The sequence below is a fragment of the Tepidiphilus sp. J10 genome (genome assembly GCF_006980785.1).
GTDB classification, from domain to species: Bacteria; Pseudomonadota; Gammaproteobacteria; order Burkholderiales; family Rhodocyclaceae; genus Tepidiphilus; species Tepidiphilus olei.
Window position 1 is genome coordinate 1 of sequence record NZ_SBHP01000002.1, and the last position, 112,214, is coordinate 112,214.

102 protein-coding genes, 6 tRNA genes and 1 pseudogene (1 of these 109 running past the window's edge) are annotated in these 112,214 nt (G+C 65.3%); 57 read left to right on the top strand and 52 right to left on the bottom strand.

What is annotated here, in order from left to right:
• Positions 1-119: 119 nt before the first annotated feature.
• The 6 genes and pseudogenes from EPD81_RS04620 to motD form a co-directional block, all read left to right on the top strand.
• A pseudogene (locus EPD81_RS04620) lies at positions 120-1,877 on the top strand (flagellar biosynthesis protein FlhA); the annotation flags it as partial.
• A gap of 128 nt (positions 1,878-2,005) precedes the next feature.
• Entirely contained in the window at positions 2,006-3,460 is a 1,455-nt protein-coding gene (gene flhF / locus EPD81_RS04625) for a flagellar biosynthesis protein FlhF (protein ID WP_142804289.1), read from the top strand.
• Positions 3,461-3,474: 14 nt separating this feature from the next.
• Positions 3,475-4,257, top strand: coding sequence for a hypothetical protein (locus tag EPD81_RS04630; protein ID WP_142804290.1), 783 nt, complete (start codon positions 3,475-3,477; stop codon positions 4,255-4,257).
• Positions 4,258-4,373: 116 nt separating this feature from the next.
• Positions 4,374-5,177: an RNA polymerase sigma factor FliA gene (locus tag EPD81_RS04635; protein WP_142804291.1), complete on the top strand. Its 804-nt coding sequence runs from the start codon at positions 4,374-4,376 to the stop codon at positions 5,175-5,177.
• Positions 5,178-5,182: 5 nt separating this feature from the next.
• A complete protein-coding gene (locus EPD81_RS04640; protein WP_142804292.1) occupies positions 5,183-5,947 on the top strand; it encodes a flagellar motor protein in 765 nt (254 codons plus the stop codon).
• A 12-nt stretch (positions 5,948-5,959) separates the two neighbouring features.
• Positions 5,960-6,808 carry a flagellar motor protein MotD gene (gene motD / locus EPD81_RS04645; RefSeq protein WP_142804293.1) on the top strand — a complete coding sequence of 283 codons (849 nt, stop codon included), beginning with the start codon at positions 5,960-5,962 and terminating at the stop codon, positions 6,806-6,808.
• Here the strand turns inward: motD and EPD81_RS04650 are convergent.
• From EPD81_RS04650 to aat, 3 genes are read right to left on the bottom strand one after another with little or no spacing between them, the layout of a single operon-like run.
• A complete protein-coding gene (locus tag EPD81_RS04650; protein WP_142804502.1) occupies positions 6,777-7,796 on the bottom strand; it encodes a quinone-dependent dihydroorotate dehydrogenase in 1,020 nt (339 codons plus the stop codon). The two genes, motD and EPD81_RS04650, sit on opposite strands and share 32 nt — an antisense overlap.
• Positions 7,796-8,545 carry an arginyltransferase gene (locus tag EPD81_RS04655; RefSeq protein ID WP_142804294.1) on the bottom strand — a complete coding sequence of 250 codons (750 nt, stop codon included), beginning with the start codon at positions 8,543-8,545 and terminating at the stop codon, positions 7,796-7,798. Before EPD81_RS04655 ends, EPD81_RS04650 begins: the two co-directional genes overlap by 1 nt.
• Positions 8,542-9,276: a leucyl/phenylalanyl-tRNA--protein transferase gene (aat, locus tag EPD81_RS04660; protein ID WP_142804295.1), complete on the bottom strand. Its 735-nt coding sequence runs from the start codon at positions 9,274-9,276 to the stop codon at positions 8,542-8,544. The genes EPD81_RS04655 and aat overlap by 4 nt, the downstream gene beginning before the upstream one ends.
• 77 nt (positions 9,277-9,353) lie before the next feature.
• On the opposite strand from aat, the gene EPD81_RS04665 reads away from it, so the two are divergent.
• From EPD81_RS04665 to EPD81_RS04685, 5 genes are all read left to right on the top strand, one after another.
• Positions 9,354-10,388 (top strand): NAD-dependent epimerase, encoded by a 1,035-nt coding sequence (locus EPD81_RS04665; protein ID WP_142804296.1) that lies wholly within the window; start codon positions 9,354-9,356, stop codon positions 10,386-10,388.
• A gap of 131 nt (positions 10,389-10,519) precedes the next feature.
• Positions 10,520-11,602 carry a TRAP transporter substrate-binding protein gene (locus EPD81_RS04670; RefSeq protein ID WP_142804297.1) on the top strand — a complete coding sequence of 361 codons (1,083 nt, stop codon included), beginning with the start codon at positions 10,520-10,522 and terminating at the stop codon, positions 11,600-11,602.
• 13 nt (positions 11,603-11,615) lie between these two features.
• Positions 11,616-13,013 (top strand): FAD-binding oxidoreductase, encoded by a 1,398-nt coding sequence (locus EPD81_RS04675; RefSeq protein ID WP_142804298.1) that lies wholly within the window; start codon positions 11,616-11,618, stop codon positions 13,011-13,013.
• Positions 13,014-13,084: 71 nt separating this feature from the next.
• Complete coding sequence (locus EPD81_RS04680; protein WP_142804299.1) at positions 13,085-13,654, top strand: TRAP transporter small permease subunit; 570 nt, start codon at positions 13,085-13,087, stop codon at positions 13,652-13,654.
• Positions 13,654-15,354: a TRAP transporter large permease subunit gene (locus EPD81_RS04685; RefSeq protein ID WP_142804503.1), complete on the top strand. Its 1,701-nt coding sequence runs from the start codon at positions 13,654-13,656 to the stop codon at positions 15,352-15,354. Before EPD81_RS04680 ends, EPD81_RS04685 begins: the two co-directional genes overlap by 1 nt.
• On the opposite strand, the gene EPD81_RS04690 is transcribed toward EPD81_RS04685, so the two are convergent.
• The gene (locus EPD81_RS04690) at positions 15,291-16,229 is read right to left on the bottom strand and encodes a LysR substrate-binding domain-containing protein (RefSeq protein WP_142804300.1); all 939 of its coding nucleotides are present in this window, start codon (positions 16,227-16,229) and stop codon (positions 15,291-15,293) included. The genes EPD81_RS04685 and EPD81_RS04690 overlap by 64 nt on opposite strands.
• Before the next feature lie 94 nt (positions 16,230-16,323).
• Here EPD81_RS04690 and EPD81_RS04695 point away from each other — a divergent pair, with 94 nt between their 5' ends.
• From EPD81_RS04695 to tilS, 4 genes are all read left to right on the top strand, one after another.
• Positions 16,324-16,647: an HPF/RaiA family ribosome-associated protein gene (locus EPD81_RS04695; protein ID WP_142804301.1), complete on the top strand. Its 324-nt coding sequence runs from the start codon at positions 16,324-16,326 to the stop codon at positions 16,645-16,647.
• Positions 16,648-16,766: 119 nt separating this feature from the next.
• On the top strand, positions 16,767-17,471 hold the full coding sequence (locus tag EPD81_RS04700; protein WP_142804302.1) for a Bax inhibitor-1/YccA family protein: 705 nt from the start codon (positions 16,767-16,769) through the stop codon (positions 17,469-17,471).
• 117 nt (positions 17,472-17,588) lie between these two features.
• Positions 17,589-18,551, top strand: a complete 963-nt coding sequence (locus EPD81_RS04705; protein WP_142804303.1) for an acetyl-CoA carboxylase carboxyltransferase subunit alpha — start codon at positions 17,589-17,591, stop codon at positions 18,549-18,551.
• Positions 18,552-18,639: 88 nt separating this feature from the next.
• Entirely contained in the window at positions 18,640-19,707 is a 1,068-nt protein-coding gene (gene tilS, locus EPD81_RS04710; protein WP_185955357.1) for a tRNA lysidine(34) synthetase TilS, read from the top strand.
• Between the two features lie 153 nt (positions 19,708-19,860).
• Here the strand turns inward: tilS and ilvC are convergent, their stop codons facing one another.
• From ilvC to ilvB, 3 genes are read right to left on the bottom strand one after another with little or no spacing between them, the layout of a single operon-like run.
• The gene (gene ilvC, locus EPD81_RS04715) at positions 19,861-20,877 is read right to left on the bottom strand and encodes a ketol-acid reductoisomerase (RefSeq protein ID WP_142804305.1); all 1,017 of its coding nucleotides are present in this window, start codon (positions 20,875-20,877) and stop codon (positions 19,861-19,863) included.
• A gap of 32 nt (positions 20,878-20,909) precedes the next feature.
• Positions 20,910-21,401, bottom strand: a complete 492-nt coding sequence (ilvN, locus tag EPD81_RS04720) for an acetolactate synthase small subunit (RefSeq protein WP_142804306.1) — start codon at positions 21,399-21,401, stop codon at positions 20,910-20,912.
• A 23-nt stretch (positions 21,402-21,424) separates the two neighbouring features.
• A complete protein-coding gene (gene ilvB / locus EPD81_RS04725; RefSeq protein ID WP_142804307.1) occupies positions 21,425-23,140 on the bottom strand; it encodes a biosynthetic-type acetolactate synthase large subunit in 1,716 nt (571 codons plus the stop codon).
• A 138-nt stretch (positions 23,141-23,278) separates the two neighbouring features.
• Here ilvB and EPD81_RS04730 point away from each other — a divergent pair, with 138 nt between their 5' ends.
• The 4 genes from EPD81_RS04730 to EPD81_RS04745 all read left to right on the top strand — a co-directional run bounded on the left by EPD81_RS04730 (position 23,279) and on the right by EPD81_RS04745 (position 28,092).
• Positions 23,279-25,132, top strand: coding sequence for a sodium:proton antiporter (locus EPD81_RS04730; RefSeq protein WP_142804308.1), 1,854 nt, complete (start codon positions 23,279-23,281; stop codon positions 25,130-25,132).
• Positions 25,133-25,306: 174 nt separating this feature from the next.
• Complete coding sequence (locus EPD81_RS04735; protein ID WP_142804309.1) at positions 25,307-26,203, top strand: flagellar brake protein; 897 nt, start codon at positions 25,307-25,309, stop codon at positions 26,201-26,203.
• 9 nt (positions 26,204-26,212) lie between these two features.
• Positions 26,213-27,046, top strand: coding sequence for an endonuclease/exonuclease/phosphatase family protein (locus tag EPD81_RS04740; RefSeq protein WP_142804310.1), 834 nt, complete (start codon positions 26,213-26,215; stop codon positions 27,044-27,046).
• Between the two features lie 68 nt (positions 27,047-27,114).
• Positions 27,115-28,092 (top strand): TIGR00341 family protein, encoded by a 978-nt coding sequence (locus EPD81_RS04745; RefSeq protein ID WP_142804311.1) that lies wholly within the window; start codon positions 27,115-27,117, stop codon positions 28,090-28,092.
• Positions 28,093-28,103: 11 nt separating this feature from the next.
• Here the strand turns inward: EPD81_RS04745 and EPD81_RS04750 are convergent, their stop codons facing one another.
• Positions 28,104-28,841, bottom strand: coding sequence for an alpha/beta fold hydrolase (locus EPD81_RS04750; protein WP_142804312.1), 738 nt, complete (start codon positions 28,839-28,841; stop codon positions 28,104-28,106).
• Positions 28,842-28,912: 71 nt separating this feature from the next.
• On the opposite strand from EPD81_RS04750, the gene greB reads away from it, so the two are divergent.
• Positions 28,913-29,470 (top strand): transcription elongation factor GreB, encoded by a 558-nt coding sequence (gene greB / locus EPD81_RS04755; RefSeq protein WP_142804313.1) that lies wholly within the window; start codon positions 28,913-28,915, stop codon positions 29,468-29,470.
• A gap of 62 nt (positions 29,471-29,532) precedes the next feature.
• Entirely contained in the window at positions 29,533-31,467 is a 1,935-nt protein-coding gene (gene htpG, locus EPD81_RS04760; RefSeq protein ID WP_142804314.1) for a molecular chaperone HtpG, read from the top strand.
• Between the two features lie 37 nt (positions 31,468-31,504).
• Here htpG and fliN read toward each other — a convergent pair whose 3' ends face one another.
• The 9 genes from fliN to fliF form a co-directional block, all read right to left on the bottom strand.
• Positions 31,505-32,044: a flagellar motor switch protein FliN gene (gene fliN, locus EPD81_RS04765; protein ID WP_142804315.1), complete on the bottom strand. Its 540-nt coding sequence runs from the start codon at positions 32,042-32,044 to the stop codon at positions 31,505-31,507.
• A gap of 54 nt (positions 32,045-32,098) precedes the next feature.
• Positions 32,099-33,118: a flagellar motor switch protein FliM gene (gene fliM, locus EPD81_RS04770; protein WP_142804316.1), complete on the bottom strand. Its 1,020-nt coding sequence runs from the start codon at positions 33,116-33,118 to the stop codon at positions 32,099-32,101.
• A gap of 23 nt (positions 33,119-33,141) precedes the next feature.
• A complete protein-coding gene (gene fliL / locus EPD81_RS04775) occupies positions 33,142-33,729 on the bottom strand; it encodes a flagellar basal body-associated protein FliL (RefSeq protein ID WP_142804317.1) in 588 nt (195 codons plus the stop codon).
• Between the two features lie 97 nt (positions 33,730-33,826).
• Positions 33,827-35,293, bottom strand: coding sequence for a flagellar hook-length control protein FliK (locus EPD81_RS04780; protein ID WP_142804318.1), 1,467 nt, complete (start codon positions 35,291-35,293; stop codon positions 33,827-33,829).
• Between the two features lie 56 nt (positions 35,294-35,349).
• Entirely contained in the window at positions 35,350-35,796 is a 447-nt protein-coding gene (fliJ, locus tag EPD81_RS04785) for a flagellar export protein FliJ (protein ID WP_142804319.1), read from the bottom strand.
• 13 nt (positions 35,797-35,809) lie between these two features.
• On the bottom strand, positions 35,810-37,210 hold the full coding sequence (gene fliI / locus EPD81_RS04790; protein WP_142804320.1) for a flagellar protein export ATPase FliI: 1,401 nt from the start codon (positions 37,208-37,210) through the stop codon (positions 35,810-35,812).
• Positions 37,207-38,013 carry a flagellar assembly protein FliH gene (locus EPD81_RS04795; RefSeq protein ID WP_142804321.1) on the bottom strand — a complete coding sequence of 269 codons (807 nt, stop codon included), beginning with the start codon at positions 38,011-38,013 and terminating at the stop codon, positions 37,207-37,209. The genes fliI and EPD81_RS04795 overlap by 4 nt, the downstream gene beginning before the upstream one ends.
• Positions 38,014-38,030: 17 nt before the next feature.
• Entirely contained in the window at positions 38,031-39,029 is a 999-nt protein-coding gene (gene fliG / locus EPD81_RS04800) for a flagellar motor switch protein FliG (protein WP_142804322.1), read from the bottom strand.
• Between the two features lies 1 nt (position 39,030).
• Positions 39,031-40,716: a flagellar basal-body MS-ring/collar protein FliF gene (gene fliF / locus EPD81_RS04805; RefSeq protein WP_142804323.1), complete on the bottom strand. Its 1,686-nt coding sequence runs from the start codon at positions 40,714-40,716 to the stop codon at positions 39,031-39,033.
• 134 nt (positions 40,717-40,850) lie between these two features.
• Between fliF and EPD81_RS04810 the strand changes: the two genes are divergently transcribed.
• The 3 genes from EPD81_RS04810 to fliE are packed head-to-tail and all read left to right on the top strand — an operon-like array spanning position 40,851 to position 43,728.
• Positions 40,851-41,975, top strand: a complete 1,125-nt coding sequence (locus EPD81_RS04810) for a PAS domain-containing sensor histidine kinase (RefSeq protein ID WP_142804324.1) — start codon at positions 40,851-40,853, stop codon at positions 41,973-41,975.
• Complete coding sequence (locus EPD81_RS04815) at positions 41,972-43,366, top strand: sigma-54 dependent transcriptional regulator (protein WP_142804325.1); 1,395 nt, start codon at positions 41,972-41,974, stop codon at positions 43,364-43,366. Before EPD81_RS04810 ends, EPD81_RS04815 begins: the two co-directional genes overlap by 4 nt.
• A 35-nt stretch (positions 43,367-43,401) precedes the next feature.
• Positions 43,402-43,728, top strand: a complete 327-nt coding sequence (fliE, locus tag EPD81_RS04820) for a flagellar hook-basal body complex protein FliE (protein ID WP_142804326.1) — start codon at positions 43,402-43,404, stop codon at positions 43,726-43,728.
• A 72-nt stretch (positions 43,729-43,800) separates the two neighbouring features.
• Here the strand turns inward: fliE and EPD81_RS04825 are convergent, their stop codons facing one another.
• The 11 genes from EPD81_RS04825 to EPD81_RS04875 all read right to left on the bottom strand — a co-directional run bounded on the left by EPD81_RS04825 (position 43,801) and on the right by EPD81_RS04875 (position 52,398).
• Entirely contained in the window at positions 43,801-44,160 is a 360-nt protein-coding gene (locus EPD81_RS04825) for a helix-turn-helix domain-containing protein (protein ID WP_142804327.1), read from the bottom strand.
• On the bottom strand, positions 44,157-44,414 hold the full coding sequence (locus EPD81_RS04830) for a type II toxin-antitoxin system RelE/ParE family toxin (protein ID WP_142804328.1): 258 nt from the start codon (positions 44,412-44,414) through the stop codon (positions 44,157-44,159). Before EPD81_RS04830 ends, EPD81_RS04825 begins: the two co-directional genes overlap by 4 nt.
• A 34-nt stretch (positions 44,415-44,448) precedes the next feature.
• On the bottom strand, positions 44,449-45,225 hold the full coding sequence (locus EPD81_RS04835; RefSeq protein ID WP_142804329.1) for a flagellar brake protein: 777 nt from the start codon (positions 45,223-45,225) through the stop codon (positions 44,449-44,451).
• Between the two features lie 33 nt (positions 45,226-45,258).
• Entirely contained in the window at positions 45,259-45,600 is a 342-nt protein-coding gene (locus EPD81_RS04840) for an EscU/YscU/HrcU family type III secretion system export apparatus switch protein (RefSeq protein ID WP_142804330.1), read from the bottom strand.
• Positions 45,584-47,026 carry a flagellar hook-length control protein FliK gene (locus tag EPD81_RS04845; protein ID WP_142804331.1) on the bottom strand — a complete coding sequence of 481 codons (1,443 nt, stop codon included), beginning with the start codon at positions 47,024-47,026 and terminating at the stop codon, positions 45,584-45,586. Before EPD81_RS04845 ends, EPD81_RS04840 begins: the two co-directional genes overlap by 17 nt.
• 110 nt (positions 47,027-47,136) lie before the next feature.
• The gene (locus tag EPD81_RS04850) at positions 47,137-47,436 is read right to left on the bottom strand and encodes a hypothetical protein (RefSeq protein ID WP_142804332.1); all 300 of its coding nucleotides are present in this window, start codon (positions 47,434-47,436) and stop codon (positions 47,137-47,139) included.
• Between the two features lie 4 nt (positions 47,437-47,440).
• Positions 47,441-47,851, bottom strand: a complete 411-nt coding sequence (gene fliS, locus EPD81_RS04855; RefSeq protein ID WP_142804333.1) for a flagellar export chaperone FliS — start codon at positions 47,849-47,851, stop codon at positions 47,441-47,443.
• A 17-nt stretch (positions 47,852-47,868) separates the two neighbouring features.
• Positions 47,869-49,239, bottom strand: a complete 1,371-nt coding sequence (fliD, locus tag EPD81_RS04860; protein ID WP_142804334.1) for a flagellar filament capping protein FliD — start codon at positions 49,237-49,239, stop codon at positions 47,869-47,871.
• Between the two features lie 10 nt (positions 49,240-49,249).
• Positions 49,250-49,675 carry a flagellar protein FlaG gene (locus tag EPD81_RS04865; protein WP_142804335.1) on the bottom strand — a complete coding sequence of 142 codons (426 nt, stop codon included), beginning with the start codon at positions 49,673-49,675 and terminating at the stop codon, positions 49,250-49,252.
• A gap of 74 nt (positions 49,676-49,749) precedes the next feature.
• Positions 49,750-51,729 (bottom strand): flagellin, encoded by a 1,980-nt coding sequence (locus tag EPD81_RS10905; RefSeq protein WP_142804336.1) that lies wholly within the window; start codon positions 51,727-51,729, stop codon positions 49,750-49,752.
• A 54-nt stretch (positions 51,730-51,783) separates the two neighbouring features.
• Positions 51,784-52,398, bottom strand: coding sequence for a cob(I)yrinic acid a,c-diamide adenosyltransferase (locus EPD81_RS04875; protein ID WP_142804337.1), 615 nt, complete (start codon positions 52,396-52,398; stop codon positions 51,784-51,786).
• A gap of 84 nt (positions 52,399-52,482) precedes the next feature.
• On the opposite strand from EPD81_RS04875, the gene EPD81_RS04880 reads away from it, so the two are divergent.
• From EPD81_RS04880 to EPD81_RS04915, 9 genes are all read left to right on the top strand, one after another.
• Positions 52,483-52,573 (top strand) — tRNA-Ser (locus EPD81_RS04880).
• Positions 52,574-52,592: 19 nt separating this feature from the next.
• Positions 52,593-52,793: a DUF2905 domain-containing protein gene (locus tag EPD81_RS04885; protein ID WP_142804338.1), complete on the top strand. Its 201-nt coding sequence runs from the start codon at positions 52,593-52,595 to the stop codon at positions 52,791-52,793.
• A gap of 147 nt (positions 52,794-52,940) precedes the next feature.
• A complete protein-coding gene (locus tag EPD81_RS04890; protein ID WP_142804339.1) occupies positions 52,941-53,168 on the top strand; it encodes a ribbon-helix-helix protein, CopG family in 228 nt (75 codons plus the stop codon).
• Positions 53,152-53,307, top strand: a complete 156-nt coding sequence (locus EPD81_RS10650) for a type II toxin-antitoxin system RelE/ParE family toxin (RefSeq protein ID WP_185955358.1) — start codon at positions 53,152-53,154, stop codon at positions 53,305-53,307. Before EPD81_RS04890 ends, EPD81_RS10650 begins: the two co-directional genes overlap by 17 nt.
• 59 nt (positions 53,308-53,366) lie before the next feature.
• Positions 53,367-53,442 (top strand) — tRNA-Thr (locus EPD81_RS04895).
• Positions 53,443-53,535: 93 nt separating this feature from the next.
• Positions 53,536-54,507: an Rpn family recombination-promoting nuclease/putative transposase gene (locus tag EPD81_RS04900; protein WP_142804340.1), complete on the top strand. Its 972-nt coding sequence runs from the start codon at positions 53,536-53,538 to the stop codon at positions 54,505-54,507.
• Between the two features lie 66 nt (positions 54,508-54,573).
• The gene (locus tag EPD81_RS04905; RefSeq protein WP_142804341.1) at positions 54,574-55,002 is read left to right on the top strand and encodes a DUF1640 domain-containing protein; all 429 of its coding nucleotides are present in this window, start codon (positions 54,574-54,576) and stop codon (positions 55,000-55,002) included.
• A gap of 86 nt (positions 55,003-55,088) precedes the next feature.
• Positions 55,089-55,553 carry an SDR family oxidoreductase gene (locus EPD81_RS10910; protein ID WP_142804342.1) on the top strand — a complete coding sequence of 155 codons (465 nt, stop codon included), beginning with the start codon at positions 55,089-55,091 and terminating at the stop codon, positions 55,551-55,553.
• A 40-nt stretch (positions 55,554-55,593) separates the two neighbouring features.
• A complete protein-coding gene (locus EPD81_RS04915; RefSeq protein ID WP_142804343.1) occupies positions 55,594-55,935 on the top strand; it encodes a DUF1640 domain-containing protein in 342 nt (113 codons plus the stop codon).
• Here the strand turns inward: EPD81_RS04915 and xth are convergent.
• On the bottom strand, positions 55,928-56,722 hold the full coding sequence (gene xth / locus EPD81_RS04920) for an exodeoxyribonuclease III (RefSeq protein ID WP_142804344.1): 795 nt from the start codon (positions 56,720-56,722) through the stop codon (positions 55,928-55,930). The genes EPD81_RS04915 and xth overlap by 8 nt on opposite strands.
• Positions 56,723-56,815: 93 nt before the next feature.
• Here xth and EPD81_RS10825 point away from each other — a divergent pair, with 93 nt between their 5' ends.
• The 5 genes from EPD81_RS10825 to EPD81_RS04940 all read left to right on the top strand — a co-directional run bounded on the left by EPD81_RS10825 (position 56,816) and on the right by EPD81_RS04940 (position 63,384).
• Positions 56,816-56,944, top strand: a complete 129-nt coding sequence (locus EPD81_RS10825; RefSeq protein ID WP_255446484.1) for a hypothetical protein — start codon at positions 56,816-56,818, stop codon at positions 56,942-56,944.
• Positions 56,945-57,001: 57 nt separating this feature from the next.
• Positions 57,002-59,677: a glycosyltransferase gene (locus EPD81_RS04925; RefSeq protein WP_185955359.1), complete on the top strand. Its 2,676-nt coding sequence runs from the start codon at positions 57,002-57,004 to the stop codon at positions 59,675-59,677.
• Between the two features lie 175 nt (positions 59,678-59,852).
• Positions 59,853-61,475 (top strand): methyl-accepting chemotaxis protein, encoded by a 1,623-nt coding sequence (locus tag EPD81_RS04930; RefSeq protein ID WP_221929219.1) that lies wholly within the window; start codon positions 59,853-59,855, stop codon positions 61,473-61,475.
• Positions 61,472-62,668 (top strand): UbiH/UbiF family hydroxylase, encoded by a 1,197-nt coding sequence (locus tag EPD81_RS04935; protein WP_221929220.1) that lies wholly within the window; start codon positions 61,472-61,474, stop codon positions 62,666-62,668. The genes EPD81_RS04930 and EPD81_RS04935 overlap by 4 nt, the downstream gene beginning before the upstream one ends.
• Positions 62,668-63,384 (top strand): DsbC family protein, encoded by a 717-nt coding sequence (locus EPD81_RS04940; RefSeq protein WP_142804348.1) that lies wholly within the window; start codon positions 62,668-62,670, stop codon positions 63,382-63,384. Before EPD81_RS04935 ends, EPD81_RS04940 begins: the two co-directional genes overlap by 1 nt.
• A 13-nt stretch (positions 63,385-63,397) precedes the next feature.
• Here EPD81_RS04940 and EPD81_RS04945 read toward each other — a convergent pair whose 3' ends face one another.
• The 4 genes from EPD81_RS04945 to EPD81_RS04960 form a co-directional block, all read right to left on the bottom strand.
• Positions 63,398-63,757 carry a hypothetical protein gene (locus tag EPD81_RS04945; protein WP_142804349.1) on the bottom strand — a complete coding sequence of 120 codons (360 nt, stop codon included), beginning with the start codon at positions 63,755-63,757 and terminating at the stop codon, positions 63,398-63,400.
• 16 nt (positions 63,758-63,773) lie between these two features.
• On the bottom strand, positions 63,774-64,847 hold the full coding sequence (gene ruvB / locus EPD81_RS04950; protein ID WP_142804350.1) for a Holliday junction branch migration DNA helicase RuvB: 1,074 nt from the start codon (positions 64,845-64,847) through the stop codon (positions 63,774-63,776).
• Between the two features lie 22 nt (positions 64,848-64,869).
• On the bottom strand, positions 64,870-66,165 hold the full coding sequence (locus EPD81_RS04955; protein WP_142804504.1) for a nitronate monooxygenase: 1,296 nt from the start codon (positions 66,163-66,165) through the stop codon (positions 64,870-64,872).
• A gap of 131 nt (positions 66,166-66,296) precedes the next feature.
• Positions 66,297-68,000: a glutamine--tRNA ligase/YqeY domain fusion protein gene (locus EPD81_RS04960; protein ID WP_221929222.1), complete on the bottom strand. Its 1,704-nt coding sequence runs from the start codon at positions 67,998-68,000 to the stop codon at positions 66,297-66,299.
• Between the two features lie 169 nt (positions 68,001-68,169).
• Here EPD81_RS04960 and hrpA point away from each other — a divergent pair, with 169 nt between their 5' ends.
• The 6 genes from hrpA (at position 68,170) to EPD81_RS04990 (ending at position 73,861) form a co-directional block, all read left to right on the top strand.
• Positions 68,170-72,324: an ATP-dependent RNA helicase HrpA gene (gene hrpA, locus EPD81_RS04965; protein ID WP_221929223.1), complete on the top strand. Its 4,155-nt coding sequence runs from the start codon at positions 68,170-68,172 to the stop codon at positions 72,322-72,324.
• Positions 72,325-72,392: 68 nt separating this feature from the next.
• On the top strand, positions 72,393-73,064 hold the full coding sequence (locus tag EPD81_RS04970; protein ID WP_142804352.1) for a nitroreductase: 672 nt from the start codon (positions 72,393-72,395) through the stop codon (positions 73,062-73,064).
• A gap of 17 nt (positions 73,065-73,081) precedes the next feature.
• Positions 73,082-73,546 (top strand): MaoC family dehydratase, encoded by a 465-nt coding sequence (locus EPD81_RS04975; RefSeq protein WP_142804353.1) that lies wholly within the window; start codon positions 73,082-73,084, stop codon positions 73,544-73,546.
• 38 nt (positions 73,547-73,584) lie between these two features.
• Positions 73,585-73,660, top strand: a tRNA-Gly gene (locus EPD81_RS04980).
• Between the two features lie 43 nt (positions 73,661-73,703).
• Positions 73,704-73,777 (top strand) — tRNA-Cys (locus EPD81_RS04985).
• 8 nt (positions 73,778-73,785) lie between these two features.
• Positions 73,786-73,861, top strand: a tRNA-Gly gene (locus tag EPD81_RS04990).
• Between the two features lie 52 nt (positions 73,862-73,913).
• Here the strand turns inward: EPD81_RS04990 and EPD81_RS04995 are convergent.
• Genes EPD81_RS04995 through EPD81_RS05010 form a run of 4 tightly spaced genes read right to left on the bottom strand, consistent with a single transcriptional unit; the run spans position 73,914 to position 79,765 of the window.
• Positions 73,914-75,284 carry a TolC family outer membrane protein gene (locus EPD81_RS04995; RefSeq protein WP_142804354.1) on the bottom strand — a complete coding sequence of 457 codons (1,371 nt, stop codon included), beginning with the start codon at positions 75,282-75,284 and terminating at the stop codon, positions 73,914-73,916.
• 17 nt (positions 75,285-75,301) lie between these two features.
• On the bottom strand, positions 75,302-75,511 hold the full coding sequence (locus tag EPD81_RS05000) for a DUF2892 domain-containing protein (RefSeq protein WP_142804355.1): 210 nt from the start codon (positions 75,509-75,511) through the stop codon (positions 75,302-75,304).
• Positions 75,508-78,720, bottom strand: coding sequence for an efflux RND transporter permease subunit (locus EPD81_RS05005; RefSeq protein WP_142804356.1), 3,213 nt, complete (start codon positions 78,718-78,720; stop codon positions 75,508-75,510). The genes EPD81_RS05000 and EPD81_RS05005 overlap by 4 nt, the downstream gene beginning before the upstream one ends.
• Position 78,721: 1 nt before the next feature.
• Positions 78,722-79,765 (bottom strand): efflux RND transporter periplasmic adaptor subunit, encoded by a 1,044-nt coding sequence (locus tag EPD81_RS05010; protein ID WP_142804357.1) that lies wholly within the window; start codon positions 79,763-79,765, stop codon positions 78,722-78,724.
• A 104-nt stretch (positions 79,766-79,869) separates the two neighbouring features.
• Here EPD81_RS05010 and EPD81_RS05015 point away from each other — a divergent pair, with 104 nt between their 5' ends.
• From EPD81_RS05015 to EPD81_RS05035, 5 genes are read left to right on the top strand one after another with little or no spacing between them, the layout of a single operon-like run.
• Positions 79,870-80,235 carry a helix-turn-helix transcriptional regulator gene (locus EPD81_RS05015; RefSeq protein WP_142804358.1) on the top strand — a complete coding sequence of 122 codons (366 nt, stop codon included), beginning with the start codon at positions 79,870-79,872 and terminating at the stop codon, positions 80,233-80,235.
• The gene (locus EPD81_RS05020) at positions 80,232-80,645 is read left to right on the top strand and encodes an archease (protein ID WP_142804359.1); all 414 of its coding nucleotides are present in this window, start codon (positions 80,232-80,234) and stop codon (positions 80,643-80,645) included. The genes EPD81_RS05015 and EPD81_RS05020 overlap by 4 nt, the downstream gene beginning before the upstream one ends.
• An 11-nt stretch (positions 80,646-80,656) precedes the next feature.
• Positions 80,657-82,087, top strand: a complete 1,431-nt coding sequence (locus EPD81_RS05025; RefSeq protein ID WP_142804360.1) for an RtcB family protein — start codon at positions 80,657-80,659, stop codon at positions 82,085-82,087.
• Between the two features lie 11 nt (positions 82,088-82,098).
• Positions 82,099-82,668: a nicotinamidase gene (locus EPD81_RS05030; protein WP_142804361.1), complete on the top strand. Its 570-nt coding sequence runs from the start codon at positions 82,099-82,101 to the stop codon at positions 82,666-82,668.
• Between the two features lie 11 nt (positions 82,669-82,679).
• On the top strand, positions 82,680-84,017 hold the full coding sequence (locus tag EPD81_RS05035; protein WP_142804362.1) for a nicotinate phosphoribosyltransferase: 1,338 nt from the start codon (positions 82,680-82,682) through the stop codon (positions 84,015-84,017).
• A gap of 17 nt (positions 84,018-84,034) precedes the next feature.
• Here EPD81_RS05035 and EPD81_RS05040 read toward each other — a convergent pair whose 3' ends face one another.
• The gene (locus tag EPD81_RS05040; RefSeq protein WP_142804363.1) at positions 84,035-84,487 is read right to left on the bottom strand and encodes a DUF1178 family protein; all 453 of its coding nucleotides are present in this window, start codon (positions 84,485-84,487) and stop codon (positions 84,035-84,037) included.
• 168 nt (positions 84,488-84,655) lie between these two features.
• Here EPD81_RS05040 and EPD81_RS10655 point away from each other — a divergent pair, with 168 nt between their 5' ends.
• From EPD81_RS10655 to EPD81_RS05055, 3 genes are all read left to right on the top strand, one after another.
• Positions 84,656-86,272 carry a methyl-accepting chemotaxis protein gene (locus EPD81_RS10655; protein WP_185955360.1) on the top strand — a complete coding sequence of 539 codons (1,617 nt, stop codon included), beginning with the start codon at positions 84,656-84,658 and terminating at the stop codon, positions 86,270-86,272.
• Between the two features lie 364 nt (positions 86,273-86,636).
• Positions 86,637-87,701, top strand: a complete 1,065-nt coding sequence (locus EPD81_RS05050) for an HD domain-containing phosphohydrolase (protein WP_185955361.1) — start codon at positions 86,637-86,639, stop codon at positions 87,699-87,701.
• Between the two features lie 120 nt (positions 87,702-87,821).
• Positions 87,822-90,617, top strand: coding sequence for an EAL domain-containing protein (locus EPD81_RS05055; RefSeq protein WP_142804365.1), 2,796 nt, complete (start codon positions 87,822-87,824; stop codon positions 90,615-90,617).
• Positions 90,618-90,693: 76 nt separating this feature from the next.
• Here the strand turns inward: EPD81_RS05055 and EPD81_RS05060 are convergent.
• From EPD81_RS05060 to rpsU, 4 genes are all read right to left on the bottom strand, one after another.
• Positions 90,694-90,766 (bottom strand) — tRNA-Ile (locus tag EPD81_RS05060).
• Positions 90,767-90,825: 59 nt separating this feature from the next.
• Positions 90,826-92,859 carry an RNA polymerase sigma factor RpoD gene (rpoD, locus tag EPD81_RS05065; protein WP_142804366.1) on the bottom strand — a complete coding sequence of 678 codons (2,034 nt, stop codon included), beginning with the start codon at positions 92,857-92,859 and terminating at the stop codon, positions 90,826-90,828.
• Positions 92,860-92,967: 108 nt separating this feature from the next.
• Positions 92,968-94,809, bottom strand: coding sequence for a DNA primase (gene dnaG, locus EPD81_RS05070; protein WP_142804367.1), 1,842 nt, complete (start codon positions 94,807-94,809; stop codon positions 92,968-92,970).
• 241 nt (positions 94,810-95,050) lie between these two features.
• Positions 95,051-95,263 carry a 30S ribosomal protein S21 gene (rpsU, locus tag EPD81_RS05075; RefSeq protein ID WP_142804368.1) on the bottom strand — a complete coding sequence of 71 codons (213 nt, stop codon included), beginning with the start codon at positions 95,261-95,263 and terminating at the stop codon, positions 95,051-95,053.
• 128 nt (positions 95,264-95,391) lie between these two features.
• On the opposite strand from rpsU, the gene tsaD reads away from it, so the two are divergent.
• Positions 95,392-96,411: a tRNA (adenosine(37)-N6)-threonylcarbamoyltransferase complex transferase subunit TsaD gene (gene tsaD / locus EPD81_RS05080; RefSeq protein WP_142804369.1), complete on the top strand. Its 1,020-nt coding sequence runs from the start codon at positions 95,392-95,394 to the stop codon at positions 96,409-96,411.
• Here tsaD and plsY read toward each other — a convergent pair.
• Complete coding sequence (gene plsY / locus EPD81_RS05085; RefSeq protein ID WP_142804370.1) at positions 96,402-97,025, bottom strand: glycerol-3-phosphate 1-O-acyltransferase PlsY; 624 nt, start codon at positions 97,023-97,025, stop codon at positions 96,402-96,404. The two genes, tsaD and plsY, sit on opposite strands and share 10 nt — an antisense overlap.
• A 213-nt stretch (positions 97,026-97,238) precedes the next feature.
• Here plsY and folB point away from each other — a divergent pair, with 213 nt between their 5' ends.
• Positions 97,239-97,634 carry a dihydroneopterin aldolase gene (gene folB / locus EPD81_RS05090; protein ID WP_142804371.1) on the top strand — a complete coding sequence of 132 codons (396 nt, stop codon included), beginning with the start codon at positions 97,239-97,241 and terminating at the stop codon, positions 97,632-97,634.
• Between the two features lie 126 nt (positions 97,635-97,760).
• Here the strand turns inward: folB and EPD81_RS05095 are convergent, their stop codons facing one another.
• The 6 genes from EPD81_RS05095 to leuS all read right to left on the bottom strand — a co-directional run bounded on the left by EPD81_RS05095 (position 97,761) and on the right by leuS (position 104,536).
• The gene (locus EPD81_RS05095) at positions 97,761-98,084 is read right to left on the bottom strand and encodes an H-NS family nucleoid-associated regulatory protein (protein WP_142804372.1); all 324 of its coding nucleotides are present in this window, start codon (positions 98,082-98,084) and stop codon (positions 97,761-97,763) included.
• Between the two features lie 68 nt (positions 98,085-98,152).
• Positions 98,153-99,103 carry a site-specific tyrosine recombinase XerD gene (gene xerD, locus EPD81_RS05100; protein ID WP_142804373.1) on the bottom strand — a complete coding sequence of 317 codons (951 nt, stop codon included), beginning with the start codon at positions 99,101-99,103 and terminating at the stop codon, positions 98,153-98,155.
• The gene (locus EPD81_RS05105; RefSeq protein ID WP_142804374.1) at positions 99,067-100,344 is read right to left on the bottom strand and encodes a glutamate-5-semialdehyde dehydrogenase; all 1,278 of its coding nucleotides are present in this window, start codon (positions 100,342-100,344) and stop codon (positions 99,067-99,069) included. The genes xerD and EPD81_RS05105 overlap by 37 nt, the downstream gene beginning before the upstream one ends.
• Before the next feature lie 28 nt (positions 100,345-100,372).
• Positions 100,373-101,398: a DNA polymerase III subunit delta gene (gene holA, locus EPD81_RS05110; protein ID WP_142804375.1), complete on the bottom strand. Its 1,026-nt coding sequence runs from the start codon at positions 101,396-101,398 to the stop codon at positions 100,373-100,375.
• Complete coding sequence (gene lptE, locus EPD81_RS05115) at positions 101,395-101,913, bottom strand: LPS assembly lipoprotein LptE (RefSeq protein WP_185955362.1); 519 nt, start codon at positions 101,911-101,913, stop codon at positions 101,395-101,397. Before lptE ends, holA begins: the two co-directional genes overlap by 4 nt.
• A gap of 10 nt (positions 101,914-101,923) precedes the next feature.
• Complete coding sequence (leuS, locus tag EPD81_RS05120) at positions 101,924-104,536, bottom strand: leucine--tRNA ligase (protein ID WP_142804377.1); 2,613 nt, start codon at positions 104,534-104,536, stop codon at positions 101,924-101,926.
• Between the two features lie 165 nt (positions 104,537-104,701).
• On the opposite strand from leuS, the gene EPD81_RS05125 reads away from it, so the two are divergent.
• Positions 104,702-105,727 carry a Fe(3+) ABC transporter substrate-binding protein gene (locus EPD81_RS05125; RefSeq protein ID WP_142804378.1) on the top strand — a complete coding sequence of 342 codons (1,026 nt, stop codon included), beginning with the start codon at positions 104,702-104,704 and terminating at the stop codon, positions 105,725-105,727.
• Between the two features lie 54 nt (positions 105,728-105,781).
• Here EPD81_RS05125 and EPD81_RS05130 read toward each other — a convergent pair whose 3' ends face one another.
• A complete protein-coding gene (locus EPD81_RS05130; protein ID WP_142804379.1) occupies positions 105,782-107,467 on the bottom strand; it encodes an iron ABC transporter permease in 1,686 nt (561 codons plus the stop codon).
• A gap of 127 nt (positions 107,468-107,594) precedes the next feature.
• Here EPD81_RS05130 and EPD81_RS05135 point away from each other — a divergent pair, with 127 nt between their 5' ends.
• A complete protein-coding gene (locus EPD81_RS05135) occupies positions 107,595-108,638 on the top strand; it encodes an ABC transporter ATP-binding protein (RefSeq protein WP_221929225.1) in 1,044 nt (347 codons plus the stop codon).
• 73 nt (positions 108,639-108,711) lie between these two features.
• Here EPD81_RS05135 and EPD81_RS05140 read toward each other — a convergent pair whose 3' ends face one another.
• Positions 108,712-109,017, bottom strand: a complete 306-nt coding sequence (locus tag EPD81_RS05140) for a hypothetical protein (protein ID WP_142804380.1) — start codon at positions 109,015-109,017, stop codon at positions 108,712-108,714.
• Positions 109,018-109,303: 286 nt separating this feature from the next.
• On the opposite strand from EPD81_RS05140, the gene EPD81_RS05145 reads away from it, so the two are divergent.
• Positions 109,304-111,490 carry a UvrD-helicase domain-containing protein gene (locus EPD81_RS05145; RefSeq protein WP_142804381.1) on the top strand — a complete coding sequence of 729 codons (2,187 nt, stop codon included), beginning with the start codon at positions 109,304-109,306 and terminating at the stop codon, positions 111,488-111,490.
• Between the two features lie 11 nt (positions 111,491-111,501).
• Here EPD81_RS05145 and EPD81_RS05150 read toward each other — a convergent pair whose 3' ends face one another.
• Positions 111,502-112,214, bottom strand: the 3' portion of a protein-coding gene (locus EPD81_RS05150) for a ParA family protein (RefSeq protein WP_142804382.1). Its footprint extends 67 nt past the window's final position; 713 of the gene's 780 nt are visible here — the last part of the coding sequence; its start codon lies off the right edge, out of view; its stop codon occupies positions 111,502-111,504.

The window sequence follows — 112,214 nt, forward strand, 5'->3', positions numbered from 1 at the left end:
GCTGCTCGCCGAACTCGACGACGAGTGGATGACCGGCAAGGTCTATCTCAACCTCAACCCGTAACCCCGGCGTCATGACCAACACCACGGAAATTTACAGAAAAAAGGTTGCACAACCCCTCGTCGGTGGCAACATGGCCATCGGCATCGTAGTGTTCGTGATTCTGGTGATCATCAACTTCGTGGTGATCACCAAGGGTGCCGGGCGCATCGCCGAGGTGAGTGCGCGCTTCACCCTCGATGCCATGCCCGGCAAGCAGATGGCGATCGACGCGGATTTGAATGCCGGTCTCATCGATGAAGCGGAGGCGCGGCGCCGGCGCAAGGAAATTTCGCAGGAGGCCGATTTCTACGGCGCGATGGATGGTGCGTCGAAGTTCGTGCGCGGCGACGCGGTGGCTGGAATCCTGATCCTGCTGATCAATATCCTGGGCGGGCTCATCGTCGGGGTGGTCGGTCACGGCATGGATCTGTCGCGCGCGGCCGATGCCTACGTGATCCTGACGATCGGCGATGGGTTGGTGGCGCAGATTCCGGCGCTGATGGTGTCGATCGCCGCCGGTATGGTGGTGTCGCGGGTGGGCGAGGAGTCGATGGATCTGGGAGGGTTGTTGATCCAGCAGGTCTTCACCAACCCGCAGGTGTTGGCTCTGGCGGCCAGTATCCTTTTGGTGATGGGCATGATTCCCGGGATGCCGAACTTCGTTTTCCTGCTCATCGGGGGCACCCTGGGGTGGATGGCATGGAAACGTTGGGCGAACGAACGTCGGCTAGCGGAGGAGCCGGAAACCGTTGCGCCTGCCGCCGTTGCGCCGCAGGAAGAGGTGATCGAGGCGAGCTGGGACGACGTGCAGCCGGTCGACGTCCTGGGACTGGAAATCGGCTACCGTCTCATCCCGCTCGTCGATCAGTCGCAAGGCGGGGAGCTGCTCAAGCGCATCCGGGGGCTGCGCAAGCGGTTTGCCCAGGAGGTGGGCTTTCTGCCCGCACCCGTCCATATCCGCGACAATCTCGAACTCAGGCCCAACGCCTACCGTATCCTGCTCAAAGGGGTGGAGATCGGCAGCGGCGAAGTCTATCCCGGGCAATATCTGGCGATCGATCCGGGGCAAGTGCTCGGCCCGATAGAGGGGCGACCCGGTAAGGATCCCGCCTTTGGCCTGCCGGCGAAGTGGATCGACGCCGGGCTGCGCGAGCGGGCGCACGCGTTGGGCTATACGGTGGTCGATACCGCCACGGTCATTGCCACGCACCTCAACCAGGTACTCGTCGAGCATGCCGGTGAACTGCTGGGTCGCGAGGAGACGCAGGCACTGCTCGATCGCATCAAGAAAGAATCTCCCAAACTCGTCGAGGACCTGGTGCCCACCGTGGTGCCGGTGACGACGGTGCAGAAGGTGCTGCAATATCTGCTCGAGGAAGGGGTGGCGATCCGTGACATGCGCACCATCCTCGAAACTTTGGCCGAATGGGCGCCGAAGACGCAGGATCCGGTGGAGCTCACCAGCCGGGTGCGTGAAGCCTTGGGACGTGCCATCGTGCAGTCGCTCGCACCCGGCAGCGGCAAGGTTCCCGTCTTGATGCTGGATCCGGCGCTCGAGCGTATCCTGATGCAGGCCGTGGGTGCGGGCGGAGGTAAGCCGGGGGCGATCGAACCGGGTTTGGCCGACACTTTGCTACGCCAGAGCGGGTTGGCCGTGCAACGTCTGGAGCAGCAGGGGCTGGCGCCCATTTTGCTCGTGCCGCCGCAGCTGCGCTGGTTGCTCGCCCGTTTCTTGCGCCGTGCCGTGCCGACGCTGCGCGTGATCTCCACCAGCGAGATGCCCGAGGAGCGCTCGATCGAGATCGTGGAGATGATCGGTTCGCCCGCGTCGTGATGCACCCGTCGTCGGCCGGAGAAAAGCGGGGTTTACCCCGCTTTTTTCATGCGACGAGCCCAGAGGGCAGCCGCCGATAATGGGATCGAGGGGCCAACCGGACGGCCCGTGCATGGGGGAGCAGCCAGATGGACGTCAAACGCTATTTCGCACCGACAGCCCGTGAGGCGCTGCGGCAGCTCAAACAGGAACTGGGCGCGGATGCGATCGTTCTGGCGAACCGCTCCGTCGAGGGTGGCGTCGAGATTCTGGCGCTGCCGGCCGACGCGGTGGGGGCGTTGCCCGGTGGGTCGAGCGCCGCCGCGACGGCGCCTCGGCAGGCTGAGTCGGCAGGCGGGCGCAAGCGGGCCGCGGCCGCGGCCTATGCCCAAGCGTCTGCCCCCGAGGAAGAGCCGGTGGTGACGCTCTCCTCTCGCGGACCGCAGCGGCGCAGTGCCCCCGAGATCAAGCCATTCGCTCCGCCGCGCATGGAGACACCGGAATACGTCGTGCGTAAGGAAGAGGAGGAGGCCGAGCGCATTCGCCGAGCGATGGAGGCGGCGCGCAAGGAGCCGCCAGTACCGGAACCGTTGCGCGAGCCGGGTTGGTTCGGTGCGGCGCCCGTCGAGCCCCCGTCTTCGCCGGCGCTGGAGGGCCGCATCGAGGCCCTGCAGGAACAAAACGCCCTGCTCGCACGGCAACTGGGCAAGATCCAGGAGATGATCGAGCGGCAACTCGCCGGATTCGCCTGGAACGAAGCGGTGCGCAAGGCGCCGGCCCGCGCGAGGCTGCTCGGTGAGATGCTGGAGGCGGGATTTTCGCCGGCGCTTGCGCGCGAGGTGTGCGATCGCATCGAGGCGACCGAGGATTGGGACGCCGCGCGCGAAGCGGCCATGGCTCGGTTGGGGGCGCGGCTGGAGGTGGTCGGCAGCGACGACGATCTGATCGACCGCGGCGGCGTCTATGCCATCGTCGGCCCGACGGGCGTGGGCAAGACGACCACCACCGCCAAGATCGCCGCCCGCTGCGTGGTGCGCCACGGCGCGGCGCGGGTGGCGCTCATCACCACCGACGGCTACCGCATCGGCGCTCATGAACAGCTGCGCATCTATGGGCGTATCCTGGGGGTGCCGGTGTTTGCCGCGCGCGACGCGAACGATCTGCGTGCCACGCTCAGTGAGCTGCGTGGCCGACACATGGTGCTCATCGACACCATCGGCATGAGCCAGCGCGACAAGGCGGTGACCGAGCAGGTGGCCATGCTCATGGGCGCGGGGCCGGTGCGCCGGCTCGTGTGCCTCAACGCCACGAGCCGGGGCGATACGCTCGACGACGTCGCCCGCGCGTTTGGCGGCGAAGGGCTTGCCGGCTGCATCTTCACCAAGGTCGACGAGGCGGCCACGATCGCCGCGGCGCTGGACGTGGCGATCCGGCATCGACTGCGCGTGCACTACGTCGCCAATGGACAGCGCGTCCCGGAGGATCTGCACTTGCCCAACCGTGCCTGGCTGTTGCAGCGGGCATTCCGCGGTGCGGGAGCCGAACGGGTGACGATGGCGGCCGACGAGGCGGCATTGTGGTTGGCGGCGGCGGTCGGGGCGTGATCGAGGAGAGCGTCATGCGTGAAATACTCGGAGACCAGGCAGGAACCCTGAGGCGGCTTTTCCGGCAGCGACCGCCAACCGTCTGTACGGTGTTCTCCACGGGTGCGGGGTGGGCGGATCACACGATGCGGCTCGCTCGTCGGCTGGCGCGCCGCTCGGGACCGGTCCTCGTCGTCGACGAAGCGGTCTCCAGCCAGACTCTACCCGAGGCGGCCGGGGCGGGCCGCACGGCCGATCTATTGAGTGCCCTGGGCTCGACCGAACGTGCGATCCGCCTCCTCGTGGCGCTGCCCGGGGGCGTGAGTTATCTCAACGTGAAGGCGGCGGCGCTCGCGCTTCCCTTGCTCGACGAGATGCGGCGTGAGCGCCTGCTGCGTTCGTTTCAAACCTTGTTGCGACCCTTCGAAACGGTGCTGGTCCATGCGGGCCGGGGCGATGCGGCCGATGCGTCTGCCTTTCTGACGAGTGCGCCGAGTGCCGTGGTGCTGGCCGAACTGTCGGCCGACGGCGTGCGTGAAGCGCTCGGCCGGGCTCAGGATGCCACTTTGCATGGGCGATCGCGCCTCGGCGTCGTGACGGTGGGTGGTCGCGATGCCGCCGAGGCCGAGGCTTTCGTGCGCGAGTTGCAAGGAATATGGTGGCGCAAACTCTCTTTACGGGTGGCAGGCTGGAGTCGGCTCGAAACCCTTGATGCGCGCGCATGGCAGGCGATAACCGGCGAGGACGGGGGAATGGCCAAGTCACCCGGTTGGCCCTCGGGGGCGGTCGGAACCAAGGCAGGGACGAAATCATGGTGACGGCTGCGTTGGCTCCCTCTGGTAAAAAAATACGAGCTGAGGGAAAATCCCCTCTGTGGGCGGGGTTCGTGCGTAGGTCCGAGGCGCGCGATCCGTCGAAACGCAAGGTCGCATGGATGCTGGACGAGACGGGCAAGCCGGACATGGCGGCACTGGTACGGGCGTATGCGCCGATGGTCAAGCGCATCGCCATGCACCTGGTCAACCGTTTGCCGCCGAACGTGGAGCTGGACGATCTCGTCCAATGCGGCATGATGGGGCTGGTGGAGGCCATCGAGCGCTATCGTGACGATGATCGGGCCGAATTCGAAACCTATGCGCTCGCTCGTATCCGCGGTGCCATGATCGATGCCTTGCGCGAGAACGACTGGGTTCCGCGCCAGCTGCGCAAGGAAATGCGCCGCGTCGAGGAGGTCATCGCGGCGCTCGAGCAGCACCTGGGGAGGGCGCCCAGTGAGAGGGAGGTGGCCGAAGCGCTCGGCATCGAACTCGAAGCCTATCAAAAGCTGCTCTCCAAAGCCAAAGGTCACCAGATCCTTTATTTCGACGATTTGATGTACGAACCCGAGGCGGGTGAGGACTTTCTCGAGCGCCATCTCGGGGATGACGAGCCGGGCCCCCAGGATCTCACCGAGTCGGCCGAACTGCGGGCGCAATTGGTAAAGAAGATCATCGACTTGCCGGAAAAGGAAAAGCTGGTGCTCTCGCTCTATTACGACCACGAGCTCAATTTCAAAGAGGTCGGCGCAGTTCTCGGGGTGAGCGAATCGCGGGTGTCGCAACTGCACGCGCAAGCCATTTTGCGCCTGCGCTCCTTCCTGCTGGGAGTGAAATCCCCGCTGCCACGGGCCCGTCGAGGACGTCCGCCCAAAGCGGGCCGTATTGCTGAGCGGCCCGACACCACTGCGGATGAAACCTGACGACGATGGATGCGACCAGCCTCATCGGCCTCGTCCTCGGGCTGGCGGCCATCGTCATCGGTCAAATCCTCGAAGGGGGGCACATCGGCTCCCTGCTGCAGCCAACGGCGTTCCTCATCGTCTTCGGCGGCACGACGGGAGCCGTGCTGTTGCAAACCCCTTTGCCCATATTCGTAGGCGCTTTGCGTCTGCTCAAATGGGTCTTCGTCACCCCCGCAGATGATTCCAATGCGCTCATCGAGAAAACCACGGAATGGGGGCGTATCGCTCGGCGTGACGGCCTTTTGTCGCTGGAAGCGCGGATCGCTCAGGAAAGGGATCCCTTCGTGCAGAAAGGACTCCAACTACTCGTCGACGGCATCGAGCCGAATCGAATGCGCGAGGTGCTCGAGACCGAGATCGACATGGCCGAGGAACAGTTGAAACTGCGTGCCAAGGTGTGGGAATCGGCTGGTGGTTATTCTCCCACCATCGGCATTCTCGGAGCTGTGATGGGGCTCATCCACGTGATGGAAAACCTCGCCGATCCTTCTCAGCTGGGCGCAGGCATCGCCGTGGCTTTCGTGGCCACCATCTACGGCGTGGGCGCGGCCAATCTCATTTTCATCCCGGTGTCGAAGAAGCTGATGACCCACATCCGCACGCTCACGGTGCAACGCCAAATGCTCGTCGATGGACTCGTGGGAATCGCCCAAGGGGATAACCCGAGGCTGATCGAAAGCAGGATGGGTTCGTATCTGGCCGAGATTCGTTCAGGCACTTCCTCCTGAGCGGGGCGCACCATGGCGAGGCGCAGGAAATCTTCCGAAGAACACGAGAATCTGGAGCGCTGGTTGGTGAGTTATGCCGACTTCATCACATTGCTCTTCGCGTTCTTCGTGGTGATGTACGCCCTGTCTTCTCTCAACGAGGGAAAATATCGCGTTCTATCCGAATCCCTCCACCAAGCCTTTCGTGCTGGCGTCATCGTTCCCCAAACCGGCGAAGTGAAGGAGCAAATTCCGATACCGGCCGTCGTCAGCGGCGTACCGCTGCCGGTACCGCAGCGGGGAGATCAGGGGAGCGAGCGCGGCGAAGAGCGGGTGCGCCAGGCGCTTGCAACCACCGCCCACGCCGCTTCGGCTTTGCGTGCCGCGCTTCAGCCCTTGATCGAGAGCGGTCAGGTCACGGTGAGCGAGGGAGCGTTCGGGGTGACCGTGGAGATCGAAGCTGGCATCCTCTTTCCCAGTGGTGAAGCAACGCTGGGCCCGATGGCGATCGCCATCCTCAGACAAGTGGCCAACGTTCTGGCGTATGCCGGCGATGGGCCGATCTGGGTCGAAGGTCACACGGACAACGTTCCCTTGCGCCGAGGGGCGCGCTATCCCTCCAACTGGGAACTATCCGCGGCGCGGGCGGCAGCGGTCGTGCGGCTCTTCGAGGAGCAAGGGGTGGCATCGTCCCGCCTCGCTGCGGTAGGCTATGCCGATCAGCGTCCCATCGCGGACAATGCCACCGAGGAAGGGCGGCAGAAGAACCGTCGTGTGACGATCAGGCTCGAATCCCTCATCGATTCCGGTGGAGCTGGTGCGACATCCGCTCTGCCCGCCCAAGAAGGAGCTATCGGCAGCATTCTTCCTCCGTCGCCTTGAGGCATTCCTCCACCAGCGCCGGGCCGCGATAGATGAGCCCCGTGTAGATCTGCACGAGGGAAGCGCCGGCGCGCAGCTTGGCGCGTGCATCTTCGCCCGAGAGGATGCCGCCGGCGGCGATGAGCGGCACCTGCCCCTGAAGGCGCTGGGCGAGTGCCGCGAGTACGGCGGTAGCGCGCTCGCGCAGTGGCTCGCCCGATAACCCCCCCGTTTCCTGGCCGTGCGGCAGGTGCGCCACGCCCTCGCGCGAAATGGTGGTGTTGGTGGCGATCACGCCGTCGATGCGGTATTCGAGCACTTTTTCGGCGATGAGATCGAGCTCGGTTTCTTCCAGATCGGGGGCGATCTTGAGCACGAGCGGCGTGCGCTTGTCGTGGCTCGCCGCGAGCCGTTCGGCCTCTTCGCGTAGCCCTCCGAGTAGCGCCTCGAGCGAGTCGCCGCGCTGAAGTTCGCGCAGGGCGCGCGTGTTCGGTGAGGAGACGTTGATCGTCACGTAGTCGGCCGTGGTCCACACGCGGCGCAGTCCCGCGACATAGTCGTCGAGGGCGCGTTCGAGGGGTGTGTCGGCATTCTTGCCGAGGTTGATGCCGAGAATCCCGCGCCAACGGCGAGCGCGTGCCCGTGCGACCAGCGCGTCCACGCCGTCGTTGTTGAATCCCATGCGGTTGATGAGGGCGCGCGCCTGCGGCAGGCGGAAGAGCCGCGGCTTGGGATTGCCCGGCTGCGGCCGTGGCGTGACGGTGCCCACCTCGATGAAACCGAATCCTAGCCGCGCCAGACCATCGATCGCCCCCCCGTTCTTGTCCAGCCCGGCGGCGAGCCCGACGCGGTTGGGAAATTCCAGGCCCATGAGGGTGATGGGGGCGCGCCGGGGCGGCTCGGGCGGGGGCAGCAGCCGCCCCAGGGTGGCAAACGCGCGGATCGTCAGGTCGTGGGCGGTCTCCGGTTCGAGCGCGAAGAGCGCCGGACGGGCGAAGCAGTAAGGGATCATGGTACGGTCCGGAAGAGCGGTTCGATACGCTCGAAGGGCAGCCAGCGGCCCCGCCAGTAGCCTTCGAGCGGGCGAAAGCGTGCTTTATACGCCATTTTGCGCGAGCGGGCAATCCAGTAGCCGAGGTAGACGTAGGGCATGCCGTTCGCTTGGGCCTGGGCGATGTGCCACAGGATCGACCAGGTGCCGAAACCCGCCCGGGGGTCTTCCGGATCGTAGAACGTGTAGACGCAGGAAAGCCCATCGTCGAGCACGTCGACGAGGCTCACGATCACCAACCGTCCGTCGGGGGCGCGGAATTCGACGAGGCGCGTGTCGACGTGCGAGGCGAGCAGGAATCGTTCGTAATTCTCGGGCGAAGCGTCCTCGTCGGCTTCGTCGTGGCGCGCCATCACGTAGCGGCGATAGAGGCGGAAGTGCTCGGGAATGAAGACGAGGGGTTGCTCGGTGGCGCCGAGTTTGCCGACCCAGCGTAACCAGGTGCGGCGCTGCGAGCGGTCGGGGCAAAAACGCGCCGTTGGCACGCGCACCGACACGCAGGCTTCGCACTGGGTGCAGATCATGCCATAGGAGAAGTAGCCGCTGCGCCGGAACCCCTCGCGTACCAGCCGGCCGTAGGTGGCGGCATCGACGAGGTGCGCCGGCGTGGCCACGCAGGAACGCGCCGTACGATCGGGAAGATAAGGGCACGGGTAGGGCTGAGAGGGGTAGAAACGCAGCGTCTCGGGTGGAGTGGCGTGCCTCATGGAAGGGGCTCCCGGGAGAATGTTCCCTCTGCGAGTGCGACGGCCGGTAGTTCGCTCTGCCAGCGCTGTGGCGTGGGGCGCTCGGGCACGAGCCGGGCAAGCTGGGCGAGGAATTCTTCGCGCGAGATCTCCTCGGCGCCGAGCGAGCGCAGATGCGGCGTGCTCATCTGGCAATCGATGAGGGTGATGCCGCGCGCACGGCACTCGGCGCACAGCCGCACCAGCGCCACCTTGGAAGCGTCCGGCTCGAGATGGAACATCGACTCACCGAAGAAAACCCCTCCCAGGGCCACGCCGTAGAGGCCGCCCACGAGGCGACCCTCGTGCCAGGTTTCGACGCTGTGCGCGTGGCCGAGCGCATGCAGGCGGATATAGGCGTCGATCATCTCCGGCGTGATCCAGGTACCCTCGGGGCGCAGCCGCGCGCAGTTGGCGATCACGGACGGGAAATTCACGTCCAGCGTGGTGACGAAACCGCGGTGGCGCAGCACCTTGCGCAGCGAGCGGCGCACCCGTAGCCGCTGCGGTTCGAGCACGAGGCGTGGAGCTGGGCTCCACCACAGGATGGGTTGCCCTTCCGCGAACCAGGGGAAGATCCCTTGCCGATAGGCTTCCAGTAGCCACGAAGGGGCAAGGCTGCCTCCTGCGGCGAGCAGGCCGTTGGGTTCGGGCAGCGCCAGCCGCGGCGAGGGGAATCGAGGAGTGAGGCGCGGGTCGAGCCAGGGGATCATGGGATCGCACGAAGCGGCGAGGATGAAAATGAGCGTACCTTATAATTTCGCGGATCGCAACGACGAAAGGCTCGCGCATGGCCACTTATCTCGTTACCGGCAACGCCGGCTTTATCGGTTTTCATGCGGCGCGCACCCTGCTCGAACGGGGGGTGGGCGTCGTTGGCATCGACGTCGTGAACGATTACTACGACCCCGCGCTCAAGGAAGCGCGGCTGCGTGAGCTCGAGGCCACGGCCGCGCGCACCGGCACGCCGTACACCTTTCATCGCGCCGACCTCGCCGATCGCGCAGTGCTCGAAGCCTGTTTCGCCGCGCACCGGTTCGACGCGGTGATCCACTTGGCCGCACAGGCGGGCGTGCGCTATTCGCTGGAGAACCCGCGCGCCTACGTGCACAGCAACATCGACGCCTTCGTCAATGTGCTGGAATGCTGCCGTGCCGCCACGCCCCATCCGCACCTCGTCTATGCGAGCACCTCGAGCGTCTACGGCGCCAACACCAGCTTGCCTTTTTCCGAACACCAGCCGGCCGACCATCCCCTGCAATTCTATGCCGCCACCAAGCGTGCCAACGAACTGATGGCGCACGCCTATAGCCATCTCTTCGGCATTCCGACCACGGGAGTGCGCTTCTTCACCGTCTATGGCCCTTGGGGACGGCCGGACATGGCGCTCTTCATCTTCACCCGCAAGATCCTCGCCGGCGAACCCATCCCGCTCTTCAACGAGGGACGGCACACGCGCGACTTCACCTACGTCGAGGACATCGTCGAAGGGGTGCTGCGGCTCGCCGCCAAGCCGGCCGAACCCGACCCGAACTGGTCGGGCGATGCGCCCGATCCGGCGTCGAGCCGTGCCCCCTGGCGTATCTACAACATCGGCGCGAGCCGTCCGGTGCCGCTCATCGAGTACGTGGAAGCGCTCGAAGAGGCGCTCGGCCGGAAAGCGAAGCGCGAATACCTACCCCTGCAGCCGGGCGACGTGCCCGACACCTACGCCGATACGAGCGAGCTCGAGGCGGCCGTGGGCTACCGCCCCCGGACCAGCGTGCGCGAGGGGATCGGGAAATTCGTCGCTTGGTATTTGGCGTACTATGAAAAAACAAGGTGAGTTGAACGCGTCGAGTGTCTTCTCCTACGTCTGCCGAGATGGCATCTTTCGCGTCGATTGTCGTCGCCCTCGTTTTGTTGTAGTCTGATCGGTGAAATATATTTGTCCATAAAAAATAATGGGAGGAGGAAATGGAACGACGTCGTTTCATCCAAGGGACTGGGTTGGCCGGAATTCTTGCTTCTGGCGTCGCCCCGGTCGTCGTGATGGCCCAGCGCAACGTCCGCTGGCGTCTGGCTTCGAGCTATCCGCGTTCGCTCGATACGCTCTTTGGCGTGAGCGAAGATTTTGCCCGCAACATTGCCGATCTCACCGACGGCGCTTTCCAGATCGAAGTCTCTGCCGGCGGGGAGATCGTCCCGGCGCTGAGCGTGTTCGATGCGGTGCAAAACGGCACGGTGGAAATGGCGCACGCCATCACCTTCTATTTCATCGGCAAGAACGAGGCGTTCGCCTTCGACGCGATCCTGCCCTTCGGCATGAATGCCCGCATGATGAATGCCTGGATGTACGACGCCGGGGGATTGCAGCTCCTGCGTGAGATCTATGCCCGCTATGGCATCGTCAACTTCCCGCTCGGTAATACCGGCACCCAATGGGGTGGGTGGTATCGCAAGGAGATTCGCTCGGTCGAGGATCTCAAGGGCTTGAAGATGCGCATGGGCAACATGGCCGGCCATGTGCTCGGCAAACTCGGGGCGGTATCCCAGGCCATTCCCGGCGGTGAGGTCTATCAGGCGCTCGAGAAAGGGACGATCGATGCGGTGGAATGGAGCTCTCCCTATGATGACCAGAAACTGGGTTTTCATCGCGTCGCTCCCTATGGTTATTATCCGGCATGGTGGGAGGGTAGTGCGCAGGTGACTTTGCTCGTCAATGCCAAAGCCTACGAGACCCTGCCAAAGGCCTATCGAGAAGCGATGCGCATCGCCGCCACCGACGCGCACACGCGAATGCTCGCCAAGTACGATGCGCGCAATCCCGAGGCGCTGCGTCGCCTCATCGCCGAGGGCGCCAAGATCCAGCGTATGCCCAAAGAAGTGATGGACGCGGCCTTCAAGGCGAGCCGAGAGGTCTTTGCCGAGTTCGAGGCGAAGAACGAAGATTTCCGCCGGCTGAACGCCCACTATCAAAAGTTCCTGCGCGACGAATACGCCTGGTTCCGTCTCTCGGAACTCAGCTACGATCAATACATGGCCGCGGCGCCGCTGTGAAGGGGGAGCGAACATGAATGACTCGATGGGGGTGGGCCGTGAATTACCGCCCGCCCTCGTGGCACGGCTCACGGCATGTCTGGGCGAGCGTTTCAGCCTCTCTTCGGGGGTACGGGCCCACCACGGACGCGACGAATCCCATTTCCCCGATCAACCCCCACAGGCAGTGGCCTTCGTCGCCAGCACCGCGGAGGTGGTCGAAGTAGTACGTGCCTGCGCCGAATGCGGTGTGCCGCTCATACCCTACGGCACGGGCACTTCGCTCGAGGGGCACGTACTCGCACCCTATGGCGGGGTGAGCGTGGACGTTTCCCAGATGAATCACGTCCTGGAGATCGACGCCGAGGACATGCTCGCGGTGGTGCAGCCGGGGGTGACGCGCAAGCAGCTCAACGCCGCCTTGCGGGGTACGGGGCTCTTCTTTCCCATCGATCCGGGGGCGGACGCCTCGATCGGCGGGATGGCCGCCACGCGCGCATCGGGCACCAACGCCGTGCGCTACGGCACCATGCGCGAGAACGTGCTGGCGCTCGAAGTGGTGCTCGCCGACGGGCGGGTGCTGCGTACCGGCACTCGGGCGAAGAAGTCTTCCGCTGGCTATGATCTGACGCGCCTCTTCGTCGGCTCCGAAGGAACCTTGGGCATCTTCACCGAGATCACGGTGCGCCTGCACCCCCTGCCGGAAGATTCGGCGGTGGCGGTGGTGCGTTTTCCTTCGATGCAGGCCGCGGTGGAGACGGTGATTCGCACCATCCAGAGCGGCGTGCCCATCGGGCGGGTCGAATTCCTCGACGAGGTCTCGATCCACGCCATCAACCGCTACAGCAAGACCGATCTTGCCGAAGCGCCCACGCTCTTCTTCGAATTCCAGGGCTCGCCCCGCGCGATCGAGGAGCAGGTGGCGCTCGTCGGGGAACTCGCCCGCGAACACGGTGCCGAGGACTTCTCCTGGGCGAGCCGCCCGGAGGAGCGGTCGCGTCTGTGGGAGGCGCGGCATCAGGCCTATTTCGCCTGCATCAACCTGCGTCCGGGTTGCCGCGGCATCACCACCGATTCCTGCGTGCCCATCTCCAGGCTGGCCGAGGCGGTGCTGCGGGCACGCGCCGCGATCGACGCTTCCGGCCTCATCGCTCCCATCCTGGGGCACGTGGGCGACGGCAATTTCCACACCGTGATTTTGATCGATCCGGAAGACGCGGCCGAGCTCGAACGGGCCGAGACCTTGAGCGCCGAGCTCGTGGAGATTGCGCAGTCACTGGGAGGAACCTGTAGTGGCGAGCACGGCGTGGGGATGGGAAAGCGTGCGTTCGTCGCCCGCGAAGCAGGGGAAGCGGGTGTGGCAGTGATGCGCGCCATCAAGACCGCGCTCGATCCTCGCGGGATCCTAAATCCTGGGAAGCTCGTGCCGTGACCGGGCGGGATTTGGTTCGCCATCGATCGGTTGTCTTATAATTTGCACCTTTTCCGCGGAGGAACACCGCGATGCAATTTTGGCTGAAGGTGTCGCGTGGCATCGATGCATTCACCCGGTTCTTCGGGCGGCTGGCGATGTGGCTGATCCTGGCCGCAACGCTCTTGAGTGCGGTCAATGCCCTGGTGCGAAAAATGTTCAACGTGGGCTCGAACGCCTGGCTCGAGGCGCAGTGGTATCTCTACGCCGCGGCCTTTTTGCTCGCAGCGGCGCTGACGCTGCGCAACAACGAACACGTGCGCATCGACATCCTGATCTCGCGTTTCTCACCCCGTACCCAGGCATGGATGGATCTTGTCGGGATCGTTTTCATGATGTTGCCAGTGTGTCTGGGCGTGCTCTATTTCTCCCTCCCTTTCTTTTGGCAGGCGTACGTATCGGGTGAGATGTCCTCGAACTCCGGCGGGCTCATCCGCTGGCCGGTCTATCTCATGATCCCGGTCGGATTTACGCTCTTGCTGTTGCAGGGGGTTTCGGAGGCGATAAAGCGCATCGCTTTTCTCAAGGGGGCCTTGCCATCACCTTTCGTGAAGGAAAGCGACGAGATACGGTCGCCGGACGGCGTGGAAGGAGCGCGATGATGGCATGGCTCGCGGAAAACCTCGCTCCGTTGATGTTCCTGGGGCTGGTCCTGTTTTTGCTTTACGGCTTTCCCGTCGTCTTCGCCTTGGGGGCCTGCGGACTTTTCTTCGGCCTGATCGGCATCGAGCTCGGCCTGCTCTCGCCGGCGTTCTTCCAGGCGCTGCCGCTGCGCATCTTCGGTATCATGCAGAACGAGACCTTGCTCGCCGTGCCCTTTTTCACCTTGATGGGCCTGGTGCTCGAGCGCTCGGGCATGGCCGAGGACCTGCTCGACACCATCGGTCAGCTCTTCGGTTCGGTGCGCGGAGGGCTGGCCTTCGCCGTGATCTTCGTCGGGGCGCTGCTTGCGGCCACCACGGGCGTGGTGGCCGCCTCGGTGATCTCCATGGGGCTCATCTCGCTGCCCATCATGCTGCGCTATGGCTACGACCGTAAGCTCGCGACCGGTGTGATCGCCGCTTCGGGTACTTTGGCGCAGATTCTGCCGCCCTCGCTCGTGCTGATCGTGCTCGCCGACCAGCTGGGCAAGAGCGTAGGCGATCTCTACAAGGGGGCGTTCATCCCTGCGTTTGCCCTGGTCGGACTCTACGTGCTCTACGTGGTCGGCCTGGCCCTCTTGCGTCCGCGTGCCTTGCCGGCTTTGCCGCCGGAGGCGCGTGTCATCCGCGAGGACGACGGCTCGAGCGGTACGCGCTCGGTGGTCGTCTTGGCGGCGATCGCGACCGTAGTGGGAATCGCCTTCGGACAGCATTACGGCGAGCTGGTTGCCTGGCTCGGTGGCAGTGAGCCTCAGGATCGGCCGATCGACGAGACGGTCGTGGTGGCCACGTGTGTCGCGGCAGGTCTGGCGTTCGTGGTCGCGCTCGTCAACCGGGTTTTCCGCCTGGGGCTGCTCTCGCGCATGGCCGAGCGTGTCACGTTCGTGCTGATTCCACCGCTCGCGCTCATTTTCCTCGTCCTCGGCACCATCTTCCTTGGGGTGGCCACGCCCACCGAAGGTGGGGCGATGGGCGCGGTGGGGGCGATGCTGCTCGCCTTGGCGAGGAGACGCCTCAGTTTTTCTTTGCTGGTTCAGGCATTGAAGGGAACGACGGTACTGTCCTCCTTCGTGATGTTCATTCTCATCGGCGCGACCATATTCAACCTCACCTTCCAGGGGGTAGGGGGAAGCCACTGGGTACAGCACTTGCTCACCCAGTTGCCCGGGGGTGAGGTGGGCTTTCTCATCTTCGCGGCGCTCTTTGTCTTCGTGCTCGCTTTCTTCCTCGACTACTTCGAGCTCGCCTTCATCGTCGTTCCGCTGCTCGGACCGGCGGCCCATGCGTTGGGGATCGATCTCATCTGGTTCGGCGTGCTCATCGCCATGGTGATGCAGACTTCCTTCATGCACCCGCCTTTCGGTTTTGCCTTGTTCTTCTTGCGTAGCGTGGCGCCGGCGGGCGAATACGTCGATTCCGTGACCGGCAAGAAGATCCGCGGCATATCCACTGCTGAAATCTACTGGGGAGCGATCCCCTTCCTGATCCTGCAGTTGGTGATGGTCGGCTTGCTGATCGCCTTCCCGAGCCTGGTGACGATGAGTTTTTCCCAGGTCGAGACAGTGGATCTGGAAAAAATCGAGATTCCCGTCGGAGATCAGGGATGGGGAACGGAAGGCACCTCGGAATCGGATGACGCCAAGGGGGGCTCGGGCTGGTGATCTGGGGCGAAACGGTGCAGCAGCGCCTGGGTTCCCGGGTGATGCCGCTTGCGCTCGAGGGTGAGTAGATAGTAGTGCTCGGTAATATCGGGGAGCGACCCAAGACAGCGCAGGACTCCACTTTCGCACAGCGTCGGTTCGAGGATGGCAGGGGCAGGAAAGATGCCCGCCCCGTTCTCCGCCAGGGTGCGCATGAGGGCGCTGTCGTCGAATTCACCCACGATATGCGGTGTGACATGGTGCTCGTCGAAGAGCTGCAACAAGGCCAGGCGGGTCGCCGAGTGCTCACCGGGCAACAGCAAAGGGGCCGCGTCGAGAGACTGCGGCAAGGGGCCGGTCAGGCTGAGGTCGGCGCGGGCGTACAGGGCGAGCTGGGATTCGATCAGCAGTCGGCATTGCAGCTTGTGCCCGAGCTGCGTGGGCGGCGGACCATCGGCGATGAGTGCGTCGAGCCGACCCAGCATGAGTTCGCTCAGCAAGCGGGGTAGCGGCTCTTCGGCCACGCTCAGGCGCAACCTCGGTCGGTGTTCGAGTACGGGCTCGAGCAGCAGCGCCGCGAGCGATTTTGGCACGATGTCGAGCAAACCCAGACGATAGGGTAGGGAGGGTCGTTCGTCCGCGTGCGCGAGAGCGGCTTCCAATTCTTCGGTGAGACCGAAGATCCGCTCGGCGTAGCGCAAGGCGATCTTGCCGGCTTCGGTGAGTTCGATGCCGCGCCCCTTGCGCCGTAGCAGACGGCGACCGAGTGCGCCTTCGAGTACGCCGATCTGCCCCGAAATGGTCTGGGGGGTGAGGCCGCTGGTCTCGGCGGCGCGCTGGATGCTGCCCGTGCGACCGACGAGCCAGAAATGATGGAGTTGCTTCAGACTGATCATTCGAATTTCCCGAAGAGTTTTTGCATTTTTTTCTGATTTTATCTGAGTCTAGTTGATCTAGAATGACAAAGCTGCGATCAGCGAAAGGAGGCTCATGATGAAACTGGAACTCGTTTGCGAAGGCCAAACGTGCGCAGAGATCGACAGGGAGGAGCTGGCGCACCGTTTTTCCGGGGCGATCCGCCGCTTCCGTGACCGGGTGACCTGGGCACGGGTGAAATTGGTCGACGTGCGCGACGAAACCGGGGCATGGGCCAAGCGCTGCGTGGTACAGATGCGTCTGCGTCACCGCCCGCAGGTGGTGTTCGCGGTCACGGAACGCGTGGCGCAGTTGGCAGTCGAACGTGCAGTGAAGCGGGTACAGCGCGTGCTCGAACGACGCTTCGCTCGGCCGCAGGTGTTGCCACAGCCAGCCTGAGTGTCCGTGAGGAAAACCTTGCGCCGGGCAGTCGAGAGGTGCCTGAAGCATGGGGACTTTCTCGGTGCGCAGCGCAGAGTGATCCCATACGCTGAAACGAAATTTTGAAGGAGGGTACGATGCAAAGAATCGACGAACGCTGGAATGAGTCCACCCAAGCCCGAGCCATCCCTCTGTCGGAGGCGCGGGGGGAGGCATTGCCGGTAAGCAACCCGGTGCTGCGCAATACCTACGTCCTGCTCGCGCTGACCTTGGCGTTTTCCGCGCTGACGGCGGGCGTGTCCATGGCCTTGGGCTTGCCGCATCCGGGGCTCATCATCACCTTGGTAGGATACTTCGGGTTGCTTTTTCTGGTGCACAAACTCGCCAACCGGGCAAGCGGCATCTTGGCCGTATTCGCACTCACCGGCTTCATGGGTTACACCCTCGGGCCGATCCTCTCCGCTTATTTGGCCTTGCCCAACGGCTCGGCGATCGTGATGCAGGCCTTTGGCGGTACGGCGGCGATCTTCCTGGGGCTGTCGGCCTATGCGACGATCTCGAAGCGCGATTTCTCCTTCATGGGCGGGTTCCTGTTCGTGGGCGTGCTGGTTGCCTTCCTTGCCGGACTCGCGGCGATTTTCTTCCAGATGCCGGGATTGTCGTTGGCCGTGTCCGCGATGTTCGTGCTGCTCATGTCTGGCCTGATCCTCTATGAAACGAGCCAGATCGTGCGCGGCGGCGAGACCAACTACATCCTCGCGACCGTTTCCCTCTACGTCATGATCTTCAACCTCTTCACGAGCCTGTTGCATCTGCTCGGGGTGTTCAACGGCGACGATTGAGTCGAACGCGGTTTTTCGCTGGTCAGGAAGGGGCGCGGCAAGCGCCCTTTCCGTTTTTTCGGGCCTGGGCGGCGGCCTTCGGGTAAAATCCCCTCTTCTCAGGTCGGGATGTAGGTGATGAAACGGATCTTTCTCGAATTCGAACGCTCGGTAGCCGAGCTGGAGGAGAAGATCGGCGAGCTACGCTACGCGCACGACGCTTCCGCCGTCGACATCAGCGAAGAGATCGAGCGGCTGGAGAAGAAGGCGCGCAAGCAGCTCGAGGATCTCTACGCCCGGCTCGATGCCTGGCAAACGACGCAGGTGGCGCGCCATCCGCTGCGCCCCTATACGCTCGACTACGTGGAGCGCATCTTCACCGATTTCGAGGAGCTGCACGGCGATCGGCATTTCGCCGACGACAAGGCGATCGTCGGCGGGCTCGCGCGCTTCGACGGGCGGCCGTGCATGGTGATCGGCCATCAGAAAGGGCGCGACACCAAGGAGAAGATCACACGCAATTTCGGCATGCCCCGGCCCGAAGGCTATCGCAAGGCGTTGCGTTTGATGAAACTGGCCGAAAAGTTCGGCCTGCCGATCTTCACTTTCGTCGATACGCCAGGTGCCTATCCCGGAATCGACGCCGAGGAACGGGGACAGTCGGAGGCGATCGGGCGCAACCTCTTCGAGATGGCCATGCTGCGCGTGCCCGTGGTCGTCACCGTGATCGGTGAGGGGGGCTCGGGCGGAGCGCTGGCGATCGCCGTGGGGGACACGGTGCTCATGTTGCAGCACGCCGTTTATTCGGTGATCTCGCCCGAAGGCTGTGCCTCCATCCTGTGGAAGAGCGCGGAAAAGGCGCCCGAGGCGGCCGAGATCCTGGGTATCACCGCGCCCAAGCTCTTGTCCTTGGGTCTGATCGACGGCATCGTGCCGGAACCGGTGGGCGGCGCACACCGCGAACCGGAGAAGATGGCCGAGATCCTCAAAGGGCATCTGCAGCAGGCGCTCGCCGGGCTCGAAGGGCTCGCGCCCGAAGCACTGGTGGAACGCCGGCAGCAGCGCCTGGTTTCCTATGGCCGCTTCGCCGAGCGCTCCTGAGCGCGATCAGGTCGCCGCGGCGATCTTCCAGGCGATCGAATCGCTCGCGGCGCGGATCCCTTCGCACCCTTTGGGAAGCGCTGAAGAAATGAGCGAGCGGGATGAAGCGCAAGGCGCACGGAGCGCAGCGACCGAGACATATCGAGTAGATAGGCGAGGGAGCGAGCACCGCGCAACGCAGCGATTCGCCCGCGCAGCCAATTATTCAGCGTTTCCTTTGCGGCTCGTATTGGGATTTTCCGGCGGGGTCGACTCCACCGTGCTGCTGCACGCGCTTGCCGAGGCGCGCGCCGAATTTCCGCTGGAGCTGAGGGCGGTACATGTGCACCATGGGCTCCTCGAGCAGGCCGACGCCTGGGTCGAGGCAGCGCGAGCGCACTGTGCTTCACTCGGGGTGCCGCTGCAGGTGGCGTACGTGCGCGTGCAGCCGGACGGCAGAGGGCTGGAGGCCGCGGCGCGTTCGGCGCGCCTGCGCGCGCTCGCCGCGGTGCCGGGGGATGCGTTGGTGCTCGCGCAGCATCGCGACGATCAGGCCGAGACGGTGCTCTTTCGTTTGCTGCGTGGCTCGGGCGTGGCCGGACTCGCGGCGATGCGGCCCATTGCACCGGCGCCCCTGGCCGGGGCGGCGGCGCCGTGGTGGCTGCGCCCTTTCCTCGATCTGCCCAAAGAGACGCTCATCGCCTGGGCACGGGAACGCGGTTTGCGCTGGGTCGAGGATCCGTCGAATGCGAGCGCCGACTTCACCCGTAACTGGCTGCGCGCAGAGATCCTGCCGCAGCTGGAACACAGGCTGCCCGGCGTGCGCACCGTGCTCGCCCGTACCGCCGAGACCATGGCCGAGGCGCAGCAAGGCTTGGACGATCTGGCCGCGCTCGACGACGAACGGGTGGGCCATCCGCAGGGCGGCTGGGATTTGGCGGAGTTTTTGCGGCTGCCGGTCCATCGGCAGAAGAATTTGGTGCGCTGGGCAACCCTGCGGCTGCCGGCCCTGCCGCCGACCCACCGGCGTTTGGAAGAAGGATTGCGCCAGGCGGCGGACTATGCAGGCGGGGTATGGCGTTTTCCCCTGGGGGAGGCGTGGCTGTGTGCCCGCGGCGAGCGCCTGTGGGTGGAGGCGGCGCCGCAGGGGTGCGACGCCGCTTATCGCTGCGGTTGATATCCAGGGCGACACCTCGAAGAACCGTCGCGAGCGGCTGCAGGGCAAGGCGCCCGGAGCGCAGGATGCGAGACATATCACCCAGATAGGCGAGCATCCGAGCACCGGAGAACGCCGCCATGCAGCCGCGCAGTAGGTTATTCGAGGTGTTCGTTAGTTTTTGCTCTGATCGACCAGCTTGTTTTTGGCCAGCCACGGCATCATCGAGCGCAGCTTGGCGCCGACCTGTTCGATCGGGTGCTCGGCGATGAGCCGCCGGCGCGCCGTCATGCTCGGGTAGTTGAGCTTGCCCTCGAGGATGAACTGCTTGGCATACTCGCCGTTGCGGATGCGCTCGAGCGCGCGGCGCATGGCGGCGCGGGAGTGCTCGTTGATGACTTCGGGGCCGGTGGTGTACTCGCCGAACTCGGCGTTGTTCGAGATCGAGTAGTTCATGTTGGCGATGCCGCCCTCGTACATGAGATCGACGATGAGCTTGAGTTCGTGCAGGCACTCGAAGTAGGCCATCTCGGGGGCGTAACCGGCTTCGACCAGCGTTTCGAATCCCATCTTGACGAGTTCGACCGCCCCGCCGCAGAGCACGGCCTGCTCGCCGAAGAGGTCGGTCTCGGTTTCTTCGCGGAACGTGGTTTCGATCACGCCGCCCTTGGTGCCGCCGTTGGCCGCGGCGTAGGAGAGCGCCAAGTCGCGCGCCTTGCCGGAGACGTCCTGGTGTACGGCAATGAGCGTGGGTACTCCGCCGCCACGCACGTATTCGGAGCGCACAGTGTGGCCCGGGCCTTTGGGCGCGATCATGATGACGTCGAGGTCGGCGCGTGGCACGATCTGGTTGTAGTGGATGTTGAATCCGTGGGCGAAGGCGAGCGCCGCGCCCTGCTTGAGGTTGGACTCGATGTCGCGCGTATAGACTTCGGGCTGGGTTTCGTCGGGCAGCAGGATCATCACCAGATCCGCCCCTTTGACGGCTTCGCCCACTTCCTTGACCGTGAGGCCGGCGGCTTCGGCTTTGCTCCAGGAGCTACCGCCGCGGCGAAGCCCCACGGTGACGTTCACGCCCGAGTCGCGCAGGTTGAGGGCATGTGCATGGCCTTGCGAGCCATAGCCGACGATGGTGACGGACTTGCCCTTGATGAGCGAGAGGTCGGCGTCCTTGTCGTAATACACTTTCATGGCGTTTCCTTTCCGTTGTGGTCGTGGAGGTGTCAGACGCGCAGGACGCGTTCGCCGCGGCCGATGCCGCAGACGCCGCTACGCACGGTCTCGAGGATCAGGGCGGGGTCGATCGCCTGGATGAAGGCGTCGAGCTTGCCCTGGTTGCCGGTGAGTTCGATGACGTAGGTGGTGTCGGTGACGTCGACGATGCGCGCGCGGAAGATGTCGGCCATGCGTTTCATCTCCTCGCGGTCCTTGCCGGTGGCGCGCACTTTGAGTAGCATCAGTTCGCGCTCGAGGTGCGGCGCTTCCGACAGATCCACCACCTTGACCGTCTCGATGAGCTTGTTGAGGTGCTTGGTGATCTGCTCGATGACGTCGTCCGAACCGGTGGTGATGATGGTCATGCGCGACAGTGAAGGGTCTTCGGTGGGCGCGACGGTGAGCGATTCGATGTTGTAGCCGCGCGCCGAGAAGAGGCCGGCGACGCGCGACAGTGCTCCGGATTCGTTTTCGATCAGCACGGAGATGAGGTGTCGCATGGGGTTCGTTCCTGTGCCGTGGGTCAGAGGCTGTCGGCCGAGAGGATCATCTCGGTGAGCCCCTTGCCGCCCTGGATCATGGGATAGACGTTCTCGCGCGGATCGACGAGAACGTCGAGGAAGACGAGCTCGTTGGCGTGCTCGGTGAAGGCGCGCTCGAGCGCCGGTTCGAGCTCGGAGGGATGATCCACGCGGATGCCGACGTGCCCATAGGCGCGGGCGAGCGCGGCGAAGTCGGGCAGGGAGTCCATGTAGGATTCGGAATAGCGCCCGCCGTGGAAGAGCTGCTGCCACTGCCGCACCATGCCCAGGTAGCCGTTGTTGAGATTGACGATCTTGAGCGGCAGGCGGAACTGCTTGCAGGTGGAGAGCTCCTGGATGCACATCTGGATCGAGGCTTCGCCGGTGACGCACACCACCGGCGCCTCGGGTCGGGCGAAGCGCGCGCCCATGGCGTAGGGCAGCCCCACGCCCATGGTGCCCAGGCCGCCGGAATTGAGCCAGCGGCGCGGATGATCGAAGCGGTAGTATTGAGCGGCCCACATCTGGTGTTGCCCCACGTCGGAGGTGACGATGGCATCGCCCTTCGTCACTTTCCACAGGGTCTCGATCACGTATTGCGGCTTGATGGGGCCTTCGGCCGGCTGCTCGTAGGCGAGGCAGCGCCGGGCGCGCCATTGTTCGATGCGCTCCCACCAGGGGGCGAGCGCCTCGCTCGGGGCCGTGACGCCCTCTTCGTCGAGGATGCGCAGGAAGTCGGCGAGCACGTGGCGCACGTCGCCGACGATGGGCAGGTCGGCCTTGACGCGCTTGCCGATGGAGGAGGGGTCGATGTCGATGTGGATGATGGTGCGCGGCTCGCTGGCGAAGTGCTCGGGGCTGCCGATGACGCGATCGTCGAAACGCGCGCCGATCGAGAGCACCACGTCGGCGTGGTGCAGGGCGAGGTTGGCTTCATAGGTGCCGTGCATGCCGGGCATGCCGAGGAATTGGCGGTCGCTCGCCGGGTAGGCGCCCAGCGCCATGAGCGTGGTGGTGACCGGAGCCCCCAGGCGGCGGGCGAGCGCCGTGAGCTCGTCGGCGGCATCGGCGAGGATCACCCCGCCGCCCGCGTAGAGGATGGGGCGCTCGGCCTCGCGCAGCGCCTTGACGGCCTTGCGAATCTGCCCCTGGTGCCCCTTGACGACGGGATTGTAGGAGCGCATCGACACCGTTTCGGGGTAGCGGAACTCGCACTTGGCGGCCGAGACGTCTTTGGGGATGTCGACGAGCACCGGGCCGGGACGGCCGGTGCGGGCGATGTGGAAGGCTTTTTTGAGGGTGTCGGCGAGCTCGGCAACGTCCTTGACGAGGAAGTTGTGCTTGACGCAGGGGCGGGTGATGCCCACCGTGTCGACTTCCTGGAAGGCGTCTTGCCCGATCATGGCGGTGGGGACCTGGCCGGAGAGGATCACCACCGGAATGGAGTCGCAATAGGCCGTGGCGATGCCGGTGACCGCGTTGGTCGCGCCGGGGCCGGAGGTGACGAGCGCCACGCCCACTTCGCCGCTCGCCCGCGCATAGCCGTCGGCGGCATGCACCGCGGCCTGCTCGTGGCGTACGAGCACGTGCCGGATCTCGTCTTGCTGGAAAAATGCGTCGTAGATGTGCAGGACCGCGCCGCCGGGATAGCCGAAGACGTATTTGACGTTTTCGCGCCGTAGGCATTGGACGACGATTTCGGCGCCGGTGAGAAGCATGGGGGATACCTCGTGAGGATGATCCGTGCAAAGATCGGGTAAACCCGTAACGTTAGCGGCTCGATTGGCTTTGGTCAAGCAGGTTGGCCTTCATTGTCCTCTTATAATCGGGAACGGATCGAAGCCGGGAGAAAAACGGTGCATGAAAACATTTTATTGACGCTCGCTTTCATCGTCGTTGCCGGCGCGGCGGCGCAGTGGGTGGCGTGGCGAACCCAGATACCGGCGATCGTCTTTTTGCTGATATTGGGGATCGTGGCCGGACCCGGGCTGGGGTTTCTCGATCCGGATCGCTTGTTCGGACCCGTGCTCTTTCCTTTGGTATCGCTGGCGGTGGCGGTGATCCTGTTCGAGGGGAGTCTCACCCTGCGGTTCAGCGAACTCAGAGGCATGAGTCAAGTCGTGCTGCGCTTGGTGAGCTTGGGCGCGTTGCTGACCTGGGCCGTGGCCGCGGCGGCGGCCCATGTGTTCGTCGGCCTGGATTGGGACTTGGCAGGGCTTTTCGGGGCGCTGGTGATGGTGACGGGCCCTACGGTCATCGTGCCGCTATTGCGTTTCGTTCGTCCTAGTGCCAAGGTAGCCACGGTGCTGCGATGGGAAGGGATCGTGATCGATCCGATCGGGGCACTGGCGGCGGTGTTGGTCTATCAGTTTCTCGTCAGCCGTGCTCTGCCCGATCTTCCGGCCTGGCTGGCGCTGTGGGTGTTCGTCAAAGCGGTGGCGGTCGGGTTTGCCGTCGGCTGGATCGCGGCCGAGCTGCTGGGTCGGATGTTGCGTCATTATCTGGTACCCGATTATCTCGACAACGTCATCGTCCTCGCTTTCGTGGTCGGGGTGTTCACGGCAGCGAACATGCTTGCCCATGAGGCGGGATTGTTGGCGGTGACCGTGATGGGGATGCGTTTGGCCAACATGAAAGGAGTGCCGCTCGAAAACATACTCTCGTTCAAGGAAACCCTCACCATCTTGTTGATCTCGGTGCTCTTCATCGTCCTTGCCGCTCGGCTCGACGTGGAGCGCTTGGCCGAGGTGGGCAAAGGGGTCGTGTTGGTCTTTCTGGCGATCCAGTTCGTGGCCCAGCCGCTCAAAGTATGGGCCTCGACCACGGGGAGTGGATTGAGATGGCAGGAAAAAGCCATGATCGCCTGGATCGGGCCGCGCGGGATCGTGGCTGCGGCCGTGTCGGCGCTCTTTGCCTTGCGCTTGCGAGAATTGGGGCACCCTGGGGCGGAGATTCTGGTACCGCTCACGTTCGCCGTGATCATCGGCACCGTGCTCTTCGCTGGTGGCACCGCCCGACTGGCAGCGCAACGTCTAGGGGTGGCGGAGCCGCGAGCGCGCGGGGTCCTGATCGTGGGGGCGCATCGCTTGGGGCGAGAATTGGGTTTGGCGCTCACCAAGCTGGGTTTTCGGACGATCGTCGCCGATACCGATTACGCCCTCGTGCGTACGGCGCGCATGGCGGGGCTGGAGACTTTTTTTGGCAACGTGGTTTCGAAGGAGGCCGACCGGCGGCTCGATCTCGTCGGAGTAGGGTATCTGCTGGCGATGTCGCCGTATCCGGAATTGAACGCGCTGGCGGCGCTACGCTACCAGCGTGAATTCGGGCGGGGTAACGTCTATGTGTTACTCACGCCCGAAGAGGTGAGCAAAAAGAGGCAGCAAGTGCTGGATCGACGTTATGCGCGTCTGCTGGGCGGCCCGCAAGTGGGTCTGGCCGAACTGCTCGTCTTGTTCGATCGCGGAGGGAAAGTCTATACCACTCGCTTGAGCGAGGCGTTCACTTTCGAGGCGTACCAGGAGCGGTTTGCGGGTCGAGGGCAGTTGCTGCTGGCGATCGATCCGAAGGGAAATTTGCGTGGCGTGGGGCCAGAACTCACGTCACGGCCGGGGGCGGAATGGTATTTGCTCGGCGTTTATTTGCCGGCGGAGAGCGAAAAGAGCGAGGAGGCCGGCCCTGGACCGCTCGAGCACGCTGGAGCGCGATCCTAGGGTCGGGCGCTCGGCGCGCGCTTGCTCGACTGCCGCTTTCGGTAGATGAGTGTCGGGCCACGGACGATTGCATCGATCCGCGACGTCGTGCGGTTTTTCGTGGTGTTTTTACCGTTCGTCACGGCGCCGGGTTAGAATGAATCGGCCGTTTCGGCATGAAAAGGAGACTACTCGGTGCTCCGGGTTCCCGTTCGTCCCAGCGAATTTCTGGTCGGCAAGCCCATTCCATTCGACGTCTACGACCGGCACGGCCGCTTGTTGTTGGCGAAAGGGCACGTGATCGCGTCGGCCGAGGAGAAAGAAAAACTCTTGCGCCAAGGGCCTGAGCGCAACCTGAACACCGACGAGCGTTTTCGCCAGGCGATCGGTACCGCCCTGAAAGTGGTCGAAAAGGCGGACGAACCGGGTAAAAACACGATCCACCTCGATTTCGAGGAACTGCGCCTCATACCAGGCACCGTCTTGCAGCTCCAGCTGGGCCAGGAAGAGGATCGCTATTTCGCGCGCTACATCGGCGCACTGCGCGGCAAATCGGTGATCGTCGACTCCTTGGAGCGAAACGGGTTGCCACTCTTCGTGCCCGAAGGCACTGCCTTGCGGGTGCGCGGTAGCGTCGGTTCCTATGCCTTCGTCTTCCCTTCTTCCGTGTTGGTCAATGCCTCGCGCCCCTACCCTCATCTGCATCTCATGTATCCGATGGATGTGATGGCGGTGCGACTGCGGCGCAGCGAGCGGGTGGCGGTGCGCTTGGTGGCGGCGGTGGTCTCCGACGACAACCAAGCCTTCGGTGGGATCATCCTCGACCTGTCGGTGGGCGGAGGGCTGCTGGCCACGCGCCATCCGCTGAAAGTCGGGCAACACGTTCAGCTCAAATTCAAGCTGGAGATCGCTGGCTCGGAGATCATCCTGGCGGTGCAGGCCATCGTGCGTTCGGAACGTGACATCGAGGATCGTACCCTCGAGGGGGCCAAGGGCTATGGCATCGAATTCGTCGATCTCACGCCCGAGGATACCGTCGCCCTGATGACCTATATCGCCGCGGTGCAGACCAATCCCGCGGTACTTGGCTAGGGGGGAAGAATGCGCATCGTCAGTTGGAACATACAGTGGGGGCGAGGGGCGGATGGACGCGTCGATTGGGCGCGGATCCTGAAGGTGCTGCGCGCGTTCGACGCTGACGTGCTCTGCCTGCAGGAAGTGGCGAGCCGTTTCGACGAACTGCCCGGTTCGCGCGGCGAGGACGGACCGGCCATCCTGCGCGGCGCCTTGCCGGAGTATCGAGGATTCTACGCCCCGGCGCTCGATGTGCCGCGCGCGCACGGCGGCAGGGCGCTCTTCGGCAATTGGCTGGGCAGCCGCTTGCCGGTGGAGCAGGTGCTGCGCGTGAGCCTGCCCTACCCGCCGCCGGAGACCGACAAGTGCATGCCTCGGGTGTTGCTCGAGGCGACGCTGCGCGTGGGGGAGCAGCGGCTGCGCGTGGCAACGACGCATCTGGAATACTACTCGCGGCGTCAGCGCCTGGCGCAGGTGCAAGCCCTCGTCGAACATCAGAGGGAAATCCTCGCCTGGCCGGAGGGCGGCGGGGACGAGGAAGAGGCGACCTTCCGCGCCTGGCCGCGGCCGGCGGAGGCGGTATGGCTGGGGGACGGGAATTTCGCCCCCGAAGACGAAGCGTACCGCCTGCTCGCGGAAAGCGGCCTGTGGTTCGACGCCTGGCGCCTGGTGCATGGGGCGGCGCCGCACGCGCACACGGTGGGATTGCACGGGGCGGAGTGGCCCGACCATCCCTATTGCTGCGACTATGCCTGGGTGAGCGAGACGCTGCGCCCGGCCGTGCGGAATTTTTTCGTGGAGCAGGAGACGGCCGCTTCCGACCATCAGCCAATTGTGCTGCAATTGCAGCTTTTTTCGTGAAGCTACCGGCCGTCGTGTTGCACTGAAAAGCCCACCGATGGCAGCGCTTCAGTCAAAGGTGAAACGGTATGAAATATGTCGAAGTCGTTGCAGAGTCGAGCAGCGGGCAAATCATCGAGGCTATCGCGGAGAAAGTGAAGGCCAAGGATTTCAGACTGGGTAGTGTTGGAAAGGATGGCATGCAGCAGATGCGCATGTTGGTCGACGATGACGATCTCCAATCCACACTCGACATTCTGCAAAATGTGCTCGGCGCGCAAATTACTGCCCACATCGTCGTCTTGCCGGTCGAGGCATCATTACCGAAAAGGGAAGAGGAGGAAAAGGAAAAGGAAGAAGAATCGGCGACGGCTGCGCGGGAATTGATTTACAAAGAAATCGAGAAAGGCGCTCATCTCGATATGAATTATGTATTGCTGGTTTTCCTGTCGACCGTCGTGGTTGTGATCGGTCTCATCAATGACAACGTCGCCGTTGTGATCGGCGCCATGGTGATCGCACCGTTACTCGGCCCGAATCTTGCCTTGAGTCTGGGTACCGCGCTCGGTGATATGGCCTTGATACGCCAATCGATCAAAGCCCTGCTCTTGGGGATAGGGGTTGCTGTCGGCGTATCAATGATATTTGGGTTGGCCTGGCCTATGCCAATCGAGAGTAAGGAGATTATGTCGCGGACCGAGGCCAATCTTGATTCGATTTTCCTGGCGCTTGCTTCGGGTGCGGCGGCAGCGCTGTCGCTGACGACGGGTCTATCCGGCGTTTTGGTGGGAGTAATGGTGGCCGTGGCATTGTTGCCCCCAGCTGCGACGTTCGGGATCATGCTCGGCGACGGCAGATTTTCCCTCGCCATGGGTGCGGGGCTGCTCCTTGCCATCAATGTGGTGTGCGTCAATTTGGGAAGCAAGATAATCTTCCTGGTGAAACGTATCCATCCGCGCACCTGGCTGGAGCAGGAAAAAGCAAAACACGCAATGCGGCGCTACTTGTTAGGATGGGTCGTCACCCTGTTGATCCTCGTCTGGTTGATGTATGAAAGAGGGCTGTAGTCATCCAATGATCAGCGGCAGTTGCGCAGGAAACGATGTAGCAGCCAGCGCAAGGTGAGCGGCGCTTCCAGCATCGGGGTGTGCCCCACGCCGGGGAGCGTCTGCCAGGTGCAGGCGGCTTCGCGTCGCGCCAGCGTTTCCCACAGGCGGGTCGCGGCCTTGACGGGCGTCATCCGGTCTTGTGCGCCGGTGAGGAAGAGCGCCGGTGCACGCATTCCCTTGGCGCGCTCCAGCGCCGGTTCGGCGGCGTAGGCGGCGCAGGCGCGCAGGTCATTGGCGAGCACGCCGGGGCGTTGTTCCAGCACGAGTTCCTGCACGGCGCGTGGCAGCCCCGTGTTCCGGGCGCGTGCCCCGAACGCCCAGGGTTCCATCAGCTGGCAAGCGGCGCGCGGCTCGGCGGCACGCTCGAGCAATTCCGCACTCACCGCCATCGGCAGTGCCGTGCCGATGAGCGCGAGTCCGCGGCAGCGCTCACCCAGCCGCGCGGCGAGTTCGAGCGCCACGAGCGAGCCCATGCTGTGGCCGACGGCGACGATCGGGCGCTCGGGATCGAGACCGACGGCGAGCGCCGCAGCGTATTCCTCGATGGTGGGACACGGCGCACGTTCGTCGGCACCGTGTCCCGGAAGGTCGGGGGCGCTCACCTGCCAGCCCAGCCGGCTCAGCCCCAGGGTGACGGCCCACCAGATGCGTCGGTCGTGTCCAGCGCCGTGGATGAGGACGACGAGCGGATCGGTGGCGAACGTCATGGTGGAACCCTCCGGTGGTGTCGAAGACTATACTTTAGCGTTTTTTGCCGACTCTGACAGGAGGTCTACGCATGAGCAAGGCATTCGTGCGTGAGAGCGAGGTCGACGAGGACGAAGAGCTCGTCGAGGTCCAGAGCTTTCCCGGGTTCAAGAACTACATGACGCCAGCGGGGTATCGCGCCTTGCGCGAGGAGTTCGAGCGGCTCGTCAAGGTCGAACGCCCGCAACTCGTCGAGACGGTGGCTTGGGCGGCGAGCAACGGTGACCGTTCCGAGAACGGCGATTACATCTACGGCAAGCGCCGCCTGCGTGAGATCGACCGGCGCCTGCGTTACCTCACCAAACGGCTGGAATCGGCCGTGGTGGTCGATCCGCGCGAACAGACGCAGACCGACCGCGTCTTCTTCGGGGCGACGGTGACGATCCGCGATCTGAATACCGAGACCGAGGAGACCTGGCAGATCGTCGGGGTGGACGAGGCCGATGCGGGGGAGGGCAAGGTGAGCTGGATCGCGCCGCTCGCGCGCGGCTTGCTCAAGGCCGAATTGGGCGACGTGGTGCGTATCCCGACGCCGGGCGGCGTGCGCGAGGTGGAGATCGTCGATATCCGCTACGAAACCTCCTCTTGAAAATTTTCCTTGCCATGCCCAGAAACGAGGAATCCCGAACGACGATCGACAGGAGCGAGACGATGGCTGAAACGAACGACGCAACCCGCCGGAAAATGGAGTTTCAGGCCGAGGTGCAGCAGCTGCTGCACCTGGTGGTGCATTCGCTCTATTCGAACAAAGAAATCTTTCTGCGTGAGCTCGTCTCGAACGCGTCGGATGCCTGTGACAAACTGCGTTTCGAGGCGGCGCAACAACCGGAGCTCTTCGAGGGCGACGGCGAACTCAAAATCTGGGTCGATTACGACCGCACGGCGCGCACCGTGACGATCCGCGACAACGGCATCGGCATGAGCCGTGAGGAGGCGGTAGCCCATCTGGGCACCATCGCCAAGTCGGGTACGCGCGAGTTCCTGCAAAAGCTCGGTGCCGAGGGGCAGGCCGACGCGCGGCTCATCGGCCAGTTCGGCGTCGGTTTCTACTCCGCCTTCATCGTGGCCGACCGTGTCACCGTGCGCTCGCGCCGCGCCGGTTCACTGCCGAGCGCCGGCGTGCTGTGGGAATGCGCCATGACGGGCGAGTCGGCGGGGACTTTCGAGGTGGCCGGGATCGAGCGCCCCGAGCGCGGCACCGAGGTGGTGCTGCATCTGCGCGAGGGGGAAGACGAATTCCTCTCCGGGGTGCGGCTGCGCGAGCTCATCCGCAAGTATTCCGATCACATCCTCTGGCCCATCCTGATGCGCAAGGAGCGCTGGGACGAGGACCGCGGGGACGAGGACCGCGGCGAGCTCGTCAAGGAAGAAGAATGGGAGCAGGTCAATCGCGCCTCCGCTCTGTGGGCCCGCGCCAAGCAGGAGATCTCCGAAGAGGAATACATCGAATTCTACAAACACGTGGCGCACGACTTCGAGGCGCCGCTGGCCTGGACGCACGCCAAGGTGGAGGGCCGGCACGAATACACGATGCTCCTCTACCTGCCGCAGCGCGCGCCGTTCGACCTCTTCGAGCGCACGCCGCGTCACGGGCTCAAGCTCTACGTGCGGCGCGTCTTCGTGCTGGAGGATGCCGAGCGGTTGCTGCCGCGCTACCTGCGCTTCGTGCGCGGCGTGGTCGACGCGGCCGATCTGCCGCTCAACGTCTCGCGCGAGATGCTTCAGGATTCGCGCGAGATCGAGGCGATCCGTGCCGGCGTCACCAAACGCGTGCTGGGGCTGCTCGAGCAGCTCGCCAAGAACGAGCCGGAGAAATACGCCCGCTTCTGGCGCGAGTTCGGCCGCGTGCTCAAGGAAGGCATCATCGAGGATCCGGCCAACCGCGAGCGCATCGCCGGTCTCTTGCGCTTCGCGTCCACGTACAACGACTCGCCCGAAGAGACGGTCTCGTTCGATGATTATATTTCTCACATGAAACCGAGGCAGGAGCGTATCTACTACCTCACGGCCGAGTCTTTCTCCGCGGCGCGCCACAGCCCGCATCTAGAGGCTTTCCGCCAGAAAGGGATCGAGGTGCTGCTCCTTGCCGATCGCATCGACGAATGGTGGGTGGCTTATCTGCCCGAGTATCGGGGCAAGCCGCTCGCCTCTGTCGCCAAGGGCGAGATGGAGTCGGCGCTGCTGTCGGAAGAGGAGAAAAAGGCGCGTGAGGAGGCCGATGAGCGGCTCAAGCCGCTCCTCGAACGGTTGCAAACGGCTTTGGGTGAGCGCGTCAAGGCGGTGCGGGTCTCCTCGCGGCTCACGGAGGCGCCCGCTTGCCTGGTGGTCGAGGAGCACGAGCCGGGGATGCAGCTCGCGCGGCTGCTGCGCGAGCTCGGGCAGGAGGTGCCGGCGCACAAGCCCATCCTCGAGCTCAACCCGACGCACCCGGTGATCGCCAGGCTGCAGGCGGCCTCCGACGAAGCGTTCGCCGATTGGGCGTTGCTCCTCTATGAGGAGGCGTTGCTCGCCGAAGGAGGAAAACTGGAAGATCCGGCGGCTTTCGTGCAGCGCATGAACCGCCTGCTGCTCACGCCGACCGCGTGACACCTCGAGGGGCGGGACGTCCTGGCCTGCCCCTGCTTCAGCTCTCTTGTCGCAACTTGCGCATCCGCTCGGCCGGCGTGATGATGTCGGTGAGGCGGATGCCGAATTTTTCATTCACCACGACCACTTCGCCCTGGGCGATGAGCGTGCCATTGACGAGCACGTCCATCGGTTCACCGGCGAGCCCCTCGAGCTCGATCACCGAACCGTGCGCGAGCTGCAGCACGTCGCGGATCGCGAGTTTCGTGCGCCCCAGCTCCACGGTGACGCGCACCGGGATGTCGAGAATCATCTTGAAGTCGTTGAGCTTGTCGCCCTCAGCACCGCCGGCGCCGAATTCGGGGAAGAGATCCTTGGCGGGTTTGGCCTGGTAGGGGTCGCTCGCCTGCTTGAGCTCTTGGGCGACGCGGGCCATCTCCTGGTCGTGTTGCGCCTGTTCGGCGAGCGCCGCCGCCCATTCGTCTTCGTGGCGCGCTGCATCGCCTTCGCCGGCCTGGCTTTGCTGTTCCTGCATCGCTGCGGCCCAGTCGTCGGCGCTGACCTGGTCTTCTTCCTTGGGGGTTTCGTTCTCGGCCATGGGAAAATCCTTACGCAGGACTCAGGAAAGGGGAGAGGAGGTCTTTCCCGTCGATCATGTCGGGGGGGAGAATTTGGAATCCTCTTCGTCCGGTTCTTCTTCGGCGACGAAATGGTCGACCTTGATCGCATAGTGGCCTTCGCGCGTGCCGTACTGGCCGCGCAGCACCGGGATGTTCTCACAGAACATCGTCACCAATTCGGGGACTTCGAGCGGTATGACGTCGCCCACGCGCATTTCCACGATGTCGGCCAGGACCATGTCGGCATGGCCCAGTTCGGCGCGCAGTTCCACTTCCGCTTCCATGAGGCGGCGACCGAGATTGCGGGTCCAGCGCGTGTCTTGCGTCATCTGGTCGCTCTGCATCGTCGAGTAGAGAATGTCGCGCACGGGCTCGAGCATGGAGTAGGGCCAGCACAGCATCAGGTTGGCTTGGCCGATGCCGAAGTCGAGCGAGAACTGGGAGGTGACGACGATCTCGGAGGGCGTGGCGATGTTGGCGAATTGCGGGTTCATCTCCGAGCGCACGTAGTTGAGCTCGATCTTGTAGACCGGCGCCCAGGACTTCTGATATTCCTCGAAGATCACGTTGAGCATGCCCAGGATGATGCGCTGCTCCGTGGGGCTGAAGTCGCGCCCTTCGATGCGGGTACGAAAGCGCCCGTCGCCGCCGAAGAGGATGTCGACCACGAGGAAGATGAGGTTGGGCTCCATCACGATCAGCCCCGTGCCGCGAAAGGGTTTCATCTGCACGAGGTTGAGGTTGGAAGGGATGACGAGGTTGCGCAGGAATTCAGCGTATTTCTGCACGTGCAGGGCGCCCACGGCGACTTCGACGTTGCGCCGGATGTAGTTGAACAGGCCGATGCGCAGGTTGCGGGCGAAGCGCTCGTTGATGAGCTCGAGCGTGGGCATGCGCCCGCGCATGATGCGCTCTTGCGTGGCGAGATTGTAGGGGCGGATGCCGCCTTCTCCCTCGCCGTCGGACGTCTCGGGCTCTTCGGTCTCGCCGGTTACGTCCCGCAAGAGCTCGTCGACTTCTTTTTGCGTCAGGAATTCGCCGCCGCCCACCATGGTCGTCGTCCGAGTGCGTTTCGCTATTGGATGATGAAGGAGCGGAAGAGTACCGCTTGGACCGGGCCGGTCGGCCCCTGCGGTTGCTGACCGGCAGGAGGGGGAGGATAGCCGAGCACACGGTTGATTTCGTCGGTGAGCTCACGTGCGAGTTGTTCTCGCCCTTGGGGGGTGACGAGCTCCGAGGGAAGCTTGCTCGAGAGCAGCAGATTGATCCGGTGCTGTACCTCCGGGAGATACTGTTTGAGGGTGGCATCGAATTTCGAATCGGCCAGGCGCAGGACGATGATGGTCTGAAGATAGCGCTCGCCTTCACCCGGCGCGAGGTTGACGACGAAGGGGTCGAGCGCCACGAACACGGGCGGCGAACTCGGGTTGACGGTGATCGGTGGGGGGGTGGTGGGTCGGGTAACCGAGGTGGGATCGGCTCCCTCCCCTGATTGGGTGCTGCGCTGTTTGATGAGCAGCAGCGTCAGGGCGCCGAGCGCGAGAAGCGCCAGCAGCAGAAGCCCGACCAGCAGCAGGACGAGTAGCTTGGTCTTCTTGCTGATGCCGGTAGCAGCTTCGGGGGGGGCGCTTTCGCTCTCTGGTTTTTCCTCGGGCTTGGCCATGGGTCTTCTCGCTCTCGATCGTTCTTGAGTCAGGATAGCGCGACATTATCCTCCGCCGAGCGCCGAAAAGCGCCATCGACCCGGCTCAATTCGACTTTCAGGCGTAGTGATCGATCAGGCCGCGCTGCAGTAGGCGCCCCACATCCTCCTCTCTGGCAGGGGATGCTTGGGAGCGGCCCTCGTTCGTAGCCGGGGTGGAAGCGGATCCGTTCTGGTCTTGCTGGTCGGAAGAATCCCCCGTGCTCACGCTCGTCTGCCCCAGTGACATACCGGCCTGGGCGAGCTGCTCGCGCAAGTGGGGCAGGGCATGCTCGAGGGCGTCACGGGTGGCCTGGCTGGCCGCGACGAAATGCGCCGTGAGCTGATCGTTGTTGACGATGAGGCTGATTTCCAGCTTGCCGAGCGAAGGCGGGGTGAGCTGGAGCTCGGCTTTGGTCTCGCCGCGCCCAGCCAGCCAGACCAGGCGCTGCGTGGTTTCGCTCGCCCAGCGCTCCACTTCGGTGGGTGGCGTATGCACGGAGAGCGTGCGCGTTTCCGCGGCCGGTGAGGAAGCCGGGGCGGGGGAGAAAGAGGAAAGCGCAGGGTGACGTGAGGCAGCGCTTCCTTCGGCAGGATGCCCAGAGGGTATCGTGCCTTTTTCTACGCCTTCGGACGTGTTCAGAGGGTCTGGCTGCAGCGTGATCGGCGTCGCCTGAGTCATGTCCGATTTGGGGCCGCGATCGAATGGCGGCACGACCCCTTCAGGCAAGGGCAGCCCCTGCCGGCTGGCTCGAGGGCTGCGTTGGGCGTGCTCGGGCAGGGGGGTGACCGAGACCGAGGATTCGTTCGCGTCGCGCAAGAGGCGTTCGATCGCGGTTTGCAGCGGTTGGGGGGTGGCTGGGGCGAGGGGTCGTTCGGGATCCTCGGTCGGGGAAGCGGGCGAGCGGGAGGGATCCTCTAGGACGATGGAGCGAAAATGCTTGGCTGCGGCCTCGAGCGATGCAGAGGCGGTTGATTCGGCCGATTTGCTCGTGGCGGCGGAAACTGCAGGGGAGACGGCAATTTCTGCCGATGCGCCCGAGGGCACGAGGACGTCGGTTTTCGGCTCGGAGGCGCTGGGGCCACCGCTTGCTGCCGGTGCGGAAAGGAGTATCACCGCCCCGGGAAGAAGGCCGGGATCGGAGGGTGGGAGCGTGTCATCGAGCGGGGTAGTCTTTTCCTCGTTCGTGTCGGACACCGCCGGAGGCTGCGCCGTTTCTGACACTACCGCGGGTGCGGTTGCCGTCGCGTCCCCGTTGGCGGTGGGTGCCGGCGGCGCGACCGGGTCGCGCGCAGGTTGTGCCGGTGCAGGGGGCTCGGGCGTGTCGGTGCGTTTTTCCGGGGTGGCGTTCGTCGTCGAGGGCGGTTGCTCGTTCGCCGGCCTCGGGGCAGAGGGATTCTCGCGTGATGCGTTTCGGGTCTCGGCGTTCCGGCGCTCGAGAAGCTGGGCGAAAGTATCGCCCGTTGGTGCGGCCTTGGCAGCCTCGGTGAAACTAGAGCCACGGAGGACATCGATACCCTGGGGGGCGACGGTTTGCAGGTTCATGAAACACTCCCGAGAGGGCGATGACGACTGAACATGAGCAAAAAGGGTGCCAGAGTTCAGAATTCTCGTTCACGGCGCAGATGATTCTGTGTCGCATGTTCATCGAGTGCTTTCTGTGCCAGCCGTTCTGCCTGGGCCATCGCTTCGGCATCGGCGCGCGCTTCCAGCACTTCGAAAGCGCGGCGACGGGTGCGCGCAGCCAGCCACGCGCGGCGCGATTCTTCGAGCATATGCCTCAGGCGCTCGAGCTCTGCGTGCTGTAGCATGAGCGCTTCGTCGAGCCGCGCCAGAAAACCGCGGTGGTTGACGATGAGCTCGGGCGGGGCCGCGTCGCGCAGCGCCTGGCGCAGTTTTTCTTCGTATTCGCTACGAAAACGTTCGAGCAGATCACGCTTTTCCTCCGCGTCGCGATGGCGGCGGATACAGGCGCCCATCGCTTCGGCCGCTTCGTCCTCCTGCCGCTGCATCAGCTCACGCAACATGCGGAACCGGTTCTTGCTCATGGAAGCTTCCCTTTCAGGCGAGCACGCGGCGCAAGCCTTCGCAGGCCTCGGTAAAGGACACGCATTCGTTCATGCCCTGTTGCAGGAAAGCGGCCATCGCCGGCTGGCGTCGTACCGCTTCGTCGAGCTCGACGTCGGCGCCGGGCTGGTAGGCCCCCACGGCGATGAGATCCCGTGCGCGCTGGTAGCGCGACCAGAGTTTCTTGAAGCGGCGGGCGAGCGTGAGGTGTTCTTCGCTCACCACCTGGGGCATCACGCGCGAGATCGACTGTTCGATGTCGATGGCCGGGTAGTGACCGCTGTCGGCGAGCGCACGCGAGAGCACGAAGTGACCGTCGAGAATGGCGCGGGCGGCGTCGGCAATGGGATCCTGTTGGTCGTCGCCCTCCGTGAGCACGGTGTAGAAGGCGGTGATCGATCCCTGATCGTCGGTGCCGTTGCCGGTCCGTTCCACGATTGCGGGCAAACGGGCGAATACCGAGGGGGGATAACCCTTCGTCACCGGCGGCTCGCCCACGGCGAGCGCGATCTCGCGCTGCGCCATGGCGTAGCGGGTGAGTGAATCCATGATGAGGAGTACGTGGCGCCCTTCGTCGCGGAACTGCTCGGCGATCGCCGTGGCATAGGCCGCGCCTTGTAGCCGCAGCAGGGGGCTCACGTCGGCGGGGGCGGCCACCACCACGGCCCGCGCGAGCCCCTCTGGGCCGAGGTTTTGTTCGATGAATTCCTTCACTTCCCGGCCGCGCTCGCCGATCAGCCCCACGACGATCACCTCGGCCACGGTGAATCGGGCCATCATGCCGATGAGCACCGATTTCCCCACCCCCGAGCCGGCGAAGAGCCCCAACCGCTGACCCCTTCCGACGGTGAGCAACGCATTGATCGCGCGGATGCCCACGTCGAGCGGCGTGTCGATGGGCGTGCGGGCGAGCGGATTGATCGGCGGGGCGAAGAGCGGACGCAGCGTGGCGCCGGCAAGCGGTCCCTTGCCGTCGAGCGGACGTCCCGCCGCATCGACCACGCGCCCCAGCAGGGCTTCTCCGGCCGGCAGGTGCTTGGCGCGATCGGGTGAAGGCGCCTCGGGGATCTCGTCGGCATGCAACGGAATGGGCGGCGGTTCGGGCGGCAGGACCCGCGCCCCAGGCGCGAGGCCATAGACTTCCTCCGTGGGCATGAGAAAGAGCTTGTCCCCCTGAAAACCCACCACTTCCGCTTCCACGCTGCCGCCCGTGGGGGTTTCGATGCGGCAGCTCGCCCCCAGAGGCAGCTTGAGACCCATGGCTTCCATCACCAGGCCATTGATGCGCACGAGCCGCCCGGCCTTGGTGAAAACCGGCGTGTGGCGCAAAGCTTCGCGCCAGGTGCGCAGGCGCTGCTGCAAGGGATCGAGGATGAGTGCTTCGGTCTCGCTCATGGGGCACCTTCCCGCGCATCGTCCGGCACGTGGGTTTCTTCTCCCCAGCTGGCGCTCTCCGGCCAGAGACGGGCGACGAGTCGGCGCCAGCGGTTGGGCAGGGTGGCATCGGTCACGTGGGAATCGGATTCGACGAGACAGCCGCCGCGCGCGATCGAGGCATCGGCGATGAGCCGGTGGCCCCCCTTGGCGAGTTCGGCGTCGAGCCCCTCTCGCACCAGAGAGAGATCCTCGGGGTGAAGACGAATCGTGAGATGCGGCGCGCCCTCTTCTTCGAGCAGGCGGCGCACGAGGGAGACGATGCGTTCGGGCGAAGTGCGCAGCTCGTCCTGCAGCACGTGGCGGGCGATTTCGACGGCGAGGGCGGCGATCTCTTCGGCCAAAGCCTCGCGCGTGCGCTCCGCCAGGTGCTCCAGTCCTTCGATCAGGGAGTCGGCCAGCGCCAGGCGCTGTTGCCATTGCGCCTCGTACTGCGCCCGGGCCTGGGCTTCCCCTTGGGCCCGCCCTTCGGCCTCGCCCTTGGCGTAGCCCTCCTGATGGCCCTGACGTCGGCCTTCTTCTTGCCCTTGAGCGAGACCTTCGGCGTGGCCGGCAGCGTATCCTTCCTCGTGACCGGCAGCGAAGCCTTCGCGGCGGCTCTGCTCATAGAGCGATTCGAGTTCCTCGACCGTGGGCAGCTGCACCCCTTGGCGTGCCGCTTCTGCGCCGACCGATGGTCGATCGCGCCGGTTTTCCGCCTCGTCGAAGGAAGGCGGTTGCCAGGGACGGTAGAGGCCGGTGGCCTGATGACGGTCGATCGCCACTCACACTGCTCCCAGGGTCATATGAACCCTTCTTCGCCGCCCTTGCCGGGCATCATGATCGTTCCTTCTTCGGCCAGACGCCGCACGATCTTGAGGATCTCCTTCTGCGCCGCCTCGACCTCGGACACACGCACCGGCCCTTTGGCTTCGAGATCCTCGCGCAGCATCTCGGCGGCGCGTTGGGACATGTTCCTGAAGACTTTCTCACGCAGCTGCTGTGAGGCGCCCTTGAGGGCGATGACGAGCTGGTCGTTCTGGACCTCGCGCAACACCGTCTGCAGGCTGCGATCGTCCATGTCGATGAGGTTCTCGAAGACGAACATCTCGTCGAGGATTTTCTGTGCCAGATCCGGATCGTATTCGCGCACCGCCTCGATGACTTCGTTCTCCAGCTGGGCCCCGGCGAAGTTGAGGATCTCGGCCACGTGTCGCACGCCGCCCATCGCCTTGCTCTTGGTGCTGGAAGCGGCGTTGGCGAGGAGATTCCCGAGCGCCTCGTTGAGTTCCTTGAGCGCCAAGGGTTGGACGCCTTCGAGGGTGGCGATGCGCAGAATCACCTCGTTGCGCAGGCGCTCGGGGAAGTGCTTGAGGATCTCCGCTGCCTGATCGAATTCGAGATGGACCAGGATGGTGGCGATGATCTGCGGATGCTCGTTCTTGATGAGGTCGGCCGCGGTGGCCGGGTCGAGCCATTTCAGACTCTCGATCGCGGCGGTGTCCGAGCCCTGCATGATGCGGGCGATGATGTGACTCGCCTTGTCGTCGCCCAGCGCCTGGGTGAGCATCTCGCGGATCTTGTCCGGATCGGGCTCGATCGGGGCCCCGCGTTGTACGTATTGGATGGCCTCGTCGAGCACCTTTTCCACTTCCTCGCGTGGTTTGGGCGGCAGTGAAGCCATGACGGTGCCCAGTTTCTGCACCTCCTTGGGGCCGAGGTTCTTCAAGACCTCGGCCGCTTCGGCCGGGCCGAGCGAGAGCAGCAATAAGGCGGCGCGTTCGACGGGGTCCTCGCTCATCTCAGCGTTTCTCCGTGGCTCCGAGCCACTCTTTGATCAGGTTGGCGAGCAGCTTCGGATCGTTCTGGGCGATGCGGCGCAGTTCGGCGAGCTTGCGCTCGAAAGGCGCGGCGGGTGAAACGCCGCCCAGCTGCACGATTGCCCCTTCCTCTTCGGTCTCCGCGGCCGCGGGTCGAGGGGCGCTTTGCACTTCTTCCCTCTCCGCCTTGGTGGTTGCGGTGCGCACGAGCGGCCGGATCACGCCGAAATAGACGATCACCAGGGCCACGGCCAGCAGCAGGTAGCGCAGAGCTTCGCGGACCAGTTCGACCATGACCGGATCGCTCCACAGGCGTTTCCACCAGGGCGGAGAAATTTCTTCCACTTTGCCGGCGAAGAGCGCTCCGGAGACGGTGATGCTGTCGCCGCGCGTCGGATTGAGCCCCACTGCATTCTGCACCAATTTCTCCAGTTGGGCGAGCTCTTCGTCCGAAGGGATGGTTTTGACGCCTTCGCGCGTGGTCTCGGTCTTCTGGTTGATGACCACGGCCACCGTGAGGCGGCGCACGTCGCCGAGCGCTTTTTTCGTGTGCTGGATCGTGCGATCGAGTTCATAGTTGATGGTGGCGGTGCGTTCGCGCTTGCCTCCGGCAGCAGCGGCGGCAGCGCCCTGTCCGACTTCCGGCGTGGTGATGGGCGCGGTGGCCGGCACCGGCGGCTGGTTGGTGAGCGCGCCCGGCACGCCCTGCGGCACCTGCTCGCCGCCGTAGCGCTCTTCGATGCGCTGGCTGCGGATCGCCTGTTCCGGCGCCGGATTGGGACGGTAGGATTCGCTCGTGAGTTCCGTCTGGTTGAAATCGACGTCGACGGCCACCTGCGCCTTGAAGTTGCCCGCCCCGACGATGGGTTCGAGGATGGATTCGACGCGTCGAACGTAGGACGCTTCCATCTCCTGGATGAAAGCCAACTGCTTGGCATCCAGATCGCCCTTGTTCTGGTTCGGCGAGCGGGTGAGGAGGTTGCCCGACTGGTCGACCACGGTGACGCGATCGGGCGTGAGCTCGGGTACGCTGGAGCTCACGAGATGGACGATGCCGGCGATCTGCGCTTCGTCCAGCACCCGGCCGGGGCGTAGCGTCACCATCACGGAGGCCGCGGGTTTTTCCTTGTCGCGCAGGAAGCCCGTCTTCTTGGGAATGGCCAGATGCACGCGCGCGGCCGACACCGCGCCGATGTTTTGGATCGTGCGCGCGAGTTCCCCTTCCACCGCGCGCTGGTAGTTGATCTGCTCGGCGAACTGGGTGATGCCCAGCTTTTGATTGTCCATCAGCTCGAAACCGACGTTGCCGCCGCGCGGCAGCCCCTGCGCCGCCAGTCGCAGGCGCAGGTCGTGCACTTGGGAAGAGGGCACGAGGATGGCGCTGCCGTTGTCGGAAAAGCGATACGGCACGTTCATCTGCTGCAGCGAGGTGATGATCGCCCCGCCGTCGCGTTCGTCCAGGTTGGAGAAGAGCACGGCATAGTCGGCGGGCTTGGACCACAAGAGCAGCCCTACGATGAGGGCGATCGCCAGGGCGAGCGCCGCGCCGGCGGCGAGTTTCTGCTGCAGGCTGAGCGCCCCGATGCGCTCGATCAGGTTCGTCAGCGCCGGCGGCAAGCGTGCCGGGGTGGGGGCTCGTGCGCTCAGCGTCGTATCGGCCTCGGCCATGATGTCTTCTCCTGCCGTAGGGGCAACGGTCTCATGCTGCATTATCGCGCGTCGGGCGGCAAGCCGTCGCGGAAATAGCGGCAAAAACCGCCGGCAATTCCTGCCGCCGCCGCTTTCGCGTATAGTAAGAAACCATGACCGCCGATTCCGCCGCCTCGCTCACGCCCGAACAGCTCGCCCTCGCCTTCGAGCAGTTCGCCCGCGCCTCCGACGCGCTCACGCGCTCCTACGAGGCGCTGCAGGCGCGCGCCCGGATGCTCTCCGAGCGGCTGGAAGTGCTGCTGCAGGCGTTGCCGGCCGGCGTGCTGGTGCTCGATGCCCAAGACCGCGTCGTGCAGGCGAACCGGGCGGCCAAGGCGCTGTGGCCCGGCCTCGAGCCGGAAGGGCGCGCGTGGGCAGAGCTCGCCGCCACGCTCCGGCCGACCGACACGCCGCAGGAAGTGGAGTTGCCCTTGCCCGACGGGTCGGCTCGCCGGCTCGACCTCTCCTGGGCCGATCTCGCCGCGCACGGCGGGCGGCTGCTGCTGCTGCACGACGTCACCGAAGCGCACCGCCTGCGCCAGGCGATGGAGCGCAACCTGCGGCTCGCCGCCATGGGCGAGATGGTGGCGGCGCTCGCGCACCAGCTGCGCACGCCGCTTGCCGCCTCCATGCTCTACGTCGGCAACCTCGCCGCCGGCGAACTGCCGCCCGAGCGCCGCGCCCTGCTCGCCGAGCGGGCGCAGGAGCGGCTGCGCCACCTCGAGCGGCTCATCGGCGACATGCTGCTCTTCGCCCGCGGCGAAAGCGGCGCGCGCGGGCCGGTGGCGCTGGAGCCGCTCGCCCGCGAGACGCTGCATGCCCTCGAACCGCTCGCCGCCGCCAAACGCGCCCGGCTCGAGGGCGCGTTCGAGCCGCTCGCCGGTACCTGGGTCCAAGGGGATGCCAAGGCGCTCGCCGGCGCCCTCACCAATCTGCTGGAAAACGCCCTGCAGGCCATCCCCGAAGGCGGCACGGTACGCCTCGAAGGGGAACGCGAGGGGGATCGGGTGCATCTCGTCGTGCGCGACGAGGGCCCCGGCATCGCCGCCGACACACTGGAGCGCATTTTCGAACCGTTCTTCACCACCCGCAGCGAAGGCACGGGGCTGGGGCTGGCGATCGCCCGCGGCGTGGCGCGGGCGCACGGCGGCGACATCGAAGCCTTCTCACGCCCCGGCGAGGGCAGCCGCTTCGTGCTCACGCTGCCGCTCTCCCCACCGCCTCTGGAGGACGAATGAGCGAACCGCTGCCGATCCTGATCGTCGAGGACGACGCGAACCTGCGCGACGCCGTCGCGCTCACCCTGGAAATGGGCGGCTACCGCCCGATCGCCGTCGGCTCCGGCCCCGAAGCGCTCGCCGCGCTCGAGCGCGAAGCGGTGGCCATGGTGCTCACCGACCTCAAAATGTCCCCCATGAACGGGCTCGAAGTGCTGGACGCCGTGCGCCGGCGGCTGCCGCAGCTGCCGGTAGCCATCATGACCGCCTATGGCGACGTCGCCAGCGCCGTGGCCGCCATGCGCGGCGGCGCCTGCGAATTCCTCCTCAAGCCCTTCGAGCCGGCGGCGCTCCTCTCCCTCGTGCACAAGTACGCCCAGCCCGGCGGAGACGACGAACTCGTCGCCGCCGACCCCGCCAGCCGCCAGCTGCTGCAACTGGCCGAGCGCGTGGCCCAGACCGACGCCACCGTGCTCCTCGAAGGCGAATCGGGCGTGGGCAAGGAAGTCTATGCCCGCTTCCTGCACCGCCACTCCCCGCGGCACGACGGGCCGTTCGTGGCCATCAACTGCGCCGCCATCCCCGAGCACCTGCTCGAAGCCACCCTCTTCGGCCACGAGAAAGGCGCCTTCACCGGCGCGAGCACCGCCCAGCCCGGCAAATTCGAGCAGGCGCAGCACGGCACGCTGCTGCTCGACGAAATCTCCGAAATGCCGCTCGCGCTGCAGGCCAAGCTGCTGCGCGTGCTCCAGGAAAAGGAAGTCGAGCGCCTCGGCGGCCGCAAACCGATTCCCCTCGACGTGCGCATCCTCGCCACCACCAACCGCGACCTGCCCGCGGAAGTCGCCGCCGGGCGCTTCCGCCAAGACCTTTACTATCGCCTCGCCGTCTTCCCCTTGCGCATCCCGCCGCTGCGCGAGCGCCCCGGCGACATCCTGCCGCTCGCGCAGCGCTTTCTCGCCGTGCACGGCGCGCGTTTCGGCAAGAACGGCGCCACGCTCACCGACGAGGCGGCACGAATCTTGCTCCAATACGATTGGCCCGGCAACGTCCGCGAACTGGAGAACACCTTGCAGCGCGCCCTCATCCTCGCTCCCGGCAACGCGATCGACGCCGCGGCGCTCACCGCCTGCCTGTCTGTGCGCGCGGGCTCGCAGGCCAGAGCAGCGCAAGAACCGAGGGCAGCGGCAGTCGCGGCGCCGAACTCCGCTCCCGTGGCGCACGAAGAGGAGGGCGGTGCCCAGACGGTGCGCGAGCGCGAGCGCGAGCACATCCTGCGCGTGCTGCGCGAAGTGGGCGGATCGCGCAAGCGCGCGGTGGAACGGCTCGGCATCTCCGAGCGCACGCTGCGCTACAAACTGCAGCGCTACCGCGCCGAAGGCTACGCGATCCCGGGCGACGAACAGTGCTAGAATAAACGCAGCCGCCGCAGAACAGGAGGCATGGCATGGACACCAACGGCATCAACCAGCTGCTCGCCGAAATGCAGCGCGCCCAGGCGCTCGCCCAGGGCAAGCCAGCCGCCGCCGAAGCGCCGCAAGGAGCCGGGCAGGTCGATTTCGCCTCCGTGCTCGATTCCGCCCTCAAAGACGTGAGCCAGGCGCAGAGCCAGGCGCGCGAGCAAGCCGATCGCTTCAGCGCGGGCGACCCCAACGTCGACCTGCAAAACGTCATGATCGACCTGGAAAAGGCTTCGCTCGCCTTCAACCAGATGGTGCAGGTGCGCAACCGCCTGGTGAGCGCCTACCAAGACATCATGAACATGCCGGTGTGACTCACGATCGCGCGCGTAAACCACTCGGTTGCACCGCCTGATTGCTGCGTTACGCGCTCCCCTTGCGAACGCTCAGTCGCACTGGAGGCTGTCCATGTCGCAACCGAGCGCGCTCGCAAGCCGTGCCAACAGATCAGCGGAAGGTTTGGTATCACCCCGCTCGATCATCGATAGCATCTGGGGCGTGCAACCCGCTCTGTCGGCAAGCGTCTCTAGAGTGAGCCCGCGATGCTCTCGCCATAGTTTGAACGGCGATTCTCCAGCGAGCCGCCGTTCGATGAAGTCGAGAGGCAACGTTTCCTCGTTTGCCGCAGCCCTGGCATCCACGGCGTCTTGCAGGTCTTCCAGCCGTTCCAAAAGTGCCTTCCATTGTGCCACCGGCACCACGGCGAAAGCCGGTTTTCCATCCAGTTCAATGATTTGCACGCTCATTTGTATGCGTCTCCTCGTGGTGCGACTTTGACCACCAGCAAAACGAGTTCGGCATTACGCAATTCGCAGATTGCCCTCCAGTCGCCTACGCGTAAACGCCAAAAGGGTGAGCCGGACAAGGGCTTCCAGTCACCACGGTACATCGTTGGATCGGCGGCAATGGCCTTGAGTTCGTCGATCATGCGGCGCGCCACGCCTTGCGGCATCCGGGCGATGACTTTCTCGGCGGATTTGGCGAAGCGCAGCGTGTACATCGTCTAGAGCCCATGCGAATAAACACGAATCACGTCACGTGCCGCGTCGTGCGGCCAGCTGTTCCCGCTGCAATTCGAAGAGGAAGCGGTAGAGGCGGTTCGCCGCTGCCGTGGGCATGCCGATGAAACGAAAGCCCACTCGTGTGGGAACGGCCCTTGCCGGTCCGGGGGTATCGAGCGGCAGGATGCTGCGCACCTCCATGGCCGTTTCTAGCCAATCCATGGGCGGCAGTATGAGGCGCGCGCCGGCGAATTGGTGGCCGTGCGCGGGCGCGGGGACCTCGGGCGGAAAGAGCAGGGCGACGCCCCCCACGCTCAAATCCAGGACGCGCAGCTTCAGCTTGGGCTCCTCCGCCTGCAAGGGCGCAAAAGCCGGATCCGACCACGGCAGCTCGCACCACCATGTGGGCACGGGCGGCGGCAGGCGGAAGAACTCCCGGCGCTGCAAGCGCAGCACCGTTGAGGGCAAAGGCGCGCCGAGGCCCATCACGCCCTGATGTTCGACACGCACCAGCCGCGCGCAGGCAAACTGCACCGTCACCCCTTCGAGCTTGCCCTGGCAGATCACGCCACATTGCGTTGCCAGGCGGTTGAGTTGCTCGTCGCCACAAGGGTCGAGGACGAGATGCTCCTCGCTGACATCCAGGAGCACGGACGTGAAGAGATAGCGGCGCTCGGCAAAGATGCCCAGCTGAACCCGACGCTCCGCCAGGCTTCGCAGCAGAAACGCGATCTCGCGAGGAGAGCGCAAGAGGAGATCGGGGTGGCGCTCGGGATCGTAGAGCTCGATGCGCAAGGGGGCGGAAGACATGAAGGGAGCAAGATCGTTGGCAGGCTGGTCATGTTATAGCATACTTTCCGGCGGCGGAGCGCGTGGAGGCAGGGGATTGCCGCCACCGCCCTCCTGCTCCAGTCGATAGACCCAGGCGAGCAGTTCCGCCACCGCTACGTAGAGCTGGGGCGGAATGCGCTCGTCCAGATCGAGCTTCATCAGCAACGAGAGCAGCTCAGGCGACTCGTGTACATACACGCCCGCCTCGCGCGCGCGCTCGAGGATCTGCTCGGCGATCAGCCCCTGCCCCTTGGCGACCACCCGGGGTGCAGGCTCGCCCGACTCGTAGCGTAACGCCACCGCGGCGAGGCGCTCGCCCGTCGCGGTTTCCGCTCGTTCATTCTTCGGTTGCATCCATCCCCTCCTGCGCCGCGACCTCGATCTTCGTGACGCGAATGCCGTCCGCCTCCAAAGCCGAGGCCAGCATGGGCGCCGCGGCGCGCATCCGCGTCAAAGCCGCTTCCTGGCTGGCCGTGAGACGCAATTCGAGCGTTCCATGCTGCCACTGCAGCTGCGCCGTCACCTCGCCCAGGCGGGGCAGGGTCAGCCGCAGCGTGGAGCGCCACACCGGCGCCTCGCCTTTCTCCCCTTCGGCCCTTCCGTCCTGCTCTCCCTCCGCCTCGATGCGCCACTGCACGAGCAAACCCGGCCAAGGGGCGAACTGCACGTTCAGCTGCTGGGTGGCCAGGGCGTCGAGCTGATGTTGCACGATCGGCACCAGCCGTTCGGGAATGGCGCTGGCGCTCGCAGGAGGGGCGCCCTGTGCGCCTTCGCTTGCCGTGGTCGCTGCCGTTGCGCCGGCCGGGGGCGCGCCGCGCTCGGGCGCGACGGCGGGGCGCGCCGCAGCCTCCTCGGCGCCGGACGCAGGGATCTGCCCGGAGAGAAAGGCCGCGAGCAGCCGCTCGGCGTTCCCCGGCCCGGCAGCGCCAGGGGCGTTGCGCATGAGCCAGGTCAGTAAAGGGGAGGGCGCGGCGGCCGCTACCAACGCGGCGCGCTCGGCCGACGAAACCTCTTCGCCGGCAACGCCAAGCGCGGCGGAGGCAGCCGCAAGGGAGGCGGTACCAGCGGCAGGTGCGGCACCGGAAGCAGGAGGAACAGCACCGGCAGCGGCAGGCGCGGAGCCCGACGGCGGCGCTTCTGCGCTCGGAGCCGCCGGTGTTGCCCGCGCCACGAGGTTGTGCGGCTCGGCGCGCAGGGATTCGAGCGGATACTGTCCCCGGACCCACCGTGCCAGATGGGATTCGTAGAAGAGCCCCGAGCGCTGCACGCTGTCTTGCAGCGCCGTGGCCAGGCGCTGTACTTCCGCGGGCGATTGGGGCGGGGCGGGCAGCAGTGGCGCGGCCCGTTCCGTGCCGGCAGGCAGGGGCAGGCGCTGCGGGGCGGGCTGTGTCAGCACTTGCCGCAGAAGCTCGCCGGCCGAGGAGAGCTGGGTGCGCGCCGAGGCGCCCGCTATGCTCCGATCCGCTCCTTCCTGCCCTTCCTGACGGCGGGCGTAAATGGTGCCGCCTACCTGCCGCTCGACCACCAGCTCCAGGGTATCGCCGCTCTTCACCGGCTGGTCGAGCGCGAGCGTCATTTCACGCCCTGCTACCACCGCCTGGTAGGTGCCCTCGGGCAGCGGCCGCTGGATGGTGGCGCGCAGTACCTGCCCCGGGAGCACCTCCGGCAGGCGCTCCGGAAGGGGGCGGATGCGCTCCACCCCGCCGACCTGCGCCTCGGGGCGTAGCAGCTCCGCCTCGACCATCATGCGTATCCGCGCAGCGAGGTCTGGCGGGATCATCTCATCACCTCCGGGCGCCTAGGGAAACGCTGAATGATTGGCTGCGCGGGCGAATCGCTGCGTTGCGCGGTGCTCGCTCATTTCTTCAGCGTCTCCCTGGAGCGGCGCGCTCACGTCGGCGGCAGCGCACCCCAGGCGCGCAGCAGTTTCTTCAGGCTCGCATGCGCCGGCAGCAAGTGTGCGCCGGCCGACTCCAGCGCCGCGTGCGCAGCGGCGATCGCCGCGCGCCGCTCGGGCAGGGCCGGGTCGTGCGTCGCGCACCAGGCGCGGTCGGCCGCGACGAGCGCCCCGAGCTCGCGCATCAGCCTCGCCGCGCGGGCCCAGTCGTTCGCCTCGGCGGCTGCGGCGAGCGCTTCGCAGCCACGCGCGAGCCCCGCCCAAGGCGACTCTTCCGCAGTCATCGCGCTCATCGCCTCACTCCACCGCCGCCGCGGCCTGCTGGCGCGGCATCTCCGCCCAGGCTTCGCGCAGGGTGCGCAGCAGGCCGCTCACCTCCTGCACCGCCGCGGCGTTGTTGGTGGCGTTCGCCTGCGTCAGACGCTCGACCATGTAGTCGTAGAGCGCCGCGAGCCGCTGTGATAGCTCCCCGCCGCTCTCCATGTCGAGCGAGGCATGCAGCCCGTCGTGGATGATGGCGATGGCGTGGCTGATCGACTTGGCCCGTTTGGGCACGTCTTTCTGCTCGATGGCCACGGTGGCCTCTGCCAGCGCCAGCAAGGCCCCATCGTAGAGCATCAGGATCAGTTGGCGGGGATCGGCAGTCTGCACGGCGGTCTCCAGATTCACTTGCGAATAGGCGTTGGCGCCTCTCATGCGATTGAACATAGACTTCTCCTCGCTCCTCAGCCGTTTGACGCACCCGACAACGCCTTGAACTGCTGCGTCAGATACGTGCTCAGGCTGTTGTACTGTCCCACGATCTTGTCCATCGCATTGAACTGCTGCTGATAGGTCTCCTGCAAGCGGTCCAGCTGGCTCTGGATCTGCTGTTTCTGCCGATCGATCAGGCTAAGCTGTGAAGACAGCCCCTGCACCCGCGTATCGATCAGGCCCGCGAGCCGCGTATAGCGGTCGAGCACATCGGAGAGGCGGCCCGCCACGCCCTGCGTCGTCCCGTCGCCCTGCACGAGCCGGGCCACCGCGTTCGGATCCTTGGCGAGCGCCGCATCGAGCTTGGCCGTATCCAGCGTCAGCACCCCCTTCTGGTCGAAGGAGACGCCGATTTGCGCCAGATACTGGAAAGCGCCCCCGCTCACCGGCTGATTCAAGACCTGGCGCAACTGCTGCTGCAGCGAGCGCACCGTCGAATCGCCGTTCAACACCGCCGCCGTCTGCGTCTGCGGGTCGTAGCTCGACAGGGAAGAAATCGTCGAGACCGTCTGGTTGTAGGCATTGACGAAGTTCTGCAGCGCCGTCTTGGCCGCGGACGTATCGGAGGAAACCGTCAGCGTCGCCTCGCCTGCCACCGCGCGCAACTGCAGGGTTACGCCGGGGATGACGTCATCGACCGTGTTGCTCGGCCGCGTGAGCGCGATGCCATCGACGCTGAGCTGGGCGTTTTGCGCCGCCTGCACGCGGTAGATCGTCTGGTTGGGATTGGTCGGGACGTTCTGGGCGTTCGGATCGAAACTCAAATCCTGGAGCCCGCCCGTGCCCGTCAAGGAAAAGGCGTTGGCCGTTCCCGTTTGTGCGCCGGTGAGCACCAGCTGCTGCACGCTGCCGTTGAAGATCACGCTCGCCCGCACGCCGGCGTCGGCCGCGTTGATGGCATCGCGCAGCTGTTCGAGCGTGCCGCCCGAAAAATTCACCGTGCTCGTCTTGTCGCCCACCTGGATCTGCAGGCTGCCGCCGGCGCTCGGGTCGAACTCTGACGTTGCGCTGGTGGCAAGCCGCTGCGCCTGGGCGAGCTGCTGCACGCCGATCTGGTAGCTGCCCGCCGGCGCGCCCGGCTTGGCGCTGGCGGTAAATCCCGCGCCATAATCGACCGTCGTGCCCGCCGCGTTGAACACGCCCGTGGCCTGTAGCCCCTGCACCGCCGATTGCAAGGTCGACAGCGCCGAGCGCACTTGCCCGAGGGCCGATACCTGGTTGGTGACGACCGCGCGCTGCTGGTCGAGCGCATCGAGCGGCTTGCGCTCCACCGCCATCAGCTTGTCGATGATGCCGTTGATATCCAGACCGGACCCGATGCCGGTCGAAGTGATCGATGCCATGTGCGTCTCCTCAGGCTTTCTGATGCACGAGCAAGCCCTGGAGCTTGTCCAGCGCCTGGGCGATCTCCAGCATCTCCTTGGGCGGAATCTGCCGGATCACTTCCTTGGTGGAGGTATCCACCACTTGCACGACCATCTTGTTGAAATCCTGGTCGAGGGTGAATTGGATGCCGGCGCTCGAGAGCGTCTCCACCGCCTTTTGCACCCGCTCGACCGCGCCCTGCAAGGTGTCGCGGTCGATGGCAGAAGATTGGGCAGTGGCGGCGGTATTGCCTGCCGTCGCCGGGGCGGTGTCGCTTGTGCGCGCGGCGGCCGTCGCGTTCGCCGCCGTGTCCGTCGAAGTCGCGGCGGAAGGGGCCGGCGGGCGCGGCGGCTCGGTCACCACCGTGCTCGCGGCGCCCTGCGGTAGCGACACGGAAGAAATCGGGACGTTCATGGTCAATCTCCCCCAGGGGAACGGGCGACGCCAGGGCTCATGCTAGAGCCTGCGCCGCCCGTGTCAAGCCCCGATCAGCGCAGGAGCGTCAGCACGTTCTGCGTCGAGGCGTTCGCTTGCGCGAGCATGGCGGTGCCGGCCTGCTGCAGGATTTGCGCCCGCGACAGGTTCGCCGTCTCGGCGGCGAAGTCGGCATCCATGATGCGCGAGCGGGCCGCGGACAGGTTTTGCGACACGTTCGAGAGGTTCGAGATCGTCGACTGGAAGCGGTTGATGATCGCCCCGAGCGAGGATCGCTGATCGGAGATCTTGTTGATCGCCTCGTCGATCCGCTGGATGGCAATGCCCGCGTTCTTGGCGTTGGCCAGGCTCAAGCCCGAGCCGATCGCTTCGTCCGACCCTCCTTGCTCGACCAGCCCCAGTTTTGCCAAGGAAGCAGGCTCGCCGGTAATGCGCACGTCCGCGCCGGTGTCGCTCTTGAGCGTGAGCCGGCCGGCGACGGTGACTGGAGTCGTACCATTATCGGGTATAGTTATACTATTGCCGGACTGGTCGGTGGCGGCGCCGAGGATGTTGGCACCATTAGCACCAGTTGCGTCGGCATCCAGCAGCGAGATGTTGAGCCCCTGGGCGGAGGTCAGTACCAGCTTGCCGCTGTTGTCCGTGGAGGCGACGATGCCGGGGATGTTCGCGCCGTTGATGTCGTCTACGAGCTTGCTTACTGTATAGCCTGTCCCACCAACAGAGACCTCCTTGCCATTGATGGTGATCTTCCTGGCGGTGTTCAAGTTGGCGGCGTTAATGTCGACCTTCACCTGCGTGAAGGCTTCGGCCGAGACGCCGGTCTGGTCCTTGACGGCGTTGATCGCCGCGGCTTTGTCCGCCGCCGAGTCGGAGGCCGAGGGGCCGATTTTCACGCCGTTGATCTTGACGACGTCGGTGTCCTTGAGCTCATTACCGCTTCCCGAGGCGACGGCCGCCCCGGTCACCTGCGTTGCGCCGGCGCTGAGGTTGAATCCCAGGGCTTGGACACTGGCGGGGGTGCCCGTGATGCTGATCGGCGAGCCATCGGCGGTCTTGAGCGCGACATAGCCTTTGTAGGTGCCCGCGGTGAACCCCGTGCCCGTTACGGTACCACCGATCACAATATCCCCGCCGGTGTCATTGCTCAGCGTGATCGAACCGTCGGAGTTGAGCGTGGCCGTCACCCCGGGGGCGTCGCGGTTGATGTTCGCCACCAGCTCTTCCATGCTGCCCGACTTGGCGATCTGTTGGTTGTTGATCGTCAGCGTGCCGTCGGTGATGCCGTTTGCGCCGGTGTTGCCCTTGACGACGTTGTAGGCCGTGGCGCTGACGCCATGCTGGCCGGTGTTCGAGTTGATGGCTGCGGCGATGTCTTTGGCACTAGTCGTAGAGCTTAAGGTTACAGTCCCGGTCGAGAAGTTGGCGCCGTTGATCTTGACGTCGGTCGCGAGGATACTTCCTGTTAAGCCATTAGGATTGACCCGCCCGCTGTTGAGCTCGCCCAGGGCGGAGTAGCCGTTGAGGTTGAGGTCGCGGGTCTTGACCGAGCCGATGCTGAAGGAGACGGTCTGCCCGGCGTTGGCGCCGACCTGGAAACTCATGCCCACGGCGGTGCCGTCGAGGAGCTTCTTGCCGTTGAATTCGGTGTTGTTGGCGATGCGGTCGAGCTCCTGGTAGAGCTGGTCCATTTCTTTTTGCATCGCCGCGCGGTCGAGGCCGGTGTTGGTGTCGTTGGCAGCCTGCACGGCCAGGTCGCGCATGCGCTGCAGGATCTTGGTGGATTCGTCCATGGCGCCTTCGGCAGTCTGCGCGAGCGAGATGCCGTCGTTGGCGTTGCGGATGGCCTGGTTCAGGCCGCTGATCTGCGCGCCCATGCGCGTGCCGATCGACAGGCCCGCCGCGTCGTCCTTGGCGGAGTTGATGCGCAGACCCGACGAGAGCCGCTCCATGGCGGTCTGCATGTCGTTCTGGCTCCTCAAGAGGTTGCGCTGCGCGTTGAGCGAGGCGATGTTGGTATTGATGACAGCCATGATGGTTCTCCTTCCGTGAGTGGATTACCGGGTTCGGTAGGAGTGTTTACGGCATCATGCGGCGGGACTTGAGGAATTTTCCCCGCCGGAGGTCATGGCGCCGGCGCGCGCGGGCTTGGGCGTTTTGTGCTCGCGCCGCCACAGTTCGTCGGGCACGCCGGCGCGGCGGTTGTAGACGCGGGCGAGCACGAAGAAGAGGTCCGAGAGGCGGTTGAGGTAGCGGCGCGGGGCGGAGTGCAGCGCTTCTTCCTGGGCGAGCGCCACCACCGAGCGCTCGGCGCGGCGGCAGACGGTGCGGGCAAGGTGCGCGAGCGCCGCGGCGCGGCTGCCGCCGGGCAGGATGAATTCCTCGAGCGGGGGCAGGTCGGCGTTGTAGCTCTCGATCAGCGCCTCGAGCCGCGCCACCTGCGCGTCGGTGAGCACGGCCGCGCCGGGAAGGCAGAGTTCTCCGCCCAGGTCGAAGAGGGCGTGCTGGATCTCGGCGAGCACCGCGCGCAGGTCTTCGTCCGTGGTTTCGCTCGCGAGCACGCCGACCACGGCGTTCAATTCATCGACTTCGCCCAGCGCCTCGATGCGCCGGCTGTTCTTGGCCACGCGCGAGCCGTCACCGAGGCCGGTGGTGCCTTCGTCGCCCGTGCGGGTGGTGATCTTGGAGAGGCGGTGTCCCATGTGGTGCTCCTTGGAGGAAAAGGCGAGCCACGTGCGAGGAGCGTGGCGTTTTTCGCCGAACCTCGGTATAATACAAGGCTTGCCGGAGAGGTGGATGAGCGGTTTAAATCGCACGCCTGGAAAGCGTGTTCAGGGGAATACCCTGACGCGGGTTCGAATCCCGCCCTCTCCGCCAGCATCCCCGGGCGCCGACGATGCAAAAACTCCTCTTCCTGCTCGGCATCCTCCTGCTGCTCGCGGCCGTGCTCTGGCCGTGGCTGTCGCGTTTCCCCTTCGGCCGCCTGCCCGGCGACATCGTCATCGAGCGCGACAATTTCACGTTCTACTTCCCCCTCACGACCAGCATCCTCGTCTCGGTGCTGCTCTCGCTGCTTTTTTGGTGGTGGCGCAAGTAGCGGCGGCGCGCTCGGTTGCTGGATGCGCTCGGCTCCTGCACGTAGGCTAGCATGATCCGGCATCGTGCGCCGCGAATCCCACGATCGTTGTTGCCGCGACTTCGTGCTATATTGAATGAAATACATGTATTGAATGGAGACGAGGACATGCCCACCTCCATCCGCCTTTCCCCCGAAGTGGAGCAACGGCTCGACTTCCTTGCCCAGCGAACGGGGCGCAGCAAGGCTTATTACCTGCGCGAGCTCATCGAGCGGGGCCTCGAGGATCTCGAGGATTACTACCTTGCCGCCGACGTGCTCGAGTCTATCCGCAAGGGGCAGGAGCCAGTTCATTCCTCGGATGATGTGAGGAAAGCACTTGGCTTGGTCGATTGAATACTCCGAGACGGCCAAGGAGCAGCTGCGCAAGCTCGACAAACCAGTGGCCAAGCGCATCGTCGAGTTCATGGACGATCGCGTGGCCCCCGCCGACGATCCGCGCCGCCATGGTAGGGCGCTGCGTGCGCGAGCTTGATTTTCGCGCAGGAGAGGGATAAAATGCCACTTCTTCCAGGCCGCCAGGCCGCGCTCCATGCCGTTGTAGCTCAGCTGGTAGAGCAACTGATTCGTAATCAGTAGGTCGGAGGTTCGAGTCCTCTCAACGGCACCAATAAAATCAAGGACTTACGTAAATCCCTTCAGTCCATAGTGCCCCAAGATTGCCGCATTTTGCCGCTACACCCTACCCGATTACAATAGGGGCATGAACGCCCGCCACGATGCCAGCTACAAGCACCTCTTCTCATCGCCCAAGATGGTGCAGCACCTCGTCGAAGGCTTCATCCCTGATGACTGGATGAAGCGGCTCGACTTCACCACCCTGGAAAAAATCCCTGCAAGCTACGTGAGCGACGACCTGCGCGAACGCGCCGACGACGTCCTCTGGCGGGTGAAGACGGGCGAAGACTGGCTCTATCTCTACTTCCTGATCGAATTCCAAAGCAGCGTCGACCCCTGGATGGCCGTGCGCATGCTCACCTACGTGGGGCTGCTCTACCAAGACCTCATCAAGGGCGGACGAGTCCAAGGCAAGAAACTACCGCCGGTCTTGCCGATCGTCTTCTACACCGGCGAAGAGCGCTGGAGCGCCCCCACCGACCTCGCCGAGCTTCTGCCCGAGCACCCGCCGGGGATCCTCGGAAACTACCTGCCGCGGCTTTCCTACTTCCTCGTCGATGAAAACGCCTATAGTGACGAAGTGCTCGCGAGCCTGCAAAACGCCGTGGCTGCCACCATCCGGCTCAAGCGGCAAGAGACGGCCGAAGACATCGCCCGGCTGGGCGCAGCGATGCGCGCCTGGTTTGCGGGCGACCCGGAACTTCAGCGCATTCTCGCGCTCTGGATACGCGAGTACCTATTACGAGACCTCAAGCCCGAGCTCGACGTGCCCGAATCCTACGACCTGGGGGAAGTGACCATGCAATTCGCCGAACGCATCAAAGAACAAATCCGCCAGCGCGAGCAGAGCGCGCTGCAACAGGGGCTACAACAGGGGCTGCAGAAAGGCGTCTTGCAGGGCGAGGCGCTTCTGCTGCAGCGCCAGCTCACGCGCCGCTTTGGCCCTCTGCCCGGCTGGGTACAGCAGCGCCTGCAGGATGCCACGTCCGACGAGCTCGAAACGTGGGCCGACCGGGTGCTCGATGCCACGCGTCTCGAGGACGTCTTTGCGCGCTGAGCGGCGTGGTGCGCAGCATCGTTTGAACGTGCGGTTAGAATCTAACTTTTCTATGGGGAATTGCCCATGGGCGCTGCGCTCAAACTCTACGAAGATCTGCTCGACGCGGGCGAGGACAAGCGTCGTGCGAAGTTGATCGCCGAGGCGTTCGAGGCGCTGGAAGCGCGCTATCCGGATTTGCGCGACGTGGCCACGCATGCCCACCTGCGTGAGACGGAGCTGCGCCTGCTACGAGAGATCGAGGCCATCCGCCTGGAGACGAAGGAAATCGAGGCGAACCTGCGCAAGGAGATGCACGAGATCGACGCCAGCCTGCGCAAAGAGCTCCATGGGATCGATGCCAATCTTCGCAAGGAAATCGAAGGCGTGCGTCTGGAGATCAAGAACGTCGAGGTGCGGCTGACGCAGGCGATCCATCGCCAGACGGTCTGGGTGATCCTGGCGATCGGCGGTATCACCGGATTCATCCGCTGGCTGGACGTGTTCTTCAAGTGAGCCCGGCTAGCCATTCAGCGGCTCGATTCTGACTCTGGATTTTGCATGCCGCGTCGAGGGAAAAAAACAATATGAAAGGAGGGGCAATGGATTTGGGATTGCAGGGCAAGAAAGCGGTGGTGAGCGGGTCGACTTCCGGTATCGGATTTGCTACGGCCAAGGCTTTGGCGCGCGAAGGGGCGGAAGTGGTGATCAATGGACGCTCGCCACAGCGGGTAGAGGCGGCGATTGCCCGCCTGCGTGCGGAGGTACCTCAGGCGCGGCTCATCGGCGTGGCGGCCGATCTTTCTACGGCCGAAGGGTGCGAGGCGCTGTTGCATGCCGTGCCGCAGACCGACGTGCTCGAAGAGGCCGCGGCGGCGCAAGGGGTGAGCGTGGAAGAGGTGGAGCGGGAATTTTTCCGTACCATGCGGCCGACTTCTCTCATCCGCCGTTTTGCCCGGCCGGACGAAGTCGCTGCCATGATTGCCTACGTATGCAGCGCTGCGGCCTCGGCTACCACCGGCGCGGCGCTGCGGGTCGATGGCGGCGTAGTGCGCAGCATCGTTTGAACGTGCGGTTAGAATCTACTTTTTCTATGGGGAATTGCCCATGGGCGCTGCGCTGAAACTCTATGAAGAGCTGCTCGAGGCGGGCGAGGACAAGCGTCGCGCGAAGTTGATCGCCGAGGCGTTCGAGGCGCTGGAAGCGCGCTATCCCGACCTGCGCGACGTGGCCACGCATGCCCACCTGCGTGAGACGGAGCTGCGCCTGCTGCGAGAGATCGAGGCCCTCCGTCTGGAGACGCGCAAGGAAATCGAAGGCGTGCGTCTGGAGATCAAGAACGTCGAGGTGCGGCTGACGCAAGCGATTCATCGCCAGACGGTCTGGGTGATCCTGGCGATCGGCGGTATCACGGGATTCATCCGTTGGCTCGACGTGTTCTTCAAGTGAAGTCGGCGAGCTCCAGCACCACCGGGGCGTGATCCGAGGGGCGTTCCCAGCGGCGGGGTTCGACGTCGATCGTGCAGGCGCGCAGGCGCGGCAGCAGCGGCGGCGAGACGAGGATGTGGTCGATGCGCAGGCCCAGGTTGCGCCGGAACGCTCCCTGGCGGTAGTCCCACCACGAATAGGACTGCGGGGACTGGGGAAAGCGGCGGAAGGCGTCGACGAGCCCGAGCGAGACGAGCCGGGCAAAAGCCGCGCGCTCGGGGGGCGAGGCGAGGATGCCGTCTTGCGGCCAGTCGGGATGGGTATCTTCGGCGGTGGGGGCGATGTTGAAGTCGCCCATCAGCACGAAGGGGCGCTCCGTGAGCCGCTCCCGTCCGATCCAGGAGGCGAGCGCCTCGATCCAGGCGAGCTTGTAGGCGAACTTGTCGCTGCCCACCGCCTGACCGTTGGGGAAATACGCGCTCGCGACCCAAAGCGGTGTCTGGCTGCCGGGCTCATCGATCTCGGCCACGATGAGGCGCGCCTGCTCGTCGTCGAACTCGGGGACGCCGCGCACTACCTCGCGCCACGGCAACCCCTCGCGCACCAGCAGCGCCACCCCATTGTACGTTTTCTGCCCATGCACGGCGGCCGTGTAGCCGAGTTCGGCGATCGCTTGCGCGGGAAATTTCTCCGCCGGACATTTGAGCTCCTGTAGGGCGAGCACGTCGGGGCGGGCGTCGGCAACCCAGCGCTGCAAGTGCGGCAGCCGGGCGGTGATCGAGTTGAGGTTCCAGGTGGCGAGTTTCATGGGCAGCATTGTACCGCGCACTGCTATGATGAACGCGCTTGCCGGTATGTAACGAGATCGGCTTGTGACTCTTCATTGCCTGGCGAGGGAGCTATGAGCGAAGCGCATGAATTCGGTCTGCCCCAGAGCACGATCGACATCATCCGGCGCATCCTGGCCGAAGTTCCCGAAGTGGAGAAAGCGGTGGTATATGACGAAATAGTGATTTTTAAATCAAAATAGGATAGGACACAAATGTTGCAGAGTCTTCAGGCAGAGGAGCAGCCAGATAAGGTGCCGATGAACCCTTACCACTCGTACCTGCAGCGTTGGCACACCCCCTTCCACCCCGACGATCCCCTTCCCGCCGACAGTCCCACTATTACCTTCGTCGTCCCTTGTCCAGCGTCCGACTTGCCGCTCCTGGCCGATACGCTCGACAGCTTGGGCGTGCAGTCGGCGCCTTTGTGGCGGCTGGTGGTGGTGGCCGATGCGCCGGCGCCGGATGCGATGTGGGCGGAGTTGCCCATGTTGCGCTGGCGAGCGGTGGAGTCGGCGGAGGGGATGGGGGCGGCGCTCGCGGAGGAGCTGGCGGCGGTGGAGTCGGGCTGGATGTCGGTGCTCGCGCCGGGGGTGCGGCTGGCGGGCGATGCGGTGGAGCAGCTGGTGCGCCATGCGTTGGCGTTTCCGCAGTGGCGCCTGATGTATGGCGATTCGGACACGGTGGAGGCGGACGGCACGCGGCGCGATCCGCTCTTCCGACCGGACGTCAATCTCGACTTGCTGCGCTCGATGCCGTATCTGGGCCCGTGCCTGTGGGTGGAGCGTGAGGCATTCGCGGCGGTTGGCGGATGGGGCGAGTGTGGGGAGGCGTGGCGTTACGATCTGGCGCTGCGGGTGCTCGATGCCTTCGGCGAGGAGGCGATCGGACATGTGGATGAGGTGCTCTACTCCGTGCCGGCGGGGCGTGAGGAGGCGGTGGATGAGCCGGCGCATCGGCAGGCGCTGGCGGCGCATCTGGCGCGCCGAGCGTTGGACGCGGAGGTGGCGGAGGGGTACGTGCCGGGCACCTGGCGGGTGGTGTATCGCTGGCCGCGGCAGCCGCGCGTGTCGATCGTCATTCCGACGAAAGACCAGGCGGATTATCTCCAGTCCTGCGTCGAGAGCATTCGCGCGAAGACGAATTATCCCGACTACGAGATCCTGGTGGTGGACAATGGCAGCACGCAGCCGCAGGCGTGCGCGTATCTGGAACGCCTGAAGGCGGAGGGCGTGCGGGTATTGCCTTATCCCAAGCCGTTCAATTTCTCGGCGATGTGCAATTTGGCCGCGCGCGAGGCAAGCGGCGAGTATTTGTTGCTGCTCAACAACGACACGGTGGTGCTGCAGGAGCATTGGCTGGAGCGCATGGTGGCCTACGGCCAGAGGCCGGACGTGGGCATCGTGGGGGTAAAGCTGATGTTCCCGCAGCCGCCGACGGTGCAGCACGTGGGCGTGATCCTGGGGCTGGGCGGCATTGCCGAGCATCCGTATCTCGGTCTTCTGGGGCTCACCGACGGCGGGTACATGAACCGGGCGTTGGTAGATCAGGATCTTTCCGCGGTGACGGCGGCCTGCCTTTTGATTCGCAAGTCGGTGTGGGAGGAGGTGAAGGGGCTGGACGAGCAGGCGTTTCGCGTGTCCTACAACGACGTCGACTTGTGCCTGAAGGTGCGCGAGCGCGGCTACAAGATTGTGTGGACGCCTTTCGTGGTGCTGGTGCATCACGGCAGCGTGAGCCAGCAGCAGGAGGCGGCAGAGCCGGCCAAGGCGCGCAAGGCGCAGCAGCGCTTCGGCAAGGAGCAGGAGGCGATGTTGCGCAAGTGGTTGCCGCAGCTCGCGCGCGATCCGGCCTACAACCGGCATTTGAGCCTGACGCACCGCGACTACCGGGTGGAGTCGGAGATCGTGGTGAATTGGGATCCGCGTCTGCCCACGGAAAAGGTGCGGGTGCTGGGCTGGGAGCAGTTGAGCGGGGTGATCGAGTACCGCATCAAGCAGCCGCTGGAGGGGCTATGGCAGGCGAGGGCGGTGGAGCGCAGTTTCATCCATGCGCCGGGGGTGCGGCAGACGCGCATTCCCTTGCTCGTCGAGGTGGAGCGGGCCAGGCCGGATGTCTTCACCGCGAGCGCCTTTTTGGAGCTGAGCGATCATCTGGAGACGGTGCGCCAGGTACAGGAGCTCGCGGGCATTCCTTTCCTGCTGCATCTGGATGATCTCATCAGCGAGATTCCGCGCCAGAGCGAGGTCTATGAGCACCGCAACACGCCGGGGGAGATGAAGCGGGTGGTGCGCACCGCCGACCGGGTGGTGGTGACGACCGAGCCGATCCGTGCGGCGATCGAGAAGTACGCCCGCGAGGTGCGCCTGATTCCGAACTATCTGCCGGGCTGGGTGTGGAACGAGCTGCGTTCCGAGCGGCGCGTGGGGCCCAAGCCGCGCGTAGGCTGGGCGGGGGCGATGCAGCACGCGGGGGATCTGGCCCTGATCCGCGAGGTGGTGAAGGCGACGAGCGAGGAGTGCGACTGGGTCTTCTTTGGCATGTGCCCGGAGGAGCTGCGCCCGTTCGTGAAGGAGTTCCATCCCTTCGTGCCGTTCGAGCAGTATCCGGCCAAACTCGCGAGCCTGAACCTGGACTTGGCGGTGGCGCCGCTGGAGGTGAATCGCTTCAACGAGTGCAAGTCGAACTTGCGGATTCTGGAGTATGGCATCCTCGGCTGGCCGGTGGTGTGCTCGGACGTGCTGCCGTATCGCGGCGCACCGGTGACGCGCGTGCCCAACCGGTCGGACGCCTGGCTCGAGGCGATCCGCGCGCGCATCCACGATCTGGACGCGGCGCAGAAGGAGGGCGACGCGCTGCAGCAGTGGGTGCGCGAGGGGTGGATGCTGGAGGATCACCTCGGGGAGTGGCTCGAGGCGTATCGCTTGGGCTCGTGATCCGTGATAGCAGCAGGCTAATGGAATGACGGCCGAAGCTGTTGTATAGTGTGCCGCGCGAAACGCTTTGGCAAGCGGTGGCATTACTTGACGCCCGCGGTGCCGTGGCTGCGCAGTAGGTGGCTCGAGCCGTTGCTTTTCCAAGAGACAATGGGGAACCAGCATGTCGGCAAAGATGACCGTCGCGAAGCGGCTGGGGTTGGGGTTCGGCTGTCTGCTTGCTTTGATGGTAATGATCACGGCCATTGGCATCCAGCGGGTTGCATCGATCGATGGCACGCTCACTGACGTGAACGAGGGTGCGACGCTGAAGCAGCGCTACGCCATCAACTTTCGGGGGAGTGTTCATGATCGTGCCATATCTGTTCGTGATACGGTTCTGGAGCACGATTTGACCGCGGTCCGGGCACATGTGGCCGAAATCGAACGTTTGGCGGCTTTCTATGCCGATTCGGCAGAAAAACTCGATCGGCTGATGGCGCAAGAGGCGACCGAGGAGGATCGGCGCCTCTTGTCGCGCATCAAGGAAATCGAGCGACGGGCGGTGCCGGGAACGCAGCGGGTGATCGAGCTGCGCCTGAGCGGGGATGTGGAGGCCGCGCAAGCCATGCTGTTGCGCGAGGTTTCTCCGGCCTACGTCGAGTGGTTGGCGGCGATCAACGCCTTCATCGATCACCAGGAGCGGGTCATTCGCGAGAGTCTCGACCAGGTGCGATCCTTGGCGAGCGGTTTCCGTAACCTGATGTTGCTGGTGACCGTGGTGGCGCTGGTGATCTCGGTGACGCTGGCTTCGATGACGATTCGCTCCATCCTCGCCACCTTGGGGGCGGAACCCGACGAGGTGGGCGAGGCCATTCGACGGCTGGCCGCGGGTGAGCTGGGGCAGCGCCTGAATACGCGCTATCCCGAGAGCGTGATGGGGGTGTTACAGCAGACTTTGCAACGGCTTCTGGAGACGATCAAGCAGGTGAATACGGCAGCCGTCGACATCGCGGTGCAATCTGGCAGATTGGAGGAAATCAGCGAAAGCAATCGACGTCAGGTGCAGATCCAGTCGGCCGAGACCGAGAAAATGGCGACGGCGGTCGAGCGCATGGGGGGCAACGTCGATCAGGTGGCGACTTTTGCTCGACAGGCGGCCGAAGCGGCGGTGGAGGCCGACCGCCAGGTGGAAAACGGCAACGAAGTGGTGCAGAAAACGGCCGAGGCGATGAACCATCTCGGTGAGACGCTCGAAGAAGTGGCGGCGACGGTGAGCGAAGTGTCGCAAGATAGCGCGAGCATCGAGAAAGTGACCACCGTGATCGAAGAGATTGCCCAACAGACGAATCTCCTGGCGCTCAATGCCGCCATCGAGGCGGCCCGCGCCGGGGAATACGGCCGGGGATTCGCCGTGGTGGCCGACGAGGTGCGTTCCTTGGCCGTGCGCACCCAGGATTCGACACGCGAAATCCAGGACATGATCGCCAAATTGCAGCACGGCGCGAGTCGGGCGGTGCAGGTGATGGAGACGAGCCGCGAGGTGGCGCGAACGACTTTGGAGTATAGTCGCGAAGCGCAGGAGGCATTGGCGAACATCCGCAGCGAGGCGGGAGAGGTACGTACCCTCAATGGCCGTATCACCGAAGCGATCGAGGCGCTGCGCCGGGCGGCCGAGGAGCTGGGGCGAAACATCGGGGCGATCCAATCGTCGACCAAGCAAACGGCGGTGAGCTCCGACGAGCTGGCGGGAGCGAGCCGCACGCTCGCCGGTCTGGCGGAGAATCTGAAAAAATTGGTGCAGTTTTTCCGGTGGTGACGGTGAACGTCGATATCCTGATTCATGGTGGCGGTTTGGCGGGGCTGGCGTGTGCGGCGGCGCTGCGCGACTCGTCCTGGAAAGTGGGGCTGATCGAGCCGCGGCCGCAGCACGGGCACGAGGGGCAGTGGGATGCCCGCGTCTATGCCTATACGCCGGCGGCCGTCGCGCTCCTGGAGCGGCTCGACGTGTGGCAGCGCCTGGATCCAGAGCGTTGGTGCGCGGTCGACCGTATCGAGGTTCATGGCGATCGTGGCGGGATGCTGTCTTTTTCTGCTTATGAGGCGGGCTTGAGCCGGCTGGCGGTGATTGCCGAGCAGTCGCTGGTGCGCGATGCCTTGTGGGAGGCGGTGCGGCGACAGCGCAATGTCACCCTGCTCACCGGCGAGGGCAAGGCCGGGCAGGCTCTGGTGAGTGAGACGGAAACGCTCACGGTGGTGTGCCGCGATGGTTCGCGGGTGCGCACGCGGCTGCTCATCGGCGCCGACGGGCGCCAGTCTTGGGTGCGGGAGCAGGCCGGTCTGCCGGCGCGGGTGGTGCCTTACCATCAACAAGGGATCGTGGCCAATTTCGCCGTGAGCCAGCCGCATCGGCACGTGGCGCGGCAGTGGTTCCGCGACGACGGGGTGCTCGCCTTCCTTCCTTTGCCGGGAAATCGGGTATCGATCGTGTGGTCGGCACCGCAGCCGCAGGCGGAAGAATTGCTCGCGCTCGACGAAGCGGCGTTCGCGCGCCGCGTGGAAGCGGCGAGCGGCGGCGTGCTCGGGGCGATGACGACGATCACGCCGCGTCAGGCGTTTCCGCTCTCCTTGCTGCGCTGCCCGCAGGTGGTGCGCCCGCGCGTGGCGCTCATCGGCGATGCGGCACATGGCATTCATCCTTTGTCGGGGCATGGCATCAACCTGGGGTTCAACGACGTGGCGGTGCTCGGCGAAGTGCTCCGTGCCCTGCCGCCCGAGGCCGATCCCGGCGCCTTGCCGGTGCTGTCGCGCTACGCGCGGCGGCGAGCGGAGGAGCCTTGGCTGATGCAGACGGCCACCGACGCGCTGGCGCGGCTCTTCAGTCTGCGCCGGCCGGAAGTGCGGCAGTTGCGCAACGTCGGGATGCGGCTCGTCGATCGTTTGCCGTTCGTCAAGGAGGCGATGGTGCGCTATGCCGCTTTTGGAGATTTCTTTGTGCAGGAGAGTCGGTGATGGAAGGGTGGCGTAAGGCGGTGGTGGCGTTGATGGCGGTGTTCGGTCTGGCGACGGCAGCGTTCGCTGGTGAGAAAGAGGTCAAGGCGAAGATGGAAGCGTTCCTCGGGGCACCGGCAGTGAGCTCGGTGCGCGCCGTGCCTTATGGGGGCCTCTACGAGGTGGTGCTGACGACGGGGGAAGTGGTCTATACCGACGAGAAAGTGTCCTACGTGGTCACCGGCTCGATCATCGACACGGCCAAGCGCGAAGACGTCACGGCCAAGCGCATGGAAGAGCTCGCGCGCATCGACTTTTCCACCTTGCCGCTCGATCGGGCAATCAAGATCGTGCGCGGCAAGGGGACTCGGGTGATGGCCACCTTCGAGGATCCGAACTGCACGTTTTGCAAGAAGCTCGCCAAGGAATTACAGACGATCGATGACGTGACGATCTACGTCTTCCTCTATCCCATCCTGGGTCCGGATTCGGTGGACAAAGTGAAACGGATTTGGTGCGCACCCGATCGGGCCGCAGCCTGGCTGGCGTGGATGACCGAAGACAAACCGATTCCAGGGGCTGGTTCTTGCGATACGAAGGCGATCGAGCAGAACATGGCGCTCGGCGAGCAACTGCGTATCTCGGGTACGCCAACGATTTTTCTCGCGTCGGGCGACCGGCTGGGCGGCTACATGCCAGCAGCGAAGCTCGAGGAGCGCTTGAAGCAGGTGCGTTGAGCCGGGTCGTTTTTCATCGTCCTTGTTTTCCCCTGGAGCAGGCGACAGGGGAGCCCTGGTCCGGATCGGTGACGTAAGGCGCGCGGGCGCTTACCCAGACGAGGAGGGCGAAGGCGCCGAGCGTGAGGAGCGCGTGCCGGCGCTGCCAGCGCGCATCCGGTATGGTTCCGCGGGCAGCGATGCGCACGAGGCGCCAGCCGGCCGCGGCGATGCCCAGGAGCGCGAGGCCGACGAGGCGGGCGCCGGTGGGGTCGATCCACCAGCCGCAGCCGGTGTCTCCGCGATCGGGCAGGTAAAAGGCAGGGGCGGCCCATAGCAGCCAGATGCCGGTAATGGCGCAGAAAACGATGGTGAAGGCGAGAAAGGCGCGCATGCGCCCGCTCTCCTGGTTAGTCGGTGTCGTCGAGGAGCGTGCCTTGGGCCGCGTCGGGTCGGCGGGGCGGTGCCTCGAGGCCGAGATGGGTGTAGACGGCAGGCGTGGCGATGCGTCCGCGGGGGGTGCGCTGCAGGTAACCCTGTTGGATGAGGTAGGGTTCGAGCACGTCTTCGATGGTGTCGGCCGATTCACCGATGGCGGCGGCGAGATTGTCCAGCCCCACGGGGCCGCCGGCGAACTTCTCGATGACGGCCGAGAGCAGCTTGCGGTCCATGATGTCGAGCCCCAGAGGGTCGACGTCGAGCAGGGCGAGCGCCTGGTCGGCGATCTCGGCGGTGATGGCGCCAGCGGCGCGTACTTCGGCGAAGTCGCGCACGCGGCGCAGCAAGCGGTTGGCGATGCGCGGCGTGCCGCGCGCCCGACGGGCGATTTCGAAGGCGCCGGCCTCGTCGATGCGCACTTCCAGCAGCTGCGCCGAGCGGCGCACGATGTGGGCGAGATCCTCGGGGGCATAGAATTCCAGCCGGGCGACGATGCCGAAGCGGTCGCGCAGGGGATTGGTGAGCATGCCGGCGCGGGTGGTGGCCCCTACCAGGGTGAAAGGGGCCAGATCGAGCTTGATCGAACGCGCCGCGGGACCTTCGCCGATCATGATGTCGATTTGATAATCCTCCATCGCCGGATAGAGGATTTCCTCGATCACCGGCGAGAGCCGATGGATCTCGTCGATGAAGAGCACGTCGTTGGGTTCGAGGTTGGTGAGGATGGCGGCGAGATCGCCGGGCCGTTCGAGCACCGGCCCGGACGTCTGTTTCAGCCCCACGCCCATTTCGCCGGCGATGATGTGGGCGAGCGTCGTCTTGCCCAAACCGGGGGGGCCGAAGAGGAGCACGTGATCGAGCGCCTCGCCCCGGCGGCGCGCGGCCTGGATGAAGATGTCGAGCTGCTCGCGCACCTTGGGCTGACCGATGTACTCGGCCAGCCGCTTGGGGCGCAAGGCCCGCTCGATGGCGTCCTCGGGGCGCGCAGCGGGGCCGATGAGCCGCGTTTCGGCAGCGGAGGCGAGATCGTCGGTCTCGATGGCCATGGCGGCGTTGCCCTGCGCCTCTTCAGCCGGCCGCGATGGGGGCGGGTTCCGTTTCCCGCGGCGGTAGGGCGATTTCGTGATTCTTGCTGTAGCGGTAATCGTTGAACACGTGTTCGGCGGTGAGCAGCTGGTAGCTGCCGTCGGGAAGGCGATGCGTCGTGTCTTTCAGCCGGTAGGTGTAGTGCCCGCAGGTCCAGCAGTCGAAGTTGCGCATGTGGGTGCACAGGCAGGTTTTGTCCCAGACGTGGATCGTCTTGGCGTGCGGGTTCTTTTCGACTTCGCGGTTGTAGGCGTCGATGTAGGCGCAGTGGCCGTTCGCGTCGAGCAGGTAGCCGAAGGCTTCGCAGTTGGGGCGGATGCCGGAGCCGATGGCAGGGCTGGATTTCAGCATGCGCATGGGGTAGCCGGTGGGCGAGATGGTGTTGACCTCGATGTCCTCTTCGTTGGCCTTGAAGTATTCCTGCTTGACGCGGTCGGGCAGGCCACACTCCTTGGTGACGGTGAAGCGCGTGGCGACCTGGACGGCGGCTGCGCCCATTTCCAGGAATTCTACGGCGTCGGTACCAGTGAAGATGCCGCCGGCGGGGATGACGGGAACGTCGAGTTCTTCGCGGCGCAGGTAGTCGAGCACTTCGAGCACGATGCTGCGCAGGTCGTAGCGCGCCCAGTCGAGGCCGAAGCCGAGGTGCCCACCGGCGAGCGGCCCTTCCACCACCACGAAATCGGGTAGCCGCCGGGTACGCGCGCTCTTTTTCAGGAAGAGCTGCAAGGCGCGTACCGAGGAGACGATGATGCCGAGCTTGGCGTCGCGGAAACGCGGATGTTCTTCGATGAGCGCGAACGAGCCCAGGTGTAGCCCGGCCGAGAGGGTGATGCCGTCGATGCCGGCATCGAGCGCCGCTTCCAGCCGCACCTTGAGCGTTTCCTTGGGCGCGGCCATCGTGAGCTTCTCCATGCAGTTGATGAAGACGAGCCCGGGGCCGCGCTTGCGCTCCATGGTGCGCAGTACGTGCATCTTCTGCGCTTCGGCCAAGAGCCCGAGGTCGAATTTCACGCCCGACTTGTCGAGGCTCTTGACGTTATACTTGTAGCGCTTGAGTTTTTCTTTGGTGTACGTGGTGTCGTAGCGGCGGTCGGTGACGGTGGGCACCATCGCGTCCGAGATGTGCCCGATGCCGCCGAGGCGGGCGATCTCGAGGGCGAGGTCGGCGTTGGAGATGTCGACGCCCATCCCGCCGAGCATGATGGGAACCAGCTCGGGGCCGCGGCGGCCGAAACGGAAACGGAATTCATCGACACAGCGATCGGCAGCAGACATCATCGAACGAACGACCCTCTTGACTTCGGACAAACGGCGCTATTGTACGCGTTTTGACGGCAGGCGCGGTGCTTTGCCGTCAAAAGGCGATGCAATGACGTTGGATGAGACCTCTCGTCGAGGCAGGAAGTTCAGCGCTGAATTTTTCCCCAGGTGTCTTTCAGCCCGACGGTGAGGTTGAACACCGGCGCTTCGGGGCGGTGGTCGTAGCGGTCGGCGACGAAGTAGCCGTGGCGCTCGAACTGGAAACGCGTCTCCGGGGGGACCTGCGCCGCCTGGGGTTCGACGAAGGCGCGGTAGCAACGCAGCGATTCGGGGTTGAGGTCTTCGAGGAAGGAGCGCGGCGCGCCGTCCGGGCCGGGTTCGGTGCCGGGGCGGGGGTGGCGGAAGAGCCGGTCGTAGTGCCGGATCTCGGCTTCGATCGCATGATCGCATGACAGCCAGTGGCAGTTGCCCTTGGTCTTGTAACGATCGGCGCCGGGCGTACCGCTTTTGGAATCGGGGAAATGGCGGGCGTGTACGCGCACCACCCGCCCGGATTCGTCCTTGTCGCAGCCGGTGCATTCGATGACATAGCCGTAGCGCAGCCGTACCGTGGCCCCGGGCGTGAGGCGATGGAAACCTTTGACCGGCGTTTCCATGAAGTCGCCGCGCTCGATCCACAGCCGGCGGGTGAAGGGGATGCGCCGCTTGCCCCGTTCCGGGTCGAGCGGGTGATTGGGCGCCTCGCACCATTCGACGTGCCCTTCGGGGAAATCGTCGATCACCAGCTCCAGGGGGTCGAGCACGGCGATGCGCCGCTCGGCCGCTTCGTTGAGGTGGTCGCGCATGGCCTGTTCGAGGACTTCGTAGCCGATCCAGCCGTCGGCCTTGCTCACACCGATGCGCTCGCAGAAAAGGCGAAAGCCCTCGGGCGTGTAGCCGCGCCGACGTCCGCCGGCAAGCGTCGGCAGTCGCGGGTCGTCCCAGCCGGCCACGTGTCGCTCTTCGACGAGCTGAATGAGCTTGCGCTTCGAGAGCACGACGTATTCGAGGTTGAGGCGGGCGAACTCGATCTGGCGCGGCAAGGGGCGGGAGAAAACGCCGGCTTCGGCGAGCGCTTCCAGCAGCCACTCATAGAAGGGGCGCTGATCCTCGAATTCGAGGGTGCACAGCGAATGCGTGATGCCCTCGATGGCGTCCTCGATGGGATGCGCGTAGGTATAGGTGGGGTAGAGGCACCAGGCATCGCCCGTGCGGTAGTGCGAGACGTGCCGGATGCGGTAGAGGATGGGGTCGCGCAGGTTGAGGTTGGGGCTCGCCATGTCGATCTTGGCGCGCAGCACGTGCGTCCCGTCGGGGAATTCCCCGGCGCGCATGCGGCGAAAGAGCGCGAGGTTCTCCTCCACGCTGCGGTTACGGTAGGGGCTGTCGCGCCCGGGTTCGGTGAGCGTGCCGCGCAGCGCCCGGATCTCCTCTGGCGGCAAGGAATCGACATAGGCCAGGCCCCGCTCGATGAGGACCTCGGCGCAACGGTACATGGTCTCGAAGTAATCGGAGGCGAAGTGCAGGTGCTCGCCCCAGTCGTAACCGAGCCAGCGCACCGCCTCCAGGATCGCTTCGACGTATTCCATGCTCTCGGTGCTGGGATTGGTGTCGTCGAAACGCATGTGGCAGCGCCCGCCATAGAGCCGGGCCAGGCCGAAATTGAGCACGATGGACTTGGCATGACCGAAGTGCAGGTAGCCGTTGGGCTCGGGCGGGAAACGCGTGACGACCTCGCGGTACCGGCCGGCCGCGAGGTCTTCGTCGATGGCGTTTTTGATGAAATGGGAAGGAGGAGTGAAATCGCTCACGATACCGACGTCCGGGAATGCCAAAAGCGCGATTCTAGCGCGGCCGGGCCGCCTTGGCGTGTTGGATGCATCGCGAAGGCGGGAACCTGCCTGAGTTTTCTGCGGTCTTCGTTGGGGTAATTTTGCCTTTGGCCGCATTTTTGCGGCACAATCATCGATTTTTCCGAGCTTGTCCAACACACTGCCCGTGCTCGTCGAATCTGCTGAATCTTTGCGTGAGGCAGCCCGCCTCGACCTGAGCCGCTGTCTGTCGCAGGATCGCGGACCGATCCTTGCGCTCCTCAAACGTCTGCGTCGCGCCAAGGGCGAAGCGCGCCAGCGGCTCGCGAACCAGATCGCCCAGCGCCTGGAGCGATCCCAGGCCGCCTGGGAAGCGCGCCGCGCCCGCCGTCCCGCAGCGCCTTGCGCGCCCGATCTGCCGGTGAGCGAGCGCGCCGCCGAGCTGGAGGCAGCGATCCGCGCCCATCGCGTGGTGATCGTCTGCGGCGAGACGGGTTCGGGCAAGACGACGCAGCTGCCCAAGATCTGCCTTGCCGCCGGGCGCGGCATCGCCGGGCAGATCGCGCATACCCAGCCGCGCCGGATCGCCGCGCGCGCCACGGCCGAGCGCATCGCCCAAGAGCTGGGTTCCCCTTTGGGGCGGGACGTGGGCTACAAGGTGCGTTTCCACGACCGCACCTCGCCCGAATCGTACATCACCCTGATGACGGACGGCATTTTGCTGGCCGAGACGGCGAGCGACCCGTGGCTGTCACGCTACGATACCATCATCATCGACGAGGCGCACGAGCGCAGCCTCAACATCGACTTTCTGCTCGGTTATCTGCACCGCCTGCTCGCACGCCGCGAGGATCTCAAAGTGGTGATCACCTCGGCGACGATGGACGCCGAGCGCTTTGCAGCGCATTTCGCGCCGGTGGCGGGCGACGTTCCCATCCTCGAGGTGAGCGGGCGGCTCTATCCGATCGAGATCCGTTACCGTCCGGTGGAGGCGATCGACGGGGAGGATCTCGCCGTGTTCGAAGGGGATGAGAGGGATGGAAAGCGCGCGGCGCGCGCTGCCGCCGAGGAGCGCGATCTCTTCGATGGGATCGTCGCCTGCGTCGAGGAAGCCTGGCGCGAGGGACCGGGGGACATTCTCGTCTTCTTGCCCGGAGAGCGCGAAATCCGGGAGGCCAAGGAGGCGCTGGAGCGCCGGGCGGCGGTGCGCGGCGGGTTCGAGATTCTGCCGCTCTTCGCCCGCCAGTCGGCGCAGGAGCAGGCGCGCGTCTTCCGCCGCGGGGCCCTGCCTCGGGTGGTGCTCGCCACCAACGTGGCCGAGACTTCGCTCACCGTGCCGGGCATCCGCTACGTGATCGACACGGGATTGGCGCGGGTCAAGCGCTATTCGCCGCGGCAGAAGGTCGAGCAGCTGCGGGTGGAGCGCATTTCGCAGGCGGCGGCCAACCAGCGCGCCGGACGCTGCGGCCGGGTGATGGACGGAGTCTGTTTCCGGCTCTACACGGAAGAAGACTTCGCCGCCCGTCCGGCGCACACCGATCCCGAGATTCTGCGCTCGTCGCTTGCCGGCGTGATTCTGCGCATGCAGGCGCTGAACCTGGGCGAGATCGAGGGATTCCCCTTTCTCGATCCGCCGGCGCCGCGTGCGATCGAAGATGGCGTGCGCGAACTGGTGGAACTCTCCGCGCTCGATGCCAACACCCGCACGCTCACCGAAGTAGGCCGGGCGCTGGCGGCGCTGCCGCTCGACCCCAAGATCGGGCGGCTCCTCGTGGCCGGGCGGCAGTACGGGTGCCTGGCCGAGATGCTGGTGCTCGCCGCGGCGCTGTCGGTGCAGGATCCGCGGGAGCGTCCCGCCGAGCAGCTCGCCCAGGCCGACCAGAAGCACGCCCTCTTTCGCGGGCGCGAGCGCGAGGCGCAGTCGGAATTTTATTGGTACCTCAACCTGTGGAAGACCTGGCGCGAGCTCGAGCGGCACGAGTCGACGAACAAGCAGCGTCAGTGGTGCCGGGCGCATTTCCTCTCCTGGCTGCGCATGCGTGAGTGGCGCGACGTCTGGACCCAGCTGCATGCGCTCGTCACCGAACACGGCTGGCGCGAGAACGAGCAGCCGGCCGGCTATGAGGCGGTGCATAAGGCGCTCATCGCCGGCCTCGTGCGTCACGTCGGGTTGAAACAGGAGGATGCGAGCGGGCCTCAGGCCGGGAGTTATCTCGGCGCCGGCGGCATTCGTTTCTGGATCCATCCGTCCTCGCCGCTCGCCAAGCGCGGGCCGAAGTGGGTGCTCGCCGCCGAACTGGTGGAGACGACGCGCCTCTATGCGCGCTGCGTCGCCCGCATCGAGCCGGCCTGGATCGAGGAAGTGGCGCCGTACCTCATCCGGCGCCAGCTGGAAGCGCCGCACTGGGCGAAGAGGATGGGCGAAGTGCGCGCCTGGGAGCGGGGCACCCTCTTCGGGCTGCCGATCTACGCGCAGCGCGCCGTGCCCTACCGCGACGTCGATCCCGCCCTGTGCCGCACGCTCTTCATCCGCGAGGCGCTGGTGGCGGGCGAGGTGGAACCGGCCGCGTTGTCGCGCATGAAGTTTCTGCAGCACAACCTGCGCCTCGTTGAGGAGATCGAGCGCCTGGAACAGAAGACGCGCCGGCCCGACGTGCTGGTCGACACTGCCCTGATCGAAGCCTTCTACGACCATCTGATCCCGCAGGACGTGGTCGATTTGGCGAGTTTCGAGTCCTGGCGCAAGCAGGCCGAGCGCGGTGCGCCCAAGCTGCTCTATCTCACGCGCGAGCAGCTCATGCGGCACGAGGCGGCCGGCGTCACCACCGAGCGCTTCCCTTCCGCCTTCCTTCTCTACGGTCAGCCGCTCGCGCTCGAATACAAGCACGATCCGGCGGCCAAGGACGACGGGGTGACGCTGGTGGTGCCGCTTGCCTTGCTCAACCAGGTGCCGGCGGCGCGCTGCGAGTGGTTGGTGCCGGGGCTTTTGGAGGACAAGGTACTGCGGCTGCTGAAGACGCTGCCGCAGAAACACCGCCATCGCCTGCAGCCGCTGCCGGAGCAGGCCAAGGCGTTCTGTGCCGCCGTCGAGGCGGGCGAAATCGCCGCCGATCGGCCGCTGCTCGAAGCGCTGCGCGCGTTCGTGGAAGCACGCACGCAACTGCCCACGCCCGAGGCGGCGTTCCGTCCCGAATCCTTGCCGCCGTATTGTTTCATGAACTTCCGCGTCGAGGGGCCGGACGGGCGCATCCTCGCGCAGGGGCGTTCGCTCACCGAGTTGCGTGCGCAGCTGGGCGAGACGGTGCGCTCGCGTTTTGCCGAACTGGGAGGTTTGCTCGCGGCCAAAGCGGGGGACATGGGAGCGCCTTCGTCCCCGAACGAGGGCGATACGGGCGTGGCGGCGGTAGCGCGAGCGCACGGCAAGCGCGCGGCTCCTTCATCCGCCGCGGGGATGGAGGGAAGCCGCGTCCCGACGCCAACCAAGGCAACCTCCTGGGAGTTTGGCACCCTGCCGGAACTCGTCGAAGTGGAGATCGACGGCGTCACCGCCATCGGTTTTCCCGCGCTGGAGGACGTGGGCGATGGAGTGCGGCTGCGCGCCTGCGACACGGAGGAAGAGGCCGAGGCCATACACCGGCGCGGCGTGCTGCGCCTGCTGCGTTTCGCGCTCAAGGAGGCGGTGCGGGCCATCGAGCGCCATCCCGACTGGCGGGCGCTCGCCATCGCCTGGATGCCGTATGGCAACGAGGCGGAACTACGCGAGGCGGTGATCGAGGCAAGCCTCACGCGCGTCTGCCTCGAGGGAGAGCTGCCGCGCGACGCGCAGGCTTTTGCCGCGCGCGTGACCGCGGGCAAGGAACGCCTGGTGCTGGTGGCGCAGGAGCTGATGCGCTTGCTCGCGCAGTGGCTCACCGAACGCCGTGCGCTCGAGAAACGTCTGGAGACGCTGCGCCGGGCGCATCCCGAGGTCGTCGCCGACGTCGAAGCCCAGCTCGCGGCGCTCTTCCCGCCGCGTTTCCTTGCGATGATTCCCTGGGAGCGGCTGCAACACTACGGGCGCTACCTCAAGGCGATCGGCGTGCGCCTCGACAAATTGCAGAAGGATCCCGCCCGCGACCGGCAATGGGCCCAGTCCTGGCGCCAAGTGGCCGGCCCCTGGGAGCGCGCCTGGCGGGAGGCCAAAGGCCGGCCTTCGGCCTTTCTCGAGGAGTTTCGCTGGTTGCTCGAAGAGCTGCGCGTGGGGCTCTTCGCCCAGGAACTGAAGACGCCGGTGCCGGTGAGCGTCAAGCGGCTGGAGAAGATGTGGCAGACGGGGGCGAGATAATCGTTCGATCGAATTCGATTATCGTTGTACACTTGGCTACCCCATGTTTGCCTAGCAAAGGAAACTCGATGAACGTCGAAGAAGCGATCCTCAGCCGCAAGTCGGTGCGTAAATTCCTGCCAACTCCCGTGCCGCGCGAGACCGTGGAGGAGATCCTGCGCGTCGCGCAGCGGGCCCCCAGCGGCAACAACATCCAACCGTGGAAGGTCTACGTCGTCGCGGGCGAAGCGCGCGAACGGCTCTGCCGTGACGTTTATGAAGCGGCGGAAAAGGAGCCGGAGCAGCATCAGGCAGAATACGATTACTACCCGAGCAACTGGTTCGAACCCTATGCCACGCGTCGTCGGGTGTGCGGCTATGGTCTCTATTCGGCGCTGGGAATCGACCGGCACGACAAGGCGGCGCGTGAGCGGCAGATGTTGCGTAATTACCTCTTCTTCGATGCGCCGGTCGGCATGTTCATCACCCTCGACCGGCGCCTGAGCACCGGTAGCTACATGGACACCGGCATGTTCATCCAGAACGTCATGCTCGCGGCGCGGGCTCACGGTCTGCACACCTGCGCCCAAGCGGCATTCGCCTGGTATCACGACGTGATTCGCCGCCATTTGCCCATCCCGCCGGAAGAGATCGTACTGTGTGGCATCGCCCTTGGTCACGAAGACCCCGCGGCGCCGGAGAACGCATTCATCACCGAGCGGGCCGCGCTCGAGGAGTTTACTCAATTCCACGGTTTTTGAGCTTGGAGGAGATTTTCATGGCCAAGGAATACAAATATTATTGGGAAGATTTCGTCCCTGGTAGCGTCCAGGAGGTTGGAGGGGTCGAAGTAACCAAGGAAGCGATCATCGAATTCGCCCGCCAGTACGATCCCCAACCCTTCCACGTCGATGAAGAAGCGGCTCGCCAATCGCCTTATGGCGGACTGATCGCCAGCGGGTGGCACACCTGCGCCTTGGCGATGCGCATGATCTGCGACGCGTTCATGCTGGAAGCCGCAAGCGTGGGTTCTCCGGGCATCGACAATCTGCGCTGGCTCAAACCCGTTCGTCCGGGTGACGTGCTGCGCGTTCGCCTGACCGTCCTCGAAGCCCGCCCGCTTGCCAGCAAGCCGGGAATCGGTCTCGTACGCCATCGCTGGGAAGTGTTGAACCAGAACGACGAGGTGGTGATGGAGATGGAAGGCGCCGTGATGTTCCGCCGCCGCCAAATGGCCTCTTGACTTTGCTGAGGGGTTTTTTATAATTGCGCTTCTCGCGAGCGGGAATAGCTCAGTTGGTAGAGCACGACCTTGCCAAGGTCGGGGTCGCGAGTTCGAGTCTCGTTTCCCGCTCCAAGCGGTTACTTCGGGCGCGAGTCCGTAAGGAATCGGCGTCTGCGGCGCGGTGGCAGAGTGGTTATGCAGAGGACTGCAAATCCTTGGACGTCGGTTCGATTCCGGCCCGCGCCTCCAGAATCTACGCGGGAATAGCTCAGTTGGTAGAGCACGACCTTGCCAAGGTCGGGGTCGCGAGTTCGAGTCTCGTTTCCCGCTCCAGTTTCACCGAGAAAGCCCTGGCCAAAAGCCGGGGCTTTTTCCATTCGGGTGCTCAGCGTTGCAACGCGGCGTCGACCGCTGCGAGCCGTTCTTCGTCCAGCCGCCCGGCGAGCGCCTGCAGCCGCAGCCGGTTCTGCAAAACCTCGGTGCGTGCCTGCAGCAGCGCGAGCCGCGCTGCGTCGAGATCGTTCTCGGCGTTCAAAAGATCGAGCGTGGTGCGATCGCCCACTTCGTGTCCGAGCCGGGTGGCGTCGAGGCGCGCCTCGCTTGCCGTGACCGCCTCTTCGAGCGCGGTCACGCGCGCATGGGCCGTCTGCACGGCGAGCCAGGCGGCCCGCACCTGTTGCCCCACCTGCTGGCGTATCCATTCGAGCTCGGCCCGGGCGCGGTCTTCGAGCTTGAGCGCCTCTTGCAGCTTGGCGCTGCGATAGCCCCCCGTGTAGAGGGGGACATTGACCTGCACGCCGATCACGTGCTGCGTCTGGTTTATGCTGGACGAACCGTAATCGCCGTCGCCGCTCACGTAGTCGCGCCCGGCCTGGGCGACGAGCTCGACCGTGGCATCGGCCGCCGCGCGGTATTTCTCCACTTCCTTGTGGGCGATCTCGACCTTGGCCTGCGCCAGGCGCAGCAGGGGATTGGCGGCGAGCGCCGCCTCCTGCCAGTGTGCCAGCGGTTCGAGCGGCTCGGGGGACAAGACGCTGGCCGAAGGCGGCAGGGGGTCGAGCCGATCCGGCTCCAGGCCCGTGGCGTCGGCGAGCGCCGCTTGTGCGACTTCCCGTTCGCTCTCGGCGGCCACGAGCTGCGCCTGCAGGGTGCGGGCGCGGGCGGTGGCCTCGTGCGTGTCGAGGATGGGCAGGTCACCGGCGGCGTAGCGATCCTTGGCCTCGGCGAGCGCCCGTTCCACCGCGTCCAGCTGGCGGCGCAGCAACGCTTGCCGGCGTTCGGCCACGACGAGCTGGAAGTAACTCTCGACCACCTGCAGCATCAATTCCTGGCGCTCGCCTTGCCATTGCACTTCGGCGGCGTCCGCGCCGAGCGCGAGCTGTTTGCTCTGTGCCGAGCGCTCGCCATGGATGAGTGGCTGGCGCGCCGTGACGTTCCACTGGGTGGCGGTGCCGTTGTCGATCGAGGTCTTGAAAGTGACGTGCCGCGAAGGCGTCATGCCGGGGGCCGCGAAATAGGCGCCCTTGGTGTCGGATTCGAGCGAACGCACCCCCGCGCCGCCGCCCACGCTCACCGACGGGCGCCACAGGGCGCTCGCCTGTTCGCGCTGCGTGCGGCCGGCCTCCAGCGAAGCTTGCGCCATCGCCATGCGAGGGTCGTGCTCTCGCGCCGCCTGCCAGGCTTGCATCAAGTCGAGGGCATGCGCCGCGGGCAGCGGCAGGGCGAGCAACAGGGCCGACCAGGGAGACAGGCGCATCGCGGCGTCCTCCGGTTTCAACAGCCGCCCGGCACGCCGAGCTTGCGCAGGATGATTTCCAAGGGGCACCACCGGGTGAATCCGCTCTGCAGCAGGTTCAGGCCGACGAAAGCGGTGAAGGCGAGCCACCACTGGCTCATGAACAGCGGGCTCGCGGGCGCGCCCAAGAGCAGCGAGACGAGGATGAAAGTGCCGGCGAAGATGCGGACGATGCGCCAGGACGTCATGATGGTTCTCCTTGGTTGGGACGGGAACGGCGATAAGCCATGTAGTAGAGGGTGGGGATGACGACGAGGGTGAGCAGGGTCGAGGCGAAGATGCCGAAGATGAGCGAGATCGCCAGGCCGTTGAAGATCGGATCGTCGAGGATGAAGAACGCGCCGATCATGGCCGCTAGGGCCGTGAGCAGGATCGGCTGGGCGCGCGTGATCGCCGAGCGCACGATGGCTCGCTCGAGCGGCACGCCCTCGCTCACTTGCAGCCGGATGAAGTCGACGAGCAGGATGGAGTTGCGCACGATGATGCCGGCGAGCGCGATCATGCCGATCATGCTGGTGGCGGTGAATTGCGCCCCGAGCAGGGCGTGTCCCGGCATCACGCCGACGAGGGTGAGCGGAATCGGCGCCATGATGACGAGCGGCACGAGATAGGAGCCGAAGTGCGCCACCACCAGCAGGTAGATGAGTATCAGCCCCACGGCGTAGGCGGCACCCATGTCGCGGAAGGTCTCGTAGGTGATCTGCCATTCGCCATCCCATTTGTAGGCATAGCCGCGCAGCGCATCCTCGGGCTGGCGGATGAAGTGCTCCTCGAGGTGGCCCCCGTCGGGAGCGACGATCTCGCCGATCGCCCCGCGCATGGCGAACATGCCATAGAGGGGACTATCGATGTGTCCGGCCATGTCGCCGACGACATAGACCACCGGCAGGAGGTCTTTGTGGTAGATGGGCTCTTCGCGCAGCGTGTCGCTCACCGTGACGAGCTCTCGCAGCGGCACGAGCCGCCCGTCGGGCCCGCGCACGGCGAGCCGCAGCAGCGCGTCCAGCTCGCCATGGGCTTCGGCGGGCAGCTGCAGCACGACCGGGGCCGGGTATTTGCTCGCGTCGTGCAGGTAGGTCGACGGCAGTCCGGCCAGCCCCGCCTGCAGGGTGGTGACGATCGCCTGTTGCGAGATGCCGGCCAGCGCCGCCTTGCGCCGGTCGACGAGGAGGAGTTTTCTCGGCGCCTCGGCGATCGTGCTGTCGTCGATGTCGACGATGCCCTCGGTGCGCTCGAACACGGCGCGCATGGCCTTGGCCACGGCCCTGCGCCCGGCGGCCTCCGGGCCATAGATCTCGGCGACGATGGGCGAGAGCACCGGCGGGCCCGGCGGCACTTCCACCACCTTGACGTTGGCGCCCATGCGCCGCCCGATCTCCTGCAGCGCCGGGCGCAGCCGGGTGACGATGGCGTGGCTCTGTTCGTGGCGCAGATGCTTGTCGACCAGATTCACCTGGATGTCGCCGACCTCGCCGCCGGCGCGCAGGTAGTACTGGCGCACTAGTCCGTTGAAATTGATGGGCGAGGCGGTGCCGGCATAGGCTTGGTAGTCGGTCACCTCGGGCTGGCGGGCGAGAAACGCACCTAACTCGTGCAGCACCGCCGAGGTGCGCTCGAGCGGCGTGCCGGCGGGAAGGTCCACGACCACTTGGAATTCGGATTTGTTGTCGAAGGGCAGCATCTTCATGAGGACGAGCCCCGTGGCCGGCAGCGCGAGCGATACCCCGATCGCTGCGAGCGTGAAAAGGGCGAGTAGCCCCCGGTTCCTTGCTCCGCGCCGCTCGTCGAGCAGCGGCCGGAAGATGCGCTCGAAGAGCGGGGTGATGCGCTCGCCGAGGCCGGTCTTCGCCTGGCCGTGTCCGCGCAACCACAGGCGCGACAGCCAAGGCGTGACGGTGAAGGCGATGGCGAGCGAAATGAGCATGCCCATGCTGGCGTTGATCGGAATGGGGCTCATGTAGGGGCCCATGAGGCCGGTGACGAAGGCCATGGGCAGCAGCGCCGCGATCACCGTGAGGGTGGCGAGGATGGTCGGCCCGCCCACCTCGTCCACCGCGGCCGGGATGAGGCGCGCGAGCGGCGCGTCCGGTTGCAGCAGGTGGTGGCGGTGGATGTTCTCCACCACCACGATGGCGTCGTCGACCAGGATGCCGATGGAGAAGATGAGCGCGAAGAGCGAGACGCGGTTGAGCGTGAACCCCCAGGCCCAGGAGGCGAAGAGCGTGGCCATGAGGGTGAGCACCACGGCGAGCCCCACGATGGCCGCCTCGCGTCGCCCCAGGGCGAAGAAGACGAGCGCCACCACCGAGGCCGTGGCGAAGAGCAGTTTCTTGATGAGCGTCTGTGCCTTGTCGTTGGCGGTGACGCCATAGTTGCGCGACACCGTCATCTCCACCCCGGCGGGCACGATGGTGTTGTGCAGCATTTCGGCGCGACGGATCACCGCCTCGGCCACGTCGATGGCGTTCTCGCCGGGTTTCTTCGTGACGGCGATCGTCACCGCGGGGAATTCCCCCCCGCCCGCTGCCTCGGCGCGGCCGTGCCAGACGTAGCGTTCGGGCGGCGGCGGACCGTCTTCTACTTCCGCCACCTCGCGCAGGAAGACCGGACGACCCTCATGCACGCCCACCACCAGCTCGCCCACTTCCTCGGCGCTGGCAAGGAGCGGCCCGGTTTCCACGGCGACGGTGGCATCTCCTTGCACCAGTTCCCCCGCCGGCAGGCCGGAGTTGGCCGAACGCAGGGCGGCGTGGAGATCCTGGACGGTGACGCCGCTGCCGGCCATCTTCGCCGGATCGAGGCGTACGAGCACGGCCCGTCCGGGCCCGCCGATCGTCTGCACCTCGCGCGTGCCAGGTACCCGCTTGAGCTCGATCTCCATGCTGTGAGCGACGCGTTCGAGATCGAACGCCCCTTGCTGCGGGTCGGTGGCGTAGAGCGTGAGTGTGACGATGGGTACGTCGTCGATACCCTTGGGCTTGATGATCGGTTCGAGCACGCCCAGATCGCGCGGTAGCCAATCGGTATGGGTGCGCAGCGTGTCGTGCAGCCGCACCAGGGCCACGATGCGCGGCACTCCCACCTTGAACTGCACCGTGAGGATGGCCAGACCCGGGCGCGAGACGGAGGTGACGTGTTCGATCCCCTCCATCTGGGCAAGCACCTGTTCGGCGGGCGAAGCCACCATCTGTTCGACGTCGGCCACCGCCGCCCCGGGGAAGGGAATGAGGACGTTGGCCATGGTCACGTTGATCTGCGGCTCCTCCTCGCGTGGTGTCACCAGGACGGCGAAGAGCCCCATGAGCACGGCAAGGAGCGCGAGCAGCGGCGTGATCTGCGCGCTCTGGAATTGCGCGGCGATACGACCGGAGAGGCCGAGCGGGCGCGGCGTGCTCATCTCAGCGTACCCTCGCGGCGCGCTCGGGGTTCGTCACCACGCGATCGCCTTCATCGACCCCGCTGAGGATCTCGATGCGCTCGCCCTCGGTTCGCCCCAGACGCACTTGCCGCAGTATGGGTTTGCCGTCACGATCGAGCACATAGAGGCCGGTCATTTCGGCGCGGCGCACCACGGCGCTCGCCGGCACGAGGAAACGCCGTCCTTCGCCCGTGCCCGGGCTGCGCCAGGAGAGCCGCGCGAAGAGCCCCGGTTTGAGGCCATGTACCTCGGACGGAAGCGCCAGACGCAGCTGGACCGTGTGGGTGGAAGGATCCGCCGCGGGAAAGATCTGCACCCGTTCGGCGGGAAGATGCAAGACAGGAAAGCCGGGAACTTCCACGTCCACCGTTCCTCCCGGTACCAGGGTGCTCGCCTCGCTCTGGGCGGCGACGGCGGTGACGCGCAGCGCGCCCGGATCGTAGAGACGCACCAGCGGCCGGCCGGGAAGTGCCGTCTCGCCCAGCACTACCGGCACCTCGCTCACGATGCCGTCGTAGGGTGCGGTGACCCGATGGTATCCTGCCTGCGTGCGCACGGCTTTGGCTTGCGCCTCGAGCGCGGCCACGCGCGCCTGGGCCGCGTCGCGCTGGGCGCGGGCGCGGTCGAACGCCGCCTCGCTGATATAGGCTTTCTCGAAGAGGCGCCGCTGGCGCTCGTATTCCTTGAGAGCGACCTGGAGCTCGGCACGCGCGGCCTGGACCTGGGCCGCACTGGCCGCGGCCTGATCCTCGGCGGCGCGCGGATCGATGCGCACCAGTTCTTCACCGGCCCGTACGCGCAGCCCCACTTCCGCCGGCCGGGCGACGACCACCCCGGCCACCTGCGCCGTCATCAACGTGTCGCGCACCGCCTCGACCGTGCCCTCGGCGCTGTGGCGCGCGGACTCCCGCTCGACTTGCACGGGTACGGCCTCGAGTTCTGCCTCGGGCGCCGCCAGCAGCCCCGCGCCATGGCTCAGCATGCCGGCAAGGAACGCCAGCAGGGCGATGCGCCTCAGTGCCATATTTTTCTCCGTTGAGCATCCCTTAAATTCATTATTTAACTGTTTGACTAAATAGTCAAGTAGTGTTCGAATCGCGACATCGACTGCTACAACGGAGCCCGTCCATGGAAAAAATTCCTCCCGAGATCATGGCGCAGGTGGCCAGCTACTTCCAGGTACTCTCCGAGCCCACGCGCCTGCACATCCTCAACCTGTTGCAGGAGGGGGAGTGCAGCGTCGGTGAAATCGCGCAGCGCTGCGGCTATACTGCAGCCAACATTTCGCGCCACCTCTCGCTCATGACCAAGCATGGACTGCTCGAGCGCAGGCGCCAGGGCACGACCGTCTATTACCGCATCGCCGATCCCTCGGTCTATGCCCTGTGCGAGCTGGTGTGTGGCAATCTGGCACGGCGCCTGCTGCAGGCGGCGCAGGTTTCGGGGGGATGGCCGCAAGATGCGTCCCCTCTGGGGCATCGAGGAGAGCCATGAGCGCTTGGGAACACTTCGAACATGAAGCGGACATCGGCGTGCGGGGGCACGGCGCCACGCTCGCGGAGGCGTTCGCGCAGGCGGCACTCGCGCTCACGGCCATCGTCACCGACCCGGCCCTCGTCGCGCCGCGCGTACCGGTGACGATCCGCTGCAAGGCGCCCGATCCGGAGTTCCTTCTCGTCGACTGGCTCAATGCCCTAATCTACGAGATGGCCACGCGCCACATGCTCTTTTCCCGCTACGAGGTGCGCCTCGAAGGCGATCGGCTGGAAGCCACCGCCTGGGGCGAACCGGTGGATCGGTCGCGGCACCAGCCGGCGGTCGAGCCGAAAGGAGCGACGTTCACCGCGCTCCAGGTGGCGCGACAAGGGGAAGAATGGATCGCACAATGCGTCGTGGACGTATAGGGAGACGAGCCATGAACCTAAAAGGATTCGAACGACTCGGCCCCTGTCATTGGCGGCTCGCGCCGCGCGGGGCGATGCGCGTACCGGTGGAGATCTTCGCCGACGAGGCGCTGTTGCAGGCGATGGACGACAAGGTGCGCGAGCAGGCGGAAAACGTCGCCACGCTGCCCGGCATCGTGCGCGCCTCCTACGCCATGCCCGACGCCCACTGGGGCTATGGCTTTCCCATCGGAGGAGTGGCCGCTTTCGATCCGGACGAAGGCGGCGTCGTGTCGGCCGGCGGCGTCGGCTTCGACGTGAGCTGCGGCGTGCGTTGCCTGCTCACGGGTTTGTCGGTCGATGCGATCCTCGCAGTTCAGGAACCCTTGGCCGAAGCCCTCTTTGCGGCGATTCCGGCCGGGGTGGGCAGCACGGGTCAGATCCGGCTATCGGATTCCGAGATGGACGCCATGCTGCGCGGCGGGGCACGCTGGGCGGTGGCGCAGGGCTATGGCGAAGCGGCCGACCTGGAGCGCATCGAGGAGCACGGCTGCATGGCCGGAGCCGATCCCAAGGCCGTTTCGGCGCAGGCGAAGAAGCGTCAGCGCGAGGAGATGGGCACGCTCGGTTCGGGTAACCACTACCTCGAAGTGCAGCGTGTGGCCGAGCTCTACGACGAGGCCACGGCGGCGGCCTTTGGCCTGGTGCGCGACCAGGTGGTGGTGAGCATCCACTGCGGCTCGCGCGGCCTGGGGCACCAGATCGGCACCGAGTATCTCAAGGAGATGGCGCTCGCGGCAAAGAGCCACGGCATCGTTCTGCCGGATCGGGAGTTGGCTTGCGCCCCGATCACCTCACCCGTCGGGCAGCGGTATCTTGGAGCGATGCGCGCGGCGATCAATTGCGCGCTCGCCAATCGCCAGATCCTCACGCACCTCACGCGCCGCGTCTTCGCCGAATTCTTCCCCGGCCTCTCGCTGCCGCTCCTCTACGACGTCTCGCACAACACCTGCAAAGTAGAGACGCACGAGGTCGACGGGCGCCGGCGCACGCTCTACGTGCATCGCAAGGGGGCCACGCGCGCCTTCGGTCCGGGGCATCCCGAGCTGCCCGAAGCCCTGCGTTCCGTGGGCCAGCCGGTGCTCATCGGGGGCAGCATGGGTACGGCCTCCTACGTGCTCGTCGGCACCACAGAGAGCGAGGCGCTCGCGTTCAGCTCGGCCTGCCACGGCGCGGGCCGGGCGATGAGCCGGCAGCAGGCGCTCAAGCGCTGGCAGGGAAGGGAAGTGGTCGAATCGCTCGCGCGCCGCGGGGTGATCGTGCGCAGCCCCTCGTTTCGCGGCGTGGCCGAAGAGGCGCCCGATGCCTACAAAGACGTGAGCGCCGTGGTCGATGCGGCCGATCGCGCCGGGCTTGCGCGCAAAGTGGCCAAGCTCGTGCCGCTCGTGTGCATCAAAGGATGAAGGAGAGGATCATGGAGCAACTGGGTGCAGGGGACGCGCTGCTGCTCGTCGACGTGCAGCACGACTTCCTTCCGGGCGGAGCGCTCGCGGTGCCGCAAGGCGATCGCGTGCTCGCGCCGCTTTCCCGGGCGGTGGCGGCGTTTGCAGGACAGGGTTTGCCCATCTTCGCCAGCCGTGACTGGCATCCGTCGAATCACTGCTCGTTTCATGCGCAAGGAGGGCCGTGGCCGCCGCACTGCGTCGCCGGCACACGGGGAGCCGAATTCGCCTTGACCCTTCCGCCTTCAGCGATCGTGATCTCCAAAGCGACGCGCCCCGAGGAAGAAGCCTATTCCGCCTTCGCCGGCACGGAGCTCGAGCAGACGCTGCGCGAAGCGGGCGTGCGCCGGCTCTTCGTCGGGGGACTTGCCACCGACTATTGCGTGCGCGCCACCGTCCGTGATGCGCTTGCCGCCGGCTTCGAGGTGGTGCTGCTCACCGACGCAGTGGCTGCCGTTGATTCAGAAGGTGGGGCGCGAGCGCTCGAAGAAATGCGCCGACTCGGCGCCCGCTTGATCGACGCCGCATCCGCATTCGAATGAAAGGAGTTTAGATGGATAGCGAACGCAGCCTGCTTCTGACCGATCTCTATCAACTCACCATGCTGCAGGGCTATTTCGAGCGCGGCATGCACGACACCGCCGTGTTCGAACTCTTCGTGCGCAAACTGCGCCCCGGCCGTAACTTCCTCGTCGCCTCCGGCATCGAACCGCTCGTCGAATGGCTCGAACAGGCCCGTTTCAGCGCCGACGAGATCGACTGGCTGCGCGCAAGCGGCCGCTTCTCGCCGGAATTCCTCGATTGGCTGGCCGGTTGGCGCTTCACCGGCGACGTGGACGCCATGCCCGAGGGGACGGTCTTCTTTCCCAACGAACCCATAGTGCGCGTTACCGCACCTCTGCCGCAGGCTCAGCTCATCGAGAGCCGGCTCATCAACCTGCTCAACTTTCAAACCCTCATCGCCTCCAAGGCCGTCCGCTCGGTGCTCGTCGCTCCGGGAAAGACCCTCGTCGACTTCGGCCTGCGCCGCGCGCACGGGGCCGAAGCCGGCGTGCTCGCGGCCCGTTCGGCCTGGCTCACCGGTTTTTCCGGCACGGCCACGGTGCTCGCCGGCCAGCGCTACGGCATTCCGCTCTACGGCACCATGGCGCACTCTTACATCCAAGCGCACGACGACGAAATGGAGGCTTTCCGCGATTTCGCCCGGGCGCAACCGGCCAACGTGGTGCTGCTCATCGACACCTACGACACGGAAGCGGCGGCGCACAAGGTGGTGGCGCTTGCCAAGGAGCTCGAACCCGAGGGAATCCGCATTCAAGGGGTGCGCATCGACAGCGGCGATCTGGGCGAACTCGCCCGCCGCGTGCGTCGCATCCTCGACGAGGGGGGCTTGCAGCGCACCATCGTCTTCGCCAGCGGCGATCTGGACGAATACCGCGTGCGCGAGCTGCTCGCCCAAGGCGCGCCCATCGATGGCTTCGGCATCGGCACCAAGCTCGACACGTCTGCCGACGTCCCCTATCTCGATTGCGCCTACAAGCTCGAGGAATACGCCGGTAAACCGCGCCGCAAACGCTCCGCTGGCAAGGCGACCTGGCCGGGACGCAAACAAGTGTGGCGTCGCTACGATGCCCAAGGGCGCATGGCGGGCGATGTGGTGGGTTTGGTGCACGAGGTGCACGACGGAGAACCGCTGCTCGTTCCCGTGATGCGTGGCGGACGTCGGCTCGATACGCTCGCCGGGCTTAGGGCGGCGCGCGAGCACGCTACCGCCCAGTTGAGTACGCTTCCGCAGCCGTTGCGCGCCTTGGAAGACGCGCCACCCTACCCGGTGGAGATCTCCGGGGAATTACAGGCGCTGGCGGCACGGCTCGATGCCGAGGCGCATTGAGGCTTGGCGCTTACGGCTCAGTGCATGTCTTCGTCGAGTGGCGGCAGAGGCAACACCTCAATGCCTTCCTCGAGCAAGGAGAGGAATTCTTCGGTGCTACTCTGGCCCCGGATGGGGCGCGCATCGGCTTCGCCCCGGTGGATGCGGCGCGCTTCTTCGGGAAAGCGCGCCCCTACGTCCTCGGCTTGGCGCCCCAGGGTACGCAGCGTCTGCCACAGGTGCGCCAGACGCGCATCTTCGGCGGGGGGCGGTGGCGCCGGCGCGGTCGCCGGCAGGGAAGGTTCGCGCATTTCTCCGCCGCGCTCGCCGGTGTGCACGTAGGGCGCGCTGGGTAGGCGGCGCACCTCCTTGCTGGCGCACAGGGGGCAATGCACCGCACCCTGCGCCAGTTGGGATTCCAGCGCCTCGGCCGAAGGGAACCACCCCTCGAAACGGTGCGCCGCAGCGCACAGCAGATCGACGACGATCACCGATGTTCCCCGCGCAAATCGAAACGGCCAATCATAGCATGCTCCGTCTTGCCCATTCGGATGACGCGATGAGACGAAAGTTCGTGCCGGGGCCGCCGGGGGCTCAAGTTTTTGCTCCGGCGACCGATAATCAACGAAATCGAACCTCGAATCTCTGGGAGCAAAGCGATGGCGATCAAACTGCGAACCGCCCTCATGGCCAGCATGGGAGCGATCGTTCTCGGCAGCGTGGCCACGGGCTGGGTTTCTTGGTACACGCGCGACATGCTCGCCGGGCACCTGCTCACGACGCAGACGGTCATTCTGCCCAATACCGTCGCCATGCGCGAGGCGAACCGCGCGGGTATCCAATTACAGGCCGCCGCCAGGGGGGTCGTGCTGCTCCCCGAGGATGCGCAGGCCAAGGAAAACTTGCGCAAAGGGGTGGATGAATTTCCCCGCCTGCTCGAAGATGTGATCGCCAAAGCCCGACGCAAGGAAGTCCGGGAAGACCTCCAAGGGATGCTCACCGATTGGAAAAGCCGCGTCGTGCCGGCCGTGCAGCGGCTGCAGGCGGCCGTAGAGCGCGGCGACGTCGAGGCGGCGCGCCAAATCCTGCTGCAAGAGCTCAATCCTGCCTGGCGCGACATCAAGGCAAGGCTCGAAAAGCGCATCGCCTGGCGCGAAAAGGCCAATGACGAGGAATTCGAGAAATATCGCCGCGAGGCGACGTTCTGGTCCACCTTGGTGACGGCCTCCTCCGCGGCGCTGGTCGTTTTTGCACTGGCTTTGGGTATCGTGATGGATCGTGTTTTGCGCCGCCGTCTGGCCGAGGCCGAAGAGGCGGTGGGCGCGGTGGTCGACCGGCGTGATCTCACCGCGGTATTGCCGCCTTCCTCCGACGACGAACTCGGCCGTATCATCGCCGCCATCGGGCGCCTGCGCGACGCCATCCGCGACCTGGTCCTCGCCCAGCGAGCCGTCTTGACCCGGGTACGCTCCGCCGCGGAAGAACAAAGCACGGACGCGGCCGAAGCCCGCCGTGCCGCCGCCTTGGCCGCCGAGAACTCGGAGAAGATGGCTGCGGCCATCGAAGAACTCTCGGCCAACATCGACCGGCTCAACGAAATGGCTCATCTTGCCGACGAGCGCGCCGCACAATCGCAGCAACGCAGCCTTGCCGGTGCGGCCATCATCGAGCGCACGGCGCACCAGATGCGCGGCATCGTCGAGATCACGCAACGGGCGGGAACCGCCGTCTCGGCCCTCATCGAACAGGCACAGCATATCTCCTCCATCGCGCAAACGATCCAGGAAATCGCCGATCAAACCAATCTCCTCGCCTTGAACGCCGCCATCGAGGCCGCGCGGGCCGGAGAATACGGCCGCGGCTTTGCCGTAGTCGCCGACGAAGTGCGCAAGCTCGCCGAACGCACTGCTGCCTCTACCCGCGAGATCCGCGAGATCATCGACCAGGTCCAGCAGCAATCCAACGACGCCAGCGCTCAGATGGCCCAAGTGCGCGAGCGGGTGGAGGAGGGCGAAACGCTCGCCGCGCAGGTCGAGGACGAGTTGCACGCCATCTCGTCGGTGATCGATGCGGCGCGCGAAGCCGTCTCCTCCATGTCGCACGCCATCGAAGAGCAAGCCAAGGCGGCGCAACTTCTGGCCCAGCAGGTCGAGCAGGCGGCGCAAGCAGCCGACGGGGCGGCCGAGCGGGCCAGCGACAGCGAAGAAAAGGCAAAACTCCTCCTGGAAACCGCGCGTCAGGCCGAACAGGGGTTACAGCAGTCTTTCCGTGCGTGAGCGTCATGCCACGACGGGAAAGAGTAGGCGTTCGTTGGGTGTGGTCATGCCTCGTCGGGGCGGGGCTGTGACCCCGTATATAGCCATTATCCCGACGAGAAAGCCTCAAAGCATATGCTTGAATCATCGTTTCCGGAGGCTCGAGCGTCGTTCCCGGTGCACACGTTTCAGGATCCGCTCCGCCATTTGATCGAACGGTCGATGCAAAACCGATCGAGTACCGCTTTCACGTAGGGCATGATTACGGAGAAACTGCGGCTCTACGGATGCTGGCGCTATAATCGATGAAAATCGTCCGTTTTTCCGAGTGACTCCGAATCACCACCGCGATCGCGCGGCATTCTCAGAGAGCGGGATGAAAGACATGGCCGTCACGCTGCAGCAGTGGATCGATTTTCTCGACATCGATCAGGAAATCATAGAGACCTTGCGTGCGTTTCTCCCCCGACTCGCGCCGCAGATCGACCGCGTCAGCCGCGCCTTCTATCGCCGTGTACTCGATTCGCCCGAAGCGCTGGGTCTATTCGCCTCGGAAGAGGAGGTGCATCACGCCCTGGCCAAGCAGAAAGCTCATTGGCTCGAATACGTCTTTGCGGGACGGTTCGACCGTGACTACGTGGAGGCAGCATTGCGCATGGGCAAGATCCACCAGCAGCGCGGCGTCGATCTTCGCCTGTTTTCCGGGGCTTATGCCGTCGTTCTGAGTGAGGTCAACGCCATCGTGATGGAGAGTATTTCGGATCACGAGCAGCAGATACGCACTCTGCGCGCGGTCAATTTCGCCGTTTTCCTCGATTTGGGGTTCGTTGCCTCGGTCTATTACGACGCCTATACCGACGATCTCGCTGCGATGGCCAAGGATCTCACCGTGAGCCTGGCGCGGGCCGGGGAGTACCGCGATGCAGATACCGGTGAGCACATCCATCGCATGGCCAAGATGTGCGCCGCCGTGGCGCGCCGTCTCGGGCAGGAGCTGAGCTGGGTGGAGCAGCTCGAGGCGGCCAGTCCGTTGCATGACGTGGGCAAGATCGGCATTCCCGATGCGATCCTGCTCAAGCCGGGAAAGCTCACCGAGGAAGAGATGGCGGTGATGCGCCGTCACACCGAGATCGGTACCGACATCATCCCGAAGAACGGTCACGAGATCCTGCAGATGGCGCGTCGCATCGCGCTCACCCATCACGAGCGCTGGGACGGCAAAGGCTACCCGGCCGGTCTGAGCGGAGAAGAGATCCCGCTGGAAGGGCGAATCGCCGCCGTATGCGATGTCTATGACGCGCTGCGCTCGAAACGCCCGTACAAACGGCCATGGACGCACGAAGAGGCAGTGCGCTACCTGAGCGAGAATCGTGGAACGCAGTTCGACCCCAAAGTGGTGGATGCGTTCCTTCAGGCCCTGCCGGAAATCGAAAAGATCTGGGAGAATTAACGGCAGAGTGCCGTAGAACAGGGCTGCGAGAAAATGGATTTTACCGTGGCGTGTTTGGATCCCCGAAAGTAGGGCCACGCCACGGTACAATCCATTCGAAGCGCATTCCGTGGAGCACCGGTGCAACATTTCTCCCATCACTGCTGCGATCTCGCCTCGCTCGATGCCCTCTGCGCCACGCACGATCTGCGGAATCGGCGGGGGTTGATCCAGGTATTCGTCACCGAGTGCGAGGAAAGTCTGCTCCAAACGGTGCTGGAGCGCCTGCAGCGCTTCCCAGGGTTCGCGGTGATCGGCGCTTCGGCTGCAGGCGCGATTGCAGGCGGTGACATCCTCGACCATGGGGTGCTCCTCTCCGTCACCGTGCTGGAGCACACTAGCACTCAGATAAAAACGTACTACGTGGCGCAGCCCGATGCTGAGGCGGGTCGCTCGCTCGGGATGGCGCTTGCGGCCGAGGGCGCGCGGCTGGCGCTCGCCTTTGGCAACGTACTCGACGAGAACCCCGAGCCTTTTCTGGAAGGCTTTGCCGCCGGAGCACCGGAGCTCGTTCTGGCCGGAGGCGTCGCGGCGGACAACCTGCGTTTCCATGGCACCTTCGTCATCCATGGTGATCAGGTATATTCCCGCGGCTTGGTCCTGGCCGCATTCTACGGCCAGGATCTGCACGTACGTACCGAATCTCTGCTCAACTGCACTTCGGTGGGGCGCCCGATGCGCATCACCCGGGCGCGCGAGGAATGCGTCTACGAGATCGACGGCAAACCGGTGCTCGACGTGTATCGCTACTATCTTGGCGAGGAAGTGCTGGAGAATATCCCCGTTTCGATGGTCGAATTTCCCCTGATCGCACGCACGCAGGGGGTCGACGTCGCCCGCTTGCCTGTGTCGCTCACCGAGGACGGGGCGCTGCGTTACGCCGGTCGCCTGCGCATGGAGGAGCCGGTGCGCTTTGGCATCGGCGACATCTTCACCATGCTCGAACGCGCCCGCGAAGTAGCCGAGCACCTTGCATGTCACGTTCCGGCCGAGGCGCTCTATGTCTATTCCTGCAGGGGGCGGCGCCTATATCTGAAAGAGCACGCGCCGATCGAGCTCGGGTCGCTCGCCGCCGTCGCGCCCGCGGCCGGATTCTTCACTTATGGCGAGTTCTTTCACCTATCCGGCGACAATCGACTGCTCAACATGACCACCACCGCGGTCATCGTGGCCGAGTCGGACGAGATCCATTCGAAGTCCCCCGTCCTGAGGCAGAAGCTGCCTGCGCCCAACCGTACCCTGCGTGCGCTCGCGCACCTGAGTGAAGTCACTTCGCAGGAACTGGCGCAATCGATGCGCGTTCTCGAGCAATACCGCTATGCGCTCGATCAAACCGCCATCGTCTCGCGCACCGACCTTCAAGGGCGCATCATGTATGTGAATGCCCTGTTCGAGCAAGTCACGGGGTATCGCGCCGAGGAGCTCATGGGGAACTCGCACTCCCTTTTGCGTCATCCGGACACGCCGAGCGCCGTGTATGAGTCCCTGTGGCGCACGATACGCGCCAAGCAGATCTGGCGCGGAGTGATCAAGAACCGCGCCAAGGATGGCCGTGCGTATTATCTCAAGTCCACCATCATCCCCTTGCTGGACGAACACGGCGAGATCTTGGAGTACATCAGCGTCGCCGAGGACATCACCGAGATCATCCAGGCCCAAGAACGCATCGAACGGCAGGCCGTCGACCGACTCACCGGTCTGCCCAACCGCAATAGCCTCATCGAGGTGCTCGAGCGTGATCGATTCGGCATGCTCGCGCTCCTCGATGTGGCCGGATTCAAGTCGATCAACGAGTATTACGGGTTCGAGGTGGGCGATCGGGTGATCGTCGAGCTGGCGGCCCGTCTGGTACGGTACTTGCAGCCGCTGGAAATCGGCGTCTATCGCAGTTATGGCGCGTGTTTCGCCTTGGTGGCCCCGCAAGAAATGCCCCCCGCCACCTTCGAGGCGCATCTGCGCTCCTTGCGCGAGTCGATGCACTCCTTGCGTGTCCTCGTCGGAGAGGAGGAGGAAGAGATCGACCTAGACTTCTACGTCGGGATCGCCATCGGGGGCGATCATCTGCTGGCCTTGGCCGAATCTGCGTTGCAGAAGGCCAAGGAAGAAGGGGTGCGCGAGGGCGTCTTCGTCTTGAGCGAGCGAAATCAATCCTATCTCAAAAATCGCTTCTGGATCAATGAGATCAAGCAGGCGCTGCACGAGGAGCGCCTGTTGTGCCATTTCCAGCCCATCGTGCCCGTATCCATGACGGGAGAAAGACCGAAATATGAGGCCTTGCTGCGCCTTCGGGGGCGGGACGGCACGCTGTATCCGCCCGGTGAGTTCCTCGACATCGTCAAGCAGACGAGCCATTATTCCCGCATCACACGTCGGGTGCTGGAACTCGCGCTCGACGCAGCCCAATGCAGTGGCGCCCAAGTTTCGGTGAACCTCTCCTATCTGGATGTCGCCGACGAGCGCACGCGTACGTTCATACTCGATCTGCTGGCTCGCGGTGGCGGCGCGTACCTGGTCTTCGAGATCACCGAAACCGAGGCATTCAAGGACCCTGCTCAGATCCGCGATTTCGCCGACGAAGTGCGCCGCCATGGGGCACAGCTGGCGTTGGACGATTTCGGAAGTGGCTACTCCAACCTCAGCGCGCTCGTGCAGCTGGTGCCTGATTACCTGAAGATCGATGGATCGCTCATCGTCCGGGTGGAGCACGATGAAAATGTACGGCAACTCGTCAAGGCCGCGACCGATTTTTCCCGTGTCCTGGGAATGAAAGTCGTCGCCGAATTCGTACGCAGTGAATCGCTCGCCCGACACTTGCGCGCGCTGGGTGTGGACTACCTGCAAGGCTATGCCCTGGGGGCGCCAGGCCCGCTGCCGTGAAGAAAACGTCTGGTGGCGGCGCGGTTCGGCCAGCCAATGCTCGATGTCGAGCGCCTGGCACAGTGTTTTTGGTTGATGGGCCCAGCTGGATTCGAACCAGCAACCAACGGATTATGAGTCCGCTGCTCTAACCGTTGAGCTATGGGCCCTAGAAAAGAAATTATCGCATGAAAAAAACCCGCCGGTGGCGGCGGGTCGGGGGAGTTCGTCAGGCTTCGTTGTCGAGGAAACTGCGCAGGCGCTCGGATCGGCTCGGGTGACGGAGCTTGCGCAGGGCTTTGGCTTCGATTTGCCGGATACGCTCGCGGGTGACGTCGAACTGGCGACCGACTTCTTCGAGGGTGTGGTCGGTATTCATTTCGATGCCGAAACGCATGCGCAAGACCTTGGCTTCGCGCGGGTTGAGCGATTCGAGCACTTCACGAGTGGCTTCGCGCAGGTCGGCGATGAGGGCTGCGTCTACCGGGGCGAGCACCGAAGCATCCTCGATGAATTCACCCAAATGCGAATCCTCGTCGTCGCCGATGGGCGTCTCCATGGAGATGGGTTCCTTGGCGATCTTGCGGATCTTGCGGATCTTCTCCTCGGGCATCTCCATGCGGCGCGCGAGTTCGGCGGCGTCGGGTTCCTCGCCTGTCTCCTGCAGGATCTGGCGGCTGATGCGGTTCATCTTGTTGATCGTCTCGATCATATGCACCGGGATGCGGATGGTGCGGGCCTGATCGGCGATCGAGCGGGTGATGGCTTGCCGGATCCACCAGGTGGCGTAGGTGGAGAATTTGTAGCCGCGGCGGTATTCGAATTTGTCCACGGCTTTCATCAGGCCGATGTTGCCTTCCTGGATGAGGTCGAGGAACTGCAGGCCGCGGTTGGTGTATTTCTTGGCGATCGAGATGACGAGCCGGAGGTTGGCTTCGATCATCTCGCGCTTGGCCGCGCGCATCTTGGCTTCGCCCATGGACATGCGCTTGTTGATGTCCTTGAGCTCCTTGAGGGGCACGCGGGCGCGTTGTTCGATCTCGCGAATGCGGTTTTGCTCCTCGAGTACGGACGGGTAGACCTTGATCATCGACTCGGACCAGGGTTTGCCGGCTTCGATCTCGCGGGTGATCCAGTCGGGGTCGGTTTCGTGCTCGGGGAAGACCTTGATGAAGTAATCCCGCGGCATGGAGCCGATCTCGGTGCACAGTTTCGCCACCGCTCGTTCGTGCTGGCGCACTTCTTCGATCATGGAGCGGATGACGTCGCACAGCTGTTCGATGTAGCGGGCGGTGAAGCGGATGTGCAGCAGCTCGCCGGCGATCTGGTCGCGCAGCGCGGTGTAGCGCGGGTCTTCGCTACCGTAGGCTTCGAGCGCGCGATCGAGCTCGGTATAGAGCTCGCGGATGCGTTCGAAATGTTGCATGGCGCCGCGCTTGAGCTCGGCGAGATTGGCGGCTTGGATGCGGGCGGCGCGGTCTTCGTCGCTCTCGTCGTCCAGCTCTGCCTGGGCCGTGGTTTCGTCGTCTTCGGCCGAGGATTCTTCGTCGACTTCCGCGTCTTCGTCCCCGATCGCTTCGAGGTCGACGTCGGTGTTCTGGTCTGCCGTCTCTTCTTCGGACACCGGGGCGAGATCTTCGTGATCGATGAGGCCATCGACGACTTCGTCGATGCGCATCTCGTCGCGCTCGATCTTGCCGATGGTCTCGATCATGTGGGCGATGGTGAGTGGGCAAGCGGCGATGGCTTGCACCATGCTCTTCAAGCCTTCTTCGATGCGTTTGGCGATTTCGATTTCGCCTTCGCGCGTGAGCAGCTCGACCGAACCCATCTCGCGCATGTACATGCGTACGGGGTCGGTGGTACGGCCGAATTCGGCATCGACCGAGGAGAGCGCTTGTTCGGCTTCTTCTTCGATGTCGTCGTCGGTACCGCCCACGGCCGGCGCCTCGGCCATGAGCAGTTCTTCGGGGGCCGGCGCTTCCTCGAAGACCTGGATGCCCAGATTGTTGAAGGTGGTGATGATGCCTTCGATCTGCTCGGAGTCGACGATGTCGTCGGGTAGGTGGTCGTTGATTTCGGCGTAGGTGAGGTAGCCCCGTTCCTTGCCCAGCGCGATGAGGGCTTTGATCTGGGTGCGGCGTTTCTCCGCGTCGGCGGGTGAGTGATTGGCCGCAACGGCCTCGATGAACGCGTTTTCCGTTTTGGGGTTGGCGCGCTTGTTGGATTTGCGTTTGGGGGAATTCTTGGTGTTTTGGGCCATGGCTGCAGCGTCTATTCCCGAATAAACCGTTAATTATAAAACGATCCGTACCTAGTGGGCAGGGGGATCGATGCGTCTAGTGGAAACCTGGGAGTGTTCGTCCGGCGCTCAAGGGGGGTGTGAAGTCGCCATGTCGGGCGCGGCTTCGGGTCGGGCGCCGGCAGTCATGAGACGGACCTTTTCGCGGAAAAGTTCGCCGAGGTGCAGGGTTTCCTCGGGCGTGAGCTTGCGCTGGCGGCTCAGGGCGGAGAGGGTGACGATTTCGCGTTCGACGCGGCGTAGCCGCAGGCGTTGGATGATGTCCGAGAGTGTGGTCTCCGGGTCTTCCCAGGGGATCGTTTCCTCGAGGATCGCTGCGGCGTGACGCGCGAGTACCTCGCCATGCTCGCTGCCACGAAAGTGCTCGACGATCATGGCGGCGGTGCTGCGCTCGTCGAGCGTGCCGACGTCGATGGCGTCGATGAGGGCGGCACTGGCGCGCCATTCTGGTTCGGGTTCGTCGAGCGGCAGGAGATCGACGCGGAGTCGGGCGGCGAGCAGCGGGTGCGCGATGAGCAGTCGCAGTAGCAGGGCGGCCAGAGGCAGGGGGGCGCGGCGTCCGGGGTGCCGTGCATGGCGCGTCGTGGAACGAAGCGTGGGGGTGGTGACCATTTCCTGCGCGGGCGGAATCCATTCGTGCAGGGTTTCGATGGCGAGCCCCGTGCGCTCGGCGAGTTCCTTTTCCAGCTGTAGGCGCAGCATGGGGGCGCGCACCTTGGCGATCAGCGGTTTGGCGAGGTGGGCGAGCCGGGCGCGTCCTTCGGCGGTGTGCAGGTCTTCGTCCCGCGTGAGTTCATCGAAGAGGTAAGTGGTGAGCGGCTTGGCCGCGTCGGCGATGAGGGCGCGGAAGGCGTCGGCGCCATGGGCGCGCACGAAGCTGTCGGGGTCGTGCTCGGGTGGGAGGAAGACGAAGCGCAGGCGGCTGTCGTCCTTGAGCGCTTCGAGGGAGTTTTCCAATGCTCGCCAGGCGGCACGGCGGCCGGCCTCGTCGCCGTCGAAGCAGAAGACGATCTGGTCGGTGAGGGCGAGCAGCGTGCGAACGTGCTCGGCGGTGGTGGCGGTGCCCAGCGCCGCAACGGCGTTCGTGAGGCCATGCTGGGCGAGCATGATGACGTCGACGTAGCCTTCGGTGACCAGGGCAAAACCCGCTTCGCGGATACCGTCGCGCGCGAGCGCCAAGCCGTAGAGGGTGCGGCCTTTCTCGAAGAGGGGGGTCTCGGGGGAATTGAGGTACTTGGGTTCGCCGCCGTCGAGGCTGCGTCCGCCGAAGGCGATGATTTTCCCCTGACGGTCGTGGATGGGGAAGATGAGGCGATCGCGGAAGCGGTCGTAGCGCTTGCCGCTTTCGGGGGGGGCGATGACGAGGCCGGCTTTCTCGAGCAGGGGCTCGCCGTAGTGGGGAAAAATGGCGGAGAGGGCTTGCCATTCGGAGGGGGCGTAGCCGAGGCCGAACCGTTCGACGGTGGCGGGCAGGATGCCGCGCTGCTCGAGGTAGGCGCGGGCTTTGGGGCTGCGCTCGAGACTGCGGCGGTAGAAGTCGGCCGCCTTGGCGTGCAGTTCGAGCAGGAGCTGGCGTTCGCTCTTTTGCTGGGCGGCTTCGGCGGCAGAGATCGCTCCCTGGGCCCGGGGGACTTTGAGCCCCGTTTCGGCGGCGAGCGCTTCCACGGCGTCGACGAAACCCAGCCCTTCGTACTCCATGAGAAAGGTGATGGCGGTGCCGTGGGCGCCGCAGCCGAAGCAGTGATAGAACTGCTTGGCGGGGGAGACGGAGAAGGAGGGGGTCTTCTCGCCATGGAAGGGACAGCAGGCGAAGTAGTTGGCGCCGGATTTCTTGAGCTTGAGCCGCTTTCCGACGACGTCGACCAGGTCGACGCGGGCGAGCAATTCGTCGATGAAGTCGTGCGGGATCATGGCCAAAGGGCCAGGAGATCACGGTGGACGAGCTGTCCTGGAGGGACGGCCGTTGACCTGCCTTGGAGCCTCGCCGCAGGAACTGGCAGAGAGGAGTGGGCGCGACGGGCGAACGTAGGCTCACCGACGCAGAATGGCGATCCGCGACCGCGTGCTGGGTCTTCGAGGAATCCCTGCTGCAAGGAGTACGGGGTCACGGCATGAAGGGGAAGGGACGACGATATGCCGCCCCATACCGGGATCAGTACAACTTGGGCGGCAGCATCTGGCTGCGCAGGCGTTTCTGGTAGCGCTTGATGGCGGCAGCGCGCTTGCGCTTGCGCTCGGCGGTGGGCTTTTCGTAGAACTCCCGCTTGCGCAGCTCGGTGAGGATACCGGCTTTCTCGACGGTGCGCTTGAACCGGCGCACGGCGACTTCGACGGGTTCGTTTTCCTTGACACGGATACCGGGCATTTCGATCCTCGATGCGAATGAATGATGCGAAAACATGAATTATAGAGGTTGACGGAATGGCTGACAAGGTAATTTTCGCGCACGAGGCGAACGACGGTACAATTTCCGCTTTTGCGTGAGGATCGAGCGTGCATATCCTCGGGATCGAATCTTCGTGCGACGAGACGGGCGTGGCGCTCTACGATACGTCGCGCGGGTTGCTCGCGCATCGCTTGCACACGCAGGCACGAATGCATGCCACCTATGGTGGCGTGGTGCCGGAGTTGGCTTCGCGCGACCACGTGCGCCGCTTGCCGGCGTTGGTGCGCGAGGTGATGTCGGAAGGGGCGAGGGACTGGACGGAGCTCGACGTCGTCGCGTACACGGCGGGGCCAGGGCTGGCAGGCGCTTTGCTGGTGGGAGCGAGCTTCGCCGAGAGTCTGGCGTTGGCGCTGGATCGACCGACTTTGCCGGTGCACCACCTCGAAGGGCACCTGCTCTCGCCGCTGCTGGCCGAGCCGCGGCCGGAATTTCCTTTCCTCGCCTTGCTCGTCTCGGGTGGGCATACGCAGTTGATGGCGGTGCGGGCGGTGGGCGATTATCGCCTGTTGGGCGAGACGATCGACGACGCGGCCGGGGAGGCGTTCGACAAGACGGCGAAGCTGCTGGGTCTGGGCTATCCGGGTGGGCCGGCGCTGGCGGCGCTCGCCGAGCAGGGAGATCCCGCGCGCTTTGCCTTGCCGCGTCCCTTGCTGCATGCGCCGACGCTCGATTTCAGCTTCAGCGGCCTGAAGACCGCCGTGGCGCTGAAAGTGGGGGCGCCGGACTGGCGAGCGGAGTATGCGGCTGATCTGGCGGCTTCTTTTCAGCAGGCGGTGGTCGAGGTGCTGGTGGCGAAGACGATGGCGGCGGTGCGTGCCACGGGTCTGCCGCGGGTCGTCGTGGCCGGTGGGGTTGGGGCGAACCGTCGTCTGCGCGAAGCGCTGGCCGAGGCCGGGGCGGAGCAGGGGTTCGCGGTGTTCTACCCGGACGTGGCGCTGTGCACCGACAACGGGGCGATGATCGCTTTCGCGGCGGCACTACGGCTGGAAGCGGGGGCTCGCGTGAAATGGGATCGGCGCATCGAGGTGCATCCTCGGTGGGCGCTGGAAGGATTGCGTCAAGGTTGATCGGCCGGGGGTTTTGGCTGCGGCCGCGCGCGACGGAATTTGGGCTCGGTGCCATTGAGCAGCTGGCGGATGTTCACGCGGTGTCGCCAGAAGAGGACGGCCGACATGGCGCCGATCACGAAGACGACTTCGCGCGTCAGGCCGAGCAGCAGGGCGAGGAAAGGAGCGCCGGCAGCGGCGGTGAGGGCGGCGAGTGACGAGTAGCGGGTGACGAAGGCGACGACGAGCCAAATGCCGGCAACGGCAAGGGCGAGCGTCGGTTGCAGGCCGGCGAGCACGCCAAGGGCCGTGGCTACGCCTTTGCCTCCGCGAAAACGCAGGAAGAGGCTATAGACGTGCCCGAGAAAGGCGGCGAGCCCGGCGAGCGCGGCGGTCGTGGCATCCGCCCCGAGCCGTTGGACGAGCCAGACGGCGAACCAGCCTTTGGCGGCATCGCCCGCGAGCGTGAAGAGGGCCGCGGCTTTGTTTCCCGTGCGCAGCACGTTGGTGGCGCCGGGGTTGCCGGAGCCGTAGGAGCGCGGATCGGGCAGGCGGAAGAGGCGGCTTGCGACGATGGCGAAGGGGATCGAGCCGATCGCGTAGCCGAGCAAGATGAACAGCAGGATCTGGGGCATCGTGCGGTGATCCAGGTAAAAGTATTTTGGGGCAGCTCGAATGACTTACTGCGCGGTGGCGTTTTCCGGTGCTCGGATGCTCGCCTATCTGGGTGATGTGTCTCGCATCCTGTGCTCCGGGCGCCTTGCCCTGCAGCCGCTCGCGACGGTTCTTCGAGCTGCCCCATATTTTAGTTTACTCCAGCTTTGGCCGGAGCGAAGAAGGGAGAAAAAATGGACAGCATCTTCATCGAGGGCTTGCGCGTCGAGGCGCGGGTGGGCGTTTATGCGAGGGAACAGGCGGCGCATCAGACCTTGGTGATCGATTTGCAGCTCGGCTTGGACTCAGAGGCCGGGCGAAGCGATGAATTGGCGACGACGATCGATTACGCCCGGGTGATCGACCGGGTGAAGGCGGAAGTGGAGGGGCAGTATTTCCGCTTGCTCGAGCGCTTGGGGGAGCATCTTGTAGAGATGCTTTTCGCGGAGTTCGAGCCTGCTTGGGTGAGGATGAAAATTGCCAAGGTTGGCGTGCGCGCCGAGGTGAAGAATGTGGGAATCCTGCTCGAACGCCAGCGGGAAAATGGCAAGGGTAAAGCGCAAGAAAGCGCCATTGGGAAGCTCGAATGAACCGCCGCGCAGCCGACTGCACTGCGCGCTTTGGATGTTCGCCTATCCATGAGATAGGCCTGGCACCCTGCGCTCCGAGCGGCTTGCGCTACGGCCGCTCGGCGGGGGCGAGCTTCCCTCGGGCGATCATTTGATCTCGAGTTCTTCGGAAGAGCGGCCGGAATCGGTCCATTCCTTGAACCATTTCGGGGCTCGGCCATGGCCGTTCCAGGTGATGTCGGGATTCGTGGGGTGACGGTATTTCGGCGGTTTCTTGCTCGAATCCCGTTCTCTTTTCTCGCCTTTGAGCAGACCCAGGGCTTCGTCGAGTGAGATGCCCATTTCTTTGGCGAGCTGGGCCACACGGGCTTTGAACTGCGCCCGGGCTTCACGGCGGCGCCGTTCGAATTCGTGTTCGATGTCTTTCTTGAGTTGTTCCAGTTCGTCGATCGTGAGCGAGGTGAGATCCATGATGTTTTTCTAATGGAGTGGAAGAAGTGCTCATTGTAGCCAATTTTTTCTGTTTTGAAACCGTCTTTTTATGCGCGGGGGTGATGGCGGCGATAAAGGGCTTCCAGGCGGGCGCGGGCGATGTGGGTGTAGATTTGCGTGGTGGAAATGTCGGCGTGTCCCAGAAGCAATTGCACGGCGCGAAGGTCGGCGCCGTGATCGAGCAAATGGGTGGCAAAGGCGTGGCGTAAGGTGTGCGGGGAAAGGCGATCGGGAGCGATGCCACAGCGAATGGCATGTTCTTTGATGATCTGCCAGCAGCGTTGCCGCGTCATGGCTTCGCCGCGGCGGTTGAGAAAAAGAGTTTCTTCCCGCTTTCCATTGAGAAGCACGGGGCGCGATTCCTGCCAATAGCGTTCGATCCATGAGGCGGCTTCTTCACCCAGAGGAACGAGCCGCTCTTTGCTGCCTTTGCCGAGCACGCGCAGCCAGCCTTCGTTGCGCTCGATCTGGTGCGTCTGCAAGCCCACGAGTTCGCTCACGCGCAGGCCCGTGGCATAGAGCACTTCGAGCATCGCCTTGTCGCGCAGCCCGAGTGGTGTGGTGACGTCGGGGGCGGCGAGCAGGCGCTCTACGTCCGTTTCGGTGAGCGTCTTGGGGCGGCGCGGTGGCAGCAGCGGGGGCTGCAGGGTGGCGGTGGGATCTCGAGTGATCAGGCCTTCGCGCAGCAGCCAGCGGTAGTAGCGCCGCCAGCTCGCGAGTAGCCGTCGTTGGCTGGTGGCCTTGTTGTGACGGCTGAAATCGGCGAGATAGGAGAGGAGCTCGGCGCCTTGGGCTGCGCGCGGGTCGAGCCCGGCGCGCTGGGCCCAGAGGAAGAATCGGGTGAGGTCGCTGCGGTAGGCGGCGAGTGTGGCCGGCGCGAGCCCTTCTTCGAGCCAAAGAGTCTGCACGAAGGCATCGAGCGAGGCTTCCAGCGCCGGCGCGAGCCGCTCGGCTGCCTCGTTCAGCGTCGGATCTCGCCTTGTCCGAGCACGATCCATTTCTGGCTGGTGAGGCCCTCGAGCCCGACCGGGCCGCGGGCGTGGATCTTGTCGGTGGAGATGCCGATCTCGGCGCCGAGCCCGTATTCGAAACCGTCGGCGAAGCGCGTGGAGGCGTTGACCATCACCGAGGCGGAGTCGACTTCGCGCAGGAATCGCATCGCGGCGCCGTAGTCTTCGGTGAGGATGGCGTCGGTGTGCTTCGAGCCGTAGCGCTCGATGTGCTCGATCGCCTCGTCGAGGTCGGCGACGAGGCGAATGGCGATGATGGGAGCGAGGTATTCTTCGCGCCAGTCGTCTTCGGTGGCGGCTTTGAGCAACTCCGTGGGTAGGCCGTGGCGCTGCAAAAGGGTGAGGGTGCGGGGACAGCAGCGCATCTGGACGCCATGCCCGGCGAACATGCGCCCGATCTCGGGGAGATGGCGTTCGGCCACCGCCTCGTCGATCAGCAGCGTCTCGGCGGCGTTGCATACGCCGTAGCGGTGCGTCTTGGCGTTTTCGACGATGGGCAGCACCTTGGCCGGGTCGGCGGCGGCGTGGATATAGACGTGGCAGTTGCCGTCGAGGTGTTTGATGACCGGCACGCGGGCATCTTTCATCACGGCTTCGATGAGTCCCTTGCCGCCGCGCGGGACGATGACATCGACTACTTCGGGCGAAGCGACGAGGCGGGAGACGAGGGCGCGATCGGTGGTCTCGACGAGCTGCACGGCGGCGAGCGGCAGCCCGGCCGCTTCGAGCCCGGCGCGGATGCAGCGGGCGATCGCCTGGTTGCTCTGCAGGGCTTCTTTGCCGCCGCGCAGGATGGCGGCGTTGCCGGACTTGAGGCACAAGGCGGCGGCATCGGCCGTGACGTTGGGGCGCGCTTCGTAGATGATGCCGATCACGCCCAGGGGCACGCGCATCTTGCCGACCTGGATGCCGCTGGGGCGGCGCTTGACTTCGTCGATCTCGCCCACGGGATCGGGCAGCGCCGCGACCTGGGCTACGCCTTCGGCCATCGTCTCCAGCCCTTTCTCGCTCAGGGTGAGGCGGTCGATGAGCGCAGGGGAGAGTCCCGCCTCGCGGGCGGCGGCGAGATCGGCGGCGTTGGCCGCGAGCACGTCGTCGCGGTGGCGTCGCAGCGCCTCGGCGGCGGCGAGCAGCGCGGCGTTCTTCGCCTGGGTCGAGGCCTTGGCCATGGCGCGGGCGGCTTGGCGGGCGGCACGGCCGAGGTCGGCGAGGTAGCGGTCGAGTTCCATCGGGGCTTACTCCATTGGGCGGATGGGATCAGGCGGCGCGGCCACGGGGCAAAGCCGTGCCCAGCGAGAGGAAGAGTCGTTCGGCCTCTGCGGTGAAATCGCCGGGTTCGGCGCCCTTGGCGATGCGATCGAGCCGGGCACAGGCGGTGAGCGCGGCACGCAGGGGCGGGCAGCGCCGGGCGCTGCGCTCGATCGCGCGTTTTTCTTCGGGGCGGAACACGCGTTCCTGTCGAAAGAAGGCTTCGAGTGGCGCGCGACGGTCGAGCGTTTCCTGGGCCCCGGCGATGAGCCGCAGTGCCGCGGCGATCGCCCAGACGAGGAGCGGCGCAGCGCAGCCCTCGGCGGTGAGGGTACGCAGCAGTCGCAAGGCCCGCACCGCGTCGCCCTCGAGCAGGGCTTGGCGCAGCGCCTCGGGATCGTAGCGGGCGAGATCGAAGACGGCGGTGCACACTTCTTCTTCCGGCAGCGGCCCCTCGGGGAAGAGCAGGGCGAGTTTTTCCAGTTCCTGACGCGCGGCGAGGAGATTTCCTTCCGTGCGTTCGGCGAGCAGGCGCAGCAATTCCGGCGAGGCGCTCTGCCGCTGGCGGGCGAGCCGTTCGCGCCACCACTCGGGAAGCCGCTCGCGCGGCGGGGCGTTCGCTTCCACGACCACGGCGTGCCGCTCGAGAGCGGTGAACCAGGCGCTCTTGCGCGCCTGCCAGTCGAGCTCGCCCAGCGTGACGAGAAGAATCGTCTCAGGCAAGGGGTTTTTCACCCGTTCGCCGAGCCAGGCGGCGCCTTCCGTTCCCGGCTTGCCTTGGGGCAGCCGCAATTCGATGAGCCGGCGGGAGGCGAAGAGCGAAAGGCTGTCGCTTTCCTGGGCGAGGCGTTCCCAGGAAAAACCGGGCTCGACGGTGAAGACGAGTCGCTCGTCGAAGCCGAGCGCACGGGCGCGGGCGCGAACGGCGTCGGTGGCCTCGAGCACGAGGAGCGGCTCGTCGCCGTAGACCGCCCACACGGGCTCCAGCGTTTGGCGTTCGAGGTGGCGGGTGAGCCGTTCGAGCGGTAGTTTCATTTTCGCTTGGCGAGCGTGCGACCGATCATGAGGAACATTTGGTCGACGAGTTGCTGGCGCATGTCGGCGTAGAGCAAGACCTCTTCTTTCTCGCGCGCGGTGACTTCATCGTCGCTGTATCCGTAATCGCGCTCGGCCGTGAGCGTGGTGGCCGGAACGATCTCCTCGCCTTCTTTGTCCAGCGCGCGAAAGCGCAGCTGGGCCCGGATTTGGTATTCGCGCACCTTGCCGTCGGGGGTGAGGGAGAGGATGTCGCGCTCTTCGCGGTACGAGAGGATGTCGAGGCGGATCTCGGCCGCTTCGGTCGGCTCGACCCAGCGTGTTTCACTACCCGAGAGCCGGCGCTCGATCACGCGCCCCAGAGCGCTGTTACGGGCTGTGTTGATGTGCACGGTGGGTGCACCGAGTCCGGCTATGCCCCGTGGCCGAAAACCGCAGCCGGCGAGCAGTGCCCCGGCTGCGGCCGCGAGCAGCAGGCGGCGTCGGTAGGCGGAACGAAGCGTTGGCTCGGCCATCGGGATTTCCTCACACCACGAGATTGACGAGGCGAGCGGGAACGACGACGACGCGCTTGGGCGTGCGTCCATCGAGGTGATGCGCCGCGGCCTGCAGCGCCGCTGCTTCGATCGCCGCCTGGTCGGCTTCGGCAGGCACGACGATCTTGCCGCGGGTCTTGCCGTTCACCTGCAGCACGAGCTCCACTTCGCTGCGCTGCAACGCTGCGGGATCCGGCTCGGGCCAGGGGGCGTCGAGCACGTCTTCGCCGAAGCCGCATTCGCGCCACAAGACGTGCACGAGGTGTGGCGCGATGGGGGCGAGCACGCGCAGCAGGATGGAGAACCCTTCTTCGGCGAGTCGCGCTTGCGCGGCAGGGTCGGCTTCGGGCAGGCGTTCGAGGACGTTCAACATCTTCATCGTGGCCGAGGCGACGGTATTGAGCTGCTGTTTGCCCATGTCGTGGTTGGCCTGCTGCAGGATGGTGTGCAGCTCGCAGCGGGCGGCGGCCAAGGCGGCGGGAAGCGCGCTCACGGCCGGGGCCGAAGCGAGCAGCGGCTGCAGCTCGCGACGGTATTTGTGGCCGAAGGCCCAGACGCGGCGCAGGAAGCGGTGGGCGCCCTCGACGCCGGAGTCGGACCATTCGAGCTGGGCTTCGGGCGGTGCGGCGAAGATGATGAAGAAGCGCGCCGTGTCGGCGCCGTAGCGGTCGATGAGCGCCTGCGGATCGACGCCGTTGTTTTTGGATTTCGACATCTTTTCGATGCCGCCGATCTGCACCGGCTGGCCGTCGGTCTTGAGCCGGGCGGCGACGATGCGCCCCTTGGCGTCGCGCTCCACGAGCACGTCGGCGGGGTTGATCCACTCTTTCCTGCCCTCGGCCGTGAGGCGGTAGTAGGTCTCGGCCACCACCATCCCTTGGGTGAGGAGGCGCGTGAAGGGTTCGGAGAATCCGACGAGTCCGAGGTCGCGCAGCGCCCGGGTGAAGAAACGGGAATAGAGCAGGTGCAGGATGGCGTGCTCGATGCCGCCGATGTACTGATCGACCGGCATCCAGTACTCGACCCGCTCATCGAGCATGGCTTGGTGGTTGTCGGCGCAGCAAAAGCGCAGGAAGTACCAGCTCGATTCGACGAAGGTGTCCATCGTGTCGGTTTCGCGCCGGGCCGGTTTGCCGCAGCGCGGACAGGTGGTCTCGTAGAATTCGGGCATCTGCGCGAGCGGCGAGCCGCGGCCGGTGAGGGCGACGTTCTCCGGCAACACCACCGGCAGCTGTTCGTCGGGCACCGGCACGTCGCCGCAATCGGCGCAATGAACGATGGGGATGGGGCAGCCCCAGTAGCGCTGGCGTGAGATACCCCAGTCGCGCAGCCGGTACTGCACGCGCTTGGCGCCGAGCCCTTTCTCGGCGAGCGCCGCCGTGATCGCTTCCTTGGCTTCTTCCGAGCGCATGCCGGTGTAAGGGCCGGAGGCGACGAGGAGGCCGAGCTCGGCGTACTCTTCGCGCCAGGGGCCGTGCGGGTCGACGTCGAGGTCTTTGCCCGCCGGGCGGATCACCTGCTTGATCGGCAGGCCGTACTTCTGGGCGAAGGCGAAGTCGCGCTCGTCGTGGGCCGGCACGGCCATCACCGCGCCCTCACCGTAGCCCATCAGCACGTAGTTGGCCACCCAGACGGGGAGCTTCTCGCCGGTGAGGGGGTGCCGTACGTAACAACCGGTCGGGCGGCCTTTCTTCTCCATCGTGGCGATCTCGGCTTCGGCCACGGCCCCGCGCCGGCACTCTTCGATGAAGGCGGCCAATTCCGGATCGCGTTGGGCGGCGGCGAGCGCCAGCGGATGTTCGGCGGCCACGGCCACGTAGGTGGCACCATAGAGGGTGTCGACGCGGGTGGTGAAGACGCGCAGGCTGCCGGCTTCGCCGATGCTTTCTTCGTCGTAAGGGAAGACGACTTCGGCCCCTTCCGAACGTCCGATCCAGTTGGCTTGCATGCGCTTGACCTGCTCGGGCCAACCGGGGAGCTCGTTCAAGGCGTCGAGCAGCTCGTCGGCATAGGCGGTGATGCGCATATAGTACATGGGGATTTCGCGCTTCTCCACCAGCGCCCCGGAACGCCATCCTCGCCCGTCGATCACCTGCTCGTTGGCGAGCACGGTCTGGTCGACCGGATCCCAGTTCACCAGTCCGAGCTTGCGATAGATGAGGCCCTTTTCATACAGGCGCCGGAAGACCCACTGTTCCCAGCGGTAGTACTCGGGGCGGCAGGTGGCGAACTCGCGCGACCAGTCGATGCCGAAACCCAGCCGCTGCAGCTGGCGCTTCATGTAGGCGATGTTGCTGTAGGTCCACTGGGCCGGCGGGATGCCGTTCTGGATGGCGGCGTTTTCGGCCGGCATGCCGAAGGCGTCCCAGCCCATGGGCTGGAGCACGTTTTCGCCGCGCATGCGGTGGTAGCGGGCGAGCACGTCGCCGATGGAGTAGTTGCGCACGTGCCCCATGTGCAGTTTCCCCGAAGGGTAGGGGAACATGGACAGGCAATAGTACTTCGGGCGCGAGGGGTCTTCGACCGCCTTGAAACTCTGGTGTTCGTCCCAGTAGTGCTGAGCTGCACGCTCGACGGCCAACGGATCGTATTTTTCTTGCATGATGGGATGGTAGGTGGCGCGAACGAAAAGAGAAGTATAGCCGGTTTGATGGAGGCGGGGCAAAGAGCGGGGAGTCGCCGCGGGGTGCACGGCGCTTGCGTCGAGTGACTTCGTGTATAATGAAAAAGATAGTAATTATCATTTCTTGTCGATCGAGGAGGTCCCATGAAACGAACGTTCGCAACGGTGGCGGTGCTGGCGGCAGCCTTGTTCGCTCCAGCGCTGAAGGCCCAGGAACCGGTGGTCAACGTCTACTCGACGCGGCACTACCCCACCGACACCCGTCTCTACGAAAACTTCACGGCCGTCACCGGGATCAAGGTGAATCTGATCGAGGGGCAGGAAGATCCGCTCATCGAGCGCATCCGGGCCGAGGGGGAGAACAGCCCGGCCGACGTGCTCATCACGGTCGATGCGGGGCGGCTGTGGCGCGCCGAGCAGATGGGGCTGTTCGAGCCGATCCGCTCGGAGCTGCTGGAGGCGAGAATCCCGGCGCATTTCCGTCATCCGGAAGGGAAATGGTTCGGGTTTTCCTATCGCGCTCGCGTCATCGTCTACAACAAGGCGGCGGTGTCGCGCGACGAGATCAAAGGTTACGCCGACCTGGCCGACCCCAAATGGAAAGGACGCGTGTGCGTGCGCTCTTCGGGAAATGTGTACAACTTGTCCTTGCTCGCGGCGCTCATCGAGCACTGGGGTGAGGAAAAGGCACGTGCCTGGGCGCAGGGGGTGAAGGACAATCTCGCCCGTCCACCTCAGGGGTCGGATACCGACCAAATCAAGGCAGTGGCCGCCGGCGAGTGTGACGTGGCGCTGGTGAACCACTATTACTATGTGCGGCTCCTGGCTTCCGACAAACCCGGGGACCTGAACGTGGTGCGCAAAGTGGCGCTGGTGTGGCCGGACCAGGACGGGAACGGCACCCACGTGAATATCTCCGGAGCAGGCATGGTGCGCACCGCGCCGCACAAAGAAGCCGCGATCCGTTTCCTCGAGTATCTGGCGAGCGAGGAAGCGCAGGTTTATTTCGCGGTGGGCAACAACGAATGGCCTACGGTGCCCGACGTGGCCTATCGCAACCGCGTGCTCGCGTCGCTGGGCGAATTCAAGATCGATCCCTTGCCGGTGGAGGTGCTGGGTAAGAACCAGCCTCTGGCACAGAGAATTTTCGACGAGGTGGGTTGGCGCTGAGGGCGAGCTCTACCGTCGTTCGCGAAACGCCCGGTCTGGAATCCGGGCGTTTTTTCATGCCGCGCCCGGGGCGGGATCGACCCGGCGCAGAGGCTTTTTCCCGGGCGCGGGCGCTTGCCCATGACGGGTGATCTGCCGCGCCACCAGCAGCACCGGCCCGAGAGCGACGAGTACGAGGGTGAGCGAGGGCAGTCCTAGTTCGGCCAGGCGCTCGTCGGCCGCCAGGGTATGGACCCGAGTGGCGAGCGTGTCGAAGTTGAATGGGCGCATCACCAGCGTGGCCGGTAGTTCCTTCATCACGTCGACGAAGACGAGCAGGGCTGCGGTCAAGAGACTCTTCGTCAGCAGCGGCGCGTGGATGCAGGCGAGGGTGCGCCACAGGCCGCTGCCGAGTGTGCGCGCGGCTTCGTCCATCGCTCGAGGAATCTTCGCGAGCCCCGCTTCCACCGTATGCAGTGCCGTGCTGAGGAAACGAACCAGATAAGCATAGACGAGGCCGGCGAGACTGCCGGTGAGGAGTAGCCCCGGTGAGAGGCCGAAGGTCTGGTGCAGCCAGGTGGCGATCAGATTGTCGAGTGCGGCTGCCGGCAAGAGCACGCCGACGGCGATGACCACTCCCGGCAGGGCATAGCCCAGCCCCACGAGCCGGTTGAGCAGGCGCGCCAGCGGCGACGGTTTCAGCCGCGCGTGGTAAGCGAACAGGAGCGCCAGCACTACGGCAAGGAGCGCGGTCATGGTGGCGAGCTGGAGGCTATTGCCGGCGGCGCGCCAGAAACGCGGGTCGACGGCCACGGACGGTTCCTGCAGGCTCATCGCCAGCAAGAGGATCGCGGGCAGCAGAAAGCCCAGCACCACCGGCAGAGCGCAGACGCAGGCGGCCAGGGCGGCGCGCCAGCCGACGAGCCGCGTGCGCGGCGCGGCGGCGTGCGCTCTGCCACCGTCGAACTTCGCCCGCCGTCGGCTTGCCTGCTCGAGCCACAGCAAGAGGAGCACGAAACCGACGAGCGTCGAGGCGAGCTGGGCCGCCGCCACCCGGTCCCCCAGTGAATACCACGTGCGGAAAATACCCGTGGTGAAGGTCGGGATGCCGAAATAGGCCACGGTGCCGTAATCGGCGAGCGCTTCCATGAGCGCGAGCGCCGTGCCGGCGGCGATCGCCGGACGGGCGAGCGGCAGACTCACCCGCCAAAAAGTGCGCCAGGGAGAGGCTCCGAGCGTACGGGCGGCTTCGAGCATGGCCGGGCTGCGTTCGAGGAACGCTGTGCGTGCGAGCAGGTAGACATAAGGGTAGAGCGCCAGCACGAGAATGGTCACGGCGCCGCCGAGCGAGCGGATGGGCGGAAACCAGTAATCGCGTACGCTCCAGCCGGTGAGTTCGCGCAACGCACTTTGTAGGGGGCCGCTCACCTGGAGAAAATCGGTGTAGGCGTAGGCCATCACATAAGCCGGCATGGCGAACGGCAGGATCAGCGCCCACTCCAGCAGGCGACGTCCCGGGAACTCGTGCGTGGCGGTGAGCCAGGCGCAGCTCACGCCGATGACGGTCGTACCCAGCGCCACGCCCAGCGCGATCCAGGCAGTATTGGCGAGGTAGTCCGGCAGCACCGTGCGCACGAGATGGGCCCAGACGTCGCCGGTGCTCGGCTGTAGCAGCTGCAGGAGCACGCTGAGAAGCGGCACCACGGCGAGCAAGGCCAGTAGGGTGACGAGCAGGGTGGAGAGGGAAAGAGACCGAGGCATGAGCACCGCATGAGGAGGGGAAATGGGGGGCACCTCGATCGACCTGCTGCGCGGCTGCATGGCGACTTTTCGAGGTGCTCATATTATAATGAGAATCGATAATTTTTTATCCCAGGAAACGGCATTGGTGTCCAAGGCGCTCGAAATCCTCGGTTTGCATCATGCTTACGGCGCGCATGTCGTGGTACGCGACTTGTCGCTCTCCCTGGCGCCCGGGGAGATCGGCGCCCTGCTCGGCGCGAGCGGCTGCGGCAAGACGACGGTGCTGCGCTGCGTGGCCGGGTTCGAAGCCCCTCAGCGAGGCGAGATCCGCATCGACGAGCAGACCGTGACGCGACCCGGACTGGTCGTGCCGCCAGAGCGACGGCGCATCGGTATGGTTTTCCAAGATCACGCCCTATTTCCACACCTCACCATCGCCCAGAACGTCGCCTTTGGTCTGCGGGGCTTGGATCGACGGGCGCGGGCGAACCGAGTGGCGGAGATGCTGGACGTGGTGGGCTTGAGCACCTTGGCCGATGCCTGGCCCCATCAGCTCTCGGGCGGTCAGCGGCAGCGAGCGGCGCTTGCCCGGGCCTTGGCGCCGCAGCCGGCGTTGCTGCTGCTCGACGAACCCTTTTCCAGCCTCGACGAGGCATTACGCGCGCGCTTGGCGCATGAGGTGCGCGCCTTGCTGCGCGATCGTGGCATGACGGCGCTGGTGGTGACGCACGATCAGCACGAGGCGTTCGCCATGGCCGACGCCGTCGGCCTGATGCACGAAGGGCGTATCGAGCAATGGGGGAGCCCCGAGGCGCTTTATCGTGCGCCGGCTACCCGATACGCCGCGAGCTTCGTCGGTGAAGGCGTTTTCCTGCGCGGACGGGTTTCCGAGGGGGGGGAAGTCGAAACCGCTCTGGGCCGTTTACCGGTGCGCTTCGCAGGGGACGGCCGTGTCGAGCCGGGGGCGAGCGTCGAGGTGCTGCTGCGTCCGGAGGACGTGCGCCTCGAAGCGGTCGCCACCGTGCAGGCGTGCGTGGTGGATGTCCTGTTCCGAGGGGCGCAGTGCCGGCTTACGCTGCGGCTGGATTCCGGCGAGGAAGTGTTCGCCTTGGCCCACGAGGTGCCGCTTTTGGGAGAGAGGGTGGGCGTGTCGGTGCGGCCGGGGGATTTCCCCGCTTTCGCCGAATGAAAGGCGCAAAAAAACGCCCGCACTGGGCGGGCGTAACTCCATCGAGATGGAGAGGGAGGGAGACAAGATTCGATCAGGCGGCGCGGCTGCGTTCGAGCATTTTTTCGCTGGCGCGCAGCAGGTCGGTGGCGGCGCGCAGTGGCATGGTCATCAGGCGATGCTGTAGGCGCAACCAGGAAGTGATCGGGTGCAGACGATGCGATTCGGCTTCAGCGAGCCGATGGAATTCGTTCCAGGCGGTTTGCCAGTAGAGCGAGGAGCCGATATAGCCGGTGGCCAAGGTGGCACGGCGCAGGGCCTCAGCCCATAGCGCTTGGGCACGCGCTTCAGGCAGGCCATATTGTTTGGCGAACCAGGGTAGAAGTTTGGGCGCTTTCATCTCGAGTTCCTTGTCGCTTCGTGGGCGACGGTTGCGTTGGGCGGCATGTTGTGCCGCAACACAGGATTTCATTATCGTGGTCCGAACGTTGGAATGCAAGTAGGACTTACTTTTTGTTGCAGCCATACAACGTTTCGTATTTTTCGGTTAAATCGACGCCGAATGTCGCGACGTTTTGCGAATTTGATGCTGCACTGCAGCAAAAGTTCCGCTGACCTGCTCCTCGACGGCGGAGGGTACAATCGGGGGCGAGAGATCACACCGGCACGAAGCCGGAGGACGCACGATGCACGAGGTCTTGCAGGGACTCAATCCAGAACAGCGCGCGGCGGTGACCCTGCCGCCGCAGCACGCCCTCATCCTGGCCGGTGCTGGCTCGGGAAAAACGCGCGTGCTCACGAGCCGTATCGCCTGGCTGCTGGAGACGGGTGAGGCGGGGCCGCACGAGATCATGGCGGTGACCTTCACCAACAAGGCGGCGCGCGAAATGGCCTCGCGCCTGTCAGGGCTCTTGCCCGAGGCGCTGCGCCCGAGCCTGCGCCGCATGTGGGTGGGGACCTTCCACGCGCTGGCGAACCGCCTGCTGCGCATCCATCACGAGGCGGCCGGTTTGCCGCAAATGTTCCAAATCCTCGATACGGCCGACCAACTTTCGGCCATCAAGCGCCTGCTCAAGCGGCTCAACGTCTCCGAGCAGACGGCGCCGCCGCGCGAGCTGCTTTCCTTCATCAACGCGCACAAGGAGCAGGGACTGCGCCCGGACAAGGTGGCAGCCGAGTCGCGCCGCGCCGAGCGGTTTTTGCCGCTGTGGCAGGAGTACGAGGCGCAGTGCCAGCGCGAAGGGGTGGTGGATTTCGCCGAATTGCTCCTGCGCAGCGACGAGCTGCTCGCGCGCGACGAGGCGCTGCGGGCGCATTACCGCGCGCGCTTCCGGCACGTGCTGGTCGACGAATTCCAGGACACGAACGCGCTGCAATACCGCTGGCTGCAGCGCTTCGCCGCCGATCCGGTCACGGGCGAAGCCGGGGCCTTCCTCTTTTGCGTAGGCGACGACGACCAGTCGATCTACGGCTTTCGCGGGGCGCTCGCGCGCAACCTGATGCGCTTCGAGCAGGAATTCCGCGTGCAGGCGGTGATCCGCCTGGAGCGCAACTACCGCTCGCACGGCAACATCCTTGCGGCGGCCAACGCCATCATCGCCCACAACCGCGAGCGTCTGGGCAAGAACCTGTGGACCGAGGCGGGCGAGGGTGAGCCGATCCGCGTGTTTCAGGCCCCCGACGACGGCGCCGAGGCCCGTTTCGTGGCCGAGGAGATCGGCAATCTGCTGCGCGAGGGCGTCTCGGCCGAGCAGATCGCCGTGCTCTATCGGGCGAACGCCCAGTCGCGTGCGCTGGAACACGCGCTCCTTGCCGCCGGGATTCCCTATCGCGTCCATGGCGGACAGCGGTTCTTCGACCGCGCCGAGATCAAGCACGCGCTCGCCTACCTGAGGTTGCTGTTGCTGCCCGACGACGAGACGGCCTTCCTGCGGGTGGTGAACTTCCCGCCGCGCGGCATCGGGGCGCGCACGCTGGAGGCGCTGGCGGCACAGCGCGACGAGGAAACCGGCATCAGCGCGGCGGCCACGCGCATCACCGGCCGGGCGGGAGCGGCTTTGCAGGGATTCCTTCAGCTGCTCGAGCGCCTGCGCGAACAGACGCGCGAGTCGCCATTGCCTGAGCTCGTCGAGCGGGTGATCGGCGGCTCGGGGTTGCGCACGCACTACGCCGCCGAGCGCGACGGGAGCGACCGGTTGGAGAACCTCGACGAACTCGTGAGCGCGGCGAGCGATTTCGTCGCCCAGATGGCGAGCGAGGGGATCGAGGCGCAGGGACACGAGATGCTCGCCCTCTTCCTGCAACACGCCGCGCTCGAATCCGGCGAACAGCAGGCCGAGGCGGGCCGGGCAGCGGTGCAGCTGATGACGGTGCACGCCTCCAAGGGGCTGGAGTTCGACGTCGTCTTCCTCACCGGGCTTGAGGAAGGGCTCTTTCCCCATCAGAACAGCCTGTACGCCGACGGCGGGGTGGAAGAGGAGCGGCGGCTGATGTACGTGGCGGTGACCCGGGCACGCCAGCGCCTTTATCTCTCCTGGGCCGACATCCGCATGCTGCACGGGCAGACCGAATACCATCAACCCTCGCGTTTTCTCGAGGAGATCCCGGCGGAGCTCTTGCTGTGGCTCAACGCCAGGCGTCGTGAGCAGAAAGTGCTCCAGCCCACGCCATCGCGCGCTTCCGCTCCGGCGCCGGCGACGACGGCAGGCAACGGCTGGCGCAGCGGCGAGCGGGTGCGCCATCCGCGCTTCGGCGAGGGGGTGATTCTGGCGGTGGAAGGCGCCGGGGCGCACGCGCAGGCGAGCGTGCGCTTCGGTCCCGAGGTGGGCATCAAGCGGCTGTTGTTGTCGGTGGCGCCGCTCGAGCGGCTCTAGGCAGCGTTTCTCTAGCCGGCGGTGCGCGCTTCGATCGCCTCGAAGAGGGCGGCGAATTCCTGTGCCAGCCGATGGCCGGGTTCGAGCGCGACGAGCGGCAAGCTCTTCTGGTGCGACTCTTTTACCTTGACCGAACTCGAGAGATAGGGCGAGAGCACGGGCAAACCTTGGGCCGCGAGTTCGTCCACCGCCTGTCGTGGCAAGGTGGCGCGACTCTGGAACTGGTTGACCACGATGCCTGCCAGTTGCAGTTCGGGGTTGTGGTCGGCGCGGACCTCCTCGAGCGTTTCGAGGAGTTGCAAGAGAGCTCGGCGGGCGAATTCGTCGCAGTCGTAGGGGATGAGGCACCAGCGGGCGGCGATGAGCGCCGAGCGGGTGTAGAAATTGAGCGCTGGCGGCGTGTCGATGTAGATGCGGTCGAACTGCGCCGCGAGCTCGCGCAGGGCCTCGCGCAGCTTGAAGATTTTGTAGCGGGATTCGAGCTTGCCCTGGAGTTCTTCGAGCGCCCCGTGACCGGCGAGCAGGGCGAGATTCTCGTGCGCCGTGGGCAAGACGAATTCCTCGGTGCTCCTCGGGTTGAGCTTGAAGTTGAGCGTCTGGTCGAAAAACTCGGCAAGCGTCGGTTCGGCGGTTTCCGCGGTTTCGCCCAGCAGGTAGCGCGTGGTGTTCGCCTGCGGGTCGAGATCGACCACGAGGGTGCGCAGCCCGCGTCGGGCGGCGATGG

Coding starts and splice junctions, on each gene's coding strand:
- EPD81_RS04840 (WP_142804330.1), bottom strand. CDS start 45,600: ATGCAACCGAAGAATGAACGAGCGGAAACCGCGACGGGCGAGCGCCTC.
- flhF (WP_142804289.1), top strand. CDS start 2,006: ATGGACGTCAAACGCTATTTCGCACCGACAGCCCGTGAGGCGCTGCGG.
- EPD81_RS04975 (WP_142804353.1), top strand. CDS start 73,082: ATGGCCAAGGAATACAAATATTATTGGGAAGATTTCGTCCCTGGTAGC.
- fliF (WP_142804323.1), bottom strand. CDS start 40,716: ATGGCCGAGGCCGATACGACGCTGAGCGCACGAGCCCCCACCCCGGCA.
- EPD81_RS04970 (WP_142804352.1), top strand. CDS start 72,393: ATGAACGTCGAAGAAGCGATCCTCAGCCGCAAGTCGGTGCGTAAATTC.
- EPD81_RS05140 (WP_142804380.1), bottom strand. CDS start 109,017: ATGAAAGCGCCCAAACTTCTACCCTGGTTCGCCAAACAATATGGCCTG.
- EPD81_RS04780 (WP_142804318.1), bottom strand. CDS start 35,293: ATGAACCTGCAAACCGTCGCCCCCCAGGGTATCGATGTCCTCCGTGGC.
- EPD81_RS04915 (WP_142804343.1), top strand. CDS start 55,594: ATGGGCGCTGCGCTGAAACTCTATGAAGAGCTGCTCGAGGCGGGCGAG.
- EPD81_RS04680 (WP_142804299.1), top strand. CDS start 13,085: ATGCAATTTTGGCTGAAGGTGTCGCGTGGCATCGATGCATTCACCCGG.
- holA (WP_142804375.1), bottom strand. CDS start 101,398: ATGAAACTACCGCTCGAACGGCTCACCCGCCACCTCGAACGCCAAACG.
- folB (WP_142804371.1), top strand. CDS start 97,239: ATGGACAGCATCTTCATCGAGGGCTTGCGCGTCGAGGCGCGGGTGGGC.
- EPD81_RS10825 (WP_255446484.1), top strand. CDS start 56,816: ATGAGCGAAGCGCATGAATTCGGTCTGCCCCAGAGCACGATCGACATC.
- EPD81_RS05095 (WP_142804372.1), bottom strand. CDS start 98,084: ATGGATCTCACCTCGCTCACGATCGACGAACTGGAACAACTCAAGAAA.
- EPD81_RS04670 (WP_142804297.1), top strand. CDS start 10,520: ATGGAACGACGTCGTTTCATCCAAGGGACTGGGTTGGCCGGAATTCTT.
- motD (WP_142804293.1), top strand. CDS start 5,960: ATGGCGAGGCGCAGGAAATCTTCCGAAGAACACGAGAATCTGGAGCGC.
- EPD81_RS04905 (WP_142804341.1), top strand. CDS start 54,574: ATGGGCGCTGCGCTCAAACTCTACGAAGATCTGCTCGACGCGGGCGAG.
- EPD81_RS04665 (WP_142804296.1), top strand. CDS start 9,354: ATGGCCACTTATCTCGTTACCGGCAACGCCGGCTTTATCGGTTTTCAT.
- lptE (WP_185955362.1), bottom strand. CDS start 101,913: ATGGCCGAGCCAACGCTTCGTTCCGCCTACCGACGCCGCCTGCTGCTC.
- fliJ (WP_142804319.1), bottom strand. CDS start 35,796: ATGAGCAAGAACCGGTTCCGCATGTTGCGTGAGCTGATGCAGCGGCAG.
- rpoD (WP_142804366.1), bottom strand. CDS start 92,859: ATGGCCCAAAACACCAAGAATTCCCCCAAACGCAAATCCAACAAGCGC.
- fliG (WP_142804322.1), bottom strand. CDS start 39,029: ATGAGCGAGGACCCCGTCGAACGCGCCGCCTTATTGCTGCTCTCGCTC.
- xth (WP_142804344.1), bottom strand. CDS start 56,722: ATGAAACTCGCCACCTGGAACCTCAACTCGATCACCGCCCGGCTGCCG.
- EPD81_RS05025 (WP_142804360.1), top strand. CDS start 80,657: ATGAACCTAAAAGGATTCGAACGACTCGGCCCCTGTCATTGGCGGCTC.
- EPD81_RS04865 (WP_142804335.1), bottom strand. CDS start 49,675: ATGAACGTCCCGATTTCTTCCGTGTCGCTACCGCAGGGCGCCGCGAGC.
- EPD81_RS04740 (WP_142804310.1), top strand. CDS start 26,213: ATGCGCATCGTCAGTTGGAACATACAGTGGGGGCGAGGGGCGGATGGA.
- EPD81_RS10910 (WP_142804342.1), top strand. CDS start 55,089: ATGGATTTGGGATTGCAGGGCAAGAAAGCGGTGGTGAGCGGGTCGACT.
- EPD81_RS04815 (WP_142804325.1), top strand. CDS start 41,972: ATGAGCGAACCGCTGCCGATCCTGATCGTCGAGGACGACGCGAACCTG.
- EPD81_RS05145 (WP_142804381.1), top strand. CDS start 109,304: ATGCACGAGGTCTTGCAGGGACTCAATCCAGAACAGCGCGCGGCGGTG.
- EPD81_RS04695 (WP_142804301.1), top strand. CDS start 16,324: ATGATGAAACTGGAACTCGTTTGCGAAGGCCAAACGTGCGCAGAGATC.
- leuS (WP_142804377.1), bottom strand. CDS start 104,536: ATGCAAGAAAAATACGATCCGTTGGCCGTCGAGCGTGCAGCTCAGCAC.
- EPD81_RS04700 (WP_142804302.1), top strand. CDS start 16,767: ATGCAAAGAATCGACGAACGCTGGAATGAGTCCACCCAAGCCCGAGCC.
- ruvB (WP_142804350.1), bottom strand. CDS start 64,847: ATGGCCATCGAGACCGACGATCTCGCCTCCGCTGCCGAAACGCGGCTC.
- EPD81_RS10905 (WP_142804336.1), bottom strand. CDS start 51,729: ATGGCTGTCATCAATACCAACATCGCCTCGCTCAACGCGCAGCGCAAC.
- EPD81_RS04640 (WP_142804292.1), top strand. CDS start 5,183: ATGGATGCGACCAGCCTCATCGGCCTCGTCCTCGGGCTGGCGGCCATC.
- ilvB (WP_142804307.1), bottom strand. CDS start 23,140: ATGCTTCTCACCGGCGCCGAAATCGTCGTCCAATGCCTACGGCGCGAA.
- EPD81_RS05010 (WP_142804357.1), bottom strand. CDS start 79,765: ATGGCACTGAGGCGCATCGCCCTGCTGGCGTTCCTTGCCGGCATGCTG.
- greB (WP_142804313.1), top strand. CDS start 28,913: ATGAGCAAGGCATTCGTGCGTGAGAGCGAGGTCGACGAGGACGAAGAG.
- EPD81_RS05130 (WP_142804379.1), bottom strand. CDS start 107,467: ATGCCTCGGTCTCTTTCCCTCTCCACCCTGCTCGTCACCCTACTGGCC.
- EPD81_RS05050 (WP_185955361.1), top strand. CDS start 86,637: ATGGCCGTCACGCTGCAGCAGTGGATCGATTTTCTCGACATCGATCAG.
- EPD81_RS04875 (WP_142804337.1), bottom strand. CDS start 52,398: ATGGGACACCGCCTCTCCAAGATCACCACCCGCACGGGCGACGAAGGC.
- ilvC (WP_142804305.1), bottom strand. CDS start 20,877: ATGAAAGTGTATTACGACAAGGACGCCGACCTCTCGCTCATCAAGGGC.
- EPD81_RS04675 (WP_142804298.1), top strand. CDS start 11,616: ATGAATGACTCGATGGGGGTGGGCCGTGAATTACCGCCCGCCCTCGTG.
- ilvN (WP_142804306.1), bottom strand. CDS start 21,401: ATGCGACACCTCATCTCCGTGCTGATCGAAAACGAATCCGGAGCACTG.
- fliS (WP_142804333.1), bottom strand. CDS start 47,851: ATGTTCAATCGCATGAGAGGCGCCAACGCCTATTCGCAAGTGAATCTG.
- EPD81_RS05000 (WP_142804355.1), bottom strand. CDS start 75,511: ATGACGTCCTGGCGCATCGTCCGCATCTTCGCCGGCACTTTCATCCTC.
- fliE (WP_142804326.1), top strand. CDS start 43,402: ATGGACACCAACGGCATCAACCAGCTGCTCGCCGAAATGCAGCGCGCC.
- EPD81_RS05125 (WP_142804378.1), top strand. CDS start 104,702: ATGAAACGAACGTTCGCAACGGTGGCGGTGCTGGCGGCAGCCTTGTTC.
- EPD81_RS04995 (WP_142804354.1), bottom strand. CDS start 75,284: ATGCGCCTGTCTCCCTGGTCGGCCCTGTTGCTCGCCCTGCCGCTGCCC.
- EPD81_RS04690 (WP_142804300.1), bottom strand. CDS start 16,229: ATGATCAGTCTGAAGCAACTCCATCATTTCTGGCTCGTCGGTCGCACG.
- EPD81_RS04685 (WP_142804503.1), top strand. CDS start 13,654: ATGGCATGGCTCGCGGAAAACCTCGCTCCGTTGATGTTCCTGGGGCTG.
- EPD81_RS05030 (WP_142804361.1), top strand. CDS start 82,099: ATGGAGCAACTGGGTGCAGGGGACGCGCTGCTGCTCGTCGACGTGCAG.
- fliI (WP_142804320.1), bottom strand. CDS start 37,210: ATGAGCGAGACCGAAGCACTCATCCTCGATCCCTTGCAGCAGCGCCTG.
- aat (WP_142804295.1), bottom strand. CDS start 9,276: ATGATCCCCTGGCTCGACCCGCGCCTCACTCCTCGATTCCCCTCGCCG.
- EPD81_RS05035 (WP_142804362.1), top strand. CDS start 82,680: ATGGATAGCGAACGCAGCCTGCTTCTGACCGATCTCTATCAACTCACC.
- EPD81_RS04850 (WP_142804332.1), bottom strand. CDS start 47,436: ATGAGCGCGATGACTGCGGAAGAGTCGCCTTGGGCGGGGCTCGCGCGT.
- EPD81_RS04630 (WP_142804290.1), top strand. CDS start 3,475: ATGCGTGAAATACTCGGAGACCAGGCAGGAACCCTGAGGCGGCTTTTC.
- EPD81_RS05015 (WP_142804358.1), top strand. CDS start 79,870: ATGGAAAAAATTCCTCCCGAGATCATGGCGCAGGTGGCCAGCTACTTC.
- EPD81_RS05020 (WP_142804359.1), top strand. CDS start 80,232: ATGAGCGCTTGGGAACACTTCGAACATGAAGCGGACATCGGCGTGCGG.
- EPD81_RS04705 (WP_142804303.1), top strand. CDS start 17,589: ATGAAACGGATCTTTCTCGAATTCGAACGCTCGGTAGCCGAGCTGGAG.
- EPD81_RS04890 (WP_142804339.1), top strand. CDS start 52,941: ATGCCCACCTCCATCCGCCTTTCCCCCGAAGTGGAGCAACGGCTCGAC.
- xerD (WP_142804373.1), bottom strand. CDS start 99,103: ATGGATCGTGCTCGGACAAGGCGAGATCCGACGCTGAACGAGGCAGCC.
- EPD81_RS04955 (WP_142804504.1), bottom strand. CDS start 66,165: ATGTCTGCTGCCGATCGCTGTGTCGATGAATTCCGTTTCCGTTTCGGC.
- EPD81_RS05105 (WP_142804374.1), bottom strand. CDS start 100,344: ATGGAACTCGACCGCTACCTCGCCGACCTCGGCCGTGCCGCCCGCCAA.
- EPD81_RS04655 (WP_142804294.1), bottom strand. CDS start 8,545: ATGAGGCACGCCACTCCACCCGAGACGCTGCGTTTCTACCCCTCTCAG.
- EPD81_RS04810 (WP_142804324.1), top strand. CDS start 40,851: ATGACCGCCGATTCCGCCGCCTCGCTCACGCCCGAACAGCTCGCCCTC.
- EPD81_RS04940 (WP_142804348.1), top strand. CDS start 62,668: ATGGAAGGGTGGCGTAAGGCGGTGGTGGCGTTGATGGCGGTGTTCGGT.
- dnaG (WP_142804367.1), bottom strand. CDS start 94,809: ATGATCCCGCACGACTTCATCGACGAATTGCTCGCCCGCGTCGACCTG.
- EPD81_RS04835 (WP_142804329.1), bottom strand. CDS start 45,225: ATGTCTTCCGCCCCCTTGCGCATCGAGCTCTACGATCCCGAGCGCCAC.
- EPD81_RS04930 (WP_221929219.1), top strand. CDS start 59,853: ATGACCGTCGCGAAGCGGCTGGGGTTGGGGTTCGGCTGTCTGCTTGCT.
- rpsU (WP_142804368.1), bottom strand. CDS start 95,263: ATGCCCGGTATCCGTGTCAAGGAAAACGAACCCGTCGAAGTCGCCGTG.
- EPD81_RS04745 (WP_142804311.1), top strand. CDS start 27,115: ATGAAATATGTCGAAGTCGTTGCAGAGTCGAGCAGCGGGCAAATCATC.
- EPD81_RS04830 (WP_142804328.1), bottom strand. CDS start 44,414: ATGTACACGCTGCGCTTCGCCAAATCCGCCGAGAAAGTCATCGCCCGG.
- fliN (WP_142804315.1), bottom strand. CDS start 32,044: ATGGCCGAGAACGAAACCCCCAAGGAAGAAGACCAGGTCAGCGCCGAC.
- htpG (WP_142804314.1), top strand. CDS start 29,533: ATGGCTGAAACGAACGACGCAACCCGCCGGAAAATGGAGTTTCAGGCC.
- EPD81_RS04925 (WP_185955359.1), top strand. CDS start 57,002: ATGAACCCTTACCACTCGTACCTGCAGCGTTGGCACACCCCCTTCCAC.
- plsY (WP_142804370.1), bottom strand. CDS start 97,025: ATGCCCCAGATCCTGCTGTTCATCTTGCTCGGCTACGCGATCGGCTCG.
- EPD81_RS04900 (WP_142804340.1), top strand. CDS start 53,536: ATGAACGCCCGCCACGATGCCAGCTACAAGCACCTCTTCTCATCGCCC.
- fliD (WP_142804334.1), bottom strand. CDS start 49,239: ATGGCATCGATCACTTCGACCGGCATCGGGTCCGGTCTGGATATCAAC.
- EPD81_RS10655 (WP_185955360.1), top strand. CDS start 84,656: ATGGCGATCAAACTGCGAACCGCCCTCATGGCCAGCATGGGAGCGATC.
- EPD81_RS04885 (WP_142804338.1), top strand. CDS start 52,593: ATGCAAAAACTCCTCTTCCTGCTCGGCATCCTCCTGCTGCTCGCGGCC.
- fliL (WP_142804317.1), bottom strand. CDS start 33,729: ATGGCCAAGCCCGAGGAAAAACCAGAGAGCGAAAGCGCCCCCCCCGAA.
- tilS (WP_185955357.1), top strand. CDS start 18,640: ATGAGCGAGCGGGATGAAGCGCAAGGCGCACGGAGCGCAGCGACCGAG.
- fliM (WP_142804316.1), bottom strand. CDS start 33,118: ATGGTGGGCGGCGGCGAATTCCTGACGCAAAAAGAAGTCGACGAGCTC.
- EPD81_RS04825 (WP_142804327.1), bottom strand. CDS start 44,160: ATGAGCGTGCAAATCATTGAACTGGATGGAAAACCGGCTTTCGCCGTG.
- EPD81_RS05005 (WP_142804356.1), bottom strand. CDS start 78,720: ATGAGCACGCCGCGCCCGCTCGGCCTCTCCGGTCGTATCGCCGCGCAA.
- EPD81_RS04845 (WP_142804331.1), bottom strand. CDS start 47,026: ATGATCCCGCCAGACCTCGCTGCGCGGATACGCATGATGGTCGAGGCG.
- EPD81_RS04945 (WP_142804349.1), bottom strand. CDS start 63,757: ATGCGCGCCTTTCTCGCCTTCACCATCGTTTTCTGCGCCATTACCGGC.
- EPD81_RS04635 (WP_142804291.1), top strand. CDS start 4,374: ATGCTGGACGAGACGGGCAAGCCGGACATGGCGGCACTGGTACGGGCG.
- EPD81_RS04750 (WP_142804312.1), bottom strand. CDS start 28,841: ATGACGTTCGCCACCGATCCGCTCGTCGTCCTCATCCACGGCGCTGGA.